This window comes from Sphingomonas mucosissima (genome assembly GCF_002197665.1).
Lineage (GTDB): Bacteria > Pseudomonadota > Alphaproteobacteria > Sphingomonadales > Sphingomonadaceae > Sphingomonas > Sphingomonas mucosissima.
In genome coordinates, this window is record NZ_NBBJ01000003.1 from 165692 (window position 1) to 281034 (window position 115343).

Genomic DNA, 115343 nt, shown 5'->3' on the forward strand with positions numbered 1-115343 from the left:
CGCCGGCTTCGCCAAGGCTCGCGAGGCAATCGGCCAGGAGCGGATCCTCGTGAACTGCGCCGGCACCGGCAACGCGATCAAGACCGCCAGCCGCAGCAAGGAAGACGGCTCGATCAAGCACTTCCCGCTCGATGCGTTCAACTGGATCATCCAGATCAACCTCGTCGGCACCTTCCGTTGCATCGCCAAGTCGGCCGCTGGCATGATGACGCTCGATCCGCTGCCGGATGGCGATCGCGGCGCGATCGTCAACACCGCGTCGGTTGCAGCTGAGGATGGCCAGATCGGCCAGGCCGCCTATTCGGCGTCAAAGGGCGGCGTCGTCGGCATGACCCTGCCGATCGCGCGCGACCTCATGAGCGAAGGCATTCGCGTCAACACCATCCTGCCGGGCATCTTCAACACGCCGCTGCTGCAGGGTGCGCCGCAGAACGTGAAGGATGCGCTTTCCGCTTCCGTCCCGTTCCCGAAGCGCCTCGGCAATCCGGAGGAATATGCCGCACTCGCCACGCTGATGATCGAGAACGGCTATTTCAACGGCGAGGACGTCCGCCTCGACGGCGCCATCCGCATGGCACCGCGCTGAGCCGAAGCGCAGCCGCGTGCATGCTGCACGCGGCTGCGCCCGACGCCGGACAGCGCGGCAACGGCGCCGCGTCTGACGTCACGGGACCGCTCTCGTGACGGCCATCACGACCGATTGCTCCCCGGCGCAGGCCCTGGCTCAGTAGCGGTCAATCCGTCGCTGGGCCGGGTCTCTGCCGGGGAACGTCATTTCAGAACGACGGAACCTGTTATGTCCCGCCCCGCCCCCTGGCGCCTCGACCCTGCGTCCTATCCCAAGCTCGAGGTGAAGCAGACCCGCTTCCAAGATCTGGATACCATGGGCCACCTCAACAATGTCGCTTACGCATCGTTGTTTGAAGATGCTCGGGTCCGCATGAACCAGCAGCTTGGCCGCGTGAATGGCGGCAAAATGGCGGAAGGCGCGTTTCGTGCCGTGGTCGCGCGCAACGTTATCAACTACCTTGCCGAAGGCAGCTTTCCCGAGGATGTCGAGATCGCCTTGGGGATCGGCCGGGTCGGCAACCGAAGCTTCGAGATGCTTGCGGCGATGTTCCAGTCGGGGAAATGCATCGCGACGTGTGACACGACCATTGTCATGACTGACCCGAAGGGCGTTGGCCTGCCTGCGGAGTTCGTCGCTCGGCTTGAGGCCGTTCGGGTAAAAAGCGACGAGCTTTAGGGAAGCTTCAGCACGCCGGCTGGAGAGCGGTGCAATAGCCGCTCTAGCGAGGTGATCGCCGCGCGACAGCATAGCTCGACATGTCGGTCGAGCCGCTGCTTGATACCGCCTCGATCTAACGCCACGACCGCGAAGCAGCGTCATTGAGAAGCGGCGCGTGCGAGCGCTGGAAAGCTCGCACGCGCCATTGTTCTGTGAGCGGTTACTTCCCGCGCAGCGTCCCAAGCGTTGCCAGGCCGAGCACGCCGACCAGTGCAGCCGTTGCCCACGGACGCTCCTTGGCAAATGCCTTTGCCTGGCCCATCATCTGAGGCTGTCCGTCAGCGCCAGGTGCCATCGCCTTCTGCACTGCGCCCTTCACCTGATCGACCATGCCGCCAGCCTGCATCGAACGGTCACCCGTCGCGGCGCCCGCGGTTTCCTTCACCTTGCCAGTGACACTATTCGCGGTGCCCGTCAGTGCGTCAGCCATGTTCAATCTCCCATCATCATTGGATCGGGGGACTCAACCGACGACGATGGCTTTTGTGCCACGCAACGTAAATGGCGCCCATGAAACATCCATGAGCGCCATCCGGCCCACGCAGGCAAGCGCCGGCCGGAAGCTTGCCCAACCGAAGCCTCAGTCGGCAAAGACGGGCGCGCGCTTTTCCATGTTCGCCCGCACGGCCTCGATCTGATTTGGTGAGCGCATCAGCTTGATCTGTTCGTCGCTCTCCGCCTGGAGCATGGTTGCCGTGTCACCGTCAGCCATCAGGTTGATGAGGCGCTTGGATGCCTTCACCGCATCGGGATTACGCCCGGCAATCTCACGCGCCAGCTCGAATGCGGCGGCGCGGGGATCATCCGACAGCCGGGTGATGAAGCCATAACGCTCCCCCTGCTCGGCAGTGAACTCACGCGCGCTATAGGTGAGATCGCGGAGCACATCGTCGCGGGCTATCGTCCGCCACAATGCAAGTCCGGCCATGTCCGGCACCAGCCCCCAGTAGGTTTCGCGGATCGACAGCCGCACGTCCGGGCGCGCAATGCGCACGCAGGCACCCGACATGATCTGGAAACCGCCGCCCAGCGCCACGCCGTGCACTGCGGCGATCACCGGCATCGGCAACGCACGCCACCCCCACGCAACGTTCTGAGCCGTATTCGCCATGCCGTGGCTACGCGCGCCAAGATCGTTGCCCGATCCACCTGCTGCCATGGACCCCATGTCGAGCCCGGCACAGAACGCACGCCCCTCGCCCGACAGAACGGCCACGCGGACGTCCTTCATGGCGGAGAGCTTCTCGATCGCCGCGTTCAGGCCAGCGAACATGGCGGGGTCGAGCGCATTCATCTTGTCCGGCCGGTTGAGCCGCACGTCGGCAATGCCGGCATCCACCGTGATCGTTACGCGCTCTTCCATGTCACTCTCCCGCAGATTGATACGATCGACTTAGATGACCGGGCGGCATGCATCAATGCCGCGGATGTTGCACCACCGTCAGGCCGGTGTAACACCGCGACCATGAAGATCGACGAGGCTTTAAGCGATATTCCCGGCATGGAGGACGTGCGTTTCGGCGGGCACGGCGGCCGGCTCGGTATCGCCTATCACGCGCATGGGGAGGATTGGTGCGAGCTGGCGCTGCCCTATCAGGAAGACATGATCGGCGACGAGGAATCAGGCGTGATTGCCTCCGGGCCCATCTTTGCCCTGATGGACATCGCCACCAGCCTCGCCACGATGCGCAAGCTCGGCCGCTTCGTTCCGCATGCCACGCTCGACTTGCGCGTTGATTATCTCCGCCCGGCCAAGCCGGGCCACACGGTCATCGGGCATGGCGAATGCTATGCGATCAAGCGCTCGATCAGCTTCGTGCGTGGCCAGGCGCACGATGGCGATCCGAACGATCCGGTCGCGCATGTCTCCGGCACGTTCATGTTCCTGGGAGACGGCGCGTGAAGCTGCCTCCTTATGCGGATCTGCTGGGTGCCACGTTGCAGTGGGAGGAAGGCCTGCCGGTGCTCGCCATGCCGTTCGGCCCCGATGTGCTCGGCCGCCCGGGCTTCGTCCAGGGCGGCGCGATCACCGGCCTGATCGAAGTGGCCGCCCTTGCGGCGCTTCGCCACCAGCTGGCGGGTGAGGGCGGCGGCCGAGTGAAGCCGATCAACGTCACCATCGATTTCATGCGTGGCGGGCGCCAGCGGGTCACTTATGCCGCTGGCACCGTCACCCGGCTCGGCAACCGCATCGCCAACGTCGAGGCGATCGCCTGGCAGGAAAGCCGGGACAAGCCGATCGCCTCGGCGCGCATGAACTATCTCATCGCGCGGGGGTAAGGCGGATCATCCTGCCCTGGGAGCCCTGCGCGCCGTCCTCCAGCACATAGATCGAGCCATCGGGCGCCTGCTCCACTTCACGGATGCGGGCGCCCATGTCCCATTGATCGCCCTTGCGCGCGTTCGTGCCGTCCAGATCGACGCGGACCAGCGCCTTTGACGAAAGGCCGCCGATAAACGCGTCGCCCTTCCATTGCGGAAACAGGTCCCCGGAATAAATCATCAGCCCGCCCGGCGAGATCACCGGTGTCCACCAGACCTTGGGCGCCTCAAACCCATCGCCTGGGGCATGGTCAGGGATCGGCTTGCCATCATAATGATCGCCGTTCGACACCTTGGGATAGCCGTAGTTGCGGCCGGGAAGCACGAGGTTCAGCTCATCGCCGCCCTTCGGCCCCATCTCCTGTTCCCACAGGTTGCCGGCCGCATCAAAGGCGATGCCCAGCAGGTTGCGATGGCCATAGCTCCACACAGCCGGATGGAAGCCTTTGGCGGCGAGCGGGTTGCCGGGCGCGGGCCTGCCGTCTGGCGTCAGGCGCAGCACCTTGCCAAGCGTCGCCTTCGGATCTTGCGCGGGATCAAACTTCTGTCGCTCGCCATTGGTGAAGAAGAGGTAGCGGCCATCGGGCGAGAACGCGATCCGACCGGAATAATGGCCGGCGCCTGACACGAAGGGCGTGGCGCGGAACAGCACTTCGATCTGGCGCAGCTTTTCCCCACCCGCCGTTGCATCGTCGAGCACGCCGCGCGCGAGCACCACACCCTTGCCGCCCGCTTCTGCTGCGGACCAGCTGAGATAGACGCGCTTCGATCGCGTAAAGTCGGGCGCCAGCACGACGTCCATCAACCCACCCTGCCCTTCGGCATCCACCGGCAGTGTGGCAAGCTGCACGCGGCTCTTCCCATCGGCAGCGACAAGCAGGAGCGCGCCCTGCTTCTCTGTTACCAGCATTCGGCCGTCCGGTAGGAACGTCATGGCCCACGGCTGGTCAAAGTCGGCAATCACCGTCTCGACAAACGGCTTACCCGTTGACGCGGTGGCAGCGCCGTTCTGTGCCTCCGCCGCGGGGTCGGCGGGCTGCGGCTCGGCAGAGCAGGCGGTGGCGGCCAGCAGACCGGCAACGAAAAGGCTGCGTGAGATCACGGTAACTCCTTGGGTCGGCATGGCGTCAAAATCCTCCGGAAGCCGCAGCAGTTCCCCATCCCCTATCTGCGCTCACGCGCAGACGTCATGCAGCTGACGGGCGGTCCGCATCATTCTTCCAAAGCCCGGGGGTGGCGAGTTCCAAGACATGGCCGTCGGGATCGTTGAAGTAGAGGCTCCGCCCGCCCGCCGGCCACGAGACTTCCTGCGTGATCGCAACACCATGCGTCGCCAACTGCGCGCGCCACGGTTCGTAATCGGCAGCAATGATGGCAAACGCCATGTGCAAAGGGCCAAGTCCGTCATGGCCCGGGATCGTCCCGCGCGGCGTCACCACATCCTCAATGGATTTTCCTCGGGCGAACACGAGCAACACGCCGCCATGCCCCGCATCAAAAGCAGTAAGACGGTCGCTCTCGAACATCGGGGAAAGCCCCAGCACATCGCGGAAGAACGCTGCCGACCGCGCCATGTCGTCGACATAGAGCGCCGTTTCCAGAACCCCCGCGATGCCCGGCCGGGTCACCGGCCGATAGCCGTATAGCTGAAGCCGGCACGCTCTGCATCCTGACGCTCGTAGATGTTGCGCAGGTCGACAAGCACGGGTGCCTTCATCGTCCGCTTGAGCCGCGCCAGATCGAGCGCACGAAACGCGTCCCATTCGGTAACGATCGCCACCGCATCAGCGCCGTCTGCCGCCTCGTACGGATCCCCACAATAGACCAGCGATGCCGGCATCACGCCCTTGGCGGCATCCATCCCCTCCGGATCATAAGCCTTCACGGTCACGCCGGCATCGATCAGGCTCTGCACAATCGCGATCGAGGGCGCGTCGCGCATGTCGTCGGTGTTGGGCTTGAAGGTAAGGCCGAGGACCGCAACGGTCCTGCCGCGGGGATCTGCGCCAAGCGCGGCGACGACCTTGCGGCCCATTGCGCGCTTTCGGACGTCATTCACCTTCACGACGGCTTCGACGACGTGCACCGGCGTGTCGAAATCCTCCGCCGTCTTCAGCAACGCCAGCGTGTCCTTCGGGAAGCACGAGCCGCCATAGCCCGGCCCGGCGTGGAGGAACTTGCGCCCGATCCGATTGTCGAGCCCGATGCCGCGGGCCACGTCCTTCACGTCGGCGCCTACCGCTTCGCAAAGGTTCGCTATTTCGTTGATGAAGGTGATCTTGGTCGCCAGAAAGGCATTGGCGGCATATTTGGTGAGCTCGGACGTGCGGCGTCCCGTGAACAGGATCGGGCTCTCGCCAAGATAGAGCGGCCGATAGATTTCGCGCATCACCTCGCGCGCACGCTCGTCATCCGTACCGATGACGATGCGATCCGGCCGCTTGAAGTCTCCGATCGCGGCGCCCTCGCGCAGGAACTCCGGATTGGACACGACCGCGAACTCAATATCCGGGCGGGTATCGCGCAGGATCTGCTCCACCCGGTCACCCGTGCCAACCGGAACGGTCGATTTGGTGACGACCACGAGCGGACCCGTTGCGGCCCGTGCGATCTCCTCGGTGGCGGCATAGACGTACGACAGGTCGGCATGGCCATCGCCGCGGCGCGACGGCGTGCCGACGGCAATGAACACGGCATCCGCGCCCGCCACGCCAGACGCCAGATCGGTGGTGAAAGTCAGCCGGCCCGCCGCGACATTGCTGGCGACCAGCTGGTCTAGACCCGGCTCATAGATCGGCATGCGTCCGGCGTGCAGCGCGTCAATCTTGCCCGCATCCTTGTCGACGCAGCATACGGCGTGGCCGAAATCAGCGAAGCACGCCCCCGACACGAGCCCGACGTACCCCGAGCCGATCATCGTAATGCGCATATGCTGATGCCCCCTTCGATAGCCTGCCTCGGCGCTGCCCGGCCTTGCTCTACGTAGTGCACCGGATTTCATCAACCGGTGGCGTCTGTATCTCCGAAGCGGATCAGACCAGCCAACCCTCAGCGAAGCACTGCGGCGGCCCCGGCCGCGTCTTGCTGCAGGTTCAGGCACTGGCAGTCAGCCAGCGATCAGCCCAAATGATGCGGTATATTGACGGATACCGTCTTCGAGCGGCCGATTCTGGTGGAGCCCCATTTGGCGTAGTCGCTCCACATTAAGGACTAGTCGGGGCACGTCCGCCGGACGTGCAGGAAGGAAATTTAGGGGCATGCCGCGGCCAGTCACCTGCTCAACGATGCGCACGACATCCAATAACGAATGCCCCTCGCCACTACCGATGTTCAACGTCATGCCAACCGCATCCTGCGCGATCAGCGCGCCGACCATCGCAACAAGATCGTCGATATGGATATAGTCGCGCGTACTGGAGCCATCCCCCCAGACATCAAGCGCACGCCTGTCGCGGATGCGCCCCAGCAGCACGGAAACAAGACCCTGTCCCCCGTCGAGCGGCTGCCCTGGCCCGTAGGGGTTGGATGGCCGGAGGATCAGCGTCCGCAGCCCGCATGAGCGCTCCAGAAATCGAAGGTGAAGCTCCGTCTCCAGCTTGGACTGGCCATAGAAGCTGATCGGCGCGCAGGGGTCGTCTTCCGAGGCAAGCCCTTCGACCCCCGCGCCGTAGACCGTGCCGCCCGAGGAAAAGTAGATCAGGCGCGCACCCGCATCGGCGAGCGCACGCCCCAACCGGATCGTTGGCGTCAGTACCGCTTCCCGTTCCGCGAGATAATCGGACAGGCCGCTCGACGGCTTCAATCCCGAAACCAGGTGAACAACCGTGTCGACCGCCTCGCGCCGGACAAGCGCGGCAAGGTCCTCAACCGCCTTCAGCGCGAACGGCATAGGCAGTACCGCTGCCGATCGCGGGACGTGATCCGTTGTGCGCGCCGCCACAAAAACCTTGTGACCAGCCGCAACGAGCGAACGGCCAAGATTGGTGCCGATGAATCCCGTGCCACCCAGCAATAGGATCGTTCGCTGCCGGGTGGTCACGCGGCTCTCATCAGGTGACGCAACCGTGCCCCAGGCCTGTGCCACACGGCCAAGTGGATCGCCCGCTTGACCTTGGCGGCGGGATCAAGGTCGCCCATCGCCGCCTCGCCAGATACAGCCAGTCGCCAGTGATAGCGCCACGAACACAAGCAAGCCCTCTGCCTCCTTCACGCCCGTTCCCATCACCACTCGGCCGGATTCGTAAGGGCGAACCAGTGCGATTGTAAGGCGGTTGTTCGGCGCAGCCGATCGAACGCGCCGAAGAGTCAGCCGGCGGGTGATTGCCTGCCCGAGCCGTCACTCAGGCGCAGGAGGCTATGATGTTGTTTTCGCACCCTTCGGCGCTCATCACTCGGTAGCTGCGCTCGATCACTTCCGTCCGGCCTTATCACATGTGCGGTGATCGTGCGTGGCAGGCCGCATACCCAAAGCAGCGACCTGCGCGTCCTGGACACGCATTCTGGCGAACCAAACGCCCCGCCTTGAGCCCCTATTCCGCGTCGAACAGCGCGGCGAGTTGCTCGATGATCGTGCCGCCCAATTGCTCCGCATCCATGATCGTCACCGCGCGGCTGTAATAGCGCGTCACGTCATGCCCGATCCCGATCGCGATGAGCTCCACGGGAGACTTGCGCTCGATCCAGTCGATCACTTGGCGCAGGTGCCGCTCCAGATAGGAGCCGCTGTTCACCGACAGCGTTGAATCATCCACCGGCGCACCGTCGGAGATCACCATGAGGATCCGCCGCTCCTCCGGTCGCGCGATCAGGCGGGTGTGCGCCCACAGCAGCGCCTCGCCGTCGATATTCTCCTTCAGCAGCCCTTCGCGCATCATCAGGCCGAGCGAATTGCGCGCCCGCCGCCATGGTTCGTCCGCCATTTTGTAAACGATATGGCGCACGTCGTTCAGCCGGCCCGGCTGCGGCGGTCGTCCGGCAGCAAGCCATGTTTCCCGGCTCTGCCCACCCTTCCAGGCGCGGGTCGTGAAGCCCAGGATCTCCGTCTTCACGCCGCACCGTTCCAGCGTGCGGGCGAGGATGTCCGCGCTGATCGCCGCAATCGAGATTGGCCGCCCGCGCATCGATCCCGAATTGTCGATCAGCAGCGTGACCACCGTGTCCTTGAACTCGGTGTCCTTTTCCACCTTGTACGACAGCGACTGCATCGGGTTGATGACGACCCGTGCCAAACGGGCCGCGTCCAGCAGGCCCTCCTCCTGGTCGAAATTCCATGACCGGTTCTGCTGCGCCATCAGTCGGCGTTGCAGGCGGTTGGCGAGACGCGACACGACCGCCTGCAAGGGCACGAGCTGCTGATCGAGATAGCCGCGCAGTCGTGCCAGCTCGTCATTGTCGCACAATTCGGAGGCTGCGATCACCTCATCGAATTGCGTGGTCCACGCCTTGTATTCGAACTGCGGCGACCAATCCGCCGGCGGGCGGTTCGGGCGCACGGGCTGCATGCCCTCCTCACCATCGTCGCCCGGCTCGCCGTCGAGATCGTCGTAGCTTTCCTCGCCCTGCTCCTGGCCTTCGCCGTCGCTGTCATCCGACTCGCGCTGCTCGCCGCGCTGCTCCGATTCGGCCTGCCCCTCGCCGTCCTGGCTCTCGCCTTCCTCGCCCTCGTCCTGCTGCTCGCTGTCGGTGCCTTCGTCCTCGTTGCCGCCGTCGTCGCTTTCCTCGGGCGCCTGATCACCCTCAACGAGTTCGAGATCCTCCAGCAGCTTCATCGCGAGCGACTGAAAGGCGCGCTGATCGTCCAGCGCAAAGGCGAGGTTTGACAGATCGGCGCGCTGCTCGATCCACTCGCGGACCAGGGCAAGTCCCGGCTGGGCAGCGTCGGGCGATTGCTCGCCGGTCAGCGCCTCGCGCACCAGCAGCCCAAGCGCGGTCGACAGCGGCACCTCGTCGCGCGTCCGGGCGCGGGTGATCGGATCCGCCCGCAGCCGCACGTCCAGCGCCCGCGCCAGGTTATCGGTGATCCCCTGATAGCCACGGCTGCCAAGCGCCTCGACACGCGCGCCTTCCACCGCGTCGAACACCGCCCGCGCCAGTGCCTCCTGCGGCGCGCCGCGCTGGTGGAGCGCAATATCGTGATGCTTCAGCCGCAGCGCGAAACCATCGGCGAATCCACGCGCCTCCGCCACCTGATCGGCAGGCAGACTGCGGGCCGGCATCGGCACCTTGAGATGCTTGCCGGACTGGGTCGGCGCGTCGGCGGTGAAGGCAAGCTCCACCTCCTGCTCCTCGGACAGCGCACGCGACGCGCCGCCAAGAACGTTCTTGAACCGGTCGAGAGGCGTTTCGGTGGCCATGGCTTTATCCTAATCTCATCGTGGCTGCACACAAGCGGCGCTCTATTTAGGATCGAGTTGGTCGCGGAGCGCGAGAAGGTGCGCATTGTCGGGCACCTCACGAAGCCCGGCCGCGACCGCTTCACGCGCGTCTTCGGTCCGCCCGGCGCCGTGAAGAATGTCGGCCAGGACATTCCAATAGGCGGCAGACTGCGGCCGCAGCAGCACCGCTTCGCGGATCTCCGCCTCGGCAAGGTCGATACGGTTCCCGCGGCGATGATGGAGGGCACGATAGTAACGGGTCTCGGCGCGGGATTGGGCCTCTCTATCGATAACGCTGAGAAGTGCGTCGATCAGCGCGACCGAAGCGTCACGCCACGTCCGCACCGCCGGCTCGGGCCGCTCCGGATAATCGTCGAACCGATCGTCGAACAATGTTTGACGATCGGGAAACCAGCGACGACATATCTCGGCTTCGTCCTGCGCGTAGCCTTGAACAAAGCTCATCGCCTGATCGCGCGCGACAGGCAAGGCGCTGGCGCGATCAGGCCGCAACGTCTCCGCAACCGCTTCGCGCACGGCCAGTTGCTGTGCCTTCGGCAGGTCGGCCGAAGCCTTGTCGATCACGCGAAGCACGGCCTGGCCGCTCGGATCGAGCGAAACGTTCTGATCGTCGACGGGTGTCAGCGCCGGAAGCTCGAAGCGTGTCGTGAAGTCGTCGAGAATTGAACCGTTGATGAGATCGGGTCGATGGAAAATGCCGACGTGAACGTGCTCCTCGCCGAAAACTCGCGCCCAGCGATCGAGCAACACCGGGTAATCGAGCAGCGTCGACCCCGCGAAACGCGCAAAGGAAAAGGACGGTCCCGGTCCGTTGCGCATCGCCGTTGCATGAAAGCTCATCGCCATCCGGTCCCACCGTCGGAGATAAACGGCAACTTCAACCGTGTCGAAATACCGTGCGAGCAGTGCCTGAAGTTGCTGCAGAGATGCCGCGCTGATGAGCCGAGACTGCGCATGTTCGGTGGAAAAGACAAAGCGCGCGCCACTATGCGCGGCGATTTCGGCGGCGAGGCGCTCTTCCAAACGCCTGACAAAAGCGGCGTGCGATTCGCCTGACATCAGGCCGATATGCGGCGCTAGGTCAGCGACCTGTGTGTCGGCGTCCGCCGCCGCGTAGACCAGCGCCGCATGGCCCGCTCCGCCAAGATCGGGGTAGCGAACCCCAAGATCGGCCAGCCGTGCAGCATCCCTACAAAACGCCGTCTGCAGCGTGGTGGTACCGGTCTTCTCCGCGCCGATGTGCAGGATGGCGCGGCGCGTCATCGCTCGCGCATCAGCCCTTTCCGACCACGCTCTCCGGCAGGTCCTTCCCGAACACGCGCTGGTAATATTCCGCCACCAGCGGCCGCTCGGCCTCATCGCACTTGTTGAGGAACGACAGGCGGAATGCGAAGCCGACGTCCTTGAAGATCAGCGTGTTCTGCGCCCAGGTGATCACCGTGCGCGGGCTCATCACGGTGGAGATGTCGCCGTTGATGAAGCCCTTGCGCGTCAGGTCGGCCACGCGGACCATGTCTTCGACCTGCTTCTTGCCGTCGGGCTTGTCATATTCGCCCGACTTCGCGAGCACGATGTTCGCCTCGGTCGCGGCCGGCAGATAGTTCAGCGTGACGACGATGTTCCAGCGGTCCATCTGGCCCTGATTGATCTGCTGCGTGCCATGATACAGCCCGCTCGTATCGCCCAGGCCGACCGTGTTGGCGGTGGCGAACAGGCGAAAATAGGGGTTCGGCCGGATCACGCGATTCTGGTCGAGCAACGTCAGCTTGCCCTCTGTTTCCAGCACGCGCTGGATCACGAACATCACATCCGGGCGCCCGGCGTCATATTCGTCGAAGACGAGCGCGGTCGGCGTCTGCAGCGCCCAGGGCAGCAGGCCTTCGCGGAATTCGGTGATCTGCTGGCCGTCCTTCAGCACGATCGCGTCGCGGCCAATGAGGTCGATACGGCTGATGTGCGCATCGAGGTTGATGCGGATGCACGGCCATTTCAGCCGCGCCGCGACCTGCTCGATGTGCGTCGACTTGCCGGTGCCGTGATAGCCCTGCACCATCACGCGGCGGTTGTGCGCAAAGCCGGCCAGCACCGCCATGGTCGTGTCCGGATCGAACACATAGGCGGGGTCGAGATCCGGCACCCGCTCGTCCGCCTCGCTGAAGGCGGGGCATTGCATGTCGCTGTCGATGCCGAACATCTCGCGCACGCTCACCATCTTGTCGGGCGCGTCGAGGATCGTGGTCTCGCGGCTGTCGGGAAGCGTATTCGGAATGTCGGTCATGCGCGCCTCGAAAGTAACACGAATGCCTTAGGCGGTGTTTCGCGGGTTATTCAACCTCTGCTTTCGTCGGTAGCCTGAAGAGATCGATGAAGCGTGCCGCCAGTTCCCGGTCCCCGGTGAACACCAATTCGCCCGCGGCTTCGGCTTCGGTGATCGGCCATTTGCCATAGGTCAGGTTCGCCATGATCCGCGGCGTGGTGGCGAAATGCACGTCCACCGCCGCACTCCCGCGCACGATCGGCAAGTCGCCACACTCCAGCCGCGCAACGAACGATTCCGGCCCGAAGGTGAACCCCACCGCCATATCCGGCATCGCCCGCGCCGCCGCCACATCGATCATCGTGCGCAGCGACAGCATCATCGACGCTGCCGACAACGGCAGCATCGGATCATGATCCGGAGAGCGCGCCGCCCAGGCGCCAAGCGCCTTGATCGGCTCCTCCGCTTGGTATCCCCAGGCGGTCAGCCCATAAACCTGCACATTGGCAGGCGGCGGCAGCCGTTCGCGCTTCACGATATGCGCGCGCTCCAGCCCCTCGAGCCGCTGCGTCAGCACATTGGCGCTGATCCCGCCGAGTGACGCCTTCAACTCGCCAAAGCGGCGCGGCCCGAACATCAGCTCGCGCACGATCAGCAAGGACCAGCGCTCCCCCACCAACTCCATCGCCAGCGCGGTGCCGCATGCATCGTCATACCACCGTTTTACCGCCCCACTTTCGCCGTTCGTCATTTTTTCTAACTTCATGGTTGTTTTAGATAACTAAATGCTCCAGAAATCTCAAGCATCGAGTCGCAAACGGAGCGTTTCGCATGACCAAGATGATCTTCGTGAACCTGCCAGTCGCCAATGTCGCTGCCGCCACTGCCTTCTACGAGGCGCTGGGCTTCACCAAGAACCCGATGTTCTCCAATGAACAAGCGTCGTCGATGGTCTGGTCAGACGCGATCAGCGTGATGCTGCTCGACACCGCTTTCTACGCCACCTTCACCAACAAGACGCTGATCGACGCGCACACCACCAGCGGCGTGCTGCTCGCCCTTTCGTTCGACAGCCGGGCCGCCGTGGACGCGATCACCGAGGCGGCGATTGCCGCCGGCGGCCGCGAGACGCGCGACCGGCAGGATCTCGGCTTCATGTACGGCCGCGCCTTCGAGGATCTCGACGGCCACACCTGGGAGCCGGCGTTCATGGACATGGAAGCGGCCGCGGCAACCATGGATCCCACCGCAGCAACCAGCGCCTGAGGAGACGGATCATGTCGTTCCAGGCGTATCTCGACACGATCGAGAAGAAGACCGGCAAGACCCCGGCGGACCTGCGCGCGATGGGCGCGGAAAAGGGTTGGACGCAGGGCGGGACGCTGGCCGCCGGCATTCGCCCGATGGCCATTGTCGAGGCGCTGAAGACCGATCTGGGGCTGGGCCACGGCCATGCCATGGCCGTGGTGGCGCTGCTCAAAGGCCAGAAGAAAGAGGGCGACGCCTGACGATCCGGATGCTGGTCAGCCGCCGAAGGGAGACGATCATGCCCCTTGATCATCGCGCCGTGCTTGGCGGCCTTTGCGCCTTTGCCGTGACCGCTCTGGCGATCCTGCTGATTGCAGCGGCGCAGGGTGCAGGGCCGTTCGCCTGAAATGGAGAGGAAGATAGGATGAACAAGCCGATCATCACCGCCTTCGATTGGGTGCCGCCGTTTGCCCGCGGACAGGTCCGGGACCTGCGCGTGCGCTGGGCGCTGGAAGAAGTCGGTCAGCCCTATGACGTGCTATACTTGGCTCAGGGGAGCCAGAGGCACCCGCCGCATCGCGCGCGCCAGCCGTTCGGCCAAGTGCCGACCTACCAGGAAGGCGACCTTACCCTGTTTGAGTCGGGTGCCATCGTGCTTCACATCGCAGATCGGCACGGCAAGCTGCTGCCGACCGACCCGGCGGCCCGCTCCCGCGCGATCGAATGGATGTTCGCCGCGCTGAACACGGTGGAGCCGCCGATAATGGATCACGCAATCGCCACCTTGTTCGAAGCAGACGCGCCATGGTCAAAGCCGCGCCTCCCCTCCGTAAACGCGCGCATCGACGGGCGTTTGGGCGAGTTGTCCGATCGCCTTGGTGACGACACGTGGCTGGAAGGGGACACCTTCACCGCCGGCGACCTCCTGATGGTATCGGTGCTGCGCATCGTCGCTGGCGACGGCCACCTCGACGCTTACCCGAACCTTCAGGCCTATGTTGAGCGCGGCACCGCCCGCCCGGCCTTTGAACGTGCGCTGGCGGATCAGCTCGCGGGCTTCACGGGTCAGCCACCTGCCGAACTGCGCGCCTGGCTCGAAAAGATGGGGGAAGCGGCATGACCTACGTGGACGGGTTCGTGGTCGCGGTGCCGACCGCCAACAAGCAGAAATATGTCGATCATGCGGAGGGTGCGCTTGATCTGTTCAAGGAGTTCGGCGCCGCTCGCATGGTCGAAGGCTGGGGTGACGACGTGCCGCGCGGCGAGGTGAACGACCTCTACCGCGCCGTGCAGGCCAAGGATGACGAGACCGTCCTGTTCAGCTGGGTGGAATATCCGAACAAGGCCACCCGCGACTCCGCCGGCCAGAAGATGATGAGCGATCCGCGCATGGAGAAGATGGGCGACATGCCGTTCGACGGGAAGCGCATGATCTACGGCGGGTTCGAGCTGCTGCACGAAGCCGGCGCAGGCGGCGATTGCGGCTATATCGACGGCGTGATCCTGCCTGTGCCGCAGGACAGGAAAGAGGCTTATCGCGCCTTTTCACAAACCTCCGCCGCCGCATTCCTCGATCACGGCGCGACCCGTGTGGTCGATACCTGGGGCAATGACGTGCCCGACGGCAAGGTCACGGACTTCCGTCGCGCGGCAAAGGCCGAGGATGGCGACACAGTCGCGCTTGGCTGGATCGAGTGGCCGTCGAAGCAGGTCCGCGACGCCGCTTGGGAGCAGCTGATGAGCGACACGCGATTGTCGGGTGGAGGCGATCGCCCCTTCGACGGCAAGCGCATGATGTTCGGCGGGTTCGCGCCCGTGGTCGATCGCTGAGCAAGGGAGAGCGACGATGCGCAACACCCATGGCACGCCGATCTGGTACGAACTCCTGTCCACCGACCCCGACGCGTCCAAGACTTTTTACGAGGCCGTGATCGGCTGGACGGTAGGGCCGAAGCCTGAAGGCGAGATGGACTACCGGATGATCGAAGCGGCGTCTGGCGACGCGGTAGGCGGCCTGATGCGCCTCTCGCCGGAGATGGTGCAGGGCGGCGGCAGGCCGATGTGGTTGTTCTACGTCGGCGTCGATGATGTCGATGCAACGGTCGCCCGGATCAATCAAGCCGGTGGCAGCGTCCAACTACCCGCCTTTGACATGCCGGGCGTTGGCCGAATGGCAATGGTCGCCGACCCTCAGGGCAATCCGCTCTACGTCATGCGGGGTGAAAGCGACGAGCCAAGCCATTCGTGGGAGCGCACCGGCATGGGCAAGTGCAATTGGCACGAGCTTTCCACCACCGATCAGGCCGGCAGCAATGGCTTTTATGCCGACGTGTTCGGCTGGACCTATCCCGACCGGATGACGATGCCCGGTGACATGGGCGACTATGTCTTTGCTGCCGTGAACGCAGAGGTCATTGGCGCCACGATGAAGGCCGGCAGCCAGCCGCCCGGCTGGCTCTTCTACTTCCGCGTCCCGAATATTGAAGAAGCCGCGGCGAAGGTGAAGGCCGGCGGTGGCATGGTCCACGCGGGCCCGATGGAGGTGCCCGGCGGCGATCGGGTGATCGTCGCCAGCGATCCTCACGGTGCCGCCTTCGGTGTCGTCGCGCCGGGAGCGCCAGCCTGACACCGTCTTGGTGGGAGAGAGATGATGACTGAGGACAAGCTCGTGACCTGCGTCTGGTTTGATCGGGGGCAAGCACGCGAAGCCGCCAGCTTCTACGCCAGCGTATTCCCGGACAGCCATGTCGGCGCGGCACAGAATTCGCCGGCAGACAATCCATCCATGGCCGCCGGCGGGGAGCTGACCGTTATGTTCAGCGTGCTTGGCCGTCCTTTCCTCGGCCTCAATGGCGGACCCAACTTCACCCCCAATGAGGCGGTCAGCTTCATGGTGCTGACCGATGATCAGGAGGAAACCGATCGTTACTGGAATGCGGTCGTCGGCAACGGCGGCGTGGAGAGCGACTGCGGCTGGTGCAAGGACCGGTGGGGCTTCTCCTGGCAGATCACACCCCGCGCGCTGATGGCGGCGCTGGCCGATCCGGACCCTGCCGCCGCCAGGCGTGCAATGGAGGCCATGATGACGATGAAGAAGATCGACATCGCCGCGATCGAACGCGCTCGTGCCGGGGATTCGGCGGGTGCGTAAGGTCATCGGTGGGCTTTTCATGTCGGTCGACGGTGTGGTGCAGGCACCCGGTGGGCCGGACGAGGATCGGAGCGGCGGCTTCGCTTATGGCGGATGGGCGGCGGGATATTCGGACCAAACGACCGACGCCTTTATTGCCGAGCATATCGAGGGCGCTGAATATGACCTGCTGCTCGGCCGGCGCACGTACGATATCTTTGCCGATTACTGGCCGCGCCACCTCGTCAACCCGATCGGGGAACGCTTTGACCGCATCACCAAATATGTCGTCACCTCTCGCCCCGACACGCTCGGCTGGCGCAGATCGCAGCCGCTGGTCGGCAATCCCGTGCGAACGGCGGCCGCCTTGCGCAACAGCGAAGGCCCGGACCTGCTGATCCAGGGCAGTAGCCAGCTTTACCCCGCGCTGTTCGGCGCAGGGCTGATCGACCGATTGTTCCTCACGGTCATGCCCATCATCCTGGGCGCGGGCAAACGCGTGCTCACTGGTGATGCCGCGTCCGCCACTGGTCTGCGCCTCGTGGATCACCGCGTCAGCGACACGGGGGTGGTGATGAGCGTCTATGATCGCAGCGGCCCGGTGCGCACTGGCGATTTCACGAACTAAGGAACAGAGGATGCACGAGCTGAAGATCGAACGCCTGATCGACGCGCCGATCGCAACCGTCTGGAGGGCGTGGACCGAGCATTTCGCCGAATGGTTCGTCCCGCGTCCATGGTCGGTCGAGGTGATCGAACAGGATCTGCGCGCCGGTGGCCGCAGCGCGATGGTGATGCGCGGGCCGAACGGCGAGGAACAACCCTCCGAGGGTGTTTATCTGGAGGTGGTGCCCGAGCGCCTGATCGTCAGTACGGACGCCTTTCTGCCGGGTTGGATGCCCGCGGGGCCGTTCATGGTCCGTATCGACAGTTTCGCGGACCAGGGTGGCAAGACGCGGTACACCGCGATTGCCCGTCATTGGACAAAGGACGCCCGCGACCAGCATGAAGCCATGGGCTTCGAGGCCGGCTGGAACGCAGCAACCGACCAGCTCGAAGAGGTCGTCGCGCGTATCAAGTGATCAACCGATGCCGGGCGGCGCCGCAAACTACATCCATTGCCCCGGCCAGTTGCCGGGGCAATGCTCATTTCTCGATCAGCCGACCCGCGTGCCGGTCAGCGGGAAACTGCCGAACGCACCAGCGCCGACGTTGCCGGTCACCGTGTCGCCGTCGATGGTGACATTCATGTCCAGCGTCATCGGCATCGGCACGGTCATCTGCTGCTTCCACGTCAGCGTGTTGCCGTTCACTTCGCCCGATACGTCGGACGCGCCCATGGCGCCGGAATTGGTGCCGGTGAACGTGTTGCCGTCGCTCTTCACTGTCAGCGTCGACTTCTGGTCGCCCAGCGGGGACTTCACAGTGACGTCGTAGGTACCGTCCACTCCAGCCATCATTCACTCTCCTTGGGGTACGTCCGTGACGGACGCGGCACGCATTACCTCGACGGGCAGTCCCAACGAGTCAAGCTGCGGCCGAACCGTCTTGGCGTCGCCGATCACGATCCAGACGAAGCGGTTCGGATCAATGACGCTACGGATCGCGCCATTGAGCTGGTCGCGGGTCATGGCGCGATACCGCTGGGTGATGGTGCCATAATAATCGTCCGGCCGACGATACAGATCGTTCGCCTGCATCGCGCTCAGCACCGCCCTCGACGTCTCGAAGTTCCCAGCGAGCGACCGAGTCGCGCCGGTAATCGTGCGCTGAAACTCCGCCTGGGTCATCGGGCGGTCACCGACGAACGCGGCCATCTCGGTCCGCATGGCCGCGATGGACGCACCCGTCTTGTCCGCCTGAACAGGCGCACGAAGCTGGTAGGATGCCTCTTCGGCGTGGCGGCCGAAGCCCCCGTACGCGCCGTAGGACCAATGCTTCGTTTCGCGCAGGTCCATGTTGATGCGGCCAAGGAAATCGCCGCCCAGCGCATCATTGGCGGTGATGACGGGCAGGAGATCGTCCGTGCCGCGCATACCGGTACGAAGCAGGCCGGAGATCCGCGACTGCGGCGAATTCGGCCGATCCGCGAGCACGATGCGCGGCGTCGGCGCCGGGCGATCCTTGAGGAATAGCTTGGTGCCCGCCGTGCCCTCGCCCTTCCAGCCGGCCAGCACGCGGTTCAACCCGGCCTGCACTTCGGCGAGCGGGCGGTCGGACACCACGAACACCTTCGCCTTTTCCGGGCGCAGCCAAGCACGATGAAAGGCGACAAGATCGGCGCGCGTCAACGCCGCCACGGCCTTTGCATCGCCGCTGCCCTGGTTCTTCGCATACGGGTGCGACGGGCCGTAGAGGATCGGCGGCGCGATGCGCTGCTCGATCCCTTCGGGGTCGGTCTGCTCCTGCGCGATCTGGGTCAGCATCTGCGCACGAACGCGCGCCAGCTCGCTGTCGGGGAATGACGGCGCGCGCAGCAGATCGGCCCAAAGGTCCAGCGCTGGCGCCAGATTGGCGCTTGGCGCGCGGAAACTGACGGTGGTGCGGTCGGCGGAAGAGCCGGTGAAGATGTCGAGGCCGAGCCGCTCCTTTGCCTCGGCTAGCTGGATCGAATTGAGCCGCGCGGTCCCCTCATCGATCATGGCGAGCGTCATGCTCTGCGTCCCCAGCTTGTCCGCCACGTCGGCGGCAGCACCAGCGTCGAAGCTCGCCACCATCTGCGTGACCGGCACGGTGGTGCGCTGCGCATAGACAAGCTCGACGCCGTTCGAGAGCCGCGCGCGTTCCACCTTCGGGAAGGCAAGCGCGCCCACGTCGCCCACCGCCGGCATCGGCTCACGCGTGCCTTTGGCTGCGACGTCGGGCGCCGGCGCCTGCTCCGCTGGCGGCGGCACCTGCGCTTCCTCGTACGCATCGCGATCGCCGGGCACCACGGTCAGGCTGTAGCTCGGGCGCTTCAGCCAGTGCTGCACGGCCGCCTTCACGCTGGCCGGTGTCTGCAGGGCCAGCGCGGCGAGCTGCTTTTTGTAAAAGCCCGGATCGTTCGAATAAAGCGCACCTTCCGCCAGCGCGACTGCCTTGCCGCCGCTGCCGCCGACCGCCTCCAGCCCACCAAGCCGGCGCGAGATCGTGCTGGTTAGCGTGCGCTGCACCTCATCCGCCGTCGGTCCGTTGCGGATGAACTCGGCGACGAGCTCGTCCAGACGCCGCGAGACGATCGCGGGGTCGACGTCGGGGCGAACCAGCGCCTGGATGGTGAACGTGCCGACCTGCGCGAAATCGGAATAGCTCGCGCTCACCTGAACGGCCGTCTTGTCCCCCTTCACCAGCGCATTGTCGAAGCGCGAGCTGGCGAGGCCGCCCAGCACCGCTGCCGCAACCTCAAGCGCCGGCGCTGCCGCATCGTTCAGGCCGGGCACGGGCCAGCTCTTCACCACCAGCGGCGCGGCAACCCGGTCCTTCATCACCTCGTTGCGCGGCTGCGCCAGCGCCGGCACCGCCGCTTGCGGCGCGACGCTCTTTGGCCCCGGCTTGATCGCTCCGAAGTATTTTTCGGTCAGCCGCCGCGCGGTCGGTACATCGATGTCGCCGGCCAGCACCAGCACGGCATTGTTGGGGCCATAGTGATCGCGGAACCAGTCCTTTACATCCTGAACGCTGGCGCGATCGAGATCCGCCATCGAGCCGATCGTGCTGTGGCCATAAGGATGACCTTTCGGGAACACGCCTTCGATCAATTTGTAGCTGACCAGGCCATAAGGCTCGTTATCACCCTGGCGCTTCTCGTTCTGGACAACCCCGCGCTGCTCATCGAGCACCGCCTGCGATATGGCGCCGGTGAGCCAGCCCATGCGGTCGCTTTCCAGGTACAGCGCCTGCTCCAGCGCGGCGGCAGGCACGGTCTCGAAATAATTGGTGCGGTCGAAATAGGTGGTCCCGTTCAGGTCGGTCGCGCCCACCTGCTTCAGCGGTTCGAAGAAGTCGCCCGGCGCATTCTCGCTGCCGTTGAACATGAGATGTTCGAACAAGTGCGCGAAGCCGGTCTTCCCCGCCGGCTCATGCTTGGAGCCGACGTCATACCAGACGGACACCGCGACCACCGGCGCCTTGCGGTCGGTATGCACCACAACGCGAAGGCCGTTCGTCAGCGTGAACTGCTCAAAGGGGATATCGATCGCCTTCACCAGGTCGGCGACTGGCGCTGGCTTGGCGGGGGAGGCTGCCGCGCCCGCGTGCGGCTGCGTCGTCGACTGGGCAACGGCGGGAGAAACAAGGGCGAGCGCCGCGACGCTGGCAGTCAGGGAAATCGACAAACGCAATTCGAAACTCCTCGAGGACGCGGGCAGCCTAGTGGCCGACCCGCGCGCTGGAAAGACGGCAACATTTCGTCACAAAGGATTGACTGCCGCGGCAACCATTGCCTAAGCAACCAATGTGTTGTTCACCGACTCGTCTTTCTCGCCGGAAACGTCGCCTGGTTATCTGGTGCGCATGATCCACCAGATGAACGTCGCTGCAGTTGATCGGGCGCTCGCAGAGGATGGCCTCACCGCGATGCAATGGACCACGCTGGTCTCGCTCTTCTTTCGGCACGCCGACACGTGCGGGGGCCTCGCGCGCAAGCTGGGGCACGACAAGGGCGCGATGACCCGGCTGATCGACCAGATGGAAGCGAAGGGTTGGGTCTCGCGGCAGCGCGACGATGAGGATCGCCGGCTGATCCGCCTCACGCTGACGCCGGCCGGTACCGAAACGGCACTTGCCGCCAAGCGCAAGGTGATCGCGTGTTGGAACGGCTTCCTCGCGGACTGGAGCGATGCCGACGTGGCCGAGATGATCGCGATGCTGCAGCGGCTGCGCCATACCATGGAGGAAAAGATGGCGGAGGAGAGCGACGCATGCGCCGCATGAATGTCATGCCGCGCCGCCGCGGCGCTGGCCGTGCAATCGGCACCGCCGCCTTGGTCGCGCTGCTCGCCGCCTGCACGCCGCCCGATACTGCGCCGCAGCTCAGCCAAAAAGCACCGCTGGACCTTGGCCTCACCGGCGCCCCGATGCCGGCGATCGATCCAAGCTGGTGGACGGCGTTCGGCGATCCGCAGCTCGACCGTATTGTCGCGGACGCGCTCAGCGGCAGCCCCGATCTCGATGCCGCGCTCGCGCGCGTCCGCCAGGCGCAGGCCGTGATAGCTCGCCGCGAGGCCGAAACAGGGCCGGAAATCACCGCGGACGCCAATGCGCAGGCCGCGCGTCTCTCCGGCCGCTACACCATTCCACCCCCCTTCGGCGGCAGCGTCCGCTTCCTCGGCACGGCGCAGGCAAACCTGTCGTGGAACCTCGACCTGTTCGGTCGCCAGCGCGCCGCCATCGAGGGCGCCCGCGCCTCGCTCACCGCCGCCACCTATGACGCTGATGCCGCACGGCTGATGCTCGCTGGCTCAATCGTCACGACCTATGCCGAAGTCGCCCGTGCCGAGCGCATCGCCGCGCTCGCCCGCCAGACGATCGCCACCCGCGAGCGTGCCGTGCGCCTCGTTAACACGCGGGCGCGCAACCAGCTCGCCAGCCAACTTGACGTTCAAGCCGCCACCACCCTGCTCGCCCAGGCACGCGTTGCGCTGACCCGAGCGGAGGCGGCACGCGTCATTGCCGTTGATGCGCTGGCGGCGCTCGCCGGACGGGGCGCCGATTATGCCTCCGGTATCGGCGCCACCCGGCTCGCCGAGCCAACCAGCCTGGCCTTGCCGACCACCATTCCCGCCGATCTCCTCGCGCGCCGCGCCGATATTGCTGCCGCCGCGGCACGCGTCGACGCCGCCGCCGCGGGCCGGCAGGTCGCCCGCCGCGCCTTCTATCCCAACGTGAACCTGATCGCGCTCGCCGGGCTTCAGTCCGTCGGCATCGGCAACCTCTTCAACGCCGACGCCGGCACGGCAGGCGCCGGCGGCGCCTTCCACCTTCCGATCTTCGACTCCGGTCGCCTCAAAGCCGATCTTGCCGGCGCAACCGCCCAAGTCGACCTCGCCATCGCGGACTATAACCGCACCGTCGTCAACGCTGTACGCGAAGCCGCCGATGCGCTTGCCGCCATCCGCGCCACGGAAGCGGAGGCCGCCGCGCAAGGCGCGGTCGTCCGCGGCTTTGCCGAGACCAACCGCCTGAACGCGGTCCGCATCAACGCCGGGCTCGAGTCGCGCCTCACCGGCATCGACACTGACATCCGCCTCCTCGACGCCCAGCTTGCTTCCACCACCCTCGCCGTGGACGCGCTCGCCGCCCGCGCGCGGCTGGCCCAGGCGCTGGGCGGCGGCTTCGATCCCTCCCGGAACCCTGCATCATGAGCGATACCGCCGTTCCCGCCCCTCCGCCTGCCGGCCGTCCGGCGCTTCGCCGCCGGCTTTTGCTGGGACTGGCGATCATCGTCGTGGTCGGCATCGCGATCTGGGCCGTGTTCCACTTCCTGCTGGCCGCGCCGGAGGAGGAAACGGACGACGCCTATGTCGCGGGCGACGTGGTGGCGATCACTGCGCGCGATCCCGGCACGATCCTCGCCATTCATGCGGACAACACCCAGGCGGTGAAGGCCGGCCAGCCGCTGATCGATCTCGATCCGCTCACCGCAGATGTGAACCTTGCCGCGGCTGAAGCCGAGCTGGCGCGCGCCGTTCGCGGCACGCGGGCCGATTTCTCGCGCGTCACTGAATCGAGCGCCGCGGTCGTGCAGGCGGAAGCGCAGCTTGCCGCGGCCCAGGCCGATTACACCCGCCGCCGCGGTGCAGCGGCCGAGGGCGCCGTCTCGGGCGAGGAACTGAGCCACGCCGCCGATCAGGTAAAGGTCGCCCGCGCCGCGCTGAACCTCGCGCGCAGCCGCCGGACCCAGGCGCAGAGCACCGTCGCCGGCACGGCGGTCAACACCAATCCCGCCGTGCTCTCGGCGATCGCTGCCTACCGCCGCGCCGCCATCATGCGCAGCCACATGCATATCGTCGCGCCGATCGACGGCGTGGTGGCGCAGCGCAACGCGCAAGTCGGCCAGCAGATCGCCGCCGGCACGCCGCTGATGGCGGTTGTTCCGCTCAGCCGCTTGTGGGTTGACGCCAACTTCCGTGAAACGCAGCTGAAGGATCTGCGCATCGGCCAGCCCGCGACGGTGGTGGCAGATGCCTATGGCGACGAAGTGGTCTATCACGGGCGCGTGGCCGGGCTATCGGCCGGCAGCGGCAACGCCTTCGCGCTGCTGCCGCCGCAGAATGCCAGCGGCAATTGGATCAAGATCGTCCAGCGCGTACCGGTGCGGATCATGCTCGATCCCAGGGAGCTCCGCGCGAACCCGCTACGCGTCGGCCTGTCGGTGCTCGCCAAAGTCGACACCGCGAACACCAGCGCGCCACGCCTCGCCGCCCCTGCCGCTCAGCCGTATCGCGGCAATGTCACCGAAGCCGATCCCGCCGTCGAAGCGAAGATCGCCCAGATCATCGCCGCGAACCGCTGATCCGATGATCCGCGCTCCCATTGCTCCTGCCACGCCAGCCGATCAGCCGCATGGCTAGCGTCGCAGCCCCCGCCGGATCGCGTGCAGGCGGGCCGCCCGCACAGCTGGCGCCGCTATCGGGCGCGCGGCTCGGCCTCGTCGCCTTTGCGCTGGCGCTGGGCACCTTCATGATGGTGCTCGACACCACCATCGCCAACGTCTCGCTGCCCACGATCGCCGGCAACCTCGGCGTCAGCTCGGATAATTCGACCTGGATCGTCACGGCGTTTGCCGTCGCCAATGGCATCTCGGTGCCGCTCACCGGCTGGCTGATGCGCCGCTTCGGCGTGGTGCGCACCTTCTGCGTCTCGCTGGCGCTGTTCACCGTTGCGTCGTTCCTTTGCGGCATCGCGTGGAGCCTGCCGTCGCTCATCATCTTCCGCGTGCTGCAAGGCGCCGTGTCGGGTCCGATGATGCCCGGCAGCCAGGCGCTGCTAATCTCGGTCTTCCCGCCGGAAAAGCGCGCCACCGCGCTCGGCATCTGGTCGATGACGACGCTCGTCGCGCCGATCATGGGGCCGATCCTGGGCGGCTACATCTCCGATAATTACCATTGGAGCTGGATCTTCCTGATCAACGTGCCCTTCGGCATCTTCACCATCGCGATCTGCTGGTCGAACCTGAAGGACCGTGAGACGCCGACCGCCAAGGTGCCGATCGACACGGTGGGGCTAGCGCTGCTGATCCTCTGGGTCGGCTCGCTCCAGGTGATGCTCGATCTCGGCAAGAATGCCGATTGGTTCAACGATCCGATGATCGTCATCCTGACCGTGATCGCCGGCGTCGGCTTTGTCGCCTGGCTGATCTGGGAACTGACCGACGCCAACCCGATCGTCGACCTGTCGCTGTTCACCAACCGCAATTTCGCGATCGGCAACATTGCCTTCTGCCTTGGCTATGCGGTGTTCTTCGCCAACATCCTGCTGCTGCCGCTGTGGCTACAGACGCAGCTTGGCTACACCGCCACCTGGGCGGGCCTCGTCGCGGCGCCCAGCGGCATCGTCGCCGTGCTGCTCACGCCCTTGAGTGCGCGCTTGTCGGGCAAGATTGACGCGCGGATCCTCGCCAGCGTCGCGTTCGTCGCCTTCGCGATCAGCTATTGGATGCGCTCGGGCTACACCACCTATGCGGGTTTCTGGGATTTCGTGATGCCGCTGCTGGTGCAGGGCGTCGCCATGTCGACCTTCTTTTTGGCGATGCTGACGATCTCGCTCGACCGCATCCCGCCGGAGCGGATCCCCTCGGCGACCGGCCTGTCCAACTTCACCCGTATCGTTGCGGGCGCCTTTGCCGCCTCGATGATCACCACCGCCTGGGATCGGCGCGAGGCGCTACACCAGGGGCGCCTGTCCGAAGCAATCGGCAATGGCGTGCCGTATCAGATGGCGAGCGATGCACTGACCAATATGGGCATGAACGCCACGCAAGCCGCCGCCGTGGTCACGCGGCAGATGGTGGGTCAGGCGTATCTCCTCGCGTCCACCGATCTGTTCCGCCTGTCGGCCTATCTCAGTGCCGGACTGCTGATCATCGTGTGGCTGTGCCGCCGTCCTGCGGCGAACGGCGCAGGGCCCGTCGCCGCCGACTGACCTTGCGCCCGCTCCCGCGCCAATTCATAGCGCGTTCCAAGAACAGAACGGGAGAGGGCCATGGATCTTTCGCTCAGCGACGAGCAGGTGATGCTGCGCGACACGCTCACGCGGTATCTGGCGCAGAGTTTCGCTTTCGACCCACACCGCCAGCGTGATGCGGGCGCGCTGTGGCAGGCGCTCGGCGGTGGTCTAGGGGTGCTGGGCGCCGCGCTGCCGGTGGAAGTCGGTGGCCTCGGCGGCGGCGCGGTCGAGGTGATGGTGGTAGCCGATGCGCTGGGCGAGGCGCTGGCACCAATTCCCTATATCGAGACCGCAGTGATCGCCGCGGGCCTGCTGAAGCGTGCGGGCGGAGAACGCGCGGACGCGCTGCTCCCGCAGCTGTCCGACGGCAGCGTTCGCGCCGTGCTCGCCGCCGGCGAGGCAGACAGCCGCCAAGCGCTGGAATCGGTGGCCACGACGGCGCGGCAAAGCGGCAACGGCTGGACGCTCGATGGCGAGAAGGTGGTCGTGGCGGGGGCACCGGGCGCCGACTGGCTGCTGGTCACTGCGCGGACCTCGGGCAGTCCCCGCGATGTGCGCGGCGTGTCGCTGTTTCTCGTGCCTGCCGAGGCCGCCGGCCTGTCGCGCCACGATTATGCGCTGATCGACGGGCTTCCCGCATCGGACCTGACGCTCGCCGGCGTATCGCTGCCGGCCGACGGGCTGCTCGGGGAGGAAGGCAGCGCGCTGCCGCTGCTGGAACATGCGCGTGACGAGGGGATCGCGGCCTTGTGTGCCGAGGCTGCCGGCCTCACCCGCAAGCTGCTGGGCGACACGGTCGCTTATGCCAAGGAACGCAAGCAGTTCGGGCAGCCGCTCGCCAGCTTCCAGGCGCTGCAGCACCGCATGGTCGATATGTACATCGCCGTCGAGCAGGCGACCTCCGCCGCCTATCTCGCCGCGCTTCATGTCGACGGCCCAGCGGAGCGACGCGCCCGCGCCGTGGCCGCAGCCAAGGCGACGGTGGCGGATGCGGTGCGCTTCGTCGGGCAGAATGCCGTGCAGCTGCACGGCGGCATGGGCATGACGGACGAATTGGCAGTCGGCCATTACTTCCGCCGCGCCACCGCCATCGAGCAGCAATTCGGCGCCGCCGACCATCACGCGAAGCGCTACGCCGCGCTCATGCGGGAAGAACTGGCGATCTAAAGCCCGCTTCGTTGAGGGCCGCACGCGGCGGATCGCCTTTCGCCACACCGCAAGCTGCTCATGTGCAAGAATTTTCGACGACCCGACAAGCTTCGTCACCCCGGCCTTGTGCCGGGGTCCAGGGTTCCGCGAGCTCGAACGCTCAAGGTACGCGGCATACTGGATGCCGGGACAAGCCCGGCATGACGAAGAAGTTTTCGAAAACGATCCGCCAAACGGCTGGCGACGTCAGATCACAGCACGAAACGGCTGAGATCAGTATTGCGCGCCACGCCGGCGAGATGCTGTTCGACATAAGCCGCATCCACCGTCACCGAGCTGCCCGCGCGATCCTCGGCGTCGAAGCTCACCTCCTCCAGCAGCTTCTCCATCACCGTCTGCAGCCGGCGGGCACCGATATTCTCGATCTCGCCGTTCACTTCGGCCGCGATCCGGGCGACGGCGCGAATGCCATCCTCGGTGAAGTCGACGGTGACACCTTCGGTGCCGATCAGCGCCTTGTACTGCGCCGGCAATGACGCCTTGGTATCGGACAGGATGGCGACGAAATCATCCTCGGTCAGGCCCTTCAACTCGACGCGGATCGGCAGGCGGCCCTGAAGCTCGGGCAACAGATCACTCGGCTTCGCGACATGGAACGCGCCCGACGCGATGAACAGGATATGGTCCGTCTTCATCGGGCCATACTTCGTCGAGACGGTCGTGCCCTCAATCAACGGCAGCAGGTCGCGCTGCACGCCTTCACGGCTCACCGAACCGCCGCGCACGTCACTCACCGCGATCTTGTCGATCTCGTCGAGGAAGACGATCCCGTTCGCCTCGGCATCGGCCAGCGCGACGCGGCTCACCTCGTCCTGATCGAGCCGCTTGTCGGCCTCTTCCTCGACCAGCTTTTCCCACGCCGCCGGCACCAGCAGCTTGCGCCGCTTGGTCTGCCCGCCGCCCAGCTTGCCGAACATTTCGCCAAGGTTGATCATGCCCATCTGGCCGCCGCCCGGCATTTCGAACGGCATCTGCGGCGCGACCTGAAGCTCAAGCTCGATCTCGGTCTGATCGAGGTGGCCGTCGCGGAAGCGCTGGCGGAAGCTCTCGCGCGTTGCCTGGCTTGAATCCTTGCCGACCAGCGCATCGAGCAGCCGGTCCATCGCCGCTTCCTCGGCCTTGTCCTTCACCGCGTTGCGGCGGCGTTCCTTTTCCAGCCGCACCGCTTCCTCGACCAGGTCGCGCGCGATCTGCTCCACGTCGCGGCCGACATAGCCGACCTCGGTGAACTTGGTCGCTTCCACCTTCACGAACGGCGCATCGGCCAGCTTCGCCAGGCGGCGGCTGATCTCGGTCTTGCCGCAGCCGGTCGGGCCGATCATCAGGATGTTCTTGGGCGTCACCTCGTCGCGCAGCTCGGGCGCCAGCTTCTGCCGGCGCCAGCGGTTGCGCAGCGCCACCGCCACGGCACGCTTCGCGTCCTTCTGTCCGATGATATGTGCGTCGAGGGCGGCGACGATCGCCTTGGGGGTAAGTGTGTCCTTCATCGCGCCCGCATATCGGGGTGCCGGTGCGGGGGATCAAGCCGGGGTTGGCGCCTTCACCCCTCCCGCACGATCCCCTTCAACCGATACAGCTGGTCCAGCGCCTCGCGCGGCGACAGCGCATCGACATCCATTTCCTCGACCGCCGCACGCAGTGGGTCGACCCGCTCCTCCGGCACCGCGGCCGCCGCGGCGAATAGCGGCAGGTCGTCCAGCCCCGCGGCGAGCCCGCCGGTCTTGGCGCGCCCCGCCTCCAGCTTCGCCAGCACCGCCTTCGCCCGCGCCACCGTCGCCGGCGGCATGCCCGCGAGCCGCGCGACGGCAAGGCCATAGCTGCGATCCGCCGGCCCCTCGGCCAGTTCGTGCAGCAGCACCAGCTCGCCCTTCCACTCGCGCGCCCGCACATGGTGCAGCGACAGCGCGTCGCACCGCTCCGCCAGCCGCGTCAGCTCATGATAGTGCGTCGCGAACAGGCAGCGGCAGCGATTGTCCTCATGGATCGCCTCCACCACGGCCCAGGCGATCGCGAGCCCGTCATAGGTCGACGTGCCGCGCCCCACCTCGTCGAGGATCACGAAGCTCTGCGGCGTTGCCTGAGCCAGGATCGCCGCGGTCTCGACCATCTCGACCATGAAGGTCGATCGCCCGCGCGCCAGATTGTCCGACGCGCCGACGCGGCTGAACAACCGGTCGACCAGCCCCAGCGTCGCACTGGTCGCCGGCACATAGCTTCCCGCCTGCGCCAGCACCGCGATCAGCGCATTCTGCCTGAGGAAGGTCGACTTGCCGCCCATGTTCGGGCCGGTGACGAGCCACAGCCGCGAGCTTTGCGACAGCGTGCAATCATTGGCGACGAACCGCTCGCCCGCCTTGGCCACCGCCGCTTCCACTACCGGATGCCGCCCGCCGATGATCTCGAAGCACGGATGCTCGACCAGGGCGGGCCGCGCCCAGCCGCCCTCCGCGGCGCGCTCCGCCAGCCCGGCCGCCACATCCAGCCGGGCGAGCGCATCCGCCGTCGCCGCAATCGGCTCCGCCCGCCCCAGCGCGGCAGCGATCAGATCCTCGAGATGCGCCGCTTCCGCCGCTACCGCATGCGCGCCCGCCTGGGTCACCCGGCTCGCCACCTCGTGCAGCTCGGGCGCGTTGAAGCGCACCGCGCCCGCCATCGTCTGGCGGTGCGTGAAGCCGCTGTCGGGCTTCATCAGCGCCTCGGCATTCTTCGCCGGCACCTCGACATGATAGCCAAGCACATTGTTGTGCCGGATCTTCAGCGCGCTGATTCCGGTCTCGGTACGATAGCGCGCCTCGAGCGCCGCGATCGCCTTTCGCCCGCCCGATCCCGCATCGCGCAGATCGTCGAGCGCGGCGTCATACCCTTCCGCGATGAAGCCGCCGTTCGCCGCATCGATCGGCGGCATCGGCACCAGCGCGCGCTTGAGGAGGTCGATCAGCTCGCCATGTCCGCGCAGCCGCGGCGTCAACTGCGCCAGCAGGTCGCCGCCCGCGCCGTCCACCAGCTGCGCCTCGATCGACTGCAGCGTCTCCGCCAGCAGCCACGCCCCGTCGAGCCCATCCCGCAACTGCCCCAGATCGCGCGGGCTTCCCCGCCCCGCCACCAGCCGCCCGATCGCACGGCCGATATCGGGCAGCGCGCGCAACCGCTCGCGCAGCCGGGCGCGCAGGTCGCCATCGTCGTGGAACAGCGTGACCAACGCCAGCCGGGCCTCGATCGCTACCCTGTCCATCAGCGGCGCGCCGATGTCGGCCGCGAGCAACCTCGCCCCCGCCCCGGTCACCGTACGATCCACCGCATCGAGCAGACTGCCCTTGCGCGTGCCGCCTGCCGTGCAGGTCAGCTCCAGGCTCTCGCGCGTCGCCGCATCGATCGCCATCGTCTCGGCGCTGCGGCGGATCACCGGCGCGCGCAGGAACGGCAGCGTCCCCTTCCCATTATGATCGAAGTACGCGATCAGCCCGCTGGCCGCGGCCAGCATCGCGCGATCGAACTGGCCGAAGCCGTCGAGCGTCGCCACGCCGTGCAGGCGCTTCAGCCGCTCCTCACCGCGCGCGCTGTCGAATTCACCGCGCGGCCGCCACACCGTCGCGGGCGCGTCGCTCCCCTCGGCCGCCACCACTTCCGCCGCCGCCAGCCGCGCCAGCTCCGCGCCAAGCGCCTGCGGCGAACAAGCGATCACCTCGAACCGGCCGGTCGATACGTCCGCCGCCGCGATCCCGACGCCGCCCGCCGCCTCGCCCACCGCGACGCACCAGTTCGCCGCCCGCGCATCCAGCAGCGCTTCCTCGGTCAGCGTCCCCGCGGTGACGAAGCGGATGATCGCGCGATTGACCAGCGCCTTCGATCCGCGCGCCTTGCGTGCTTCCTCCGGGCTTTCGGTCTGCTCCGCGATCGCGACGCGGTGCCCCGCCTTGATCAGCCGCTGGAGATATGCCGTCGCCGCATGCACCGGCACGCCGCACATCGGAATCTTCTCGCCCGCATGCTCGCCCCGCGCCGTCAGCGCGATATCAAGCACACCGCTCGCGATCCGCGCATCCTCGAAGAACAATTCGAAGAAGTCGCCCATGCGATAGAACAGCAGGCAATCGCCCGCTTCTTCCTTGAGCGCCAGATATTGCGCCATCATCGGCGTCGGAGCGGTGGGTTCGGCCATGGTTTCCGGGTGTTGAAACGGATGAGGTGCGGATCGGGCGGGGTAGGCGGACGCAGCGCCGCCCGGCGATCACCCCCGTCTAGCCAGACATGCCGCCGCTGACGAGTGGCGCTTTGGCCGCAAGCATCGGGACGCACGCTCGCCCGGCCGCTATTAGGGGCCAGCCGAAGGAGCCGCGCCATGACCTTTGCGACCGCCACCATCCCCTCACCGACCGGCGACCTCACGCTCATTGCCAGCAACGCCGGCCTCGCCGCGATCCTGTGGGATGACGATGCGGCGATGCAGGCGCGCTACGCTCCGCGGCGCGCGGATCCGGACCACCCCGTGATCGCCGCCACCATCCGCCAGCTGGAGGAATATTTCGTCGGCACGCGCACCACCTTCGATCTGCCGCTCGATCCGGTCGGCACCGCGTTCCAGCGCGACGTATGGCGCGCGCTCCTCACCATCCCTTATGGCGAGACGCGCAGCTATGCCGACATCGCCCGCGTGATCGGCCGCCCGACAGCGACCCGCGCGGTCGGCGCAGCGAACGGGCGCAACCCGATCCCCATCGTCACGCCGTGTCACCGCGTGATCGGCAGCAACGGCACGCTCACCGGCTTCGGCGGCGGCCTGCCGAACAAGCAGTTGCTGCTCGCGCTCGAACGCGGCGAGGCCGCGCTGCTTTGAGCCAAAATCCTGCGGTTTTCATCCTCACGCCTTCCCCCTAAAGGTCTGGCTCGAAACCTTCGGCCGGGGGCGCAATGACCGACACAACCAGCAACACCATCCAGTTCTCGGAGCGCGAGGCGCTGCTGTTCCATTCCGAGGGGCGCCCGGGCAAGATCGAGATCATCGCGTCCAAGCCGATGGCGACGCAGCGCGATCTGTCGCTGGCCTATTCGCCAGGTGTTGCGGTGCCGGTGCAGGCGATCGCCGACGACCCCGAAACCGCTTATGACTATACGGCTAAGGGCAATCTGGTCGCGGTGATCTCCAACGGGACCGCGATCCTGGGCATGGGCAATCTCGGCGCGCTCGCCTCCAAGCCGGTGATGGAAGGCAAGGCGGTGCTGTTCAAGCGCTTCGCCGACGTCGATTCGATCGATCTCGAGGTGAAGACCGAAGATGTCGACGCCTTTATCAACTGCGTCGAGCTGCTCGAGCCGTCGTTCGGCGGCATCAACCTTGAGGACATCAAGGCGCCCGAATGTTTCATCATCGAGCAGACGCTGCGCGAGCGGATGAACATTCCGGTCTTCCATGACGACCAGCATGGCACGGCGATCATCACCGCCGCGGGCCTCATCAATGCCTGCCTGCTGACGGGGCGCTCGCTGCGTGACGTCAAGATTGTCGTGAACGGGGCTGGCGCGGCCGCCATCGCCTGCACCGAGCTGATGAAGGCGATGGGCGTTCGCCACGACAATGTGATTATGTGCGACCGTACCGGCGTGATTTATCAAGGCCGCGACGACGTGAACCAGTGGCAGTCGGCGCATGCCGCCGTCACCGAAGCGCGCACGCTGACCGATGCGCTGCACGGCGCCGACGTGTTCCTGGGCCTATCGGCCGCCGGCGCGCTGAAGCCCGAAATGGTGAAGGACATGGCCCCGGCCCCGATCATCTTCGCCATGGCGAATCCTGAGCCGGAGATCCGCCCCGAGCTGGCCAAGCAAGCCCGCCCGGACGCGATCATCGCCACCGGGCGTTCGGATTATCCCAATCAGGTCAACAACGTCCTCGGCTTCCCCTTCATCTTTCGCGGCGCGCTTGACGTCCGCGCCTCCGCCATCAACGACGCGATGAAGATCGCCGCGGCGCAGGCGATTGCGGAGCTGGCGCGCGAGCGCGTGCCGGAGGAAGTCGCTGCGGCCTATGGCGTCCAGCACTTCTTTGGCCCCGATTACATCATCCCCGCGCCTTTCGATCCGCGCCTGATGGAGATCGTGCCGGCCGCCGTTGCCAAGGCGGCGATGGATTCGGGTGTCGCACGCCGCCCGATCCTCGACATGGAAGGCTATCGCCAGAGCCTGCGCGCCCGGCTCAACCCGACCACGTCGGTGCTCAGCCTCGCTTATGAGGGCGCACGCGCGCATCCCAAGCGTGTGCTGTTCGCCGAGGGCGAGGAGGAGGTCGTCCTTCGCGCCGCGGTGAACTTCAAGGAAGGCGGCTATGGCACGCCGGTGCTGGTCGGGCGTGACGACGTGCCCGATCGCCTGCGCGCGCTGGGCGTGGCAAACCCCGAAGAATATGAACTGCACAACAGCCGCATTTCGCCGCTGGTGCCGCAGATGGTCGACTTCCTCTACAAGCGGCTCCAGCGCCGCGGCTATCTGCGCCGCGATTGCGAGCGCATGATCAATCAGGATCGCAACGTCTTCGGCGCGGTCCTGCTGCAGCTTGGCTATGCCGATGCGATGATCACCGGCATCACGCGCACCTGGGCGCAATCGATGCGCGAAGTGCGCCGCGTGATCGATCCGGAGGCTGGCCGCACCCCGTTCGGCATTCACGTCATGGTCGGGCAGAGCCACACCGTCTTCATCGCCGATACGACGGTGAACGAGCGCCCCACGGCCGAGCAGATGGCCGACATCGCCGAGCAGACCGCCGCCGTTGCGCGCCGCATGGGCCACGAGCCGCGCGTGGCGTTCCTCAGCTATTCCAGCTTTGGCAACCCGAAGGGCACGTTCCTGGAGCGGGTCCGCGATGCCGTGACGGAACTCGACAAGCGCAAGGTCAGCTTCGAATATGAGGGCGAGATGACGCCCGACGTCGCGCTCAATCCCAAGCAGATGGCGAACTACCCGTTCGCGCGGCTGTCGGGCCCCGCCAACGTCCTGATCATGCCCGGCCTGCAATCGGCCCATATCTCCGCCAAGTTGCTGCGTGAGCTGGGCGGCGACAGCGTGATCGGCCCCATGCTGATCGGCATGGAAAAGCCGGTGCAGATCGCGCCCATGACCTCGACCGCGAGCGATCTGATGACGCTCGCCGTGCTTGCCGCGGGCGGCATCGCACGCTGACGTCGCGCCGGTCGCCCGCGGTGATCATCACCGCAGGCGCCGTGACAAGATAAACGAACCGCGCCGCGCGGCGACGCGCCGTTACACTATGGGCGCGACCACGACACAGGCGCGCGACACCCCGCCCTACCTCTGTTCTCGTCGCCAGCAAGCGACGAAAGAAGAGGGGCAAGATCATGAACAGCCCGTTCCGGCATGTCGCCCTTGTCTTGGCCGGCCTGGGCGTCGCGACCGCCGCAGTGCCCGCCTCGGCGCAGGCCTGGCAATCGATCAACCAGCGCCAGCGTGTGATTGATCAGCGTATCGACCAGGGCCTGCGCAACGGCGCGCTGACGCGGGCGGAAGCCGGCCGGCTGCGGATCGAGTTCCGCGATCTCACCAGGCTGGAAAACCGCTATCGCCGCAGCGGCAACGGCCTTCCGTGGCAGAGCGCCGCGATCTCAACGCCGGCTATGACCGGCTGAGCACCCGCGTCCGCTTCGAAATGCGCGATCGTCAGCATCGTCGCTGATCCCCCCCGCCGCATCGCTTCGTTTCGGCGCAACCTTTCACGGCGCCCAGCCATTGGCAATCCGAGTGAGGCTAGAAGGAGGAAGCGATGCGTAAAGTTGCGTTGGCGGTCGTTGGTGCTGCAACCATGGTGAGTGGCTGCATGGGCACCGGCATCGGCGGTGGTGGGTTCGGCGGCGACCGCTATGCCGCCTATGACTATAACCGGCCAGACCCTCGCTACGGCGGCTACGAAGCGGATCGCTATTATCGTGACAACCGTCGCTATCAGGAGCGCCAGCTCGGCGACAACGACCGCGTCTATGCCGGCCGCGATGGGCGTTATTACTGCCGCCGCGACGACGGCACCACGGGCCTGATTGTCGGCGGCATCGCTGGCGGCGTGCTGGGCACCGCGCTGCGCCCGGGCGGATCGGGCCTGCTCGGCGCGCTGCTCGGCGGCGCTGGCGGCGCGGTTGCTGGCCAGGCGATCGACCGCAACAACGTGCGCTGCCGCTAAGCCGCGCGTCGGCTGTGCGTTCGCCGCGTCACCAGCACGGTGGCGCGGCGGACGAGCAACCCCGCTGAACTAACGCGAGTGACTTAAAACCCCTTCCCTCCAGGCGCCAGACGAGGCATCGTCAGCAGCGAGCGGCCCCAGACCGCAAGTGGAGAGAAGGATGAGCAAGCGAATCGCGGTGGTCGGTGCGGGGATGGGCGGGCTGTGCGCCGCCATCAAGTCGCGCGAAGCCGGCCATGACGTCACCGTCTTTGAACATGCCGATTCGGTCGGCGGCACCTGGCGCGCCAATCGTTATCCCGGCGTCGCCTGCGACGTGCCGGCAATCCTGTACCAGTTCAGCTTCGCCCCCAATCCCAACTGGAGCCACCATTATGCGCGTGGCGGCGAGATCCATGATTACACCAAGAGCCTGGTTGATCAGTTCGGCCTCGCTGACGCGCTGCGCCTGAACGAAGGCGTCACCCAGGCGAAGTGGGATTCGGGCTCGGGCACCTGGACGATCACCACGGAAAAGGGCGCGACCGAAACCTTCGACGCCATCGTCCCCGCGCTCGGCCAGCTCAGCCGGCCGTGCTTCCCGGAAATCGCCGGCGTCCATGATTTCGCCGGGCCGAAATGGCACGCTGCCGAATGGGACGACAGCGTCGATCTCACCGGCAAGCGCGTCGGCGTGATCGGCTGCGCGGCCAGCGCGGTCCAGCTAATCCCCGAAGTCGCCAAGGTCGCCGGCCACCTGACGGTGTTCCAGCGCACGCCGAACTGGGTGATCCCGCGCAACGACCATCATGTCACGCCCGAAACCAAATCGCTGATGGCCACCAATCTCGAAATGGCGATGAAGCTCGGCGCATCGCAGCGCGCGATGATCTTCGACAATGCCGACAGCTTCTTCTGGCAGGCGTTCAAATGGACGCCCGAGGGCCGCGCCGCTTTCACCCGCACCGCGCTGGACCACTTGGAAGAACAGGTGCCCGATCCCGCGCTGCGGGCCAAGCTCACCCCCGATTACCCCATCGGCTGCAAGCGCATCCTCATCACGGACGATTTCTACCCCGCCCTGATGCGCGACAATGTGACGCTGGAGACCAACGGCATCGCGCGGATCGAGACCAATGGCGTGCGCACGGCCGACGGCTTCCACGAGCTCGACGTCCTTATTTTCGCCACCGGCTTCGAGACGACGCAATGGGATTGGTCGATGGACGTGATCGGCGAGGAAGGCCGCACGCTCAAGGAAACGTGGAAGGAAGGCCCCGAAGCCTATCTCGGCATCATGGTGTCCGGCTTCCCCAACATGTTCATGCTCTACGGCCCGAACACCAATCTCGGCCACAATTCGATCAGCTTCATGATCGAGCAGCAGGTCGGCTACATGCTGCAGACGCTGTCGGCGCTGGAGGTCGAAAAGGCCAAGGCCGCCAACGTCACCCCCGACGGCCAGCGCCGCTTCAACGAGCGGATCACGCAACTTCTCTCCAGCACCGTCTGGGCGGACCCGCACTGCCGCAGCTGGTACAAAGCCGCCAACGGCCGCGTGTACCAGAATTGGGCGGGCGACTGCGCCAGCTATGCGGAGGAGACCGCGGTGCTGGATCGCGAGGCCGTGGCGCTGCGGTGAAGCAGCAGCGCCCCTCGGCGGATGGGGGAGGGGCGCCGTTGCGAAAAGCGCTACGTCAAACCTTTCGAGACGAATGGCCGAAACTGGGAGGAAAGCGGACGTCAGCTTTCGCTTTATAAATCCGTTAAGTTGGGATGGTCTTTAATGATCTCATCAAGGCTCGGCTCGTAAATACCGAGGATATGTGTCTCGCGGTCATCCAGCGTTGGAAAGTCTAGAATCGACACTCTCTCACTCCTGATCGCAAATCCATCCGGCGTTTCGATCTGTAGAATATCACCTCTATCGCCAACAAACTCTGCATCTATCACGCTAGCATGGCGGCTTTGATGATATGCATCGGTTGGAAAAAGTTTTGCCATTACAACCCCCATCGGCGGGTCAACAGCAAAGACGTCTGCCTCAGCGATAAGAGTCCCGGCTTCGAAGACTTTCAATCTCATTTATCAGGTATGTGGCAAGCAGATAGAGTCGGCAATTGGGGCGTAAGCGGAAGGGCCGCTTCCAGCGTTCGCTTCGCCGTTGAGTAACAACCAGGATTGGGGGGTTAGCGAACATCCCTGCCCGACTGAATTCGAGAGGGTTCTTGATTAGTCGATCCTTTCCCGCGTTAATCGGTCGCCAAGTTCGTAAACGTAATCTGTGAAGCATGAGCAAGGTGTCATTCTTCGCCGGGATGTTCGGGCTGCCGCTGCTCGCGCCTCTGATGCTCGCCGGCTATCTGACCCCGCGCTATGTGCCCAGCGACTCGCTGGCGAGCGCGGCTGCCTCGACGCCGTCGCCCGACATCGCGCGAGAGCGGATGATAGCGAGCTTCGTTGGGCGATGCCGCGGGAACTGGAACTTCGACCGGTTTAGACTTGATGGCGAGGCGACGCTGCATTCCTGGGAAAACGACGCAGGGCTTATCGCTCGAACCCGGATGAGCTGCTTGCCAGGCCAGCGATGCTCGGTGGCAGCGCAGGCGCTTATAGGCTGGCCATTCCCGCCGCAGCTCGGTGGCAAGCCCGTACCAACCCGCATCTGGGGCTGTCGGATCGGCGCCCCCGACTGGACGCGACCAAATCGTCTTAACTAGCTGCGGGTATTTGCAGCCCAAACGGCATGTTCGCTTGTCGGCGTCAGCGGCCGTCACCTTAGTCGAAACGGACGACCACTTTAGGCGACACCAGCGTCAACCTGAACGACTGACTCTGGGCGTAAGCGGAACGGCTGCTTTCGGATCCTATTCCGAACGCGGGAATCGGTCGCGATGATTAATCATCAGCAAGGCCCTTTCCGTCATCCCCGCGAAGGCGGGGATCCATTTACGCCGGAGGGTGCGAGGCGGGCGAGCACCAGGTTTATGGTTTGCCCGCCTTTTGGAAATGACGAAGGTCGATTGTGAGCGGCCGTTGTACCGAGCCATTCACAACCAGCCTACCGAAGTCCCGGCGCGACTCACCCGTCGCTGACGCGCTCGATATCCGCCCCCACGGCAGACAGTTTCTCCTCCAGCCGCTCATAACCGCGATCGAGGTGGTAGACGCGGCTCACCGCCGTCTCGCCATCCGCCGCCAGCCCCGCGAGGATCAGGCTCATCGATGCACGCAGGTCCGTCGCCATCACCGGCGCGCCGACCATCCGCTCGACGCCGCGCACCACCGCCGTGCGCCCGGTCACCGTGATATCCGCACCCATGCGCGCCAGTTCGGGCACGTGCATGTAGCGGTTCTCGAAGATCGTCTCGGTCAGCACGCTGGCGCCAGCCGCCTTGCATAGCATCGCCATGAACTGCGCTTGCATGTCGGTGGCAAAGCCGGGGAAGGGCGCTGTCGTCAGCGTCAGCGGCTGGAGCGGCCCTTGGGCCGTCACGCACACCGAATTCTTCTTCAGCTCGATCAGCACGCCGGCATCGGCCAGCGCCGACAGCGTCGCCCCCATGCTCTCCGCGTCGATCCCCACCAGCTCCAGGCTGCCGCCGGTGATCGCCGCCGCGCAGGCATAGCTGCCCGCCTCGATCCGGTCAGGCATCACGGCGTAAGTCGCCCCGTGCAGCCGATCGACGCCCTCGATCTCCAGCGTCTCGGTGCCGATTCCCTCGATCTGCGCGCCCATCGCGACGAGGCAGCGGCACAGGTCGACGATCTCGGGCTCGCGCGCGGCATTCTCGATCCGCGACGATCCCTTTGCCGTCACCGCCGCCATCACGACATTCTCCGTCGCGCCGACGGACACCACCGGGAAGCGATAGCGTCCGCCGGCCAGGCGTCGCCCGCCACCCGCCGCCATCGGTGCGCGCGCGGTGACATAGCCCGCGCTCATTTCCAGCTCCGCGCCGATCGCTTCCAGCGCCTTCAGGTGCAGGTCGATCGGGCGGTTGCCGATCGCGCAGCCGCCTGGCAGCGACACGCGCGCCTCGCCCGCCCGCGCCAGGATCGGGCCAAGCACCAGGATCGACGCGCGCATCTTGCGCACGATGTCATACGGCGCCTCGGTGGAGGTCAGCTGGCCTGCGCGGATCGTCATGACGCGGCCGAATTCGTCCGGCCGCGTGCCCTCGATTGCCGTGGATGCGCCAAGCTGGTTCAGGAGGTGGCCAAAGCCGTCCACGTCCGCCAGCCGCGGCAGGTTGCGCAGCGTCAGGGGCTGGTCGGTCAAGAGCCCGCACGGCATCAGCGTCAGGGCGGCGTTCTTGGCGCCCGAGATCGGCAGCTTGCCCGACAAACGGTTGCCGCCACGAATAAGGATACGGTCCATCACGGCGCATTACCGAACCACCGCCTCGCCGCCAAGCGATTGAGGTGCAACGATGTTGATCGACTTTAATGCGCCCCGGTCGTGACCGCGACTAGCGGTAGCTGCTTGATCCGAGGGGCAATCACGCGTGACCGTTAGTCGTTTTGCCGAACGTCTCGGCGAATTCGTCTCTTTGTGCGACAAGGAACGGGCCGCACTTCTGCAGCTGGAAGAACGGCAGCGCACGTTGCGCCGCGGCGTGACGCTGGTGCGCGAGAATGATTCGTCGACCGAGCTGTTCATCCTGAAAAGCGGGATGATGATGAGCTTCGTCATTCTCGATGACGGCAGTCGTCAAATCCTGCGCTTCATGTTTCCAGGCGACATGGTGGCGCTTCCCTCGCTGGTTTATCCAAACGCGCCTGAGGCGATGGCCGCCTTGTCGGACGCTGTTGTCTGCCCGTTCGATCGCGCGATGCTGGCGCAGATCGCGCTTGAGCAGCCGCGACTGTTCCTGGCGATCGTTGCGCTTGATCAGGCGGAGCGCGTCATGCTCACCGATCGGCTGGCGGGGCTCGGCCGCACTTCGGCAAAGGCGCGGGTCGCCTCCGTTTTGCTCCATGTGCGCAATCGCATGCGCCGGCTCGATCTCACGATGGGCAACAGCTTCGTCCCGGGCCTCACGCAAGAGGAGATCGGCGACGCGACCGGGCTGACGGCAGTGCACGTCAACCGCATGCTTCGGCAGCTGGAGGAGGAGCAGCTGATCGCGCGCGATTCGGGGCGAGTCACGCTTTTGGACGAAGCGAAGCTTACCCGCGCGGCGAATTACGTCGATCGCCTGGCTGCGCTGGACCTGTCCTGGCTGCCGCCGTCCAGCTGATCAGGCGACCAGGCTCACGCGCCCGCCGGCATGGCGCTCCAGCCGGCCGGCAAGCTCCAGTTCCAGCAGCACCATCTGCACCACGGCGGGCGGCGCGGCCGACTGGCGGATCACTTCGTCGACCGGAACGGGCACCGGGCCGAGCAGCGCCGTCACCACGCGCCGCGCCGCATCGTCGGCGTCAGCGGGGGGCTGCGGTTCGTACGGCGACACCGGCGCGCGGACGAGCCGCGCATCGAACGGGCGCACCTGCTCCAGCACGTCCGCGGCGGTCTGGATGAGCGTGGCGCCCTCGCGGATCAGCAGGTTGCACCCTTGCGCACGCGGATCGAGCGGGCTGCCCGGCACCGCCATCACTTCGCGTCCCGCCTCGTTCGCGAGCCGCGCAGTGATCAGCGAGCCCGACTTGGGCGCCGCCTCCACCACGACCGTGCCTTGCGCCAGGCCCGCGATGATCCGGTTGCGATAGGGAAAGTGGCGCGCGCGCGGCTCCGTCCCGGGCGGCATTTCCGCGATCAGCAGCGCCTCTTGCGCGATCCGCTCCTGCAACGCTGCATTCTCAGGCGGATAGGCGACATCGATCCCGCCGGCGATCACCGCCACCGTCGCCGCGCCCGCGCCCATATGCGCCGCCGTGTCGATCCCGCGCGCCAGCCCGGAGATGACGGTCGCGCCCTCCGCGGCCAGATCATGCGCCAGCCCACGCGCGAAGCGACACGCCGCTGCCGACGCATTGCGCGCGCCGACCATCGCCACGGCGGGACGGACGGCGTCCGGCAGCGCGCCGCGCACGGTCAGCACGGCCGGAGCGTCGTCCAGCTGCGCCAGGAGCGCGGGATAGGCCGGATCGTCAAGAAACAGGTGCCGCGCCCCCAAACTCGCGACCGTCTCGATCTCGCGCGCGATCACCTTCGGATCCGCAGGGGCCGCGGCGCGCCCCCCGCCGCGCTTTGCAAGGTCGGGCAGCGCCTCCAGCGCAGCACGCGCGCTGCCGAACCGGCGCAGCAGCTGGCGGTAGGTCACCGGCCCGACGCCGGTGGTGCGGATCAGGCGGAGCCGGTCGAATGCGTCGGCCGGCGGATCCGCATCAGCCACGCTTGCTGCCGATCCGTGGCTCTGACCCTTCGATCAACCGGCCGATATTCTCGCGATGCTTCCAGATCACGATCAGCGCCAGCGCCAGCAGCAGCGGCACCAGATCGAACCGGCCGAGCACCGCCGCCGCCACCGGCGCGCTCGCCGCCGCGGCCATGCCCGCCACCGACGAAATCCGCAGCGCCCCCAGCAGCCCGAGCCAAACCGCGGCATAGACCAGCCCCAAGGCCGGTTGCAGCGCCAGCACGATGCCCATCAGCGTCGCCACGCCCTTGCCGCCGCGAAACTTCAGCCACACGGGATAGCAATGGCCAACAAAGGCGCCCGCCGCGGCGAGTTGCTCATTGTCCGGCAGCAGCGCGGTCGCGATCACCACCGCGCACCAGCCTTTGGCGAGATCCAGCAGCAGCGTGGCCGCCGCCAGTCCCTTGCGCCCAGTGCGCAGCACGTTGGTGGCACCGATGTTGCCGGAGCCGATCTGGCGTAGGTCGCCCGCCCCGGCAGCGCGCGTCAGCAGCACGCCAAATGGAATGGAGCCCAGCAGATAGCCAAGCATCAGCGCTGCCAGTGGCGGCATCCAGACGATCTGCGTTTCCAGGACATTCCCTCCGTTGATCATGACGATAGCTCAATGACCGGGCGTTTTCCAACATACAAATCAAGAACATCGCGATTCGCGGGAGCGAACGCGCGCCATGCTTCCAAGCCGCTAACGCTTTCCCTAGATCGCGGGCGATGAGTGACCCGCGTCCCATCCTGTTTTTCGATTCGGGCGTCGGCGGCCTCTCCATCGCCGCGCCCACCCGCGCTGCCGTTCCTCAGGCGCGCTTCGTCTATGTCGCGGATTCCGCCGGCTTCCCCTACGGGATCAAGGACGAGGCGGAGATCGCCGCCCGCGTGCCGGCACTGCTCGGCCGTGTTGCCGAACGCTACAATCCGCGGCTGATCGTCATCGCCTGCAACACGGCGTCCACCATTGCGCTGGCGGCGGTGCGCAACGCGCTCGATATTCCGATCGTCGGCACCGTCCCCGCGATCAAGCCGGCTGCCGAGCGCAGCCGCACCCGCACGATCGGCGTGCTGGGCACCGCCGCCACCGTGCGCCAGGCCTATGTCGACGATCTCGCCGCCCGATTCGCTGGCGACTGCCGGGTGATCCGGCACGGCTCAGCGGAACTGGTCACGCTGGCCGAGGCCAAGCTGCGCGGCGAGTCGGTCTCGGTTCAGGCGGTAAAGACGGCCATTGCCCCGATGCTCGCGGCGCCCGATGCTGGATCGCTCGATACGGTCGCGCTCGCCTGCACCCACTTCCCCTTGCTGGCCGATGAGCTTGCCGCGGCATTCGGCCCCGCGGTCTCCTTTGTCGATGGTGGCCCGGGCATCGCCCGCCGGGTCGCGAGTTTGACGCACGGACAGTCCTTCGCCCGCACAGCGCCCGACGTTGCTGTCTTCACCGGCCCCATCGGCACCGGCCTTGAACAAACAATGGCGCGCTATGAGTTCGCGCGCTGCACCCGCCTATAAAATGATAAAACGCGCCGCATAACGCACGAGTGGCGGAAACGATCACGCAAAACGCCTGAATCCACTGGCAATGCCACTGACACAAAGGTAAGCGACGGGGCCATGTCCATCGACACTCTTTCGGCCAAGCCGGTCGATTACACCCGCGCCTTTTCGCAGGCGATCGACCGTCTTCAAGCCGAAGGCCGTTACCGCGTGTTCATCGATATCCTGCGCAACAAGGGTCATTATCCCAGCGCGCGGTGCTTCGCCGGCCACAATGGCCCGAAGCCGATCACCGTCTGGTGCTCGAACGATTATCTCGCGATGGGCCAGCACCCCAAGGTAATCGCGGCGATGGAAGAAGCGCTGCATGACGTCGGCGCCGGCTCGGGCGGCACGCGCAACATCGGCGGCAACACGCATTACCATGTCGATCTCGAGGGCGAGCTTGCTGACCTCCACGGCAAGGAAGGCGCCCTGCTCTTCACGTCAGGCTATGTCTCGAACGAGGCGACACTCGCGACGCTGGCCAAGGTGCTGCCGGGGTGCATCATCTATTCGGACGAACTCAATCACGCCTCGATGATCGCGGGCATCCGCAACGCGGGCTGCGAGAAGCGCGTGTTCCGCCACAATGATCTGGCGCATCTCGAGGAACTGCTCGCCGCCGACGATCCTGCGACGCCCAAGCTGATCGCGTTCGAGAGCGTCTATTCGATGGAGGGCGATGTCGCCCCGATCGCGGCGATCTGTGATCTGGCCGACAAGTATAACGCGCTGACCTATCTCGACGAAGTGCACGCTGTTGGCATGTACGGCGCGCGCGGCGGCGGCATCTCGGAGCGCGACAATGTCGCGCACCGCCTGACCATCATCGAAGGTACGCTAGGCAAGGCGTTCGGCGTCATGGGCGGCTATATCGCCGCGGACCGCACGATCATCGACGTGATCCGCAGCTACGCGCCCGGCTTCATCTTCACCACCTCGCTCTCGCCCGTGCTCGTGGCAGGTGTGCTGGCAAGCGTGCGCCACCTCAAGAGCTCGTCGGTCGAGCGCGAAGGTCAGCAGGCTGCCGCCGCACGGCTGAAGGCGATGATGGCAGAGGCCGGCCTGCCGGTGATGGTGGGCGACACGCACATCGTGCCTGTCATGGTCGGCGACCCGGTGAAGGCAAAGAGGATCAGCGACGTGCTGCTCGCCGAATACGGCATCTACGTTCAGCCGATCAATTATCCCACCGTGCCGCGCGGCACCGAGCGCCTGCGCTTCACGCCCGGGCCGGCGCACAGCGAAGCCATGATGCAGGAACTGACCGACGCTCTGGTCGAGATCTGGGACCGCCTGGAACTGCGCAAGGCCGCGTAATCAGATCGTCACCCCGGTCTTGTGCCGGGGTCCAGCGTTCCGCACCCCTTAGCGGCGGCGGATCAAGCTCAACGCCGGATGCCGGGACCAGCCCGGCGTGACGAACGGGACTAGTTCGCCTTTCGCTCATCGCGCGTCGCCCCCAACCACCCGTCATGCTGAACTCGTTTCAGCATCCATCGTGCCGCATACGCCAGGCGCCGCGGATCAAGCCCAACCGTGGATGCCGAAACAAGTTCAGCATGACGGGAGGGCGTCATTCCCGCTTCGACAAGCCGCACCCGAACCGGCTAGAGGACGCCGCTCGCACCACGAATAGGGAAAACAATCATGCAAGCAGTCGGCGTCATTGGCGCAGGGCAGATGGGCGCAGGGATCGCGCAGGTTTCCGCCCAGGCCGGCTATCGCGTGCTCCTGACCGACGTCGACAAGGCACGCGCCGAGGCTGGCAAGGCCGGCATCGCCAAGCAGCTCGACCGCGCGGTCGAAAAGGGCAAGCTCGATCCGCAGGCGCGCGAACAGGCGCTGGCCCGCATCGAGCCGATCCAAGGCGTCGAAGGTATGTCATCCTGCGGCCTCGTCATTGAAGCGGCGACCGAGCGCGAGGAGGTGAAGCGCGCGATCTTCGCGCAGGTCGGCACCGTGCTCGGCCATCAGGCAATCCTCGCCTCCAACACCTCCTCCATTCCGATCACGCGGCTGGCGCAGGCCTCGCCCGATCCCGCGCGCTTCATCGGCGTGCATTTCTTCAATCCCGTCCCCGTGATGGGCCTGATCGAGGTGATCCGCGGCCTCGCCACCTCGACGGAGACGGTGAAGACCGTCGTGACCTATGCAACCGCGGTCGGCAAACAGGTCGTCCATGCCAATGATGCGCCCGGCTTCATCGTCAATCGCATCCTGATGCCGATGCTGAACGAGGCGTGCTTCGCGCTCGGCGAAGGCGTCGCGACGATCCGCGACATTGATCTAGCCTGCCAGCTCGGGCTCAATCATCCGATGGGCCCACTGACGCTCGCCGACTTCATTGGGCTGGACACCTGCCTCGAAATCACCCGCGTGCTGTTCGAGACGACCGGCGATCCCAAGTTCCGCCCGGCGCCGTTGCTGGTGAAATACGTCGAGGCCGGCTGGTATGGGAAGAAAACCAAGCGCGGTTTCTACGATTACACGGGCGACACGCCGGTCCCGACGCGATAAGCCTTGCCGGCGCCGGTCGATGAAAAGGCCGGCGCGCAACGGCACAATGCTATTGAGCCGTTGAATTATCTCCCTTCCAGCCACATTTTGGCTGCGTTGCTGCCTGCGCTTTTGCGGCGCGCCTTTCCTTTTGGCGCTGCTTCAGCTAAGCGCCCGCGCGCCCTCATCCGCAGAAAGATTGATTTTTTGGCGAAAGAAGAACTCCTCGAAATGCGCGGCCAGGTGGTCGAGCTCCTGCCCAACGCCATGTTCCGCGTCCGGCTGGAGAATGATCACGAGATCCTCGGCCACACCGCAGGCAAGATGCGCAAGAACCGCATTCGCGTGCTGGTGGGTGACGAAGTGCTCGTCGAACTGACGCCGTATGATCTGACCAAGGGGCGGATCACCTACCGCTTCATGCCAGGCCGCGGCGGCCCCGGCCCGCAATAAGCTCCGGTCCGCAGTACGTGGTGGGTAGGCTCATGCCCGCCGATCTGATCCTCGGCTCTGCTTCACCCCGCCGGTTGGCGCTGCTCGCGCAGATCGGCGTTGCGCCGGCGCGCGTGGTCGCCCCGGATGTCGACGAGACGCCGCTGAAGGCGGAGCGCCCGCGCGATTACGTCCTGCGCGTGGCGCAGGCCAAGGCAATCGCGGTGCCGCGCGCTGATGGCGAGGTCGTCCTTGCCGCCGATACCAGCATCGCCGTTGGCTCGCGCATTCTGGGCAAACCGGCCGACGAAGCCGATCTGGCAAAGATGCTTCGGCTCCTTTCCGGTCGTCGCCACCACTGCCTCTCCGCGGTGGTCGTCGTCGACGGTGCGGGTACGGTGCGCACACGGCTTTCGGATACGATGGTTGCCTTCAAGCCGCTGACGGCGGCGGAGATCGCTGGCTATGTCGCCAGCGGCGAGGGCATGGGCAAGGCCGGCGGCTATGCCATCCAGGGCCGCGCCGAGGCGTTCGTGCGCCGTATCGACGGCTCATACTCGGGTGTGGTCGGTCTTCCCTTGTTCGAAACTCGCGCGCTTCTGGTGACGGCGGGCGTTATCCTTGGCTGAGTGGCTGTTTGAAGCGGGCATCGGTGAGCAGCGCGCTGCCCTGATCGATGACGACGGCCACATCATCCGCGCCCGAATCGCAGTGGACGGCGGCGGCCCGCAGCCCGGCCTCATCGCCTCTGCCCGCCTGATCGAGCGCGACCTCGCCCGGCTCGACACCGGCGAGGATATCACCCTCGTTCGCCCACCCGCCGGCATTACGCTCGGCGCTGCCATCCGGGTGGAGATCACCCGCGCCGCAATCCCCGAGCCGGGCCGGCCCAAGCCGCCGCGCGGCCGCATCACCGATGCCCCGGCCCGCCCGGCCCACACGCTGCGCGAAAGCCTCATTGACGCACCTGTGCGTGAACTGCGCACCCACGAGCCCGACGCGCTCGAGGCAGCCGGCTGGTCCGAGGTGCTGGAGGAGGCTTTGACGGGCGACATCGCCTTCCCCGGCGGCATGCTGCGCTTTTGGCCGACCCCGGCGATGGCGCTCTTTGACGTCGACGGCGATCCGCCGCTCGACGCGCTCGCCGTGCGCGCCGCGACCGCAGTTGCGGCCGCGATCGAGCGCCACAACATCGGCGGCTCGATCGGCATCGACTTTCCCACGCTCGCCGGGCGCGATGCGCGGCAAGCGGTCGCCGCCGCGCTCGACTCGCGGCTCCCGCAACCGTTCGAACGCACTGCCGTGAACGGCTTCGGCTTTATGCAAATCGTGCGGGCCAGGGCCTATCCGTCCACGGCCGAACTTCTCCGGTCCGACCCCGTTGGCGCCGCAGCGCGGGCCGCCTTGCGCCAGATCGAGCGCACGCCTGCCTCCGCCCCCAACTGCTTCCGCGTGCCCCCGAAGGTCCGCGCACGCATCCTGGCGCATCCCGATTGGATGGCAGCAATCGTGCAACGCACGGGCCGCACGCCCATATTCGACGCATGAACGACACCTGCCCGCTGTGCGCTCAGCCGAGCGACCCCATCAACGCCCCCTTCTGCTCACGCCGGTGCAAGGACCGCGATCTCTTGCAATGGCTAGGCGAAGGATATCGCCTCCCAGGCGCACAGATCGATCCAGATGGGCTGGACAGCGGCCACACACCCGATTAGGGGGACCGCTCTCCGGCGTTCCGTCGGCGTGCCCAGGTAGCTCAGTTGGTAGAGCATGCGACTGAAAATCGCAGTGTCGGCGGTTCGATCCCGTCCCTGGGCACCACATTCTCCCTGCTGAATGCCGCGATCAATTGGTAGCCATTCCGCCGTCGGCGCGTCGATCCACGTCGGTTCCCATGCCGCTGCACAGGTCACCACCGAACCGACGTGGCCACTCCGGAGCAGCCAGTTAAACTTATGCTCTCCCAGCGCGTTCTTGGGGCAGGTGCAGGAGTGAGCGAATGAAACCGTCCCATATACCCGGAAACGAGCCCGATCCTGGCGACATGTCCGTCGAACCGGGCATGCCCGTGCTCACTGGCGACACAGAGGAGCACAGCTTGCTCGAAGACGAGGCCGATACGCCCGGCGATTTCGCCTGAACTGCAGGAGAGCAAAGATGACCGATCCTGACCAGAACGAGCCGAGCGAAGCCGAGAAAGCTGACGAGATGGAAAAGGCACAGGAGGACGCCGCCGAGGAACGTGAAAACAACGGCGGCTATCAGTAATCTCGGGTAAGAGGCGAGCCGCCGAACGCACCCTAAACAGGGCTCTTACCGACGGTTCGCCTAATCCACCGCGCGCAGAGACAAGGCTTCGTGCTGTGGCGGTGTGGGGGGTGGCAGTTGATCCAGGAATGCCGCGGTTCCGCGATTGCCGCTTCCTGGGGAGCCACAGGCACTCACTGTTTACCCGCACCGGCACGCAAGGCGCGCGGCTCCACTTGCAAGTCAACGTCAATTACGAGAGGCGCAGCTTGAGTGGGGCTGACACGAGGCTAGGTGCAGACGCTCTGCGGAAGGATGCGTTCCGCCCAATCTCGCGCAATAGGCGTGTACCGGTGCGCTGATCTATCGCCGCGCTGACACAACAGTGACCGCAGGAGACCGGCAGTATTGCAGGTACGATCGCGTACGTCCGCCGGCCGCCTCTTTCATCTGCAGGCTAATCCGCTCGAAGCGATCGCGTTCCTCCCGTGCGACGATATGAGCGAAGTGACCTCCCTCGAAGTAGGTTTGTTCCGAATAGCTCGCGATGATCAACCCCCTTTTGTGTCGCTCCGGGAACCCGCTCAGACAGAATCTGTTCCCCCGCGTTGTCGGCAAACCGTTGAAAACGAGAACTCTTGTAGGCAGAGTAGCATCCTGCTGCTTCGGGTCGACGCTATCCGACATCAATCGCGGGTTGTCGTCACCGGCGCCGTACTCACCCTTGCCGAACCATGGTTTCCTGTCACCGATGCCTCTCGCGCGCTCGGACTGACCGCCTTAGGCCTGCGATGGTGAGGCGTATCCCAACTAGCCACGCCGTTCCCGACACGTCGCGTTAGCGCTGGGACGGCCGCTATTCACAACACCCCGCTGCACCGAACGATTTGAGCAACAAATAGTGGGCTGCGACAGCATCAGAAACAATCGATGGCGGATCGGTCGCGAGTGCCGGTCATTATTTCAAGATATCAAGGCGGCGACCCCGCGAAATTCAGACCCGGGTGGCGCGCGCCAGCAGCGGCAACAGCGCGGGGGAAAGATGTGCCAGGCGGACGGCTAGGGCAGCCAGCCAGGGTCGTTCGCCGGCACGCCAGGCAGCGGCAGCGATCCCGATCGGGCGCTGCAACCGTGCGGCAAATTGCCGCTGGAACGACGGCGCAGCCTGAGGCCCGCCAACGTGATACGCATCGGCCGCGGCAAGGGCGCTCGCTACGGCAATCGCCATCCCTTCGCCTGCCAGCGACGGGATGACACCTGCCTGATCACCAAGCCGGAAGACACCGGCCGTGCTCGACATGGCGCGCCAGCCGTAGGGCACGTTCGCCACCGCATCGATCGGGGCGCCGGACACGCGCAGCGCAAGCCGATCGCCGAGCGCCGGCAGTTCCCCCGCCAGCGCGGTGAGCAGCCGTTCCGGTGTCCCGGCCTCCTGCAGGCGCGACCGGCGCACGGCCATGCAGAGGTTGCCGCTGCCGTCCTCCTGCCGCACCAGCCCGGCATAACCGGCGCGTGTCAGATGCAGCTCGATCGCATCCCCGACCAAACGGTCCAGCACCCTGCCGGGCGCAAGACGGACCCGCAGCCCAAGCGTCGGATCGTCGCCGCGGGCCCCGGTCGGGCGTGCCAGACCGCGTGTGTCGTGCTTGCCGCTCGCCAGGAACAGTGCCTCGGCCGCGATGCATGCGCCATCGTCAAGCCGGGCCACGCCATTCGCGACTGCGCGCACGCCAATGCCGCGCTCGATCACCGCGCCGGCGTTGCCAGCGGCGGCCAGCAATATGGTATCGAGCCGACGCCGGGACACCCCGCGGGCAGGCGACGGCAGCGGCGCTTCCGCCACACCGTCACGGGTCACCAGCCGGACGCGTGTCACAGCCGCCGCGTTGAGGGTCTCGCCAGGAATACCGAGCCGTTCCAGCATCGCCAGCATATGCCAGCTCAGAAAGCCGCCACATAGCGCGTCGGGCGTTTCGCGCGATCGCTCGATCAGCAGGTGCGGCATGCCCATGCGCGCGAGGCGGATCGCAAGCGTAGCCCCCGCCGGGCCGCCGCCCACGATCAGCGCCGGCGTTCGACGCATAACCGAAACGGAAAGACGCGCGATACGCGTGCATCGACGATCCCGGCCTGCGCTAGCAGTTCCCCCCACTCTGCCGGGCGAAACGAGCGGGCAATCGATACCGTCCCGTCGTGTCGAACAATGTGATGCCACCGCGCGATCCATGCCAGCAGCGGGAAGCCGCGATGGGCCATCGCGTGACGCATCAAGTCGTTGACGAACCAACCCGCCGCAGCATTCGCCTCCATGAAACGGAGAAATGCGATCAGTTCGTTCTGCGTCATGTGATGCGCGACGAGGCTGGAGATGATCACATCCCACTTCTGATCGGCCAACTCTGCATAATCGCCCGTGATCCAGCGGATCGACGATCCTGCCGGCGTGTGTTCGCGCGCCGCCGCCTCGCTGCGCGGATTGAGATCCACCCCGACCAGCTCGACGCGAACGCCGCGCCGCGCCGACCAGCGTTCGATCCGGCGCAGCATGTCGCCATCGCCGAATCCGACGTCGAGGATGCGCAGCCGGGATCGCCCGCGGGCCAACCGGCCCAAGAACGCGAGCGTCGGCCGCGCCGCGAGCGTCACCGTATTCACGCGCGCCAGGTCCGCGACAACCGCGGCATAGACTGCCGGGTCGAGATCGTCGGCGTCCATCAGTTCGCTGGCGTCGCGTCGGGTAGCGAGACTCACGCGGCGCTCGCGAAGCGAAAGCCCTCGGCAGCCAGGCCGGGACCGAAGGCAAGTGCGACGCCCTGGTCGATGCGCGGACCGTCAAGCAGGCGCGCCAGCACGAACATCAGCGTGGACGACGACATGTTGCCATTGTCGGACAGCACGGCTCGCGAAGCGGACAAGGAGTCGTCGGGCAGATCGAGCGACCGTTCCACGGCCTCAAGGATTGAGCGCCCCCCGGCATGGACGGCCCATCCGTCCACTGCAGCGGGTGACATCCCGCCCGTTGCCGCTAGAGCGAAGGCAGGATCGGCGAGCGCGGCCGCGATCCGGCCTGGTACTTCACCCGAGAGATGCATCGCGAACCCATGATCGGTAACAGTCCAGCGGATCAACTCGGCGCTTTCGGGCAGCGTCGTCGCAAAGGGCTGTCCCAGATCGAACCCGCCTGACGCGCCCGTGACAAGCGCGGCGGCTGCGCCATCGCCGAACTGCAGCATGGCGAGCAGCGCCTCCAGATCGCCCGTCGCTTGCAGGTGCAGCGTCGAGAGTTCTACCGTGATAACAAGCACGCGGGCGGCAGGCTCGGAGCGCACGATATGCCGTGCGGTTCGCAGCGCGGCAACGGCGGCATAGCATCCCATGAAGCCGATCAGGACCCGTTCGGTCGACGGCAGTAGATCGAGCCGGGCGGCGATGATCTGATCGATGCCCGGCGCGACGAAGCCGGTGCAGCTCGCCACCACCAGATGCGTGATGCCGTTAAGCGGCACCTTGCCGGCGAGATCGTCGACGGCGCGGATCGCGAGCGCCGGGGCGGCCTGTGCGTAAATGTCCATGCGCGCCGCGGTGCCCGGCCACCGATCCGCGGCGTAGAAGCCGTCGGGGCCCGTGGGATCAGACGTTTGCGGCAGCACGGACCAGCGGTGAGCGATGCCTGCGCGCCCCGCCATGCGATCAAACAATGCCGCCTCGCGCGCGCCCGTCAGCTGCTGACGCGCCCAGCCGATGAAGGCCTGATGGACGTCGTGGTGAGGAACTGCGGTCCCGATCGCGTGGAGAAAAGCAGACAAGCGCCCTCACAAGCCAAGTAATCACCCGAGAACGCGCCTGCCGTATTCATGGGGCCGCCCCGGTCACTCGTAGCCCAAATAAATACACCCGTTTTCGTCCCGCGCCCACAGGCGGGCGTTGCTCGCTTGCTGACAAAGCGTGCTGTGCTCGTTTACCTTGTTCTGAACGGGGCAGGGAGGGCGGCCGGGTGAAGCATCGTCGTGAGATCGACGGGCTGCGAACGGTCGCGGTCCTGCCGGTGCTCCTGAGCCATGCAGGCGTGTCGCTCTTCGCCGGCGGGTTCGTCGGTGTGGACGTGTTCTTTGTAATCAGTGGCTACCTGATCACCGGGATCATTCTGTCGGAAATGGACGAGCAGCGCTTCTCCATTATGCGCTTCTACGAACGGCGCACGCGCCGGCTGCTGCCTGCGCTGTTCGTCATGATGGCTGCCTGCCTGATCGCCGGCTGGTTCCTGATGAGTGCCGACGCCTATCAGAACCTCGGGCAAAGCGTTGTCGCCACCACCGTGTTCTCGAACAACATCCTGTTGACGATGACCAGCGGCTATTGGGACATGGAGTCGCAGTTCAAGCCGCTGCTGCACACCTGGAGCCTCGGCGTCGAGGAGCAATATTACATCGCGGTGCCGCTCATCCTGGTGCTGGTGCATCGCTACCTCCGCCGGCACGTGCCGCTCGCCCTGGCGACAATCGGGGTGATCAGCTTTGCGCTTTGCCTGTGGAGCATGCGCGCGCATCCGGTCGGCAACTTCTATCTCCTGCACACCCGCGCCTGGGAACTGGCGGCTGGCGGCTGGGCCGCGACCGTCCGGTCACCGGACGATCATCGCGGGTCTGACGCGCTCTCGATCCTCGGGCTGCTCATGATTGCGGCCACGGTGCTTGCCCTCCCGGAAGGATCGCCCTCGCCTTCCCCGGCGATTGCGCTCCCCGTCGCAGGCACGGCCCTGATCCTCCTGTACTGCCGTGCGGGCCTTGCCCACCGGGTGCTTGGTTCGCGGCTCATGGTCGGCATCGGCATGATCAGCTACAGCGCGTACCTCTGGCATCAGCCGTTATTCGCCTTCTTGCGGGTGGCGAGCAGCAGCAGCCCGCCGGTGTGGCAGTTCGTCGCCCTGATACCGGTGGCACTGTGCTTGGCCTGGGCCAGCTGGCGTTTCGTGGAGCGCCCTTTCCGCAGCCGATCGATGCGCTTTCGCACCGTGGCTGCCGTTCTGGCGCCGGCCGCATTGGCGTTGCTGCTGATCGGAGCGCTCCTGCACCTGCGCGGCGGGTTGCCACAAAGGTTCGATGTCGCGCCCGGCGCCGACCCACCGGCCAGCTTCAAGGCGTACAATATGCGCGTGTTCGAGCTGAAGCAGGATCGCTTCCCGCCTGGAGCCCGGCAGCGCGCTTTAATCCTTGGCAACAGCACCGCGCGTGATGTCGTGAACATGGCGGGCGAAGCGGGTGCTCTGCCGGGCTATGCGATCGTCTATCGCGATGACCTAAGTCTATGCGACGGCGATCGCCTCAGTGCCAGCAAGCGCGCGCTGGTCGCGGCGGCGACGCTCGTGGTGCTGGCGTACGATCACCAGCCACAGAGGACCTGCAGCGGATGGCAGTTGGCGCAAAGGCTCGACCTACACGGCAAAATTGTTTTCATTGGTCCCAAGGGATTCGGCGTTAACCTGAACCCGTACGCACGCCTGCCGCTGGCCCAGCGTCGGTGCGCGCGCGTCCCGTTGTCGGCTACCGCACGCGAAGCGAGCCGCCTGTACCGCGCCATCACCCCGCCACAGCTCTACGTCGATGTCATCGCCGCCTTGTCTCCCGACGGCCGGCATGTGCCGGTGTTCGACACACAAGGACGGAGCCTCAGCGAGGATCGCGTTCATGTGACGCGGGCCGGCGCGCGTTTCGTTGGCGAGCGGGTCTTCCGGCACCCTGCCTGGCAGCGGATCGTCCGACGCGTGGCAAACGAGCGGCACTGAGCGGATCGCCCGCGCACCGCGTTGATTAAGCAGACCGTTTCGCCTTCGCGCCCGCCAGCGCCGACAGAACGCCGCGAAGCGTCCGTACTTCCTGGCTGCTCCAGCCCGGCTTGGTCAGCAGCGTGCGCAGCGTGCGAAGCGTTGCCGGGGTGCGATCAGGCGGGAAAAAGAAGTTCGCTTGCTCGAGCATTGCGTTCAACTGCCCGATCATGCCTTCCAACTCCTCGTGCGGCGCCGGCGGATCAAGCGCGACCTCGGGCGGAGAGGCAAGCGCTTCCCCCTTGGACCATTCATACGCAACGAGGATCACTGCCTGCGCCAGGTTCAGGCTGCCGAACTCGGGGTTGATCGGTACGGTCAGGATCGTTCGCGCCAGGGCCACGTCATCGGTTTCCAACCCGGAACGCTCCGGGCCGAACAGGATCGCGCTGCGCCCGTGCGCACCGCGCATCTGCACCGCCGCTTCCTCCGGCGTGACCACCGGCTTGGTAACGCCGCGCTTGCGCACGGTGGTGGCATAGACATGCGGGCAATCCGCCACGGCCTCCGCCACCGTTTCGAACACGCGTGCATTGGCGAGCACGACGTCCGCGCCCGATGCCGCGGGGCCGGCGGCGGGGTTCGGCCACCCATCACGGGGAGACACGAGCCGCATCTCAGTCAGCCCAAAGTTGAGCATGGCGCGCGCTGCCTTGCCGATATTCTCGCCAAGCTGCGGCCGGACGAGGACGATCACGGGCGGGGTGGAAGCATCAGCAGTCATGATGTGCGCCTATCCGGCGACCGGGTGGGGAGACAAGCGCCCGATCTCCGCCGCGTGCTCAGCTGCGTCCGGCTTCCTCGACGGTGCCGGCAAATTCCTCGAAGTCGCGTGCTTCGCTGAAGTCGCGATACACGCTGGCGAACCGGATATAGGCCACCGAATCAAGGCCCTTCAGCCCGTCCATCACCATCTCACCGATCCGTTTGGACGTTACCTCGGCCTCGCCGCTCGTCTCCAACTGGCGCTGGATCCCGCTGACCAGGCGCTCGATCGCCGGCGTGTCGAGCGGTCGCTTGCGCGCGGCGATACCAATGGAGCGGAGCAGCTTGTCGCGATCGAATGCCTCGCGCCGGTCTTCCGACTTCACGACGGTCAACTCGCGAAGCTGAATGCGCTCAAACGTGGTGAAGCGCGCGGCGCAGCCCTCACACTGGCGGCGGCGGCGGATCGCCGCGCCATCGTCGGTCGGTCGGCTGTCCTTCACCTGGCTCGCATCGTGGCCGCAGAAGGGACAGCGCATCGGTCAGTTCAATCCATCAATTCAGCCGTCGCTCGCCGCGGCCAGCCAATCCATTCTCAAACGTCACGATACAAAGCGCAACGTTTGAACGTGACAATAGCCGCCGCGAGCCTGACGGTTCACGCGTCGGTCAGATCTTGTCCCGCCGCGCATAGGCAACACCGGCTCCAACCGCCGCGCCAATTACCGGACCGATGAACGGGATCGGGATCGCGACAATGGCACCGACCGCACCATATTTGGCCATCTTCTTGCCAAGACCAGGCGTGTTCTGGACGGTATTCTGAACTTCTTCGATCTTAGACACGGTCACCTCACTTGTAGATAGGGAAACGAGCGCATAGCGCGCGAACTCGTTCCCGAACCGCGCCTTCAATTTCCGCATCGCCCTGCTCGCCCTTCTTGGCGAGGCCGTCGAGCACGTCAGCGACCATGTTGCCGATCTCGCGGAATTCCGCCGTGCCGAAGCCGCGCGTGGTGCCAGCGGGCGTCCCCACCCGAATGCCGCTGGTCTTCACCGGCGGCAGCGGATCGTTGGGGATGCCGTTCTTGTTGCAGGTGATGCCGGCCCGCTCCAGCGCCTCGTCGGCGTCACGGCCCGTCACGCCCAGGGGGGTGAGGTCAACCAGCGCCAGATGCGTGTCGGTCCCGCCAGATACGATTGCCGCGCCGCGCTCCTTCAGCGTCGCGGCCAGAACCTTGGCGTTCTCCACCACCGCAGCGGCGTAGCTCTTGAACTCGGGCTGCAACGCCTCGCCGAACGCCACCGCCTTGGCAGCGATGACGTGCATCAGCGGGCCACCCTGAAGCCCGGGGAAGACCGCCGAGTTGATCTTCTTCGCGATCGCCTCGTCATTGGTCATGATCATGCCCCCCCGCGGGCCGCGCAGCGTCTTGTGCGTCGTGGTGGTCACGACATGGGCGTGGCCGAAGGGCGTCGGGTGCACCCCGCCCGCGACCAAGCCGGCGAAATGCGCCATGTCGACCATGAAGAACGCGCCGACCTTGTCCGCAATCGCACGGAAGCGCGCAAAGTCGATCTGGCGCGGATAGGCCGAACCACCGGCGATGATCAGCTTGGGCTGCGTCTCTACCGCCTGCTGCTCGACCGCATCATAGTCGATCAGGTGCGTATCGGCCGTGACGCCGTACTGCACGGCGTTGAACCACTTGCCGCTCATCGCCGCGCGCGCGCCGTGCGTCAGGTGGCCGCCCGAATCGAGGCTGAGCCCCATGATCGTGTCGCCGGGCTTCACCAGCGCCAGCATGACCGCGCCATTCGCCTGCGCGCCCGAGTGCGGCTGGACGTTGGCAAAGCCGCAGCCGAACAGCTGCTTGGCGCGATCAATTGCGAGCTGCTCCACCTCGTCCGACGGGTGGCAGCCCTGGTAATAACGCTTGCCGGGATATCCCTCGGCGTATTTGTTGGTGAAGACGGACCCTTGCGCCTCCAGCACTGCCTTGGAGACGATGTTCTCCGAAGCGATCAGTTCGATCTGCGTCTGCTCGCGGTCCAGCTCATGCGCGACACCGGCGAACACCGCGGAATCGGCATCGGCCAGGCCGCGGGTGAAGAAGCCACCTTCAACAGCATAAGGCGTCTGAACCTCGTTCAGCGTCGTCGGATTGGTGCTCATGCTGGCTCCTTTTCGAAAGCAGGCGCGCCGAGCTTGTCGACGCGGGGGGCGTGGCGGCCGCCGGCAAAGGCGGTGTCGAGGAAAGCGGAAACGCAGGCCTTGGCCATGTCCTCGCCGACCAGGCGGGCGCCCAGGGCGATGGCGTTGGCGTCGTTATGCTCGCGCGACAAAGCGGCGGCGAGCGGGTCGGAGACGAGCGCGCAGCGCACGGCGGGGTTGCGATTGACAGCGATCGAGATGCCGATCCCCGATCCGCACAGCGCAATGCCGCGCTCGGCTTCTCCGGCGGCAATCGCCTCAGCCAGCTTGAAGCCGTAATCGGGATAATCGACCCGCGCAGCGGTGGCGGGTCCGAGATCCAGGACTTCGTGCCCGGCCTCGCGCAGCCAGGCGACAAGCGTCGCCTTCAGCGACACGGCGGCGTGATCGGAAGCGATGGCGACTCGCATGAGGCTCAGCGATGCTCTCGGCAGTGACGGATGCGCGGGCCTTTAGCCGCGGTGTCACGATAATGCCACCGTTGCGAACGGATGCAGAGAATGATCGCTGTTTACGCCCCATTTCTCACCGACCGAGCCGACCGCAGTCGAGGCGCGCGCAGCGTGCGCCCGTCCGTCCACTACGCTCGGCACGAACCGCGCAGGTCAGGCCGCCTTGGCCTCCTGCCGGAAGCGGTGAAGCAACGGCTCGGTATAGCCAGACGGCTGCGTCACCCCCTCGAACACCAGCGCGCGCGCCGCCTGGAACGCAAACCCCTCACGCGTCAGCGGCCGGTACAGCGGATCGCTCGCATTCTGCGCGTCGACCTTCTTCGCCATGCGGTCGAGCGCCGCGTCCACCTCAGCTTCGGTGCACACGCCGTGAAGCAGCCAGTTGGCGAGATGCTGCGAGGAAATGCGCAGCGTCGCGCGGTCCTCCATCAGCCCTACGTCATGAATGTCGGGCACCTTGGAGCAGCCGACGCCCTGGTCGATCCAGCGCACGACATAGCCAAGAATGCCCTGGCAATTGTTGTCGAGCTCCTCGCGGATCTCCTCCGGCGTCCAGTTGCGCCCCCCGGCGAACGGCACTGTCAGCAGCCGGTCGAGCGCGGGCGGCGCCTCGCCCGCAATCTCCTTCTGCCGCGCGAACACGTCGACTGCGTGATAGTGCAGCGCATGGAGCGTCGCCGCCGTCGGCGATGGCACCCAGGCGGTGTTAGCGCCGCTCTTGGGATGCGCAATCTTCTGCTCCAGCATGTCGGCCATCATGTCGGGCGCCGCCCACATGCCCTTGCCGATCTGCGCCTTGCCGCTGAGACCACACGCAAGGCCAATGCGCACGTTGCGATCCTCATACGCCTTGATCCAATCGCTGCCCTTCATCTCCGCCTTGCGGATGACAGGCCCGCCGCGCATCGCGGTGTGAATCTCATCGCCGGTGCGATCGAGGAAGCCGGTGTTGATGAAGACGATCCGGTCGCGCACCGCATGGATGCACGCCGCGAGATTGGCGGAGGTCCGCCGCTCCTCGTCCATCACGCCGACCTTGATCGTGTGGCGCGCGAGGCCCAGCAGATCCTCCACCGCGTCGAACAGCCGGTTGGTAAAGGCCGCTTCGTCCGGCCCATGCATCTTGGGCTTCACGATATAGATCGATCCGGCGCGGCTGTTCTGCAGCGTACCGAGCCGCTTCAGATCATGCAGCCCGATCAGCGACGTCATGATCGCGTCGAGGATGCCCTCGGGGGCCTCGCTACCATCGGCCAGCCGGATCGCCGGCGTTGTCATCAGATGACCGACGTTGCGCACGAACAGCAGCGAACGGCCCGGCAGCGTGAAGCTGGAGCCGCTCGGCGATTGATAGGTGCGATCGCCCGCGAGCCGGCGAGTCAAGGTCTCGCCGTTCTTCTCGAAGCTCTCGACGAGATCGCCGCGCATCAGGCCCAGCCAGTTGCGATAAGCGGCAACCTTGTCCTCCGCGTCGACCGCGGCAACGGAGTCCTCAAGGTCGACGATCGTCGTCAGCGCCGATTCGAGGATCACGTCGGCAATACCGAGCGGGTCGGTCTTGCCGATCGGATGATCACGATCGACCACGATCTCGATGTGCAGCCCGTTGTGGGCGAACATCACGCCCTTATCGAACGTCGCGAAGCGATGCGGGCAGTCGCCGCCGGTCAGCGCCGCTTCCCAGCCCGACAACGTCTCGTCCAGGAACGCCCGCGCCCGCGCGATCACCTGTGCCCCGCGTTCCGCATCATAGCCGCCCGGCTTCGCCTTCCCCGGCAGTGCATCGGTGCCATAGAATGCGTCGTACAGGCTGCCCCACCGCGCGTTCGCAGCATTTAGCACGAAGCGCGCGTTGAGGCTCGGCACCACCAGCTGCGGCCCAGCCATGGTGGCGATCTCGGCATCAACATTCTCGGTGCCGATGGTGAACGGCGCCGGCTCGGGCACGAGATAACCGATCTCGGTCAGGAACGCCGCGTCGACCGTCTCGCCAGCGGCATAGCGTGCGTCGATCGCCGCCTGCAGCTCCTCGCGCCGGGCGAGCAGTGCCTTGTTGTCGGGCGTGAAGCGCGCAAAGATCTCCGCCGCACCCTGCCAGAAGGCGTCTGCCGAAATGCCGGTGCCGGAAAGCGCCTCGCTTTCGACAAAGGTGGCGAGACGATCATCGACCGAAAGGCCAGCGCGGGTCTGCATGCGGAATCCTCCAAACGTTACCAACAGCGCCTGGGGAGGGCACCGACGCGATTAGGCGATAGGTACTAGCAAGCGCAACGCCCTAAATCCTCCGCAAGCTCCGCCTGGGGAGGGGGACCAGCGAAGCTGGTGAAGGGGAAGATGCGGAGCTGCGCGGTATCCTCCCACCACCCGGCTGCGCCGGGCGGTACCTGCTCCCCGAGCAAGCTTGGGGAGGATTGCTCACCCACGCTTCCACACCATCATCTCGCCCTCGGCGACCACCTCGCCGGCCGTCCCCACCGGCTCCGCGCTCCCGTCGCTCAGGAAAGCGATCGTCGCCGCGTCACCTGCCGGCACCTGCGCCAGTGTGCGCTTGCCACCCGGCAGCTTCGCCACCACCACGCCGGCCTTGGCCGAGCCATCGCGGTTGTAGAAGACGGTGTAGGTCTCGACCTCGGCGGGCCCGGTGTAATCCTTCACCAGCTCCGGCACTGGCCCGCGCGCAGCATCCGCCTCGTCCTGAAGGTCGAACGCATGCGCCTCGCCAGCGCCCGGCAGCGGCTGGGTGCCCAGCACGATCGCATGATTGTGCGTGGCAAATCCGCCGTTGGCGAACAGCAGCCCCTTCTCGCCCGCACCGGCGCGCAAGGCATCGACCATCTCAGCCACGGCATGCGCCATATAATTGCCGATGGGCCCGCCGCCGAAGGTCAAACCACCGAACACCGTTGCCGGCCTCTCGACCGGCCAGCCGATCACGCGCCGCGCCATCTTGGGCACGCACGGGAAGCAGGAATACAGCTCGACCAGATCGAGATCGCCCGCCGTCATCTCGTTGAACTCAAGCGTGCGCTTGAGGCACACCTCCATGCTCGGGGACTTGTCGTAGCGATCGCGGGCGAGGAAATCGTCCGCTTCATGCGCGCTGGCACCGCGCCCGACGTAGACGATCCGCTCCTCGGGCACGCCGCGCCGCCGCGCCTCGGCCAGGCTCGTGACGATAAAGCCCGCACCCTGATTGACGCTCGAATTGGCCACCATCAGCTTGGTATAAGGGAATGCGATCGGGCGATTGTCCGCGGTCGGCTCGATGATCTCTTGCGGAGACTTGGGCGCGTGGATCCAAGCGGCCGGCGTCTGTGCCGCCACTTCGGAGAAGCGCGACCAGATCTCGCCCGACTCGCGCTGCCCCTCGGCCAGCGTCTGGCCATAAGCCGCGCGCCCGGCATTCTCGTATAGCGGGTAGACGTCGACCGGGGTCGCCAGGCCATAGATCTGCCGATAGCCCGGTGCCGCGCCCTTGCTGAGATTGCGCAGCGGGTTCTGGTCCGCAACGCTCGTCTTTGCCGCGATCGCCGCGCGCTGGCTGGCGGTGCGCAGCGCCTCGCCGCCCGTCACCGCCGCGATCCGGATCTCGCCGCGCGCAATGCGATTGGCGGCCTCGTTCAGCAGCAGGATCGGGCTGTCGCCATTGGGGCCGACCGATTGATAGACGAGTGCCGCCTTCGATCCGATTCCGTCCGCCACCTTCCGCGCCAGCGGATTGTCTTTGCGAAAGCTGATCTGCTGGACGACCGCGACCGAATCCACATCGCTCAGCCAGCCGCCGCCGGCATCCTTGTCGGCCTCCTCAAGCGCGGCGATCATCAGGCCGAGCGCATCTTTCCCCGCCATCGGATCGGCCGGGCGGTCGTTGACCTGCCCAACGCCGACAATGACCGCGACCTTCTCTGCGTCCAATCCCATCACTTCGCCTTCCACACCGGCGCGCGCTTCTCGGCAAACGCCTTGGGCCCTTCGCGCGAATCCTCGCTGGTGAAGACGACCTTGGTTTCGGCGCGGTTCTGCGCCCAGGCGCTCTCCTCGCGTGCGACCTTGCCGTCGGAAATGCCCTGCGCCATCCGCTTCGACGCCTGCACCGACAACGGCGCATTGACGGCGATCCGCTCCGCGAGCGCAAACGCCGCGTCGAGCAGCTGCTCGCGCGGCGCGACGGCGTTGATCAGCCCCAGCTCCAGCGCGCGATTGGCGTCGATCGGATCGCCAGTCAGGATCATTTCCATCGCGATTTTCTTGGGCAATTGCTCGGGGAGCCGAAATACCCCGCCAGCGGCCGCAAACAGGCCGCGCTTGGGCTCCGGCAGGCCGAACTTGGCCTCGTCCACCGCCACCGCAAGGTCGCAGGCGAGCGTGATTTCCAACCCGCCGCCCAGCGCCATGCCGTTCACCGCGGCGATCACCGGCTTGGAAATGGCGTGGCTGACGATCCCGGCAAAGCCCCAGGCCGCCTTGGTCTTGTCGTCCGGCGCGAGGCTTTCGCCGCGCGACAGTGCGACGAGATCCGCCCCCGCGCAGAAGGATTTGTCGCCGGCACCTGTCACGATCACGACGCGGACCTCCGGATCCTTGTCCGCCGCCTCCAGCGCATCGCCCACGCCCTCATGGACGAAGCGATTAACCGCGTTGCGCGCCTCCGGACGGTTGATCGTGATAAGCATCACGTTGCCGCGCGTCTCAACGGTCACGGCTTCGTTGCCCAGTTCAGCCCCACGCTCAGTCATGTCTTCGATTCCCTTCTAGGCAGCCTGTTCGATGATCTTGTCGGCGAGGAGTGGCGCGATCGCGTCATCGCTCAGCCCCAGCCAGTCGCGGAGCACTTCCGCGCTATTCTCGCCGATGCGCGGGGCGGGCCGCTGATCGGGCGCGGGCACCCGCTCGAAATGCGCGATCGGCCCTTCCACCTGAAAGGCTGAAGGCACCAACGGGTGCGTCGCCGCGCGGAACGTGCCAAGCGCGCGATAACCCGGCGAGTCCGGCAGCTCCACCACCCGCACCATCATGCCCGCGGGCACGCCAGCGGCCTGCAAGGCGGCGGCTGCGGCATCCGGCGCGATCGCCTGCGCCCAGCGCTCTGCGCCCGCCCGATCGCTGCCGCCGGTCACCGCCGCGATCGCCGCCCGGTCGGCATCGTCGCGCACGGTGACGACGCACCATTCATCGTCACCGGCGCACGGCAACAGCCAGTTCTCGATCGCCTCCCCGCCATCCACGGCCATCCCGGCAGCCTCCGCCGCGCGGCGCGCAATGTCGGCTGCCATATGGCCCAGCATCACCTCCGCCTGGCTCACGCTGGCGGCACCGCCCTCGCCCGTTCGCATCCGCCGGATCAGCAGTGCGAGGGCACCGGCCGCGCCGATCCGCGCCGCGACATGGTCGGGATAGACCGTCACCGTGTCGCAGAAGCCATCGGGCTCGTCCGGATAAACCCACTGCCGCGACAGCCCCGCCGAGGCACGCACCAACGGGCCGTAACCCAGTCGGCGCGACCAGGGCCCGGTCGGCCCGAACGCCGAACTATCAACGGTGACGAGGCACGGATTGGCCGCAAACAGCGTCTCTTGGTCAAAGCCGAGGCTGGCGAGCGTACCCGGCTTGAAGTTCGACAGCAGCACGTCCGCTTCGCGCACCAGATCGAGGAACAGCGCCTTTCCCCGCCCGGAACGCAGATCAATGGAAAGCCCCCGCTTGTTGCGGTGCCCCGCCGCAAAGGTCAGGCTGACGGGAGCATCGTTTAGCGACTGCCGCTGCCCATCAGGAAAAGCGCCATTCTCCACCTTCACCACATCGGCGCCGAGATCCGCGAACAGACGCCCGGTTTCCCCGCCTACCACGATCACGCCCATGTCGAGCACGCGCACGCCGGCGAGCGGATAATCTGCCCTCGCTGGCGCTTGAAAGGAGGGCCGCTCACCCCCGAACTGCGCGTCACCTTTCAACCCCGGTGCCGGCCCCCGTACGCCCGCCCGGGCGCCGTCGATCTCGATCGTGCCGTTCGGAAAAGGCAGGCTGCATCCTGCCGCGATCTCTACCGGCACAAAGGCGTGCCGCGCTGCCATCTGCGGCGTGCGCACCGCCTCCCCGGCATTGAGCACCGCCGCCGCCGGTACGCCCCTGCGTGCCGCTTCTTCTTCGATCTCGGCGCGCCCTTTGTCGGCAAAGAACCGAGTAATGGCTGGCAGCAGCTCGGGCGAGGTCAGCCGCGTGATCAGCCGGTCCCAATCCGGGCCGGCGAATTCGGCTGGCTCCCCCATCCACGCATGCATCGCGCGCCATTGCCGCGGCGCCAGGATGCAGAGGCGAACGAAGCCGTCCGCGCACGGCAGGATCGGATAACGGTGTCGCTCATCGGTTCGGCTGCGCGGCATCTGCCACAGCGGCACGCCCGATTGCGCGCTACCGGAAAGCCCAAACCCGGGATCGAGCGCCTGCATGCCCGCTTCCAGCAGCGATATGTTTACCCGGTCGCTCTCGCCGGTGCGCAGGCGGCGGATAAAGGCGCCAAGCGCGGCCACCGCGATCTGCGGCCCCGCCGTCTCCAAGGCCAGCTGCCCGGGTGGCAACAACGGCGGTCGCCCCGGCAAGCCGGAGCGCGACAGGCCCCCCGTCAGTGCATGAAGCACCGCATCGCTCGCCTGCCAGTCACGCCAGGGGCCAGTCTGGCCGAAGTCGCTGATCGACACATGGATCAGTGCCGGCGCCGCCGCCCGCAGTGCCGCGTGATCGAGCCCCTCCAATCCTGCTTCCAGGAAGATGTCCGCCTCGCGCGCCAGTGCCAGCAGCCGCTCCTGATCGCTCGGCAAGTCGATCGCCACCGCCTTCTTGCCGAGGTTCGCGGCAACGAACGACAGACTGACGCCTTCGACCGTGGCGCCCGCCAGCCGATCCGCCCCGCCGCCACTCGGCTCGATCCGGATCACCTCGGCGCCCAGCTCCCCCAGCAACCGCCCCACTGCGCCGAGCCGGCCCGGCACCGCATCGATCACGCGAACCCCGGAAAGCGGCAGGTCGGTCATAACGGCCAGGCCAGCTCCCGCCGCGCCGCGCTCTCGCGATAGAAGTCGAAGAACGGCGCTTCGTCTCCGCTCGTCTCCGCCACCTCGTCATGCTGCGCGATCAGTGCCGTCGCCAGCGTGCCCCAGATCCCGTCAAGCGCGTCCAGCATCTCGCCCTCGTGCGTGACAGGCGCATCGTCGCCGAGCAGCCGGCGCATGTCAGCGATATCCGCCCGCCGCCACGCCGCCGCTTTCTCCGCTTCCTGCGCACCGAGCAGCGCCAGCAGCGCCGCCACCGTCAACGTCGCGCCGGTAAAGGCGTCGGCCGCGCCCACCTTTTCGCCCGCGCCGGCCGCCGCGATCCCCGCGCCGATCAGCACTTGCGCCAGGTCGCTCGACGGCATCACCGGCACGGGATCATAATGCTTTCCGCCCAGCTGCGCCGCGATGATCGCGTCCTGCCGCCGCGCGGTGTACCAGCCGGACACCGCGAGCACGGGATCCTGCCGCCCGCCATCGACGAATTCGCGGAAGGCGGAAATCCAGATCGCGATCCCCTTCACCGAAGCGAACAGCGACCACCAGCGCATCGCCGCGGGATCCACCGTCAGCCCGCTCGCCCGTTCCCAGGCCGCGATCGCCTCGTCGCGCGGCAGCATCCCGCACGAAACGCCGGGTGAGAAATGATCCCAAATCGGGTCCAGCGCCCAGCCGAGATCCTCCAGCGGATCGCCGAGGTGCGCCATTTCCCAGTCGAACATCGCGAGCATCTTGCCAGCGCCATCGTGCATCACATTGCCCGATCGGTAATCGCCATGGACGATCGACACGCGCTGCGCTGGCGGCGGCGGATTGGCGCGCAGCCAGCGGATCGCGGCCTTGGCGATCGGCTGCGGCGCTAGCGCATCCTCGTCGATCACCCCTTCCCAATAATCGAGCGCCACGCGCCAGCATTGGTCGGCCGCCGGTGCCGGCACATGCTGCGCCAGCGGCGATCCCACCGGATCATGCGCCGCAAGCCGCCCCAGCGCGCCAAAGAAATCCTCGCCCAGGGTTCGGCAATGCGCGCCGAACGGATCGCGCGCGAAGCTGCCGGCAACTTCACCGCCTTCGATCCGCTCCATGATGAAGAAGGGTCGGCCCAGCTCCGCGCCATCCCGCTCCAGCACGACAGCATGCGGCACCGGCACGATGCCCGCCGCGCTCTGATAGGCGCGGAACTCCGTCTCGCTCTCCGTATCGATCAGCCCCTTGGCCGGCTCACGGCGCAGGATCAGCCGGTGGATTTGCTCGCCGTCGTGCGCGTCGAACCGGTACGTCTCGCGGCTCGCCCCGCCCGGGATGCGGGCCAGTGCTTCCACGCGCACTGCCCGGCCCCACAGGCGGGTAAGATAGGTCGCAATTTCGGCTTCGCTCAGCATTGTCCCGCTCATGCCGGGTCCAGCATCCCCTTGAAGCCTGACGGCGCGTGCGGGCCGATGACCAATTGCTCGAGTACGCCCTTGCCCCGGCGCACCTTGCCGTCCGGCCCGGTCATGGTGACGTTGGCGATCGCCTGGATATGCAAATGGTGCGGTTGCATCACGTCGAGCTCGGCCGGTACGAACTCCTCGCGCTCCACCACCACGCTTTCGCCCTGGTGGCGGCCATGTCCCCATTTGGGATGCGTGTAGCCAAGCCCCAGCATCATGAACGGCTCGCCGATGTCGAACTCGACCTTGGTCTCCGCGCCCTTGTCGTCCTTCAGCGTCACGCTGGCGCCCTGCGCATGGCGCGATCCCTGCTTCCACTGGATCTCGTAGTCGGATTCAAAATGCGTTTCGTCCGCGATCCCGCCGCCCAGCGGCTTCCAGGCGGCGCGCCGGTTCCAGAAGCGGCCATGCTCGTCGTCGTTGGTGTGGAAATAGAAGTCGCCGTCCTCCATCGCGGTCGGGCTCCACAGCCAGAAGAATTGCGGCATGATCGGCGGGCTCGCCGGCTGCGCATCCGGCGCGCCGATCGGCCGCACGCCCCAGGAGCGGTCACGCGTGCCGAGCCAGCTCGACACCTCGGTGCGCACGCCATCCACCTCGATCCAGCCCTGATAGGTGCCGTTCTGCGTCATGCGCGTCACGTCCATCAGCACGCGCGGGCCATTGCGCCGGGTGAACCGCGGCTCTTCCAGCGGAAAGGCGCGGCCGGTATAGGTCAGCTCCGCGCGGATCTTGTGCTCGGGCGCATCCACCGTTAGCTTCACCGACTTTAGCGGCTCCAGCACCTCGACGGCAATGCCGCCGACCTGCGTATCCATCCGCTCCATGCCGAGGTCCCGGCTGGCGTGGAGGTTGATCTGCTTGCCGTCCTTCAGCCAGCAGAAGCTCGCGTCGATGATGTTGATGTGCGGATAGACGCCCATCGCGGCGGCGAAGAACCCGTCCTCGTCCGCACCCGGCGCATAGCCGTTGAAGAAAAAGCGATCGTAGAAATTGCGGTCCGTCCCCGCATAGGCGACCGGCTCGGCCGTCTGATGGATCGGATATTCATCGCCCTTGGTCAGCACCATGCCCGCTCTCCGCAAATTGGCGCCGGTCTGTGCCGGCTTGCAGGTGCGAGGTGGACCAGCGGCAGCAGCGCTGTCAACGGCAAGATAACAGAAGTTACGCCCGCGCGGGCGCCGCTGCGATCAGCCGGCCTTTACCAGCGGCGCAAAGCGCGCCACCTGCTGCCCGATCAGCCGCAACTGCTCCACGACGGCGGGATCGCTGGCGCCGCCTTCATCGTCGAATTTCGTGACCGCGCTGTTGATCGCGGCGGCAAAGGGCGTTGGCCAGCCGCGCAACGCGTGGACGATTGAGCGCAACGCCGCGATGGTCGAGCCGGTCGCTTGCCAGCCATAAGCGGTCGCGATCAGGCCCACGGGCATATCCGCCAGATAGGCCCGGTCGGGATCGCGCGCGGTTTCCTCCAGCAGATCTAGGGCGTTCTTCACCACGCCGGAAATGCTGCCATGATAGCCTGGCGAAGCGATGATCAGCGCCGACGCGCCGCGCACCGCATCGACGAACTCCCGTTCTTCGGCAGTGCGCTCGCTGGCTTTGGGATCGTAAAGCGGCAGCTTCGCCATGTCCGCGCCGCCGAACAGCCGGGTCCTGAACCCCTGCTCCCCCGCCGCATCCAGCGCGATTCGCAGCGCCCGTTCCGTGGAGGAGATGGCACCAATGGTGCCGCCGATGCCGACGACCAACGGGCGCTGGTCCGATTGAAGTGCTTCCGCTTGGCCGCTCATGGCTCTATTCCCTCGCACGATGCGCATCCTTGCGGCAACTGTCTTAGTAAAGTAATACGCGATGGCTGACCGCCGGAACGATGATATGCGCCCCGATCCTTTTGACAGCGGTCGCATCCGCTACCATCATTCGCCGGCGGAGCCGCGTGCTGCCATGCCCGATTTCGAGGCGTGGCAGGATGAAGCTGCTCCACCTCCTGAGCTCGCCCCCGCGCGCCGGCTACCGCGCATCTCCATGCGCTGGATCATGCGCGGGCTGGGCGCCATCGTCATCATGCTCGTTCTGGCGATCGCATGGCTGGCCATCACCGCGCCGCTGTCGCAATCGCTCAAGCCGCCGACGCCGCCCTCGATCACGCTGACGGCGGCGGACGGCACCCCGATTGCGCGGCGCGGTGCGATCATCGCCGAGCCTGTCCACGCCGCCAAGCTGCCCCCGCATGTGCGCGAGGCGTTCCTCGCCATCGAGGACCGCCGCTTCTATTCGCACTGGGGCATCGATCCGCGCGGCATCGCGCGTGCCGCCTGGGCCAATGTCGGATCGGGCGGCGTTCGTCAGGGCGGCAGCACCATCACGCAGCAGCTCGCGAAAAACGCTTTTCTGGATTCGGATCGCACCGCCGCGCGCAAGATCCGCGAAGTGATGATCGCCTTCTGGCTGGAGGCGTGGCTGACCAAGGACGAGATCCTCTCCCGCTACCTGTCGAACGTCTATTTCGGGGACAACGTCTACGGCCTGCGCGCCGCGTCGAAACATTATTTCGGCCGCTCGCCGGAGAAGATGAACATCGGCCAGGCCGCCATGCTGGCCGGTCTGGTGAAGGCACCGTCCCGGCTCGCGCCCACCAGCAATCTGAAGGGCGCCCGCGCGCGCCAGGCAGTGGTGGTCGGCGCCATGGTCGATGGCGGCTTCCTTACACCGGCCCAGGCGGAGGACGTCCAGCCGCAGCGGGTTCTCGCCAGCCGACCGCGGCAGCTGCCCGCCGGCACCTATTTCGCAGACTGGGTGCTGGCGGAGGCGCGCGATCAGGCCGGCGAGGTGCAAACCGAGGCCACCGTTCGCACCACGCTGGATCGGGATCTGCAGCGCGCGGCCGAGCGGGTCATCCGACAGGCCGGATTGCGCCAGGCACAGGCCGCGCTTGTTGCGATGAAGCGCAATGGCGAGGTCGTCGCGATGGTCGGCGGCCGCGATTACAAGAAGAGCGCGTTCAACCGCGCAACCCAGGCACGCCGCCAGCCGGGATCGACGTTCAAGCTCTTCGTCTATCTCGCCGCGCTGCGCGCCGGCATGTCGCCCGAAACGATGGTGGACGATTCACCGGTCGAGATCGCCGGTTGGAAGCCGAAGAACGACGACAATCGCTATCTCGGGCAAATTACCCTGCAACGCGCTTTTCAGCGCTCGTCCAACGTCGTGGCTGCCCGGCTGACCCAGGAAGTCGGAGTGCGCAACGTGATACGCGCCGCGCGTGATCTGGGCATCTCCACCCCGATCGCCAATGAGGCGACGATTGGCCTTGGCACGTCGGAAGTGTCCCTGCTGGAGCTTACCTCGGCCTTCGCCGGTGTGGCGGAGGGGCGCTATCCCGTGCAGCCGCACGGCCTGCCCGATGTCAGGGGCAAAAGCTGGTACAGCTCGCTGACCGGCGGTCAGAAGACCATGCCCGATCGCATTCACGATGACATGCTGACCCTGCTTGCCGCCTCGGTGCGCGGCACCGGCCGGGCAGCGGCGCTCTCGGTGGACGCTTACGGCAAGACGGGCACCTCGCAATCGGGCCGTGATGCGTGGTTCATCGGCTTTGCCGGCGATCTCGTGGTCGGCGTATGGGTCGGCAACGACGATAATACGCCCAATCCGGGGCTCCACGGCGGCGGTATCCCTGCGCAGATCTGGCGCAATTTCATGACGGACGCGCTTGATCTCGCGCCGGTGGTAAAGGCGCCAGTGGTCGAGGATGTCGATCCCGACGCCGGGCTGATCGGCGTGGTGGAAAGCGAAATCGCACCGATTGCCGGCCGACTAGAGGGCCTTGGCGTGGATCTGCAAATCGACCCGGACGGGTCGGTGACGGTCAACCGTCCAGGTCCACCACCACCCCCGGCCCCGCCGCGTGGGCGTCGCCGTGAAGAGCTTCAACTGGAGCTCGAGGACGATCCGCCGCCGGGCTTCTGAGCGGGGCGCGGCGCGCTCGTCCACTGAGCCGGGAAGCCGTTTTCCCGCGTGCGCCGAAATCTAAGCCCCCCCCGCCAGGCGCGGCGGATAGCGAAGGCGGCGTTCGGCGAGAGCGTGGAGCCTGAGCCACGCCCCCGACGATCAAAGCCCGCTCACCTCATCGGCTACGCGCTATTCCGCTGCCTCCATCGCGGGCGCGTCATCAAGCGGATAGGTCAGCCGCTGCAACATCTCGCGTGGCACGACCTGCCAGAAGCGCGCGGACGACCGTTCCCAATCATCCAGGATGCCCCGCGCCCACTTCGAATCGGTCGCCTCGACATGCCTTTCGATCAGGCCGCGCACGACGCCCGCCCAATGCCGCGAGGCAAGCCGCTGCCAAGTGATGTTCTCGGGATTGGCCCGGCGCGCGAAGCTATCGTCATGATCGTAAACGAAGGCCATGCCGCCGGTCATGCCGGCGCCGAAGTTCTGCCCAACGGCACCCAGCACCACCGCCGTTCCGCCGGTCATATATTCGCAGCCGTTCGCGCCGCAGCCCTCGACCACCACGGTGGCACCCGAATTGCGCACCGCGAACCGTTCGCCCGCCTGCCCCGCCGCAAACAGCGCACCCGATGTCGCGCCGTACAGCACGGTATTGCCGACGATCGTATTCTCCTGGCTGCGCAACGGTGAGGAGACCGCCGGGCGCACCACGATCATGCCGCCGGACAGGCCCTTGCCGACATAATCATTAGCGTCGCCAAACACCTCGAGCGTGATGCCCTTGCACAGGAAGGCGCCAAGGCTTTGCCCGGCCGAACCGCGCAGGCGGATGGTGACGTGATCGTCGTTAAGCGCGCTCATCCCGAACGCGCGCGTGATCTCGCTCGATAGCCGCGTGCCGACCGCGCGGTGCGTGTTGCGCACCGAATAGGTCAACTGCATCTTTTCACGGCGCGAGAACACCGCGGCGGCATCCTTGATGATCTGCGCATCCAGGCTGTCCGGCACTTCATTGCGGAAGGTGGCGAGCGAGAACCTCCGCTCCGCATCGGTCGCGTCGACCTTGGCAAGGATCGGGTTCAGATCGAGGTCGTCGAGATGCTCCGCCCCGCGGCTCACCTGGCGCAGCAGCTCGGTGCGGCCGATCACTTCGTCCAGGCTGCGCACGCCCAGCCGCGCCAGGATATCGCGCACTTCCTCGGCGATGAAGGTCATCAGGTTGATGACCTTTTCCGGCGTGCCGACGAACTTTTCGCGCAGTTTCGGATCCTGCGTGCACACGCCCACCGGGCAGGTATTCGAATGGCACTGGCGCACCATGATGCAGCCCATCGCGACCAGGCTCAGCGTACCGATGCCGAACTCCTCCGCCCCGAGAATGGCGGCGATCACGATGTCGCGCCCGACGCGCAGGCCGCCGTCGGTGCGCAGCTTGATCCGCCCGCGCAGGCCGTTCAGCGTCAGTACCTGGTTGACCTCGGACAGGCCCATTTCCCACGGCGTACCGGCGTATTTGATGCTGGTCTGCGGGGACGCGCCAGTACCGCCGACGTTGCCCGAAACCAGGATCACATCGGCATGCGCCTTGGCGACGCCCGCCGCGACCGTGCCGATACCGGCCGACGAGACGAGCTTCACGCAGACGCGCGCGCGCGGATTGATCTGCTTCAGGTCGTAGATCAGCTGCGCCAGATCCTCGATCGAATAGATGTCGTGGTGCGGCGGCGGAGAGATCAGCGTCACGCCCGGCGTCGCATGGCGCAGCTTGGCGATGAACTCGGTCACCTTGAAGCCGGGCAGCTGCCCGCCCTCGCCGGGCTTCGCGCCCTGCGCGACCTTGATCTCGATCTCCTCGCAGGCGTTGAGATATTCCGCCGTCACGCCGAAGCGGCCGCTGGCGATCTGCTTGATCACCGAATTGGCGTTGTCGCCATTTTTATATGGCTGGTAGCGGCTCTTGTCCTCGCCGCCCTCGCCCGACACCGCCTTGGCGCCGATCCGGTTCATCGCGATCGTCAGCGTTTCGTGCGCTTCGGGCGACAGCGCACCCAGGCTCATGCCCGGCGTCACGAAGCGCTTGCGGATCTCGGTGATCGGCTCGACTTGGTCGACCGGCACGCCCTCCGCGGGGAAGTTGAATTGCAGGAGGTCGCGCAGATAGATGGGCGGCAGATCGCCCACCCCGCGCGAGAATTGCAGATAGGTCGAATAGCTGTCGGTCGAAACGGACGTCTGCAGCAGGTGCATCAGCTGCGCCGAATAGGCATGCGCCTCGCCGGTGTGCCGCTGGCGATAGAAGCCGCCGATAGGCAGGTTCACCACCGTCTCGTCGAACGCCGCGTCGTGGCGATCTTTCGCGTTGATGTGCAACGAGGCGTAGCCTTCGCCCGAGATCTTTGCCGGCATGCCGGGGAAGAAATCGTTCACCAGCGCACGGGAAAGCCCCACCGCCTCGAAGTTATAGCCGCCGCGATAGCTGGAGATCACCGCGATCCCCATCTTCGACATGATCTTGAGGAGCCCCTCCTCGATCGCCTTGCGATGCCGCTTCAGACATTCCTCGAGTGGCAAGTCACCGAAGAGCCCGCGCGCCTGGCGATCCGCAATCGCGGCCTCGGCGAGGTAAGCGTTCACCGTCGTCGCGCCGACCCCGATCAGCACCGCATAATAATGCGTGTCGAGGCACTCGGCGGTGCGCACGTTGATCGAGGCATAGGAGCGAAGCCCACGCCGCACGAGGTGCGTGTGGACCGCCGCTGCCGCCAGCACGCCGGGGATCGCGATCCGCTCCGGCCCGACATATTCGTCGGTCAGGAAGATCTCGCTCTTGCCCTGCCGCACCGCCTGTTCGGCCTCGTTGCGGATGCGCTGGATCGCCGCGCGCAGCTTCTCCGCCCCGCCACTTGCTTCGAACGTGCAGTCGATCTCCGCCGCCGCACTGGCGAAATAGGTCTTCAGCCGCGCCCAGTCGGTGGACGTCAGCACCGGCGAATCAAGCACCAGCACACGCTCGCGCCGATCCTCGGTGTCGAGAATGTTGGCGAGGTTCCCGAACCGCGTCTTGAGGCTCATCACATAGCGTTCGCGCAGCGGATCGATCGGCGGGTTCGTCACCTGGCTGAAGTTCTGCCGGAAGAACTGGCTGATCAGCCGCGGCTTGTCGGAAATGACGGCGAGCGGCGTATCGTCACCCATCGATCCGATCGCTTCCTTGGCGGTCTCCACCATCGGCGCGAGGATCAGCTCCATGTCCTCCAGCGTCTGACCGGCGGCCACTTGGCGGCGCGCCAGCTCCGCACGGTCAAAGCGCGGCACGCCCGCGGCGGGCGCCGGCGGCAGATCGTCAATGGTCGCGAAATTGCCGATCATGCCGGCGTAATCGGCCTCGGCGGCGATCCGGTCCTTGACCTCGCGATCGTGATACAGCCGCCCCTCCGTCAGATCGACCGCGATCATCTGCCCCGGCCCCAACCGGCCCTTGGCGATGATCGTCGATTCCGGCACCACCACCATGCCGCTTTCCGATCCGACGATCAGCAGCCCGTCGACGGTCTGGGTGTAGCGCAGCGGGCGAAGCGCGTTGCGGTCCATGCCTGCTACGGCCCAGCGCCCGTCGGTCATCGCCAGCGCCGCCGGGCCGTCCCACGGCTCCATGACGGACGCGAGATATTGGTACATTGCGGCATGCGCTGGCGGCATGTCGTCCGCCACATCGCTCTGCCACGCCTCCGGCACGAGCATCAGCTTGGCGGTCGGCGCATCGCGCCCCGAACGACAGATCGCCTCGAATGTCGCGTCGAGCGCCGCCGTGTCCGACGCCCCCGCCGGGATCACCGGCTTGATGTCCTCCGAATGCTCGCCGAACGCGATCGACGCCATCCGGATCTCGTGAGAGAGCATCCAGTTCTTGTTGCCGCGGATCGTGTTGATCTCGCCGTTATGCGCCAGGCACCGGAACGGCTGCGCCAGCCACCATTGCGGAAAGGTGTTGGTCGAATAGCGCTGGTGGAAGATAGCGACGCGGCTCTCGAACCGCTTGTCGGTCAGGTCCGGGTAAAAGACCGACAGGCTCTCGGCGAGGAACAGCCCCTTGTAGATGATCGAGCGGCAGCTCAACGAACAGATGTAGAAACCCTGGATCTGCGCCGCGATCACGCGCTTCTCGATCCGCCGACGGACAAGATAGAGGTTCTTCTCGAATTCCGCAGCGTCCACCGCGTCCGGCATCGGCCCGGCGATCATGATCTGCTCGATCTCCGGCCGCGTCGCCTGCGCCTTCAGCCCGATGACGCTGACGTCCACGGGCACCTGCCGCCAGCCATAGATGGTATAGCCCGCCTCGATGATCGCACTCTCGACGATGGTGCGGCAGGTTTCCTGCGCGGCGAGATCGGTGCGCGGCAGGAACACCATGCCAACCGCCAGCCGGTTCGGCCGCACCTTGTGCCCACTCAGCGCAATCGCATCGTCGAAGAAGCGCAGCGGCAGATCAACATGCAGCCCGGCGCCGTCGCCCGTCTTGCCATCGGCGTCCACCGCGCCGCGGTGCCACACCGCCTTCAGCGCATCGATCGCTGATTGCACGACGCGGCGCGACGGCTTGCCATCGGTCGCCGCCACGAGCCCGACGCCGCAGGCATCGCCCTCGAACTCGGGGCGGTACATGCCCTCACGGGCGAGGCGTTCACGTTCGTGCTCGTGCTCGTGCGTCACTTCGTCTCTCCGCTATTCTCGGGCCGGGCCTTCTTGGGCACGGGCGGCAGATGCGCGGTCGCTGCCTCGACCTTTTTCATGATCCCCGGCATCTCGCGCATCAGTTCGGGCACGAAGCTCTGCATACCCTTGACGATCTCGGGATCCATGAAGCTGATCATCCACTCGCGGGCATAAGCCTGGCCCGCCGGCGTCGCGAAAAAGCCGTTCATCGCGGTCAGCTCATCCGTCGTGAACTTGCGCGCGTAGATCGCCGCCATGCTGGTCCGCACATCAGGCTCTATCTTGTCCATCAGCGGCATCATCGCGTCGAACATGGCCTTGGTAGTCAATCTTGATCGTTCGCGAAAATGGGGATCGGCGGCAGCGATCTCGGCTCCCATCGTCTTCTCTTCCGCCCCACCGAGCTTGCCCTTGGCCGCGGGCAGAACCTCGCTGGGCTTCATCGCGAGCATCTGGTCCATGACGGTGTCGACCATCGTCGCCATGGTGCCTTCCATCAGCCGGCGATAGGTGCCGATCGGCCATAGACGGTCAACCACCGCCTTAGCGGCGGCGGCACGCGCCGGATCGGCCGCTGCCGGAGCGGCACGGGTCGGCGCTTGCTGCGCGAGTGCTGGGAGCGGCGCCATCAGCACCGCTGCCAAAGATAGGCGGATCACGCCGCCACCTTCGTATCTGCCGCCGCCTTCGCCTTCAGATATTTGTGCATCGATGCGGCCACATCGCGGCCGTCCCGGATCGCCCACACCACCAGGCTCGCGCCGCGCACGATGTCACCCGCGGCGAACACGCCGTCGAGGCTGGTCATCAGCGTCTTGTTGTCGACCAGCACCGTGCCCCAGCGCGTCACCCCCAGTTCCGGCGCATCCCACAGGTGCGGCAGCTCTTCGGCATCGAAGCCCAGCGCCTTGATCACCATGTCGGCCGGCATGTCGATCGGGCCGCCCGGGTCCACTTCCGGCGCGCGACGGCCGCTCGCGTCGGGCGCGCCCAGCCGCATGCGATTAGCGCGCACGCTCGACACCGCCTCCTCGCCAACAAAGGAATGCGGCGCGGAAAGCCACACGAACTCTGCGCCCTCTTCCTCGGCATGCGCCACTTCGCGCTGTGATCCCGGCATGTTGGCGCGGTCGCGTCGGTACAGGCAGCGCACGCTCTTTGCGCCCTGGCGAATGGCGGTGCGCACGCAGTCCATGGCCGTATCGCCGCCGCCGATCACCACGACATTCTTGCCGTCCGCGTCGAGGCTCCCGCTGTCGAAATCCGGCACCGCATCGCCGAAGCTCTTGCGGTTGGACGCGGTGAGGTAATCAAGCGCGGCGATGACGCCGGATGCTTCATTGCCCCGCACGTCGATCTCGCGCGCCTTGTAGACGCCGGTCGCGATCAGCACGGCGTCGTGCCGCTGGCGAAGCTCGGCGAAGCGCGTGTCCTCGCCGACGGCAAAGCCTTCGTGGAAGACGATGCCGCCTTCCTTCAGCCGGTCGACCCGGCGCGTGACGACATGCTTTTCCAGCTTGAAGCCGGGAATGCCATAGGTCAGCAGCCCGCCGGCCCGGTCGTGCCGGTCATAGACGTGCACCTCATAGCCATATTTGCGCAGATACTCCGCCGCGGTCAGCCCGGCTGGCCCGGCACCGATCACGCCGATCGACTGCCCGCGCGCCGGCCCTGGCACCAGCGGCTCGATCCAGCCCTTTTCCCACGCGGTGTCGGTGATGAACTTCTCGACCGATCCGATCGTCACCGCGCCATGGCCGGAGAATTCGATTACGCAATTGCCCTCGCACAGGCGATCCTGTGGGCAGATGCGCCCGCAGATCTCCGGCATGGAGGACGTGGCGTTGCTTAGCTCATAGGCCTCGCGCAGCCGCCCTTCGGCGGTCAGCCGCAGCCAGTCGGGGATGTGATTATGCAGCGGGCAATGCACGGTGCAGTAGGGCACACCGCACTGCGAGCAACGTCCCGCCTGCTCCTCCGCGCTTGGGATCGCATAGCGATCAGCGATCTCGCGAAAGTCCTCCGCCCGAAGTTCTGCCGGCCGCTTGTCCGGATAGGACTGCGGGGTCGCGACGAATCGAAGCATGGTATCAGCAGCCATAAGCCCTCCGCCGACGTGGTTCTCACATCGACGAATGGCCATCAAGTCAGCAATACTGACCTATTTATCCGCTTCGCTCGGGTTTGCGCTGCTTAGGCGCTACAAACACGTTTAAAGAAGGTATCGGACCGGCCCTACCTTGTTGAAAGCAGCAGCAGGGCAGAAGCGCCGGCAATGATCCGATACCAGGCAAAGGGCGCAAACCCGTGTCTGGTTACGACCGCCATGAACGCTTTCACCACCGCCAGCGCCACGATGAAGGAGACGAATGCGCCAACGCCGATCAGCTGCAAGTCGTTGGCGGTGATCGCATCGCGATGCTTCACGAGCTGCAGCACGGTTGCGCCGGTCAGCGTCGGCAGCGCCAGGAAGAAGGAGAATTCGGCCGCGGTCCGCCGGTCGATGCCAAACGCCATCGCGCCCATGATGGTCGCGCCCGACCGACTGACGCCCGGGATCATCGCCAGGCATTGGACGAGGCCGATTTTCGCCGATTGCGCCGCGGACACGCCGGAAATGCCGCCTACGGCATGGGTCTTAGCCAGCTTCTCCACGATCAGGATCGCCACACCACCGATGATGAGCGCCCAGGCGACCACCACCGCATTCTCAAGCAGCGCCTCGATCTGGTCGTTGAACGCCAGCCCCAGCGCCACCGCGGGGACAAAGGCGATCAGCAGATTGCGCACAAAGGCGATCGAATTGCGCTCGCCACGCATCAACCCGCCCAGCACGGCCATGAAGGTCCGCCAATAGAGCACCACGATCGCCAGGATCGCGCCCGGCTGGATCGCGATGTTGAACACCGCCCAGCGCTGCGGATCATAGCCGAGCAATTCGGTAGCGAGCACCAGATGCCCGGTGGAGGATACGGGCAGGAATTCGGTTACGCCCTCGACGATGCCGAGGATGGTCGCAATCAGCAGATCGGACATGACAGCCTTTCAGGTCGCCCGCCGCCGCGGGCCGATGCGCAGAACGGAAGCGTGATCAGGCCGCGGTCGGGCGCGCAAAGCGCCCAGCGCGCTGGTACTTCACCAGCCAGCCTGGTGCGACCGCTGCCAGCGGTGTGGGCGTGATGCCCAGCGCCTCGAGCCCTTCGGCGCCTGGCGTCACGACCGAATCCTTTTGCAGCAGCTTCCACTGATCCCGCGAGATCGGGGGACCAGGAATCGCCGCCAGCAGGCCGCCGAGCGCATCGGGGAGGCCGATGAACGACGGGTTGCGGCCAATCTGGCGCGCGATCCACTGCTGCAACTTCAACATCGTCAACACGTCCGGCCCGCCCAGCTCGAACGTGCGGCCGGCAAAGCTCGCCGGATCGCGCAGCACGTTCGCGACCGCTTCGCCGACATCCGCCGCGAACACCGGCTGGAAGCGCGTGTTCGGCTTCAGCACCGGCACCACTGGAAACCGTGCCACCATCCCGGCGAACATGTTGATAAACTTGTCTTCTCGCCCAAAGACGGTGGACGGCCGCAGGATCGTCGCGGCGGGAAACGCCTCGCGCACCGCCGCTTCGCCGGCGCCCTTGGTGCGGGCGTAATCAGCCTCGGCCTCGGCATCAGCGCCGATCGCGGACACATGGACCAGCGCCTCTACGCCGCTGTTGCGCGCGGCCTGTGCCAAGGCCCGTGGGCCAGCGACATGGATGCGGTTCAGGTCGCCGGTGAAGCTGCCGACCAGGTTCACCACGCCATCCGCGCCGGCGATCGCCCGTTCGATCGTATCCGGCCGCGTGATGTCGGCGGCCACGAACTGCGTCTGTCCCAATGCGCCGAGCGGCTTCAGATACCATGCGCCGCGCGGATCGCGCTGCGCCACGCGAACGCGCGCACCGGTTGCGAGCAGCGCTTGTGCGACATAACGGCCAAGAAAACCGCCACCGCCGATCAGCGTGAACAGCTTGTTTCTCATGTAACGCTCCGCCGGGGAAAAAATCTCGCCCTGCCCCTAGCCGCGCAAAGTGCCTGTTGACAAGGCTGCCGCCCCGGCCGTAGAGGCGCCGGCCTACCCCGTGCCCAGATGGCGGAATTGGTAGACGCACCAGCTTCAGGTGCTGGCGCTCGCAAGGGCGTGGAGGTTCGAGTCCTCTTCTGGGCACCATTTGTTCTCATCCCGTTGAGAACACTGGATTATCGTCAGGGAGACGGTCTCCAGAGAGCGTTTGGTACGACAAACTGCTACGGGAACATGGCGCAACATCGGGCAGAAAGTCCCGGAAAACCGTCAGTCTTGAGGGCCGTGGCTGCTACGGTAAGCTGCTACGGGATTTGCCTCATGGCCTGCTTCGACGGGGCCACAAACTCTACTATCGCGACACTGTCCCGGTTGACGCTCAGTGTCTGCTGAATCGGCTCGAAATCTGGCGCTCGCTGCGCACCGACAGTCTGGCTGTGGCCATGCGGCGATTGCCCGGAATCGTTGCCCGGATCGAAATGGAGATCGAACATGCTCGCGCGATGGCAGGCTTGCCTGTCGATGCGACGCTCATCGCACCGTTGAACGACGATCCCGCTGAGCATCCGGTCCCCGTCCCGATCGCTCCGTCCCCCAGTGAGCGCAGCCCGCTCACGCTGGCTGAGGCGTATCGCAACTATATCGACGACCCTACGCGGGCATGGACCGCCAACACGCGGGAAGCATATGAGACGAGCCGTAGGCTCGCCGTCGCGGTGATCGGTAAGGCGGTCCCCGTCGCTTCGATCTCGCGGACGCACTGCCGAGACATGCTCGATGTGCTGCGCTTCCTCCCCGCCAACGCGGGCAAGCTCTTCCCGAAGCTCTCACCGCGCGAGGCGGCTGATCATGCGCGCCTGCGCGGCGACATCAAGATCATCAGCGCGGCGAACGCCAACTCCCTGATGTCGAATATGAGCAGCTTCCTGAACTGGGCCGTCAATGAGGAACTGCTCGCCCGCAAACCCGCACGCGGGCTGCCGCCTATTTCAGCAAGCAGGCGGACAGTATCGGCCGCAGTCTGCCCGGCTATCTCGAACTGAAGCGAGAGCTGTTCCACGCCAGTGGGCGCGACGCGGGGTGGCTTGAGTTCCGCTTCGAGAAGGAAGGCCGCACGATGCAGCTGCGCCAGATTTTCTTCGACAACGGTTTTGTCGCAGTGATCTGCACGCTGACGGCGCTGACGGGCGACATCGGCTATCACGACGGTGACTGGCGGCAGCTGATGGCGAGCCTGACCTTCGACCCGCCAGCCGCGGCCGCGGCTTACCCATGAACCCGGCAATCGGAACGCGCTGAACGCCATGGCGATGGAGCCAGCCGCCCGCGTCGAGGACGAGATCGCCCACGGCTACGGCATGCTGGCGATGGTGGGCGGTGCGCTGGTCGGCGTGGCGGCCGGGGTCGCCGTGGTGGGCGCGATCGGGCTGACCGGCGGGCTCGCGGCGGTGGCGATCGCCGGCGCGGTCGCGGGCGGCGGGCTGGCGGGGGACCAGATCGCTTCGGGGCTGGAGACGATCTTCAATCTGCCCGAACCCACCACCGGGGTGCTGACGATCGGTTCGCCGAACGTCTTCGTGAACGGCCGAGCTGCGATCCGCGCCGAACTGTCCAGCGCGGGCGGCTGCTCCGGCGCGCCATTCAATCACTTTACGATGTCCGGCGCGGTGATCGTGCGCGAAGGGTCGGCGAGCGTCTTCATTAACGGTCAGCCGGCCTCGCGGCTGAAGTCGAAGCTGATGTGCGGCGCGCATATCAAGAGCGCCTCGCCGGACGTCCTGATCGGCGGCGAGACGGTGCAGACCGGCTTCGTCTTCGACCTGGAGGCGTGGACGCGCTCCGGGCTGCAGATTCTGGGGATCGGCGCGCTGGTGGGCGCCGGGGTGTTCGCGGCGATGGCCGGCGCGGCGGCGTTCGGCGCGTTCGCCGGCATCGGCGCGCTGGGCTATGCCGGCATGGAGGGCGTCGGCATGATCGGCGACGCGATCGGCCCGGGCTATCGCGACCTGCTGCAGGGCCTGGTCGGCATGGGGATGGTTGTGTCCGGGCCAAAGCTGGCGCGCGAGGGCAGCATCGCCAGCGAGCGGGCGAAAATCACGGAGTTGTCGAACCAGGGCAAGATCGCCGACGCTCGAGCGATCCTGCAACGTCACGTCGATGCGGGGGATGTCGATGGCATCGTTCGCCGGCTTGACGTGTCGTCGCCCCGGGATGGCGGCCATTTAAGGTCCGGCAACGGCGCCGCCGCCAAGGCGGAGGCGACCAGAACCGGCGGCGTGACATTGGAAGGCACGCCTGGTGGGCGAGTGATCGACGACTGGCCTGATCTCGGCAAGAAACTGCCTTGGGATCAGGGGGGCAAGCAATTGTGGGGCGGCGCCTCGCGCAACTACACGAAAGGCTTGTCGGGCGATGTGCGGGTGCTTCAAACACCCAAGAAGGCGGCGCTGGGCGGCGGCGACATCTTCAAGGAGTATGAGTTGCCGGAACTGGACAAGGGATTGAGGAGCGGACGGATCACCGGCATCACTTATGATCCGACCCTGCCCGAACCGCCGCCGCGCCCCTGACGACAACCATGGACGAGGATACACGATGACGTGGGGTGAATTTCAGCGTCAATACGACGCGGAGGGCCGCGAGAAGGCGGACGGTTACTCGCCGGGCGATTTCGACGGGATGAGCGACGAGGAGCGCGCGCGCGCCAGATCGATGATGCTGAACCGGGCACTGAATGGCGATTCGATCGACCTCAGCGGGTTGCGTTACATCGGGGACGCCACTACCGCCGCCACCCTGGAGGCAGCCGACGACGTGGCCAGGAGGTTGGGCTGGCGCGATGATGTCATTCGCCACGAGGTGCTGTTCGAACTGACAGGCGAATATCGATATCTATTCGATCTCGCGGGCTATCTCGACGGTCGTGATCCCGAGAGGCAGGAGCGAGCGGCATATGCGCTCACCTGGTACGTGCTTCCTGCCGAGACCGAACCGTTCCTTGTGGACCGAATCGTCGATGGTCGGCACGAGCCCGCGATCCTGCCGCTGCTCAAGGCCTGGATCGCACTGCACCAGCGCGCTGTCTGCGACCTCATGTGCTTCCAGCGTCATCTCGACCTGGTCCGGCGGGTATCCGACTCCTCGCCCGCTCGCCGCCGCACGTTGCTGTCGGACGCTGTCGCGGGGCTTTCAAGCTAGCCGCTTCGCGATAGTCGGGATCGCCAGTGGCAAGCTTGGAAGGTTGCGATCATGGCCGGATCAGAGGCGGCCCGCCTGACTATCCGAATTTCGAGCCGCTTGTGACGAGACCGTGAGATGCTACGCTTCGATCGCGCGCGTTCCTGCTTTCTTCTCGAAGGTATTCCGATCGGCCCGGGGATGTCATCCTTGCAACTGGCGAGCTCGTTTGCTGCGCCGATCCAGCCCATGCCGCATGATCCCGCCTGGGGCTTCGTTCAGATCAATACCCGACCGATCAGCGCATTCGTCACCTTCCTGGAAGGTAAGGTGCATAGCGGCTATTTCTGGGCGTACGTGCCGAGCGGCGGCTGGGACGATTACGAGCGTGCCGAGCAGCAGCGCCGTGCCGAGCACGAACGGGTGATGGACGAGCTGTTCGGAGCGGCCCGGTTCGAGGATCAGGCGATACACGTCGAATCAATGCGTGACCCTCGCTCGGGCCTCGAGCAGATCAACTTCGAAGTAAAGTAAGCCGCGGTAGAATGCCCACTGCGTAGAACGACCAACGAGCTGCCGGGAAGATACCCGGCAGCGTGTCGGGACTCATCATCAACGTGTCCGCGCTTGAAGTTGGCGATTTGGCGACGATGCTGAGGAAAAGTCCATAGAGTTCTGGATTAGAGGTGTCGCGCGACAGACACTTCTCTGCCGGCATCGGCTGCACAAACGCACCATATGCGGCATAGAGTGCTTTCAGCGTAAGCTCGACCTGATCCTGCGGGTGTCCGATGCGTCGCCTGCCCTTCGTCGATGGCACAATGAAGACCGGATCCGGTCTCACCGGCAAGATCCAGGTGAATTCACCCGAGATGATCTATGCCAAGGAAAGTCCGGCCAGTGCGCGCGCGATCCTGGGCGATGAGGCCTATAACGATATCGCGAACCGCGTCGGCGTTCCCGGCGGGCGAGGGCATGCCCTGTACGAGGATTACCGCTCGCTACCAAAATCCGATCCCGCCCGCGAGCAGATCGCACGCGAGAGTATGGAGTATTACGATCATGTCCGAGGACGATGAGCGTGGCGTCCCGTCCGAGGCGTTCCGCGAAGGTCACGACGTATATGTGATCTACAGCTTCGAGGACGTGGCATCCCATTGGGAACACGCGTCCGAGAGGGTGTTCCGCCGTTTCAAGGGCACCGGCCGTGAAAGCGAGACCGTCCATTCGAACCGGCTGTTCGCCGATGCCCAAATCGGTGGACGGCTCGCTACGCGGGAGGAGTATGAACACTACTGATCCGGCTCGCAGCCTGCTCGACGCGGCGATCGTGCTGGCGACCGACGCGCATCGTGGGCAGGTCGACAAGGCCGGCGCGCCCTATATCCTTCACCCGCTGCGAGTGATGCTGGCGCAGGCGGACGATGCGCGCCGGATCGCTGCGGTGCTGCATGACGTGGTCGAGGATTGCGCCGTCGCTCCCGACACGATCCGCGCCCGCTTTGGTGATGCGGTGGCCGATGCGGTTGTGGCGCTGACCCGGCGCCACGACGAGGATTATGACGCGTTCGTGACGCGCTGCGCCGCCGACCCGATCGCCCGCGACGTGAGCGCGCCGACATCGCCGATAACATGGACCTGTCGCGCCTTCCCGCCGTCACCGACCGGGATCGCGACCGTGTCGCCAAGTACCGTCGGGCGCTCGCCCGTCTCGACGCGGGCGCGTGATCCTTGCCGCCACCGCTTCGATGTCGCAGACGAGTCCGGCGTCCTGACGGCCTAGGAACCGAGCGCATGATCTCCCATGGCGGTGGCGCGCGTCAGCTTCGGCAGCCTTGGCATCAACGCGATCTGGAATCGTACGCCAGACGGCCACCTTCAGCGCGAGGCATCGAAATTTGCCAATAATTTGAGTGCCCAACCCCTGTGGGGCACCATTTTTCGGCATGGCAATGTGCTAGAGAACCGTCGCAGAGACGGCCTCCTCAGCCTGCCTGCTCTACAGGGCGGCCGAGCAATCATCGCTCCCCCTGCCCCATGCCCCGTTCGCGTCATGCGAGCCACCAGATCGTGCCGGTCAGGGCGAGCGTCGTCACCATCAGAGCGCCGGTAAGCAGGCGAATGCGGACCGGCTTCAGCGTGACTACGGTGTGCGATTCCAGCCGCGCGAGGATGCCGCACGCGCGGCGCTCGGCGGACCAGAAAATGAAAACGGCGATAAGCAGGAACGCCGTTGCGATCGCCTTGGGCACCCACACGGGCTCCAGCGCTTGGAACAGCGCGGTAAAGCCGAGCGCGATGCCGACGCAGGCCATGCCGGTGCGCACCCAGCCAGCGAAGCTGCGTTCATGCGCCAGCACCGTGCGATCCTCCGCGAAATCGGTGCGTTCCTTGGCGAGATCGTGAGAGTCGTCGCTCATCGGGCTGCGCCGGGCGCGTTTGGCAAGGCCGATCGGTTCCCCGCGCGGTCCCGACCAATGACGCTGAACGTCCCGTCCGTCTCCAGCACCACGGCCGCCACCGCACTAAGATCGCCAATGCCCGACGATCGGACGGCGGACAGCACCTCCTCGCGCGTCACACGCTCACGCCGTAGCGCCGCCTCGTCGATAGCGCCGTCGATCAGCAGCGCCGCCGGCTCGGACTTGGCGATTGCCTCGACGACGCCGAAGCGCACCGACAGGGCAGCAACGGCATATTGCAGCACGATCAGGACGAGAAAGCCGGCAATGCCTTCGAGCAGCGCCACATCCTTGCTCAGCAGCACGGTCGCCAGCGTTGAGCCGAGCGCGACGGTGACGACCAGGTCAAAGGCGTTCATCTTCGCCAGCGTGCGCTTTCCGCTGATCCGCAGCGCCGCGACAAGCGCGACATAGGCGCACGCACCCAAAGCGAGGACGCGAATGATCCCGCCCCAGCTATCGAAGATCATGCGCCTGCCGCCGTTCGCTGATGTTGCCGCTCCGTTTGATCCGGTTCTCCGTCAACGGGCGGCCTGGGGCGCCGTTCCCGGTCGCGCCGGCTTCAGCCAGCCGGCAGGAGAAAGCGCAGCGCGACACCCGCCGCGGCGCAGGCGCCAAGCGTCGGGATCACGCCCAGCTTGAAGCGGAACATCGCCACGATCGCCGCCACGGTCAGCACCAGCGCCGCGGGATCGATCGTCCGCAGCACTGGCACGTCCAGCGTGCCGCCAGCGAACGGCACCGCGCGCACCTGGCGAAACAACGTGTGCAGCGCAAACCACACGGCAAGGTTCAGCACCACGCCCACCACGGCGGCGGTGATCGCCGCCAGCGCCGCCGACAGCGCCTGATTGCCCCGCAGCTTCTCGATGAACGGCGCGCCCAGGAAGATCCACAGGAAGCAGGGCACGAACGTGACCCACGTCGTCAGCAGCCCTCCTAGGGTGCCCGCAAGGAGCGGCGGGAGACCCGTCGACTGGCGCAGCGCGCCGAGGAAGCCGACGAACTGCGTCACCATGATCAGCGGCCCCGGCGTGGTTTCCGCCATGCCAAGCCCGTCCAGCATCTCGCCCGGCGCCAGCCAGCCGTAATGGTCCACCGCCTGCTGCGCGACATAAGCGAGCACGGCATAAGCGCCGCCGAACGTCACCACCGCCATGCGGGCGAAGAACAGCGCGATCTGGGTGAACACATTGTCCGGCCCGAGCAGCACAAGCAGCGCCGCCACCGGCGCGAGCCACAGGAACAGCAATGCCCCGCTGATCCGCAGGGACCAGCCGAGGCCCGGCCGCGCATGATCGGGCACATGCTCGCCAAGCGCGGTTTCCGCATCGGGCACGATTCGTCCCCCCGATGCACCATGGCCACCGCCGCCTTTGAACGCCGGGTGCCCGGCCCTCCCACCCAAAAATCCGAGCATCCCGGCGGCGAGGATGATGAGCGGGAACGACAGCGAGAAAAAGAAGATCGCCACGAACGAAGCGGCGGCGATGCCGCGCATCACCGTGTTGCGCAGCGCCCGCGATCCGATCCGCACCACCGCTTGCAAGACAATGGCGAGCACCGCCGCTTTCAGCCCGAAGAACAGCGCCTCCACCAGCGGCACGTTGCCGAACAGGGCATAGATCCAGCTGAGCGCCATGATCGCGAGCAGGCCGGGCAAGACGAACAGCGTGCCGGCGACCAGCCCACCCTTTGTCTTGTGCAGCAGCCAGCCGATATAAATCGCCAGTTGCTGCGCCTCCGGGCCGGGCAACAGCATGCAGTAATTGAGGGCGTGGAGGAACCGCTGCTCACCGATCCAGCGCTTCTCCTCCACCAGCACACGGTGCATCATCGCGATCTGCCCGGCCGGCCCGCCGAAGCTGAGCGCCGCGATCTTCGCCCACACCTTCACGGCCTCGCCAAATGGGATGCCGTGGTCGTGGGGCGCTGCGGTCGGCAAGGGTGCAATCGTCGCCATGATCAGTCTCCCCGTTTCTTGGTGAAATGGGCGTAGAGCCCGTCCAGCGCGGCCGATCCTTGCGCCAGCCGCTGGGTGTCGTCGTCGCTCGCCGCGCAGATGCCGTTGATCAGCGCCTCCACCCCCGCCGCCTCCGGGCGGTTGAAGCGGGCGTCCGCAATGTCGAGGTCGTGGATGATCTCGCCCAGCGCGCGCAGCGCCGCGTCCTCGCCGAGCCCGCAGCGCAGCAGCAGCGTTTCAAAGGTGCACCGGTCCGCCTCGTGGGTGAATTCGGCGCCCGCCATGTCGAAGCGAAGCTCACCGGACGCGGGTTGATAATCCTGACCTTCCACGAACCGGAACGTGGCTGCCGGATCGATGAACCGCCGGATCAGCCAGGCCGAGGCGATGCGATCGACATGGATGTGCCGCCGCGTCACCCAGGTGCGCGCCTGCAGCGCGTCGGGAGCGAGCGCGGGCGCCCCCGGGCCGCTCACGTCCGGATGGCGGCGCGCGCGATCCTCCGCCTGTGCGATCGCCGCCTCCGCGCCCTGCCGACCGTGAGCGCCGAAGAAGTCGATCGCGGCGATCTCGACCAGCCGCCGGCGCAGGCGCGCAATGTCCGCCGAGGCGACATAGTCGGCCTCGGCGAGACCCGCAGCCTCGCCGGTCAGCTCTTCATAATCGGCATCGCGCGCCGTATCGAACTGCACCCGCAGGTCGGCATCGCTCATGCCCTCAACGATCCGCGCCTCCAGGATCAAGGCCTCGCCGCCGTTAGCGGTGATCTCCCGGTGCAGCGCGGCAAAGAGCGCCAGAGTTTCCGCCCGTCGCGGTAGCGCGTGGACGGCATTCTTGAGCGGCGCAGCGCCGATCGCCTGCAAGCGCCGCCACACCTTGACGCGCAGATACGCGGGCTTGGCCGGCAGCTGCGGGATCAGCAATAGCCACGGAAAAGGCGACTCAGGCACACTTATATCCTCTGATGATATAGGTGTATCATCTAAGACGACGAAGCCAAGCGGAGAAATGGCACGCGAGTGCGCGGGCGCTGTCCCGCCCAGGGGAATTCAGCTAGTGATCTTCCTTATGGAAGAACATGTTGTCCCCACGCCCGAACAGATTGGCCTGATCGGCGGGGGAGACATGGGCGAGCTGATCCGCGGCAAGGATTGGAGCGCCACGCCGCTCGGGCCTATCCAAACCTGGCCGGCCGCGCTCAAGGCCAATGTGCAGACGGTGCTTTCTTCACCCGTCGCGATGGCGGTGCTCTGGGGGCTGGAGGGCATCCTCATCTACAACGATGGCTATGCCGCGATGTGTGGCCGGCGGCATCCGGCGGCGCTTGGGGCCGCCATTCTGGACGTCTGGCCGGAGGTGCGCGCCTTCAACGAACGCGTCATTCGCGCCGGCATGGCGGGCGAATCGCTGAGCTTCCACGCGCAGGAGCTGGAGCTGCGGCGTGACGACCGGCCCGAACGGGTCTGGATGGATCTCGAATTCCTGCCGATCCGCGATCAGGAAGGCCGGCCGATCGGCAGCCTTGCCATCGTGATGGACATCACCGCGCGGGTGGTGGCGGAACGGCGGCTGGAACGCAGCAAGGAATTGTACCGCTTCCTGGACGAGCTCGGCCAGGCGGTCGCGAGCCTGCACGATGCCGATGACGTGCTGCGTGTCACCACCTGCATGGTGGGCGCTCACCTTGGCCTGTCCAACTGCGCTTACGCCGATATGGACGCCGACGAGGACGGGTTCACCATCCGCGGCGATTGGCACGCGCCCGGCTCTCCCTCGATCGTCGGCCGGTATCGCCTCGCCGATTTCGGCAAACTTGCGGTGGAGCGGCTCAGCGCTGGGGAGCCGCTGATTATCAACGATAATCTAGCCGAACTGGCGCCGGAGGAAGCCAAGTCATTCCAGGATATCGGCATCGCCGCCACCATTTGCATGCCGCTGAAGAAGAACGGCCGGCTGCACGCGCTGATGGCGATCCACCATGCCGCGCCGCGCGTCTGGACCGAGGACGAGCTGTCGCTGATCCGTCAGGTCACGGAACGGTCCTGGGCGCATATCGAGCGCGTCGGGGCAGAGGCGAACCTGCGCGCGAGCGAGGAGCAATTGCGTCTCGCCATCGACGCGGCCGAAATCGGGATGTGGGACGTCGACGAGGTGAACAACACCTTGTTCTGGCAAGCGCGCGTCAGGGCCATGTTCGGGATATCGTCCGGCGTGCCGAACACCATGGACGATTTCTATGGCGGCATTCACCCGGAAGATCTGGCGGCGACGGCGGCTGCTTATGCCGCGGCGGCCGATCCCGAGCGCCGCGCCGTGTACGACGTGGAATATCGCACGATCGGCAAGGAGGACGGGATTGTTCGCTGGATCGCGGCCAAGGGCCGCGGCGTGTTCAGCGACGGTCGCTGCCTGCGGGTGATCGGCACGGCCATCGACATCACCGAGCGCAAGAAGACCGAGCAAGCACTGCGCGACCTGAACCGGACGCTGGAGCGCCGAGTCGCCGACGGGTTAGCCGAGCGCAAGCTGCTCGCTGACGTGGTGGAGAATACCACCGCGATCATCTTCGTCGCCGATCGCGAGTATCGCTGGCTGGCGATCAACAAGGCGGCGGCTGAGGCGTTTCACACCGTCTATGGCATCACGCCCAAGGTAGGCGATTCGATGCTTGAGGTGATCGATCACTTGCCGGAAGAGCGCGAGCACATGCGGCGCGTATGGGCGCGCGCGCTGGCTGGCGAAGAATTCACCACCCAGGAGGAATTCGGCGATCCTGCTCTTAAGCGCCACTGCTTTCAGCTCAACTTCAACGTCCTGCGTGATCCTGCCGGGCGGCAGGTCGGCGCCTGCCAAATTTCGCATGACGTCACCGAACGGATCGCCGAGCAGCGACGGCTGGCGGAGGCCGAGGAACAGCTGCGCCAGGCGCAGAAAGTGGAGGCACTTGGCCAGCTGACCGGGGGCGTGGCGCATGATTTCAACAATCTGCTCACCCCGATCATCGGCTCGCTCGATCTGCTGGTCCGCCGCGGGATCGGGAATGAGCGCGAGCGCCAGTTGGTGGCGGGCGCGCTGCAATCGGCGGAGCGCGCCCGCACGTTGGTGCAGCGCCTGCTCGCCTTTGCGCGGCGCCAGCCGCTCCAGCCCACTGCCATCGACGTGCGCGCGCTGGTCACGGGTATGGGCGATCTGGTGGCCAGCACGACCGGGCCACAAGTGAAGGTCGTGATCGAGGCCGCGGAGGATCTGCCGGCAGCACGGGCTGATTATAACCAGGTCGAAATGGCGCTTCTGAACCTTGCCGTGAACGCGCGCGACGCGATGCCCGAAGGCGGCACGATCCGCATCACCGCCGCGCCGCGCACGGTGGCCGATGATGTGGAATCGCCCGCCGAGCTGAAGCCGGGCCGTTATGTGATGGTGTCGGTCGCCGATACCGGCGTCGGCATGGACGCCGATACGCTGGCGCGCGCGATCGAGCCGTTCTTTTCCACCAAGGGTGTGGGCAAGGGCACTGGCCTTGGCCTCTCCATGGTGCATGGCCTTGCCCGCCAGTTGGGCGGCGGCATCCGCATCTTCAGCCAGCCCGGCGTTGGCACCAACGTCGAACTGTGGCTGCCCACCGCGGCAGAAGCGGCGCATCCCCATCTGCCCGGCGCCGAAGAGCCGGCGCCGCATGGCGGCCGGCGCGGCAAGGCGCTGCTGGTCGATGACGAGGAAGCCGTCCGCACCGCAACCGCGCACATGCTGGAGGAAGCGGGCTTTACCGTGATCGAGGCCGCCTCAGGCGACGCCGCGCTGCAGATGCTGGGCGAGCAGCCCGATCTGGCCGCGCTCGTCACCGATCACTTGATGCCCGGCATGGACGGCACGCAGCTCGCGCGCCGCGCCCGCCTGATCCGCCCGGGCCTGCCGTGTCTGATCATCTCGGGCTATGCCGATGTCGAAGGCGTCGCCCCCGACCTGCCCCGCCTCGCCAAGCCCTTCCGCGCCAAGGAACTGATCGACGCGCTGGACGCCGTTCTAGGCGCCGGCGCCGAACCCGCGCCCGCCGGCCTGACGATCGCTGCTAGCAGCAGCTAACGCCCGCCACGACCAGTGCCGCGGCGAGGCAAAGAGTGCGCCGAGTCCTTATCAAGCCGCTCTGTGCCGTGATGGGCTCTGTATAGAACGTGAGCGCTGGAGGTGTTTTGGCGGAGGCGTGGGCAGGCCGCTCCTCGCTGAGGCAATCTCCGCTTTCCACCAACCTCGAACGTTTCTGCTGTATGCTCCGGCCCTCGCCCCTTACGTGCCGCAGAAGGTCGCGGCGATCCGCTCGTGCGGTTGCGGCGGATCGGCGAGGTCGGCGGCGTCGGGCTGATCCTCATAGGGTCGGGAGAGGACGTCGAGCATCCGGTGGAACGGCGCGAAATCGTCGCGCTCCACCGCGGCGGCGATCATCGCCTCCACCTGATGGTTGCGCGGGATGAATGCGGGGTTCACCCGATCCATCGCCTGCCGCCGGCTCGTCGCGTCCTGCCCGTCTCGCGCCAGCCGTGCGCGCCAGTCGCGGGCCCAGCCGTCAAAGGCGGTCGGATCGACGAACAATGATCGCACCGGCTCGTCCCCGCTGCCATCTTCCGCCGCCGCTGCCTGGCCGAGCTGGCGGAAGAACAGGGTAAAATCGACCTGGTTCTCCGTCATCAGCTTCAGGATCGCCTCGATCAGCGGGCGATCCTCGGGTTCGTGGCCGATCAGGCCGATCTTCGTTGAAAGGCGGCCGAAATAGGCCAGCTCAAAGGCCGGCGCGAAGCCGGCCAAGGCCGATTGCGCCTGCTCCACGGCCGCATCCTGGTTGGCATCGAGCAACGGCAGCAGCGTTTCGGCGAAGCGGGCGAGGTTCCACGCGGCGATGCGCGGCTGGTTGGCATAGGCATAGCGCCCCGCCCGATCGATCGAGCTGAACACGGTGGCAGGATCGTACTGATCCATGAAGGCGCACGGCCCGTAATCGATCGTTTCGCCCGCGACCGACACATTGTCCGTGTTCATCACGCCATGGATGAAGCCGATGGTGAGCCACCGCCCGACCAGCGCCGCCTGCGCCGCGATCACTGCCTCCAGCAGCGCGCGGTAGCGATTTTCCGCCGCCTTTGCAGCGGGATAGTGCCGCTCGATGACATGGTCGGCCAGCAGCCGCAGCGCCTCCTCGTCACCGCGTGCGGCAAAGAACTGAAAGGTGCCGACCCTAATGTGGCTGGACGCGACCCGGGCAATGATCGCGCCGGGCAGCATGATCTCGCGCATGATCGTCTCGCCCGTCGTCACCGCCGCCAGCGCGCGCGTCGTGGGCACGCCCAGCGCGGCCATATATTCGCTCACCAGATATTCGCGCAGCACCGGGCCAAGCGCCGCGCGCCCATCGCCCGAGCGTGAAAAAGGCGTGTGCCCACCGCCCTTTAGCTGAATGTCACGGCGCTTGCCGTCGCGGTCGATCACTTCCCCCAGCAGCACCGCGCGCCCATCGCCAAGCTGCGGCTGAAAATTGCCGAACTGATGCCCGGCATAAGCCTGCGCAATCGGCTCCGACCCATCGGCAATCGCGCGGCCGGAAAGCATGTCCAGCCCCGCCGGGCTCATCAGCCAGTCGGCATCGATCCCCAGCTCCGCCGCGAGCGGCTCGTTCACCTGGATCAGCGCAGGCGCGGGGCTTTCGAGCGGCCGTACTGGGGCGAAGAAGCGCGCCGGCAGGCGGGCGTAGCTGTTGTCGAATGCAATGGCCATGACACTGGGAACCGCCCGCCTCCCGCGAAGTTGCGTGTCGCTGTCGGCGTATCTGATTTCCGATCAGCGGCCCAGCGCCCGGAGCGCGCGATCCACATCCAGCCTGCCGCGCCCCGTTGCCCGATCGGCACCGCGCGCGCCCAGATCATCGGCATGGTCAAGCAGCAACGTCGCCGCTTCGCCGGCCGGGAGATCCGGCGCACGGCTAAGTAATAGAGCCAGCGCCCCGGCGGCATAAGCGACGGAATAGGACGTGCCGGAGGTCAGGTGACAAGTGCGCGTCGTACAGCCGACGATCACTTGGTGACCGGGCGCAACGAGGTAGCGCGTTGCCGTCCCGCCCGCCTTGTTGGTCCAGGCGGCGGCGCGGCCGCGCAGGGTGCTGGCGCCGGCAACGATCATTGCGTCGCCAAAGCGGGGGTCGGCGGCATAGCGCGCTGGCCAGACCGGCTGGTCACCGCCGTCATTGCCAGCGGCCGCCACGATCACCGCGCCGCTCGCCACCGCGCGCTCCAGCGCCGGCTCGATCGCGCGGATCGGGCGCTGTGCCGCCACGGGCAGTCCGATGACGCGCGCGCCGCGATCCACGGCATAATCGATCGCCTCGGCCAACACCTCGGGATCGAAGGCGCAGACGCGCAGGCACGACCCATCCCGATCGGCGCGGATCGGCAGCAGGGTGGCGCCATAAGCAATACCGAACGTCCCAGCGCCGTCGACCCGCGCCGCCAGCAGCGAGGCAACCTGCTCGCCATGCGCGCTGTCGCCGCCCTCCGCACGCCGGTCCGCGACCAGATCAGTCGAATATGGCGAGAGGTGGCTGAACATGTCGAGCTTGGCCGCGGACACGCCAGTATCGATCATCGCCACCACCACGCCCTGACCGGTCGCACCCTTGCGATACGCGCGCGCCGCGCCGGCCGCCGTCACACCCCAGCTCAGCCGCGCTTCCAGGCTGTTGCGGCGCGGAGGCGTTTCTGCAGTGGTGCCGCGCTCGGCGACTCCCAAGGGGGAACCAGGACCGGCGACGGCGGGAAGCGGGCAGATCACCAGGGAAAGAACCGCCGGCAGCAAGGCACCGGCGCGGCGCCACGAACGGAAGTGAGGCACGTCAAAGCTCCAGAGGGATCAGGCGGGAACCTGTCGCGGCAGATGTAAGAAGCCCGCAACTCATTGAAAGAGTGCCGTCTTTCATTCTCTTGCGAGCGGCAAAATGTTACGTTTATGGCTGGCGATCAGCCGGCTTGATCTTTGCGGCGCGCCCATAAATTCAGCCTTGCGAGCTTAGCTCGATGTAGGCTTGGCCGCGCGCAACTTCGTTCGGAGCGACATTGCGAACGGCAGCCGTCCTGGCTGGCGCGGCGCAAACCGCAGCGTGATCGCGCGGGATATCGCGCTGCGCCTTCGCCAACGATAGCCAGCATCTCGCTCGGGCAGCCGAAGCCGATCGTGCGGTACTGCTTGCCGACCTTGGTCGTCTCTCGCCTGCCGGGGGTCGGCAATGGATCGCTGACAGATGACCCTCTCACGCCTGAAGGCAAAGATCCCGCTGCGGCGCGCGCCGCGCCGCCCCGACACGCTGCAGCACGAAGGGCCCTCCGACCCTGCACACCTCCGCCAATAACGCCGCTCCTTCTAGCGGCGCCGGGAGGGAAACGACGGGGACGGAGATGGCCTGCCTGGCGGAACCCTACATGGCAGAACAAGGCGGTGTTCTGGCTCGCTCCGCCGAGCTGTCGCACAGCCGAAGCTTCCCGCCCCTGTGAACTGGCCAGAGGCCCTCGCCGCCATCTGATCCTCGTCGCCCGTACCCGCGCGGGCGTGCCACACCGCGACATCTCCAAAGGTCACGCCGCTGGATCGCAGGCAATCGGCGGCTGCGGCCGCCTGGCGGGAAACCACCCTATAATAAGGCTTTGCAGCCGGGCAGGATTGCCCCCGGTTTGGAGCGTCGCATGTCTGACTCCCTCGTCTCGCGTCTGGAATTCATGGAATTCGATGCCGCCCAGCGCGCCGCGCTGCGGGGCACGCAGCCCGTCATCCGAGCCACCATCAGCAAGGCGCTGGACCGTTTCTATTCCCGTGCCCAGCGCACGCCCGACACCGCCAATTTCTTCAGCAGCTCAGCCCATATGGCCAAGGCGAAGGCGGCGCAGGAAAAGCATTGGACCCATCTCGCCGCCGCCCAGTTCGACAACGACTACTTCCAGAGCACCCGTCGCATCGGCGCCAGCCATGCGCGGATCGGCCTAGAGCCGCGCTGGTATGTTGGCAGCTATGCGCTGGTGATTGAGGAGCTGGTCGCCGGCGTGGCGCGACGCACGCCGTGGTGGCGTCGCTTGATCTCCGTCTGGCGGCCTGCCGCCACCTATGCGGCCACCAACGCGCTGGTAAAGGCGGCGCTGCTCGACATGGAATTATCCCTGTCGGTCTATTTCGAAGAAGCGCAGTCCTCCCGCGAGGCCGCGGTGGCGCAGCTCGATACCGCCCTCGCGGCGCTCGCCGCAGGCGACCTCACCCGCCAGCTTCATGGCATGCCGTCGAGCTTCACGACGCTCGAAGACAGCTACAATGATGCCCTCGGCAAGATCCGCCAAATGATCGTCGCGGTGACGGACGGCGCCGGGCGGATCGACGCCGGTGTGCATGAAATCGCCCAAGCGTCTGAGGATCTCGCCCGCCGCACGGAGGGTAACGCCGCCAGCCTGGAGCAGACCTCGGCGGCGATGATGCAAATGGACGATCGCCTGAAGAACGGCTCACAGGCGTCGCGCGCCACCGTGGTGCGCGCCGACAAGGCGATCGCCACCGTATCCAGCGGCCGCAGCATCGCCGATGATGCGATGCAGGCGATGACGCGGGTGGCGCACTCGGCCAAGGGCATCGACAGCGTCATCGAGGGGCTCGATAAGATCGCCTTCCAAACGCGGGTGCTGGCGATGAACGCCGCGGTCGAGGCGGGGCGTGCCGGTGAGGCAGGCCGTGGGTTTGCGGTCGTGGCCGACCTCGTTTCCGCGCTGGCGATGCGTGCTGAGGAAGAGGCTGGGCGCGCGCGTGACCAGCTCACCTCCACCCAGACCGACATCGGCGCCGCTGTGGAGATGGTTCAGCGCGTGGACGGCGCGCTGGCCAACATTTCCGAAGACGTCAGCGAGGTGCACGTGCTGCTTGGCGCGATGAACAGCGACAACACCGCTCAGTCGGCGGCAATCGGGGAAATCTCCGCCGCTGTCGGCACCATGGATCGCTCTACGCAGCAGAATGCCGCGATGGTGGAGGAAACCTCCGCCGCAGCGCGCAACCTTGCGCAGGAGGTGGTGCAGCTCTCCGATCTCGCGCGCGCATTCCGGACCGAAGCCGGCGGCACGGGCGGGCAGAAGGCGGCGCCTCCCGCTAGCGGCCACCGTTTCGCGCTGGTCGCACCGGCTGAAGCGGATGCGCTCGCCGCCTGACGCGGTCGCTCCCCACGCTTCGGCACAGGGGCGGCAGACAAGCGAAGGATGGCCGGCGGACGTGCTCCCTCCGCTGGACGTCAGTGTTGCACCGCGTCGGCGTCTGGCAGCGCAGCGAGCTGTTCGGCCGTCAGGGTGGTGGACAGATCAGTCTCCCCGCCCGGTTTCACCGGCTGCAGGTTGGCGACCGGCACCTGAACGACGCGCGAGGGATTGCTGTTCTCCAGCCGGACCTTCAGGTGATTGACCTGCCCGTCGTCGCCGCGGGTAACGCCTTCCACCTCGCCAAGCTCGCGACCGTTCGCGTCCACCACATCGGCGTCGAGTAGCTGGGCTTCGCTGAGCCCCAGGGCCGCGACGGCCGCGCCAGCGGCTGCCGCACTTGCCTCTGCAGCCTCCTCGCGCTGGTCCTCCGCGCGCTCCTCGGCGGTGTTGCAGCCCACGAGCAGGGCCACCGAGCCGAGCACCGCGAAAAGAGTCTTGGCCATGGAAACGCCTCCTTCTTCCTTGCGCGCAAGCGCCTATTCTTCGGTCAACGACCTGTTGCGGCGGACCGTTCCGCCCCGCGCAGCGGCTCGACCCGCAGCGTTCCTGCCACCTTCGTCAATTGACGCGTCGCGAAAAAGCCGGAACCCAGCAGCGCACGGCGCAACCGCCGGCGATAACAAAGAGGGAGAAGGACCATGACTGACGAAGTTCTCACGCGGGATCAGGACGGCATCCTGATCGTCACTATCAACCGTCCCGAAGCGAAGAACGCGATGACGAAGGCCGCAGCGGAGGGAATCGCCGCGGCGATGGACCGGCTCGACTCGGAGGACGGGTTGCGCGTCGCGATCATCACCGGCGCGGGCGGGACCTTCTGTTCGGGCATGGACCTGAAAGGCTTCCTGCGCGGTGAAACGCCCTCGGTCCCCGGTCGCGGATTTGGCGGGCTGACAGAAGCGCCGCCAAAGAAGCCGCTGATCGCCGCGGTCGATGGGTATGCGCTCGCCGGCGGGCTGGAGCTGATGATCGCCTGCGACATGGTGGTGGCGAACAGCAAGGCGAAGTTCGGCATCCCCGAGGCGAAGCGCGGGCTGGTGGCGGGCGCCGGCGGGCTCATCCGCCTGCCCGAGCAGATCCCGCAACGCATCGCCCTGGAGCTCGCCGTCACGGGTGATTTCATCGATGCCGATCGTGCCTATCAGCTTGGCCTCATCAACCGTGTTACCGAAGGCGCGGCGCTGGATGGCGCGCTCGAACTAGCCGCGACGATCAGCGCCAATGGCCCGCTCGCGGTGCAGGTGTCCAAGCAGATCATCAGCGAATATCGCACCTGGCCGATCGACCAGCGCTGGGCCAAGCAGGGCGCGCTGATGGGCCCGGTCTTCACCAGCGCGGACGCACGCGAGGGTGCCGCCGCCTTTGCCCAAAAGCGCAAGCCCAACTGGACCGGCAGGTAAGCACTCCGGTGCCCGCGCTATCCCGCGCGATCGCTGATCCGGCCCTGCGCTGACTGGCGCTCAGCGGGGCGGGCACCACCCGCTTCCTTCTCCGATTGCGGCATCGCCGCAGGGTGGCTTGTGGCGGGCAAAACGACGGCCGCGATAGTGTCGCCGGCCCGCTCCGGTGACGACGTCGCAGACAGCTCTGCGTGGCGACGCGGCGCTCGCCGGCGATGGCTTAGCCCGCGCGGCAAGACGCCGCGCCTGAACGGCCCCAGCTTCAACAGCAAGTTTCCTGGAGAGGGCCACTACCTGGGTAGCTGGAGCGTGGCGGTCTTCGGTCATGCTGGCACTCGCCGCACTTAGCTGCGATGGGCGGTGGCACCCTTACGCCGCGCGGATGTGCGCACAAGTCTCGCCGAGACTAGTTCAAGGTAGCAGATTGCGAGGGCGCAAGGCCCGCGCATCGCTCGCCCGCTTTACCTCGCGTGCGCGAGTAGAGGGCGCCGGCGAAGCAACCGCATCGCCCAATTGCGCAAAGATGATTGATTGCACGGCCGACGATCCGCCCGCCGATCGGCAGGCTCTGTCGGTAGAACAGAAGAATTCTGTCCGGCCGGTCAGTGTTTGCACAGGGGCAGCAAGTCACCGCTTGTTAACATGATCAGCCCTACCTCCTGTGATCGTGCCTGCGGAATCGCCCTGATGTTTCTTCGCCCCTTCAAGCAGGTAGTTAATAGCTCCGACGCCTTGTTGCGGCAGCAGTTCGCGCGCCTTCGCACGCAGATTCCGCTCATGTACGCGCTGTTGATCATCAACGCGACTTTCCTAGGGCTGGCGACATACGGCGATGTGCCTGTGGCCCACAGCCTAGGGATGCCGGCAGCGCTTTTGTTGGGCGTGATGGCGCGCGGTGGCCTGTGGCTGTTCCGCAACTTCAAGACGCCCAGCCCCGATCAGATCCGCCGCTACCTGACCGGTACGATCATCGCTTCCGCCATCCTGAGTGTGGCGTTTGGCCTATGGGGGTTCACGCTGCTCGGGGAGGCGCCGCCCAACCGCACCACGGCGATCGCGCTGTTCGTCTTCGTGGGCTCGATCAGCTGCTGTTACTGCCTACAGGCACTGCCGGTCGCCGGACTTTCCGTGCTGGTGTTCGGCGCCATGCCGATCACCGTGCGGTTGCTGGCCTCCGGTGATGGTTATCTGATCGGGGTCGGGCTGACGTTCGTCATGGTTTCGGTGGTGGTGCTGCGAGCGATGGTGGCCAGCCACAATGCCTTCACCACCGCACTTGATGCCCGGTCGGAGATGGCGGAACTGGTCGCTGCGCTACGGGACAGCGACGAACGCTATCGTCTCGCCTCGCAGGCCACGAGCGACGTAATCTGGGACGTGCCGCTCCATGGCGACCAGATCGGATGGAGCAGCGCCGTGGGCTTCACGCTCGGCTATCCCGAGGCGCTGGCAGGCACCAACCGCCAATGGTGGTATGATCGCATCCATCCCGAAGACCTCCCGCGCATCGGCGTGGACGCCGCCTCGCTCAAGGACCGCAACTTTACGCATTGGACGCAGGAATTCCGCGTGCTCGCCGGCTCGGGCGACTATCTCACCATGCGCAGCCGCGGCTTCGTGGTGCGCGATCCGGACGGCCGGGCCACACGCCTCGTCGGCTCGCTACAGGACGTGACCGCGCAGAAACGGTACGAGCACGAATTGCGGCAGGCGGCGCATTACGATTCGCTCACGCGCCTGCCGAACCGCCTGCTGTTCGCCGAACGGCTTGATGCGGCGCTGGCCGACGCGCGGCAGAACGGCGGCAGCGTCGGCCTGATCGTGTTCGACGTGGACCGGTTCAAGACCATCAACGACAGTCTGGGTCATGACGCCGGCGACGCCCTGCTGCGCGAAGTGGCCGCGCGGCTGGAGCGGGTCGCGCCGCCGGGCGCCACGGCGGCACGGCTCGCGGGCGACGAATTCGCGATCATCATCCCCAGCCTGGGCGACAGCGGCATGGGCATGGCCCAGATCGCCGATCTCTTGGCACAGATCTCCAGTCCGATGATGCACGCGGGCAGGCATATCGACGTGAGCCTCAGTGCCGGTTTCGCTGCGGCCTTCCAGGATGGCAGCACCGCCGATGAAATCCACAAAAGCGCCGACCTGGCGCTCTACGCTGCGAAGCGCGATTCGCGCGGCGGCCTGCGCGAATTCAAACGCGACTTGCGTGACGCCGCCGAGCGCGAAAAGCACATGCTGTCCGATGCGCGCGCCGGGCTGCAGGCCGATTGGATCGTCCCTTTCTATCAGCCCAAGATCTGCTTGAAGTCCGGCGCGGTGCTTGGCTTCGAGGCGCTGCTGCGCTGGCACCACCCGCAGCAAGGCTTGCGCTCACCCGCTTCCATCAGCGCCGCCTTCGAGGATCCGGGCACGTCCGTCCAGATCACGGACCGGATGCTGGAGCGCACGATCACCAATATGGCGCGCTGGGCCGATCGCGGCGTGCCCTTCGGCCGCGTCGCCATCAATGGCTCGCCAGAGGATTTCCGACGTGGCGATGTCGCGGACCGTATTCTCACGCGGCTGGCGGACGTCGATCTGCCGCCGTCGATGTTCGAACTGGAGGTCACCGAAACGGTCTTCCTCGGCCAGCTCGCGGAAAAGGTGAGCATCGCGCTGAAGACGCTGTCGGCCGCCGGCATCAAGATCGCGCTGGACGATTTCGGCACCGGCTATGCCTCCCTCACTCATCTGAAACAGTTCCCCGTCGACACGATCAAGATCGATCGCTCCTTCGTGTCCCGCCTCACCATGGTGGACAGCGACGATTCCGCGATTGTCGGCGCGGTGATCGAGCTGGCCCGCAGCCTCGGCATCACCACCGTGGCCGAAGGGGTGGAGACCGCGACCCAGGCCGCGCACCTCATCGTGAAGGGCTGCGACAGCGGCCAGGGTTATCTCTTTGGCCGGCCGATGGCGGCCGAACAGGTTGCCGCCTTCCTCGCGGATTGGGACAGCGAGGCTGTCGCCCGGCTGTGCGGATCGGCCGATTGGGGCGGCGCCGCGATGCAAAGCTATCGCAACCGCTTTTTCTAAGACCCCCTCGGCTGCGGCGCGCGTAACGCGCAAAAACCGCCACTCGCGGTGCGACCGAAGCGGCCTCGCCTGCGTTTGATCGGAATGGCCAGACCATCCAACTCACGCCTCGCTCGGGCAGCGATCATCATCGGGGTGCTTGCAGCCCTGCTCTGGCTCGTCTCATTTATCGGCATCAGCCTAAGCAGCAAGCAGACCAAGGAGAAAACGCCCGAGCCAATCGGCGCGCCGGCTCCTGCCCCACGTTGAAGCCTCGAAGAAGGCAGTGAGTGACGCCCTTCTCGCTTTCTAACAATGCCGTGCATCGCGGCAAGTCTGGTCCGCTCCGGCATCCCCGCATCCTGATCCGGTGCGGCCCGCTCCTGCATCTGACCAAGCCAAGGGCCCTTGGCTCTGCGGCGCGGTTAAACGCAGAGTCTTCACCAACCAGGGAGTGACCTCACCCGATCAGGCGCTCGCGATTGCTCCCGCTACGCGCTCGATCCTGCGTTTGCCGCCTCCCCCGATGGCGCCTTGCCCGTGGAGCCGCGTACCAGCAGGCGATGCGGCAGCCCGACGGCGCGGTCGAGCGGCTGGCGTTCGATCAGGGCAAGCAGCGCGTCGGTCGCGACGTGCGCCATGTCATAGGTCGGCTGGTGAATGGTCGTCAGCTGCGGCCACGTGACGCGCGAGATCAGGCTGTCGTCAAAGCCGGCGATCGACACATGGGCCGGAATGTCTAGGCCATATTCCTTTGCCGCCACCGCAATGCCGGCCGCCATGTCGTCATTGGCGGCAAAGACGGCGGTGGGGCGCATCCGGTCGGCAAACAGGCGGCGACCGGCGGCAAGGCCGGATTCGAACGTGTACATCCCCTCTTCCAGCAAGCGCTCGTCGAACGACACCCCCGCCTCGGTCAACGCCGCGCGAAAACCGGACAGGCGCTGGCCGGTCGAGGGGTGGCCGGGATCGCCTTGCACAAAGGCGATGCGGCGATGGCCGAGATCCAGCAGATGCTGCGTCATCGCCCGTGCGGCTTCAACGTCATCGATGCCCACCATCGGCGAGGCGTCAAGCGCGGTGGTCGGCGCGATCCGCACGAACGGCATTCGTCCTTCGCGCAGCTCCTTCACCGTGCGTGGATCATCGCCCAAGGGCGGGGCGAGCACGATCCCTTCAAGCCCGGATGTGCGCGCAACCTGCAGCAGCTTGCCGGACATCGCCCGCGCGCTCTGGCAGGGAAACAGCAGCAGGCGGAACCGCTCGTCCCGCAGCCGGTCAAGCGCGCCGGTCTGCAGATCCACGACATAGTTCGGGCTGGGATTTTCGTAGAACAGGCCGATCAGGAAGGATCGCCCGCGGACCAGACTGCGCGCGGCGATATTGGGATGGTAATCCAGCGCTGCCGCCGCCTCCAGCACGCGCTTCTTGGTTTCGGCGCGCACGAACGGCTCGTCGTTGAACACCCGCGACACCGTCTTGATCGAGGTGCCGGATCGTTTCGCCACGTCCGTAATGGTTGCCCGTCCGCCCTGATTCGCTGTCGCTTCCATCCTGTCCTTTGTATTCTTCCGACGGGCCGGCGAACGATGCCCCGTCGCACCGCGCCACACGAGTCGCCCGGAGGCGACGCGCGCTAGGCATGTTGCGGTAAATTGACAACGTTGCCAATTCCGAATTAGACAACGCTGTCAGAATGAGAATGAATCAGGGAGTGGGTGTGTGACGAGGCTGATCACTGGACTGACTTGCGTGAGTTATGCCGTTCTTGCGGTAGCCGCGGCGGTCCCGGCCTCCATGGCCCAGGCGCAGACGCAAAATAGCCAGGCGTCGATTACCGCTCAGCCTGCGGATTGGGCCAAGCCCGCCCTCCCCGCCACTGGTAACGCCGCGGTGGAAAAGACGGTGGAGGATCTGGTCCGCCGCATGTCGCTGGAGCAGAAGGTCGGCCAGATCGTGCAGGCGGATATCGCCAGCGTCACGCCCGAGGATGTGTATCGCTATCATCTCGGCTCGGTGCTGAACGGTGGCAATTCAAAGCCGGGGCAAGGGCATCACGTCACCGCGCCCGCCTGGGTCGCTGCCGCGGATGCCTTCTACGCTGCGTCGATGCGCCGTAACGGCAAGCTGCCGCGCATCCCGGTGATCTGGGGTTCGGACGCGGTCCACGGGCACAACAATGTTGTTGGCGCGACGCTCTTCCCCCACAACATCGGTCTTGGTGCGGCGCGCAACCCGGAGCTGATGCGCCGGATCGGCAAAGTCACCGCCACCGAAATGCGCGTGACTGGCCTCGACTGGACCTTTGCGCCGACGCTCGCCGTGGTGCGCGACGATCGCTGGGGCCGCACCTATGAGGGCTTTGGCGAGCATCCGGAAATCGCCACCTCTTATGCCCGGCCGCTGATCGAGGGACTCCAGGGCAAAGTGGGCGATGCCGACTGGCTGCGCGGCGGGCACATCATCGCCACCGCCAAGCATTTCCTGGGCGACGGCGGCACCGCCGGCGGCAAGGACCAGGGCGACACACGCACCGACGAGGCAACGCTGCGCCGCCTGTTCGCCGCGCCATACGTCCCGGCGATCGAGGCCGGCGTGCAGTCGATCATGGTCAGCTTTTCCAGCTGGAACGGCGCCAAGATGCACGGCAACCGTTCGCTGCTGCGCGGGGTGATCAAGGATCACTGGGGCTTCGACGGCTTCCTCGTCGGCGACTGGAACGGCCACGGCCAGGTTGACGAGTGCAAGCCCGACAATTGCTACCAGACGTTCACCGCCGGGCTCGACATGGCAATGGCGCCCGATAGCTGGAAGGGCTTGTGGCAGAACACGCTGGCGCAGGCCAAGGACGGCCGCCTGCCGATGCCGGTGCTCGACGATGCGGTGCGCCGCATCCTGCGCGTGAAGGTACGCGCCGGGCTGATGGAGGCGGGCAAGCCCTCCTCGCGCCCGCTCGCCGGCAAGTACGACCTCCTTGGCAGCGCCGAACACCGCGCGGTCGCGCGCGAGGCCGTGCGCCAGTCGCTCGTTCTCCTCAAGAACGCCGGCAGCGTCCTGCCGCTGAAGCCGGGCGCGCGCATCCTGCTGGCCGGTGATGGCGCGGACAATCTGACCAAGCAGACCGGCGGGTGGACGCTCACCTGGCAGGGCACCGGCACCAGCCGGACCGACTTCCCCAACGCCCACACGATCGCGGAAGGAATGCGCGAAGTGGCCAAGGGCGTCGGTGCCACGGTTGATGTCGCCGCGGATGGGCGCTTCACGCAGAAGCCCGATGTTGCGGTCGTGGTGTTCGGCGAAGATCCCTACGCCGAGTTCCAGGGCGATCGCGCCGATGTCGGCTTTGACGATGCGCAGGACAATCTGGCGCTGCTGAAGAAGCTGAAGGCGGCCGGCGTACCCACCGTGTCGGTGTTCCTGTCGGGGCGCGCGATGTGGGTGAACCCCTATCTCAACGCGTCCGACGCCTTTGTCGCGGCATGGTTGCCCGGCAGCGAGGGCGGCGGCGTGGCCGACGTCCTGTTCGGCAAGGCCGATTTCCGCGGCAAGCTGCCTTATAGCTGGCCGCGTACGTCGGATCAGACAGCGGTGAACGTCGGCGATGCGAACTACAACCCGCTGTTCCCTTATGGTTTCGGCCTGACGCTGAAGGACCGCGGCGATCTGGCGCGCCTGCCAGAGCAGCGCGCATCGCAGGCGAGCGGCGATCCCACGATCCTGTTCAACGCCGGGCGCCCGGGCGGCGGCCGCCGTCTGTTGATCGGCGCGCCGGGCGAGCTGTCGCCCAATCCCGGCCCCGATCTCATCACCGCGCGCGGCGCGGACCGGCGCGCGCAGGAAGACAGCGTGCGGCTGGTGTGGACCGGGCGCGGCAAGGCAGTAGCGGCGATCACCGATACGGCGCCGGTCGACCTGATGCGCGAAACCAATGGCGCGCTTGCCGTGGAGATCGACCTCAAGGTGGATGGCGCGCCGAGCCGCCCCGTCAGCGCAGGCGTCGCGTGCGGCCAGGGCTGCGCCGGCGAGGTGCCGATCACCGCCGCCCTGCGCGCCGCGCTCAAGGGCGAGTGGACCACCGTCGCGGTCCCGCTCTCCTGCTTTGCCAAGGCCGGCGCGGACATGCGCCAGATCACGGCACCACTTTCACTGACAACCGATGGCACGCTCGACATCACCATGTCGCGCGCGCGACTGGTTCAGGCGAACGGCGCGGGCACCGCTTGCCCGAACAACGACTAACAAAAAACAAAAAAGTCCCAGGGGGTTATCATGACCAGAACCACATATCTTCCACTAGCCGCACTGCTTCTCTCCGGCACCGCGCTCCCTGCGTTCGCGCAGGTGATCGAAACACCGCAGCAGGACCAGACCACGCCTGAGGCAGGCGCCGCGACCACGGACGGGGCGAACGACATCGTCGTCACCGCTAACCGCCGCGAACAGAATCTGCAGGACGTCTCGGGTGTCGTTCAGGCGTTCACGTCGGAGGATCTACGCCGCAGCGGCATCACCGAACTGCGCAATCTCTCGGTTGCCGTGCCGGGCCTCAACATTGCCAACCAGGAAGGCAATGTGGAGATCTTCATTCGCGGCGTCGGCTCGTCGAACAACACCGAGCTTGGCGATCCGGGCGCCGCGCCGCACCTCAACGGCTCCTACATCCCGCGTCCGCGCGGCCTTGGCCTCATGTTCTACGATCTGGAGCGGGTCGAGGTGAACAAGGGCCCGCAGGGCACGCTGTACGGCCGCAACGCGCTCGCCGGCACGCTCAACATCATCACTGCCAAGCCGACGTTCGACCGCGTTGCCGGCTATGCGCAGGCCGAATATGGCAATCGTGACAGCTATGCCGCCGAAGGCGCGCTGAACGTGCCGCTCGGCAGCAATTTCGCTGCTCGCGTCGCCGGTTTCTATGTGAACAAGGACTATGGCTTCAAGAACGCGTCGCCCGACGCGCAGGCCAGCCGCCTGAAGCCCGCCGGCCTTGAAGAAAATTACGCCGGCCGCTTGTCGCTTCGCTGGGAGCCGACCGACCGCCTCTCCTTCTCGGTGATCGGTGATTACGGCAGGGAAACCGGCACCGGCTATCCCGGCGCGAACATCTTCGCCGCCGTTCAGGCAACCGGTCTTCGCCCCGAGCAGCTTGATCTGCGCCAGGTCGTCTATCGCGGCCAGCAGGGCGATATGGAGAACGAGCTCTGGGGCGTACAGGGCAAGATCGGCTACCGCTTCGATACCTTCGCGGTCGAGGCGACCGGCAGCTATCGCTCGGTTGACTTCATGCAGTCCAACGCGAGCAGCGAAAGCATCGCATGGAACGGCCGTGACTATTCAACGGTGCAGTTCGATAACTTCTCGAACAACTTCTGGCAGACCAAGTCGCAGAGCCAGGTCTACGAGCTGCGCGCCAGCGCTGACTCCGATCAGTCTCTGCGCTGGAACGTGGGCGGCTTCTACTTCAAGGAAAAGCAGCAGGTCGGCTACATGGCCGTCGCTGACCGCGGCTATTGCTGCTACTCGGGTACCGAATTCACCATGCCGGACGTTGATGGCGAGAGCTTCGCCTTCTTCGCCGATGGCACCTATGACTTTACTGATCGCCTGCGCGTGATCGGCGGGATCCGCTACACCGAAGAAAAGAAGTCGCGCTACGGCATCGGCGGCAACTGGGCGCTGACGCTGGGTGGTGCGGATGGCGCCTGCTGCGTCAGTACGCGCCTGGGCACGGAGGGCTTCCGCCCCGCGCTGCTCGACCGCCCGAACTTCAACGTCTCCGGCCTCACCACGCCGCAGCAATATGCCCAGTTCCTGATCGAGGGCATCAAGACGCCGGGCGCGCGCGACACGCTGATCCGCCAGGTTGGCTCGATCGCCAACGGCAGCAACCCGAACGGCACGTGCTTCACCCGTCCGGACATCGACAACGGCTTTGTCACTTGCCCGGCGAACGGCAGCTTCAGCTTTGCCAATCTGACCATTCCGGGGCAGCAGTTCGGTTCGGCAAAGTTCGACTTCATCGACTATCGCGTCGGCCTGGAATTCGACGTGACGTCGAACAACATGCTTTATGCCAAGGTATCGACCGGGCATAAGTCGGGCGGGTTCAACGACACGTTCGAGACCTCGCCGATTCCGGAGGCGTTCAGCCCCGAAAGCCTGACGGTGTTCGAGGCGGGCTCACGCAACAGCTTCAATGCGTTCGGCCGCCGCGCGTATCTGAACCTCACCGGCTTCTATTATGATTACCAGGACCAGGTGTTCCAGGACCTGACCTGCATCAACTTCGATCAGACGCGGGGCGAGTGCAGCGGCTATTCGCTGGTGAACCGTAATATCGGTGCGTCGCGTATCTTCGGCTTGGAAGCCGAAGCGCGCTTCCACTTCCCGGGCAATTTCTCGCTCGATACCAACTTCGCGTTCCTGGACACGAAGATCACGCGCGGCACGGTCGCTGACGCGCGCGGGCAGGATTTTGATCAAGGCGGCGCTTCGCCCCTCATCGACCTGACGGGCAACCGCCTGCCGCTCGCATCCAAGTACAATGTCAGCGTGAAGCTGGCGCAGTGGTTCGACGTTGGTCCCGGTCGTCTCGATTGGCAGGCGCTGCTGAACTATCGCTCATCCTACTTCCTCTCGCAGTTCAACGAGAAGGACATCGTCTTCCTCGACGGCGAGCGGCAGAACGCGCTGCAGGCGGGCTTCCCCGATCGTCAGGTCGGCTACACCACGCTGAACCTCGGCATTGGCTACACGGTCGGCAATTACCGGCTGGAGGCTTGGGCATCGAACTTCACCGATCAGCAGGCGTCCACCAAGGCGCTGGTCGGCTCGGCGCTCAACATCCGCTTCCTGAACGATGCGCAGAGCTACGGCGTCCGCGCGCGCGTGAACTTCTAAGGCTCTGGCGGGTCACGGCGCCAGCGCATCCGCGCCCGGCGCCGTGATCCTCCGGATCGCGGCCGCCACCCCCTCTGGTCTCCCCTCTCCCCTGATCAGCCCCGGGTGGCGGCTCGCGTATTATCTGACATACCTATCGCGCGGCCCGCTTCGCGCTTCTCGCGGCCTTGGCGCTCTCGCCTCCGGCCTCCGAGCCAACTCCCTCGACAACAGGCCCCCACCGCCGCAATCTCCGCCGCGTATGGCCGCAGGCCATGCTGTTGATGGGGGAATTAGCGTGTCCGCGAAGCTTGCCGCGTTGCTCCTGGTCTCAATCGCCGCCACGCCGATCCGTGCCGACGCGCAAAGCCGCCAGAACTACGACGCAGCGCTCACCAACTTTCGCCAGATCCATCGCAGCGAGATGGCGCGCGGGAAGATCGTCGGCAGCAGTTTCTATTTCCTGCGCGATGGCAGCACCATCGTCGCTGACCATGCCGGCTACCAGGAAGCCGAAGCCCGCATGCCGGTGGACGCGCGCACCATTTATCATTGGGCATCGATCACTAAGACGATGACGGGCATCGCCATCATGCAGTTGCGCGACCGCGGCCTGCTCTCGCTGGACGATCCGATCACCAAATACGTCCCCGAGCTTTCGGCCGTTCACAACCCCTTCCCGGACGCCGGCCCGATCACCCTTGGTCACCTCATGAGCCACAGTGCCGGCTATGGCGGCCCGACCTGGCCCTGGCGCGACGCGGCGTGGCAGCCGTTCGAGCCCGCGCGCTGGTCGCAGCTCGTCGCCATGCTCCCCTATACCCGCCTTCAGTTCCGCCCCGGCACGCGCTTCAGCTATTCCAATCCCGGCATCGTCTATCTCGGCCAGGTGATCCAGCGGCTCTCCGGCGAAGATTACGAAGTCTATATCGACAAGAACATCCTGAAGCCGCTGGGCATGCACGACAGCTATTTCGATCGCACCCCGCCGCACCTGCTGCCGCACCGTGCGCACAGCTATACCATCCGCGATGGCAAGCGCGTGGCGGCGCCGTTCGATGTCGATACAGGCGTCACCGTGTCCAACGGCGGCCTCAACGCCCCAATGCCGGATATGGCGCGCTATGCCGCCTTTCTGCTCGGCGATCCAGCGCAGGCTGCGGTGCATGATCTGGTGCTGAAGCGCGCCTCGCTTCAAGAAATGTGGACTCCGCAGATCGCCGCCGGCGAGGATTTCACCCAAGGCCGCATGGCCGAGACCACGAAGAGCGGCCTCTCCTTCTTCCTTGACGAAGGTGGCGGCGGAGATGCGCCCTTCACCTTCGTCGGCCACAACGGCGACCAGAACGGCTTCCGCGCCTATCTCAGCCTCTGCCCGTCAAAGAGGGCGGGCAGCATCCTCGCCTTCAACACCGAGACCCGCGGCGTCCAGAACAATCCGACGAACCGCGACGCGCCGGAATCGCGCATCGCCCTCGCTACCGGTGCCTTGTGCGAGGCGCTGCCGGAAGCGACCGACGCACCGGCGCGCTGAAGCCTCAGGCGCCAACCACGTTTTCTTTTGTTCTGGCGAGCGATCGTCAGCCTACTTTCGCAAGCGTTCGCTTTGCCGACCTGCTGCAACGCTCGAACCCAGCAGCCATTCCTGAAGCCCGCAGCCTAAAGCTCTTCCAGCTCGACAACCTCGAATTCATAGCGGTGCCATCCGCGCTGTTGCGCAGCTTCCGCCGCCGCTGCTTGCTTGCCGGTCGCCTCGCGCAGCGATTTGGTGTGTCCCCAGAAGACTTCGGTGCGACCGCCCGTCAGCTGCGCGACGATGCGCCAATAATGGGTGAACGCGCTCGCTGTCGGGCCGATCGTCTTGACATAGCCGTCGGCCATCGTTGCCCGGAGCATCCGCTTGCGTTTCGCCATTGCCCTTCTTGCACCTTATCGTTTCCCGCAAACGAGCGGCCAAGTTGCACTAAACGCGCCTGCCGAGGCGAGCGCGCCTAGAAATGCGCGACATAGCCGCCGTCCACGGCCAGCACCTGTCCCGTGACATAGGAAGCGGCGGGCGAGGCGAAGAACAGCACCGCGCCGGCGATTTCCGCGGGTTGCCCCCAGCGGCCAAGCGACGTGCGCCGCGCGAGATGGTCGGCGATCGCCGGATCGGCCACCATCGCGGCATTGGCGTCCGTTGCGAAAAAGCCGGGCGCCACCGCATTCACCGTGATGTCGCGCGGCCCCAGTTCCGCGGCCAGCGCGCGGGTCAGCGCCTCCAGCCCGCCTTTGCTCATCGTGTAAGCGGCATCGCCCGACCGGGCGATCGGGCCGGCGATCGAGGTGATGTTGATGATCCGCCCCCCCGCCGGCATCCGGGCGGAGAGCTGCCGCGCCAGGTCGAACGGCGCAACAAGATTGATCTCCAGCAGCCGCCGTACCGCGCCGCGATCAAGCTCGGCGAGCGGGCGCCGGTCGCGTCCGCCGGCGTTGTTGACGAGGATGTCGATCGGCTCCGCCCGCGCCGCAAAGGCCGCCGCCGCGTCGTCGCGCGTCAGATCGGCCGCGACGACCGCACAAGTGCCGCCCGCCCGGTCGATCTCCGCCGCTAGCGCCTCCGGCGGCGCCGCCTGGCGTCCGTGCAGCAACACATGCGCACCCGCCTGCGCCAGCGACCGCGCAATCTCGCGCCCCAGCCCGCCACCAGCGCCAGTCACAAGCGCGGTCTTGCCGGCCAGCTGCGTCTCGCTCACGCCCGTCTCCTGCAGCACCCGCCGACCATGGCCGGTACCGCGGATGCCATGGCGCGATCCACCGCCGCCCTCAAGGCTTGCGGTTGCTGCGCATCGCAAAGCTGGAGGTAATCCGCGACACGCCGGGCAGCCGCGACAGCACGTCGCGGTGAAAGCGCGCGTAATGATCCATGTCGGTGATCTGCAGCCGCAGCAGATAATCGCCGTCGCCCGTCAGCAGATACCATTCGCGGATCTCGGCATGTTTGCGCATCGCCGCTTCGAAGCGGGTGAGGTATTCCTCCGTCTGCCGCTCTAGCTCCACTTGCACCAGCGCCACCGTGCCTTCGTCGGGATCGCTGCCGGCGATGACGGCGGTATAGCCGCGGATCACGCCGCTTTTCTCCAGCAGCTTCAGCCGCCGCAGGCATGCCGATTCCGACAAGCCGACCTCACGCGCCAGCGCGCTGTTGGTGATCCGTGCGTTGAGCCGCAGCTGGTTGAGGATACGCCGGTCGACCGCGTCGGGCATCTCGCTAGATTCCTGTTGGGCGTTCGCAGGAACTGCGAAGATTGCGCGCATGTAGCAGCTTCCTGTCGCAGATTCGGTCACAAATCCGCAACCACTTCATTCATGATGCGGGCGGGAGAAACGTGGCAATGATCGATCGTGCAATGCGGCGACAAGTGACGGGCGGCGGGCGACCCGCGGATGTGGCGGCGGCACGATGAGGGTCGTAATCCTCGGCGCGGGCGTGATCGGCGTCACCGCGGCTTATTACCTCCAGCGCGCCGGCCATGAAGTGGTCGTCGTCGATCGCCAGCCCGGCGCGGCACTGGAGACGAGCTTCGCCAACGCCGGCGAGGTTTCGCCTGGCTATGCCTCCCCCTGGGCGGCGCCCGGCATTCCGGCAAAGGCGATCCGCTGGCTGCTGATGCACCACGCGCCGCTGATCCTGCGGCCCAAGCCGAACATGGCGATGCTCCGCTGGCTCACCGCGATGCTGCGCAACTGCACCGCGCCGCGCTACGCGCTGAACAAGAGCCGCATGGTTGGCCTCGCCGAGTTCAGCCGGGACGAGCTGGGGGCGCTGCGCCGGGATCTCGGCATCGCTTATGACGAGCGCACGCAAGGCACGCTGCAATTGTTCCGCACGGCCAAGCAGCTGGCGGGCAGCGCAAAGGACGTCGACGTGCTGCGCTCCTATGGCGTGCCGTTCGAGCTGCTGGACCGCGAAGGGTGCGTGCGCGCCGAGCCAGGGCTGGCCGCCGCTAGCGATCGCTTCGTCGGCGGTTTGCGCCTGCCCGGCGACGAGACCGGCGATTGCCACCTGTTCACCACCCGCCTTGCCGATCATCTGGCGCGCACCGGCGTCGAGTTCCGCTTTTCCACGGCGATCGCCGGGATCGACAGCAATGGAGCGGCCATCACCGGCGTTCGCACCGATGCGGGCGTGATCCAGGGCGACGCCTATCTGGTCGCGCTGGGCAGCCATTCGCCGCAGCTCGTCCGCCCGCTCGGCATCCACCTGCCCGTTTATCCCGTGAAGGGCTATTCGGTCACCGTGCCGATCGCGGATCCGGCGGCGGCGCCCGTCTCCACACTGCTCGATGAAAGCTACAAGATCGCGATCACCCGCCTGGGCGACCGCATCCGCGTCGGCGGCATGGCGGAGATTTCCGGCTACGACAATTCGCTGCCCGCCCGGCGCGAGGCCACCTTGCTCCATTCGCTCAACGATCTGTTCCCGGGCGCCGCCCAGCCTGGGCCGACCAGCTTCTGGAGCGGTCTGCGCCCGATGACGCCCGATGGCCCGCCGATCATCGGCGGCACTGCGCTGCCCAATCTGTTCCTCAGCACCGGCCACGGCACCTTGGGCTGGACCATGGCATGCGGCTCGGCGGCGGTGATCGCGGCGATCATTGGGGGCGAAACGCCGCCCATCCCGGTCGCCGGGCTGGGGCTCGATCGTTACCGCGGATAAGGAACGGCAAGCACTTTGCGCCGGTTATCAAGACAAACCGCACGCGTACAACAATGAAACGCGGCGGAAAGGCCGTGCCGAAACTTACTTTTATTAAAGGACTAGTGAGCACTCCCCGTACGCGGCTATAGCGCGTCGCATTCAGGCCGGCTTGCCGTGATGGACGCAGCAACGGGCCCGACGGGGGGAATAATCATGGCTGATGAGGTACAAGCAGCGCCGCAGGTAGTGTCGCTGACGTTCGACTATGACAATCGTTACGCGCCAACGGTGCGCAACTATAGCCACATCGGCCTGGTGCTCGCGGACCGGCTGGAGTCGGGCCAGTCGGTAAGCCTCACCCTGGGCAACCAAGTCCTTGAGATCACCAGCGTGGACACGCAGAGCGACGGCACCCGCACCATGGTCGCCACCGCAGGCGATTACGCCATCGTGCTTGAGGTCACCATCAGCGGCGGCGGCCGGGAAATCGGCTTCTTTGTACCCCACTACCTGCTGAGCAACACGCCGGTGCTTACCGCCACCGCATCGGTCGGCGGCGATACGGCGCCGATCGTCACCACGACGCCTGTTGAAACGGTGGACCGCGCCGATTTCCAGTTCTCGCAAGGCCGGATCGACAATTTCGTCGTGCATAATTCGAGCGGGCGCAGCGAAATGCTGCTCGACACCCGCTCCACCCAGCTCGCGATCGTCGATTTCGGCGCGCTCTGGTGCGGGCCGACGCAGCTGTTCCAGCGAACGCTGACGCGGGTGCAGGAGCAGATCGGCGATGCCTTTGACATGAAGAGCGTGCTCTTCGAGGCGGCGCGCGGGGTTTATGCAACAACCGCGGAAGCCGCGGTGCAGGAACATGCCTACCGCCTGCGCGGCGACATCTTCACTGTCTCCGCCGATGATGCGGTGCAGGCGACATTGCGCAAGGACCTGGGCGTCGAGGGCTTTTCGCCGCAGCTGGTGATCGATCAGGCAACGGGCGAGCTGCTGGGGCAGGTCGGCGGCAGCGTGAGCCTGCCGGTCGACATGTATATCGACCAGATCCGCAGTAATCTCGCCGGCGTTATGAGCTATGTCGAATCGCTGGCCGACACGCCCGGCATCGTGCGCGCCGGAACGCGCGGATCGGACGTGATGGCTGGTAGCGTGCGCGCCGACCGGCTGAGCGGCGGCGATGGGCGCGATTTCATTGACGGCGGCTATGGCAATGACGTGCTGATCGGCGGCGGCGGCGACGACGTGCTGATCGGCGGCGAAGGCGACGACATTCTGCGCGGCGGCGCGGGCAATGACCGGCTCGTCGCAGGCAATGGCTTCAACACCCTGGATGGCGGCGAAGGCAATGCCGACGTTGCGGATTACCAGCAGAGCGACGTGGCGATCGAGGTTCGCCTCAACGAGAACGGTCGCGGCGTGGTGCGCGTCGGCGACGAAGTGCGCGACCGGCTGATCGGCATCGAGCAGGTGTGGGGCGGCGTCCACGACGACCGGCTGACCGGCTCCGCGCGTGGCGAGGTGATGTATGGCGGGGGCGGCAATGACGTGATCCGCACTGGCGGCGCGCGTGCAGGTGAGGTTGATATTGTCGCGGGTGACAATGGTGACGACGTCATCATTTTCGAAGGCGGAAGAATTGAGGCCGATGGCGGCTGGGGTGAAGATATTTTCATTATCAAGAGCGGTACGATCTACATCCAAGACAATGACACTAACATCGACACCCTGGATTTTTCTCAGGTGAAGTACGGCGTAGAACTCAGCCAAATTATGGGCGGCAATTTCTTTAGCTCGGCCGAGCCGCGCGTCATTGACGAAACCTCGTTCAATGGCTTCATTTCCGCAATTGATCGGGTAATCGGCACGCGCTTTGCCGACATCATGTCGGCCGATGAAGACGGCGCGATCTTCTTTGGCGGTGGTGGCGCGGACACGCTGTCCGGCGCCGAGGGAGACGACGAGCTATATGGTGAGGCAGGCAACGACATACTGTTTGGTGGTGGCGGCGACGACATCCTGCTTGGCGGCGACGGACGGGACACGATCGACGGCGGCGACGGTGACGATCTGATCGCTGGCGGCGCGGGCGCGGATATCCTGACCGGCGGCGCGGGTCATGACGTTTTTGTCTGGGATGCCGACCATTTGTCCGGCCGCGACACGATCACCGATTTCACCCGCGGTGAGGACGTGATCGACCTGTTCAACCTTGGCGCGCTGACGTTCCAGGGCCGCAAGGGCTTCACCGGCGCGGGCAACGGCGAAGTTCGCTTCCGCTCACTGGGCGAGGACACGCTGATCCAGGTGGATATCGACGGCGACGCCTCGGTGGACATGTCGATCCTGCTGAACGGCCAGCACATGCTCGCCGCAGGTGACTTCATCCTGGCGCAGCCTGATCTGATCGGCTGATCGGCTACACGCGGGTCAGCGGATGAAATATCCGCTGACCTGCCAGCCGTCCGCCTCTCGTGACAGCACAATCGTCTCGATCGCGTGCGCGCGCTTGGTGAAGCGCGCCTGATAGGCGAGGACGCGATAATTGCCGTCGGGCACGCCGGGCAGCGTTGCTGTCTTGGCCGTGCTTCGCAGGCGGCGGGACACCGGCGCCCCGAACGGTTTGCGGGCTGCCTGCACCATTTCGCGCCATTGCGCCGCAGTGAGCTTGGTCCTGAATATCGGTGCTGCCGCACGCCAGCTCTCCTCAAGCCGGCCGGTATCGATCAATTCGATCCATCGCCCGGCCGCGGATACGGCCTCGCTCTCGCCCGCGTCGGCGGCCGCCCCAACGTCAGCAGGCACCCGTGCCGCGCTTGGGGCAGGCGGCGCCGCCTGATGCAGCCCAGGCGCCGCGAGCGCCAGCGCTGTCATGAAAAACGACATGATCGGAACCTCTCCACTCGGCCGGGGCGCCCGCGATGTGCGCACGTTGCGAATATATCGGGCGGCCCGCTCGTCAGCAACGCACGGCGCTCGGTCGATCGAACAGCCCCTTCATCACTCACGCCCGCGCCAGCAGCAGAACTTCGTCGCACGCTGCGGAGCATGCAGCGTTCCGGTGCGTTCCATGATCGTTCATGGGAGTAGCATGTGAGTAAATATTGGGTGGGAACGGCGTCGGCACTTGCGCTGCTGGCAGGGTGCAACGTTCAGGATCAGCCGGCACAGAATGCCGCCACATCCAACGCTGAGGCCAGCCAGAATGCAAGCTGGGATGGAAAAACCACGGACCAGCTGCGCAAGGCGATCGCCAACCGCGCCGCGCACGGCCTTGATGGCAAGCAATTCGCGATCGCGGGCGATGGCCAGGAGGCACTGACCCAGGCGGCGCTCGCTTATGCCGCCGCGCTCGCACGCGGCGCGACCGACCCGACCAAGCTGTACGACGTGTACACGGTGCCGCGCCCCGAGGGCGATCTGCGCGCCGGGCTGCAACAAGCGCTCGCCAACAAAGACGTGGCCGGATGGCTCAACAGCCTCGCCCCGCAGGACGCCAATTATCGTCGTCTCTCGCAAGTCTATCTGGAATTGCGCAAGCAGCCGGCGCAGGCGCAGCCTGCCGTTGCCGACACCGGCGACGCCATCAAGCCGGGCAGCACCGATCCGCGGGTGCCGCACATCGCGCGCCAGCTCGCCGCGCTCGACTATCTCGATGCCGGCGCGGCGCAAGGTGATCGCTACACCCCGGCGATGGTTGCCGCGGTGAAGAAGATGCAATCCGATTACGGGATGGAATCGGATGGCGTGATCGGCGCGGAGGCGCTGGCGATCCTCAACCAGTCCGATGACATGCGCGCCCGCGCCATCGCGGTGAACATGGAGC

At 66.1% G+C, this 115343-nt stretch carries 102 protein-coding genes and 2 tRNA genes (2 of these 104 running past the window's edge); 54 read left to right on the forward strand and 50 right to left on the reverse strand.

What is annotated here, in order from left to right:
* A protein-coding gene (locus SPMU_RS10560; protein WP_088333848.1) for an SDR family NAD(P)-dependent oxidoreductase crosses the window boundary here: on the forward strand, nt 1–586 show its 3' portion. It extends 197 nt beyond the left edge of the window; the window shows 586 of its 783 coding nt (coding positions 198–783); its start codon lies beyond the left edge, outside the window; it ends in the stop codon at nt 584–586.
* A gap of 210 nt (nt 587–796) precedes the next feature.
* A complete protein-coding gene (locus tag SPMU_RS10565) occupies nt 797–1246 on the forward strand; it encodes an acyl-CoA thioesterase (protein ID WP_088333849.1) in 450 nt (149 codons plus the stop codon).
* Between the two features lie 202 nt (nt 1247–1448).
* Here the strand turns inward: SPMU_RS10565 and SPMU_RS10570 are convergent, their stop codons facing one another.
* Complete coding sequence (locus tag SPMU_RS10570) at nt 1449–1718, reverse strand: CsbD family protein (RefSeq protein WP_088333850.1); 270 nt, start codon at nt 1716–1718, stop codon at nt 1449–1451.
* Nucleotides 1719–1868: 150 nt separating this feature from the next.
* Complete coding sequence (locus SPMU_RS10575; protein ID WP_088333851.1) at nt 1869–2651, reverse strand: crotonase/enoyl-CoA hydratase family protein; 783 nt, start codon at nt 2649–2651, stop codon at nt 1869–1871.
* Between the two features lie 102 nt (nt 2652–2753).
* Here SPMU_RS10575 and SPMU_RS10580 point away from each other — a divergent pair, with 102 nt between their 5' ends.
* Both SPMU_RS10580 and SPMU_RS16695 read left to right on the forward strand, forming a co-directional pair.
* On the forward strand, nt 2754–3191 hold the full coding sequence (locus SPMU_RS10580) for a PaaI family thioesterase (protein ID WP_088333852.1): 438 nt from the start codon (nt 2754–2756) through the stop codon (nt 3189–3191).
* The gene (locus SPMU_RS16695) at nt 3188–3568 is read left to right on the forward strand and encodes a PaaI family thioesterase (protein WP_245833086.1); all 381 of its coding nucleotides are present in this window, start codon (nt 3188–3190) and stop codon (nt 3566–3568) included. The genes SPMU_RS10580 and SPMU_RS16695 overlap by 4 nt, the downstream gene beginning before the upstream one ends.
* Here the strand turns inward: SPMU_RS16695 and SPMU_RS10590 are convergent.
* The 8 genes from SPMU_RS10590 to SPMU_RS10625 all read right to left on the reverse strand — a co-directional run bounded on the left by SPMU_RS10590 (nt 3552) and on the right by SPMU_RS10625 (nt 13013).
* The gene (locus SPMU_RS10590; RefSeq protein WP_425442181.1) at nt 3552–4709 is read right to left on the reverse strand and encodes a PQQ-dependent sugar dehydrogenase; all 1158 of its coding nucleotides are present in this window, start codon (nt 4707–4709) and stop codon (nt 3552–3554) included. The two genes, SPMU_RS16695 and SPMU_RS10590, sit on opposite strands and share 17 nt — an antisense overlap.
* An 88-nt stretch (nt 4710–4797) precedes the next feature.
* Nucleotides 4798–5238 carry a VOC family protein gene (locus tag SPMU_RS10595; protein ID WP_211275770.1) on the reverse strand — a complete coding sequence of 147 codons (441 nt, stop codon included), beginning with the start codon at nt 5236–5238 and terminating at the stop codon, nt 4798–4800.
* The gene (locus SPMU_RS10600; protein WP_088333854.1) at nt 5235–6539 is read right to left on the reverse strand and encodes a UDP-glucose dehydrogenase family protein; all 1305 of its coding nucleotides are present in this window, start codon (nt 6537–6539) and stop codon (nt 5235–5237) included. Before SPMU_RS10600 ends, SPMU_RS10595 begins: the two co-directional genes overlap by 4 nt.
* 177 nt (nt 6540–6716) lie before the next feature.
* Nucleotides 6717–7649, reverse strand: a complete 933-nt coding sequence (locus SPMU_RS10605) for an NAD-dependent epimerase/dehydratase family protein (RefSeq protein WP_169715686.1) — start codon at nt 7647–7649, stop codon at nt 6717–6719.
* Nucleotides 7650–8139: 490 nt separating this feature from the next.
* Nucleotides 8140–9963, reverse strand: coding sequence for a cobaltochelatase subunit CobT (gene cobT / locus SPMU_RS10610; protein ID WP_088333856.1), 1824 nt, complete (start codon nt 9961–9963; stop codon nt 8140–8142).
* Between the two features lie 42 nt (nt 9964–10005).
* Nucleotides 10006–11268, reverse strand: coding sequence for a tetratricopeptide repeat protein (locus SPMU_RS10615; RefSeq protein ID WP_088333857.1), 1263 nt, complete (start codon nt 11266–11268; stop codon nt 10006–10008).
* Nucleotides 11269–11278: 10 nt separating this feature from the next.
* Nucleotides 11279–12283: a cobaltochelatase subunit CobS gene (gene cobS, locus SPMU_RS10620; protein ID WP_088333858.1), complete on the reverse strand. Its 1005-nt coding sequence runs from the start codon at nt 12281–12283 to the stop codon at nt 11279–11281.
* Between the two features lie 46 nt (nt 12284–12329).
* Nucleotides 12330–13013, reverse strand: a complete 684-nt coding sequence (locus SPMU_RS10625; RefSeq protein ID WP_245833092.1) for a winged helix-turn-helix transcriptional regulator — start codon at nt 13011–13013, stop codon at nt 12330–12332.
* A gap of 80 nt (nt 13014–13093) precedes the next feature.
* Here SPMU_RS10625 and SPMU_RS10630 point away from each other — a divergent pair, with 80 nt between their 5' ends.
* From SPMU_RS10630 to SPMU_RS10665, 8 genes are all read left to right on the forward strand, one after another.
* Nucleotides 13094–13528: a VOC family protein gene (locus SPMU_RS10630; protein ID WP_088333860.1), complete on the forward strand. Its 435-nt coding sequence runs from the start codon at nt 13094–13096 to the stop codon at nt 13526–13528.
* A gap of 11 nt (nt 13529–13539) precedes the next feature.
* Nucleotides 13540–13770, forward strand: a complete 231-nt coding sequence (locus SPMU_RS10635) for a DUF4287 domain-containing protein (RefSeq protein ID WP_088333861.1) — start codon at nt 13540–13542, stop codon at nt 13768–13770.
* 164 nt (nt 13771–13934) lie between these two features.
* A complete protein-coding gene (locus tag SPMU_RS10640) occupies nt 13935–14630 on the forward strand; it encodes a glutathione S-transferase family protein (RefSeq protein ID WP_088333862.1) in 696 nt (231 codons plus the stop codon).
* On the forward strand, nt 14627–15340 hold the full coding sequence (locus SPMU_RS17555) for a DUF1428 domain-containing protein (RefSeq protein WP_088333863.1): 714 nt from the start codon (nt 14627–14629) through the stop codon (nt 15338–15340). The genes SPMU_RS10640 and SPMU_RS17555 overlap by 4 nt, the downstream gene beginning before the upstream one ends.
* A gap of 16 nt (nt 15341–15356) precedes the next feature.
* On the forward strand, nt 15357–16136 hold the full coding sequence (locus tag SPMU_RS10650) for a VOC family protein (protein ID WP_088333864.1): 780 nt from the start codon (nt 15357–15359) through the stop codon (nt 16134–16136).
* A gap of 24 nt (nt 16137–16160) precedes the next feature.
* On the forward strand, nt 16161–16661 hold the full coding sequence (locus tag SPMU_RS10655) for a VOC family protein (protein ID WP_088334112.1): 501 nt from the start codon (nt 16161–16163) through the stop codon (nt 16659–16661).
* Complete coding sequence (locus SPMU_RS10660) at nt 16654–17268, forward strand: dihydrofolate reductase family protein (protein WP_088333865.1); 615 nt, start codon at nt 16654–16656, stop codon at nt 17266–17268. The genes SPMU_RS10655 and SPMU_RS10660 overlap by 8 nt, the downstream gene beginning before the upstream one ends.
* A 10-nt stretch (nt 17269–17278) precedes the next feature.
* Nucleotides 17279–17722, forward strand: coding sequence for an SRPBCC family protein (locus SPMU_RS10665; RefSeq protein ID WP_088333866.1), 444 nt, complete (start codon nt 17279–17281; stop codon nt 17720–17722).
* Nucleotides 17723–17797: 75 nt separating this feature from the next.
* On the opposite strand, the gene SPMU_RS10670 is transcribed toward SPMU_RS10665, so the two are convergent.
* Nucleotides 17798–18097: a hypothetical protein gene (locus SPMU_RS10670; protein WP_088334113.1), complete on the reverse strand. Its 300-nt coding sequence runs from the start codon at nt 18095–18097 to the stop codon at nt 17798–17800.
* A 3-nt stretch (nt 18098–18100) separates the two neighbouring features.
* Nucleotides 18101–20959, reverse strand: coding sequence for a M16 family metallopeptidase (locus SPMU_RS10675; RefSeq protein ID WP_425442173.1), 2859 nt, complete (start codon nt 20957–20959; stop codon nt 18101–18103).
* Between the two features lie 115 nt (nt 20960–21074).
* Between SPMU_RS10675 and SPMU_RS10680 the strand changes: the two genes are divergently transcribed.
* From SPMU_RS10680 to SPMU_RS10700, 5 genes are read left to right on the forward strand one after another with little or no spacing between them, the layout of a single operon-like run.
* Entirely contained in the window at nt 21075–21551 is a 477-nt protein-coding gene (locus SPMU_RS10680) for a MarR family winged helix-turn-helix transcriptional regulator (RefSeq protein ID WP_245833094.1), read from the forward strand.
* Nucleotides 21539–22981 (forward strand): efflux transporter outer membrane subunit, encoded by a 1443-nt coding sequence (locus SPMU_RS10685; protein WP_245833103.1) that lies wholly within the window; start codon nt 21539–21541, stop codon nt 22979–22981. Before SPMU_RS10680 ends, SPMU_RS10685 begins: the two co-directional genes overlap by 13 nt.
* A complete protein-coding gene (locus tag SPMU_RS10690) occupies nt 22978–24132 on the forward strand; it encodes an HlyD/EmrA/EmrK family protein (protein ID WP_088333868.1) in 1155 nt (384 codons plus the stop codon). Before SPMU_RS10685 ends, SPMU_RS10690 begins: the two co-directional genes overlap by 4 nt.
* Before the next feature lie 50 nt (nt 24133–24182).
* Complete coding sequence (locus SPMU_RS10695) at nt 24183–25760, forward strand: DHA2 family efflux MFS transporter permease subunit (protein ID WP_088334116.1); 1578 nt, start codon at nt 24183–24185, stop codon at nt 25758–25760.
* 60 nt (nt 25761–25820) lie between these two features.
* The gene (locus tag SPMU_RS10700) at nt 25821–26951 is read left to right on the forward strand and encodes an acyl-CoA dehydrogenase family protein (RefSeq protein WP_088333869.1); all 1131 of its coding nucleotides are present in this window, start codon (nt 25821–25823) and stop codon (nt 26949–26951) included.
* Nucleotides 26952–27184: 233 nt separating this feature from the next.
* Here the strand turns inward: SPMU_RS10700 and hslU are convergent, their stop codons facing one another.
* Both hslU and mutS read right to left on the reverse strand, forming a co-directional pair.
* Nucleotides 27185–28480 (reverse strand): ATP-dependent protease ATPase subunit HslU, encoded by a 1296-nt coding sequence (gene hslU / locus SPMU_RS10705; protein WP_088333870.1) that lies wholly within the window; start codon nt 28478–28480, stop codon nt 27185–27187.
* Between the two features lie 53 nt (nt 28481–28533).
* Nucleotides 28534–31125, reverse strand: coding sequence for a DNA mismatch repair protein MutS (mutS, locus tag SPMU_RS10710; protein ID WP_088334118.1), 2592 nt, complete (start codon nt 31123–31125; stop codon nt 28534–28536).
* Nucleotides 31126–31332: 207 nt separating this feature from the next.
* Between mutS and SPMU_RS10715 the strand changes: the two genes are divergently transcribed.
* From SPMU_RS10715 to SPMU_RS10735, 5 genes are all read left to right on the forward strand, one after another.
* Nucleotides 31333–31827, forward strand: a complete 495-nt coding sequence (locus SPMU_RS10715) for a methylated-DNA--[protein]-cysteine S-methyltransferase (protein WP_088333871.1) — start codon at nt 31333–31335, stop codon at nt 31825–31827.
* A gap of 74 nt (nt 31828–31901) precedes the next feature.
* Nucleotides 31902–34166: an NADP-dependent malic enzyme gene (locus SPMU_RS10720; RefSeq protein WP_088333872.1), complete on the forward strand. Its 2265-nt coding sequence runs from the start codon at nt 31902–31904 to the stop codon at nt 34164–34166.
* 176 nt (nt 34167–34342) lie between these two features.
* Complete coding sequence (locus tag SPMU_RS10725; protein ID WP_245833105.1) at nt 34343–34630, forward strand: hypothetical protein; 288 nt, start codon at nt 34343–34345, stop codon at nt 34628–34630.
* A 134-nt stretch (nt 34631–34764) separates the two neighbouring features.
* The gene (locus SPMU_RS10730; RefSeq protein WP_211275772.1) at nt 34765–35175 is read left to right on the forward strand and encodes a hypothetical protein; all 411 of its coding nucleotides are present in this window, start codon (nt 34765–34767) and stop codon (nt 35173–35175) included.
* 160 nt (nt 35176–35335) lie between these two features.
* Nucleotides 35336–36796 carry a flavin-containing monooxygenase gene (locus tag SPMU_RS10735; RefSeq protein ID WP_088333873.1) on the forward strand — a complete coding sequence of 487 codons (1461 nt, stop codon included), beginning with the start codon at nt 35336–35338 and terminating at the stop codon, nt 36794–36796.
* Nucleotides 36797–36909: 113 nt separating this feature from the next.
* Here the strand turns inward: SPMU_RS10735 and SPMU_RS10740 are convergent, their stop codons facing one another.
* Nucleotides 36910–37239, reverse strand: coding sequence for a hypothetical protein (locus SPMU_RS10740; RefSeq protein WP_088333874.1), 330 nt, complete (start codon nt 37237–37239; stop codon nt 36910–36912).
* Nucleotides 37240–37445: 206 nt separating this feature from the next.
* On the opposite strand from SPMU_RS10740, the gene SPMU_RS10745 reads away from it, so the two are divergent.
* Nucleotides 37446–37874: a hypothetical protein gene (locus tag SPMU_RS10745; protein ID WP_088333875.1), complete on the forward strand. Its 429-nt coding sequence runs from the start codon at nt 37446–37448 to the stop codon at nt 37872–37874.
* A gap of 362 nt (nt 37875–38236) precedes the next feature.
* Here the strand turns inward: SPMU_RS10745 and murA are convergent, their stop codons facing one another.
* Nucleotides 38237–39535 (reverse strand): UDP-N-acetylglucosamine 1-carboxyvinyltransferase, encoded by a 1299-nt coding sequence (gene murA / locus SPMU_RS10750; RefSeq protein ID WP_088333876.1) that lies wholly within the window; start codon nt 39533–39535, stop codon nt 38237–38239.
* A gap of 127 nt (nt 39536–39662) precedes the next feature.
* Here murA and SPMU_RS10755 point away from each other — a divergent pair, with 127 nt between their 5' ends.
* Nucleotides 39663–40397 carry a Crp/Fnr family transcriptional regulator gene (locus SPMU_RS10755; protein WP_088333877.1) on the forward strand — a complete coding sequence of 245 codons (735 nt, stop codon included), beginning with the start codon at nt 39663–39665 and terminating at the stop codon, nt 40395–40397.
* On the opposite strand, the gene dprA is transcribed toward SPMU_RS10755, so the two are convergent.
* The gene (gene dprA / locus SPMU_RS10760) at nt 40398–41492 is read right to left on the reverse strand and encodes a DNA-processing protein DprA (protein WP_088333878.1); all 1095 of its coding nucleotides are present in this window, start codon (nt 41490–41492) and stop codon (nt 40398–40400) included. It lies immediately after the preceding gene.
* Nucleotides 41485–42111, reverse strand: coding sequence for a glycerol-3-phosphate 1-O-acyltransferase PlsY (plsY, locus tag SPMU_RS10765; protein WP_425442174.1), 627 nt, complete (start codon nt 42109–42111; stop codon nt 41485–41487). Before plsY ends, dprA begins: the two co-directional genes overlap by 8 nt.
* Before the next feature lie 116 nt (nt 42112–42227).
* Here plsY and murI point away from each other — a divergent pair, with 116 nt between their 5' ends.
* The 9 genes from murI (at nt 42228) to SPMU_RS16915 (ending at nt 48114) form a co-directional block, all read left to right on the forward strand.
* Nucleotides 42228–43016 carry a glutamate racemase gene (gene murI, locus SPMU_RS10770; protein ID WP_088333879.1) on the forward strand — a complete coding sequence of 263 codons (789 nt, stop codon included), beginning with the start codon at nt 42228–42230 and terminating at the stop codon, nt 43014–43016.
* Nucleotides 43017–43118: 102 nt separating this feature from the next.
* Nucleotides 43119–44363, forward strand: coding sequence for a 5-aminolevulinate synthase (gene hemA, locus SPMU_RS10775; RefSeq protein ID WP_088333880.1), 1245 nt, complete (start codon nt 43119–43121; stop codon nt 44361–44363).
* A 330-nt stretch (nt 44364–44693) separates the two neighbouring features.
* A complete protein-coding gene (locus tag SPMU_RS10780) occupies nt 44694–45563 on the forward strand; it encodes a 3-hydroxybutyryl-CoA dehydrogenase (RefSeq protein ID WP_088333881.1) in 870 nt (289 codons plus the stop codon).
* Between the two features lie 186 nt (nt 45564–45749).
* Nucleotides 45750–45995, forward strand: a complete 246-nt coding sequence (infA, locus tag SPMU_RS10785; protein WP_026325702.1) for a translation initiation factor IF-1 — start codon at nt 45750–45752, stop codon at nt 45993–45995.
* 32 nt (nt 45996–46027) lie between these two features.
* A complete protein-coding gene (locus SPMU_RS10790) occupies nt 46028–46603 on the forward strand; it encodes a Maf family protein (RefSeq protein ID WP_088333882.1) in 576 nt (191 codons plus the stop codon).
* On the forward strand, nt 46596–47522 hold the full coding sequence (locus tag SPMU_RS10795; protein WP_088333883.1) for a ribonuclease: 927 nt from the start codon (nt 46596–46598) through the stop codon (nt 47520–47522). The genes SPMU_RS10790 and SPMU_RS10795 overlap by 8 nt, the downstream gene beginning before the upstream one ends.
* Complete coding sequence (locus tag SPMU_RS10800) at nt 47519–47689, forward strand: DNA gyrase inhibitor YacG (RefSeq protein ID WP_088333884.1); 171 nt, start codon at nt 47519–47521, stop codon at nt 47687–47689. The genes SPMU_RS10795 and SPMU_RS10800 overlap by 4 nt, the downstream gene beginning before the upstream one ends.
* A 30-nt stretch (nt 47690–47719) precedes the next feature.
* Nucleotides 47720–47795, forward strand: a tRNA-Phe gene (locus tag SPMU_RS10805).
* A 178-nt stretch (nt 47796–47973) separates the two neighbouring features.
* Complete coding sequence (locus SPMU_RS16915; protein ID WP_169715687.1) at nt 47974–48114, forward strand: hypothetical protein; 141 nt, start codon at nt 47974–47976, stop codon at nt 48112–48114.
* 1101 nt (nt 48115–49215) lie between these two features.
* On the opposite strand, the gene SPMU_RS10810 is transcribed toward SPMU_RS16915, so the two are convergent.
* The 3 genes from SPMU_RS10810 to SPMU_RS10820 are packed head-to-tail and all read right to left on the reverse strand — an operon-like array spanning nt 49216 to nt 52027.
* Nucleotides 49216–50304 carry an NAD(P)/FAD-dependent oxidoreductase gene (locus tag SPMU_RS10810; RefSeq protein WP_088333885.1) on the reverse strand — a complete coding sequence of 363 codons (1089 nt, stop codon included), beginning with the start codon at nt 50302–50304 and terminating at the stop codon, nt 49216–49218.
* Nucleotides 50283–50972, reverse strand: coding sequence for a methyltransferase domain-containing protein (locus SPMU_RS10815; RefSeq protein ID WP_088333886.1), 690 nt, complete (start codon nt 50970–50972; stop codon nt 50283–50285). The genes SPMU_RS10810 and SPMU_RS10815 overlap by 22 nt, the downstream gene beginning before the upstream one ends.
* Nucleotides 50969–52027, reverse strand: coding sequence for a type III polyketide synthase (locus SPMU_RS10820; RefSeq protein ID WP_088333887.1), 1059 nt, complete (start codon nt 52025–52027; stop codon nt 50969–50971). Before SPMU_RS10820 ends, SPMU_RS10815 begins: the two co-directional genes overlap by 4 nt.
* 188 nt (nt 52028–52215) lie before the next feature.
* Here SPMU_RS10820 and SPMU_RS10825 point away from each other — a divergent pair, with 188 nt between their 5' ends.
* On the forward strand, nt 52216–54003 hold the full coding sequence (locus tag SPMU_RS10825) for an acyltransferase family protein (protein ID WP_169715688.1): 1788 nt from the start codon (nt 52216–52218) through the stop codon (nt 54001–54003).
* Nucleotides 54004–54028: 25 nt separating this feature from the next.
* Here the strand turns inward: SPMU_RS10825 and SPMU_RS10830 are convergent, their stop codons facing one another.
* From SPMU_RS10830 to SPMU_RS10885, 12 genes are all read right to left on the reverse strand, one after another.
* The gene (locus tag SPMU_RS10830; protein ID WP_088333889.1) at nt 54029–54766 is read right to left on the reverse strand and encodes an RNA methyltransferase; all 738 of its coding nucleotides are present in this window, start codon (nt 54764–54766) and stop codon (nt 54029–54031) included.
* A 58-nt stretch (nt 54767–54824) separates the two neighbouring features.
* Nucleotides 54825–55286: a transcriptional regulator NrdR gene (gene nrdR / locus SPMU_RS10835; RefSeq protein ID WP_088333890.1), complete on the reverse strand. Its 462-nt coding sequence runs from the start codon at nt 55284–55286 to the stop codon at nt 54825–54827.
* A gap of 130 nt (nt 55287–55416) precedes the next feature.
* Complete coding sequence (locus tag SPMU_RS16920; RefSeq protein WP_169715689.1) at nt 55417–55593, reverse strand: hypothetical protein; 177 nt, start codon at nt 55591–55593, stop codon at nt 55417–55419.
* A gap of 7 nt (nt 55594–55600) precedes the next feature.
* The gene (gene glyA, locus SPMU_RS10845; RefSeq protein ID WP_088333892.1) at nt 55601–56923 is read right to left on the reverse strand and encodes a serine hydroxymethyltransferase; all 1323 of its coding nucleotides are present in this window, start codon (nt 56921–56923) and stop codon (nt 55601–55603) included.
* Nucleotides 56920–57372 (reverse strand): ribose 5-phosphate isomerase B, encoded by a 453-nt coding sequence (gene rpiB, locus SPMU_RS10850; protein WP_088333893.1) that lies wholly within the window; start codon nt 57370–57372, stop codon nt 56920–56922. Before rpiB ends, glyA begins: the two co-directional genes overlap by 4 nt.
* A 195-nt stretch (nt 57373–57567) precedes the next feature.
* Nucleotides 57568–59607 carry a malate synthase G gene (locus SPMU_RS10855; protein ID WP_088333894.1) on the reverse strand — a complete coding sequence of 680 codons (2040 nt, stop codon included), beginning with the start codon at nt 59605–59607 and terminating at the stop codon, nt 57568–57570.
* Nucleotides 59608–59829: 222 nt separating this feature from the next.
* Nucleotides 59830–61335, reverse strand: coding sequence for an acetyl-CoA acetyltransferase (locus SPMU_RS10860; RefSeq protein ID WP_088334121.1), 1506 nt, complete (start codon nt 61333–61335; stop codon nt 59830–59832).
* Entirely contained in the window at nt 61335–62150 is an 816-nt protein-coding gene (locus tag SPMU_RS10865) for a crotonase/enoyl-CoA hydratase family protein (protein WP_088333895.1), read from the reverse strand. The genes SPMU_RS10860 and SPMU_RS10865 overlap by 1 nt, the downstream gene beginning before the upstream one ends.
* A 15-nt stretch (nt 62151–62165) precedes the next feature.
* Entirely contained in the window at nt 62166–64442 is a 2277-nt protein-coding gene (locus SPMU_RS10870; protein WP_088333896.1) for a CoA transferase, read from the reverse strand.
* A complete protein-coding gene (locus tag SPMU_RS10875) occupies nt 64439–65854 on the reverse strand; it encodes a phosphotransferase family protein (protein ID WP_211275773.1) in 1416 nt (471 codons plus the stop codon). The genes SPMU_RS10870 and SPMU_RS10875 overlap by 4 nt, the downstream gene beginning before the upstream one ends.
* A complete protein-coding gene (locus tag SPMU_RS10880; RefSeq protein ID WP_088333898.1) occupies nt 65851–66963 on the reverse strand; it encodes an Rv3169 family protein in 1113 nt (370 codons plus the stop codon). Before SPMU_RS10880 ends, SPMU_RS10875 begins: the two co-directional genes overlap by 4 nt.
* Before the next feature lie 120 nt (nt 66964–67083).
* A complete protein-coding gene (locus SPMU_RS10885; RefSeq protein WP_088333899.1) occupies nt 67084–67686 on the reverse strand; it encodes an NADPH-dependent FMN reductase in 603 nt (200 codons plus the stop codon).
* 61 nt (nt 67687–67747) lie between these two features.
* Here SPMU_RS10885 and SPMU_RS10890 point away from each other — a divergent pair, with 61 nt between their 5' ends.
* Nucleotides 67748–69865, forward strand: coding sequence for a transglycosylase domain-containing protein (locus tag SPMU_RS10890; RefSeq protein ID WP_088333900.1), 2118 nt, complete (start codon nt 67748–67750; stop codon nt 69863–69865).
* Nucleotides 69866–70036: 171 nt separating this feature from the next.
* Here SPMU_RS10890 and gltB read toward each other — a convergent pair whose 3' ends face one another.
* The 5 genes from gltB to SPMU_RS10915 all read right to left on the reverse strand — a co-directional run bounded on the left by gltB (nt 70037) and on the right by SPMU_RS10915 (nt 78587).
* Nucleotides 70037–74518 (reverse strand): glutamate synthase large subunit, encoded by a 4482-nt coding sequence (gene gltB, locus SPMU_RS10895; protein WP_088333901.1) that lies wholly within the window; start codon nt 74516–74518, stop codon nt 70037–70039.
* 44 nt (nt 74519–74562) lie between these two features.
* Nucleotides 74563–75228 carry a DUF2059 domain-containing protein gene (locus SPMU_RS10900; protein ID WP_140418452.1) on the reverse strand — a complete coding sequence of 222 codons (666 nt, stop codon included), beginning with the start codon at nt 75226–75228 and terminating at the stop codon, nt 74563–74565.
* Complete coding sequence (locus SPMU_RS10905; RefSeq protein WP_425442175.1) at nt 75225–76655, reverse strand: NAD(P)-dependent oxidoreductase; 1431 nt, start codon at nt 76653–76655, stop codon at nt 75225–75227. The genes SPMU_RS10900 and SPMU_RS10905 overlap by 4 nt, the downstream gene beginning before the upstream one ends.
* A 149-nt stretch (nt 76656–76804) precedes the next feature.
* Nucleotides 76805–77605 (reverse strand): undecaprenyl-diphosphate phosphatase, encoded by an 801-nt coding sequence (locus SPMU_RS10910; RefSeq protein ID WP_088333904.1) that lies wholly within the window; start codon nt 77603–77605, stop codon nt 76805–76807.
* A gap of 55 nt (nt 77606–77660) precedes the next feature.
* Nucleotides 77661–78587 (reverse strand): complex I NDUFA9 subunit family protein, encoded by a 927-nt coding sequence (locus SPMU_RS10915; protein WP_088333905.1) that lies wholly within the window; start codon nt 78585–78587, stop codon nt 77661–77663.
* A gap of 102 nt (nt 78588–78689) precedes the next feature.
* On the opposite strand from SPMU_RS10915, the gene SPMU_RS10920 reads away from it, so the two are divergent.
* The 9 genes from SPMU_RS10920 (at nt 78690) to SPMU_RS10955 (ending at nt 83589) form a co-directional block, all read left to right on the forward strand.
* Nucleotides 78690–78776 (forward strand) — tRNA-Leu (locus tag SPMU_RS10920).
* 167 nt (nt 78777–78943) lie between these two features.
* A complete protein-coding gene (locus tag SPMU_RS10925; RefSeq protein ID WP_169715690.1) occupies nt 78944–79672 on the forward strand; it encodes a DUF6538 domain-containing protein in 729 nt (242 codons plus the stop codon).
* Nucleotides 79651–79905, forward strand: coding sequence for a DcrB/PsbP domain-containing protein (locus SPMU_RS16925; protein WP_245833195.1), 255 nt, complete (start codon nt 79651–79653; stop codon nt 79903–79905). The genes SPMU_RS10925 and SPMU_RS16925 overlap by 22 nt, the downstream gene beginning before the upstream one ends.
* 28 nt (nt 79906–79933) lie before the next feature.
* On the forward strand, nt 79934–81199 hold the full coding sequence (locus SPMU_RS10930) for a PAAR domain-containing protein (protein WP_088333907.1): 1266 nt from the start codon (nt 79934–79936) through the stop codon (nt 81197–81199).
* A gap of 25 nt (nt 81200–81224) precedes the next feature.
* On the forward strand, nt 81225–81827 hold the full coding sequence (locus SPMU_RS10935; RefSeq protein WP_140418454.1) for a hypothetical protein: 603 nt from the start codon (nt 81225–81227) through the stop codon (nt 81825–81827).
* Between the two features lie 117 nt (nt 81828–81944).
* Complete coding sequence (locus tag SPMU_RS10940; RefSeq protein ID WP_088333909.1) at nt 81945–82340, forward strand: hypothetical protein; 396 nt, start codon at nt 81945–81947, stop codon at nt 82338–82340.
* Nucleotides 82341–82627: 287 nt separating this feature from the next.
* Nucleotides 82628–82885: a hypothetical protein gene (locus tag SPMU_RS10945; RefSeq protein WP_140418455.1), complete on the forward strand. Its 258-nt coding sequence runs from the start codon at nt 82628–82630 to the stop codon at nt 82883–82885.
* Nucleotides 82869–83105 carry a hypothetical protein gene (locus SPMU_RS10950; protein WP_088333911.1) on the forward strand — a complete coding sequence of 79 codons (237 nt, stop codon included), beginning with the start codon at nt 82869–82871 and terminating at the stop codon, nt 83103–83105. The genes SPMU_RS10945 and SPMU_RS10950 overlap by 17 nt, the downstream gene beginning before the upstream one ends.
* On the forward strand, nt 83092–83589 hold the full coding sequence (locus SPMU_RS10955) for an HD domain-containing protein (RefSeq protein WP_211275774.1): 498 nt from the start codon (nt 83092–83094) through the stop codon (nt 83587–83589). Before SPMU_RS10950 ends, SPMU_RS10955 begins: the two co-directional genes overlap by 14 nt.
* Before the next feature lie 268 nt (nt 83590–83857).
* Here the strand turns inward: SPMU_RS10955 and SPMU_RS10960 are convergent, their stop codons facing one another.
* The 4 genes from SPMU_RS10960 to SPMU_RS10975 form a co-directional block, all read right to left on the reverse strand.
* Complete coding sequence (locus SPMU_RS10960; RefSeq protein ID WP_088333912.1) at nt 83858–84226, reverse strand: YidH family protein; 369 nt, start codon at nt 84224–84226, stop codon at nt 83858–83860.
* Nucleotides 84223–84738 (reverse strand): DUF421 domain-containing protein, encoded by a 516-nt coding sequence (locus SPMU_RS10965; protein WP_088333913.1) that lies wholly within the window; start codon nt 84736–84738, stop codon nt 84223–84225. The genes SPMU_RS10960 and SPMU_RS10965 overlap by 4 nt, the downstream gene beginning before the upstream one ends.
* 92 nt (nt 84739–84830) lie before the next feature.
* Nucleotides 84831–86231, reverse strand: coding sequence for a chromate efflux transporter (gene chrA, locus SPMU_RS10970; RefSeq protein WP_088333914.1), 1401 nt, complete (start codon nt 86229–86231; stop codon nt 84831–84833).
* A 2-nt stretch (nt 86232–86233) separates the two neighbouring features.
* Nucleotides 86234–87181, reverse strand: a complete 948-nt coding sequence (locus SPMU_RS10975) for a chromate resistance protein ChrB domain-containing protein (protein ID WP_088333915.1) — start codon at nt 87179–87181, stop codon at nt 86234–86236.
* 118 nt (nt 87182–87299) lie between these two features.
* Here SPMU_RS10975 and SPMU_RS10980 point away from each other — a divergent pair, with 118 nt between their 5' ends.
* Nucleotides 87300–90314: a PAS domain S-box protein gene (locus SPMU_RS10980; RefSeq protein ID WP_211275775.1), complete on the forward strand. Its 3015-nt coding sequence runs from the start codon at nt 87300–87302 to the stop codon at nt 90312–90314.
* A 201-nt stretch (nt 90315–90515) separates the two neighbouring features.
* Here the strand turns inward: SPMU_RS10980 and SPMU_RS10985 are convergent, their stop codons facing one another.
* Both SPMU_RS10985 and SPMU_RS10990 read right to left on the reverse strand, forming a co-directional pair.
* Nucleotides 90516–91994, reverse strand: a complete 1479-nt coding sequence (locus tag SPMU_RS10985) for a protein adenylyltransferase SelO (protein ID WP_088333917.1) — start codon at nt 91992–91994, stop codon at nt 90516–90518.
* Between the two features lie 63 nt (nt 91995–92057).
* Nucleotides 92058–93104, reverse strand: a complete 1047-nt coding sequence (locus SPMU_RS10990) for a S8 family serine peptidase (RefSeq protein ID WP_140418456.1) — start codon at nt 93102–93104, stop codon at nt 92058–92060.
* Between the two features lie 845 nt (nt 93105–93949).
* Between SPMU_RS10990 and SPMU_RS10995 the strand changes: the two genes are divergently transcribed.
* On the forward strand, nt 93950–95446 hold the full coding sequence (locus SPMU_RS10995; RefSeq protein ID WP_088333919.1) for a globin-coupled sensor protein: 1497 nt from the start codon (nt 93950–93952) through the stop codon (nt 95444–95446).
* Between the two features lie 80 nt (nt 95447–95526).
* On the opposite strand, the gene SPMU_RS11000 is transcribed toward SPMU_RS10995, so the two are convergent.
* Nucleotides 95527–95934 carry a hypothetical protein gene (locus tag SPMU_RS11000; protein WP_088333920.1) on the reverse strand — a complete coding sequence of 136 codons (408 nt, stop codon included), beginning with the start codon at nt 95932–95934 and terminating at the stop codon, nt 95527–95529.
* A 195-nt stretch (nt 95935–96129) separates the two neighbouring features.
* Here SPMU_RS11000 and SPMU_RS11005 point away from each other — a divergent pair, with 195 nt between their 5' ends.
* Complete coding sequence (locus SPMU_RS11005; RefSeq protein ID WP_088333921.1) at nt 96130–96891, forward strand: crotonase/enoyl-CoA hydratase family protein; 762 nt, start codon at nt 96130–96132, stop codon at nt 96889–96891.
* A gap of 777 nt (nt 96892–97668) precedes the next feature.
* Nucleotides 97669–99972: a putative bifunctional diguanylate cyclase/phosphodiesterase gene (locus SPMU_RS11010; protein WP_169715691.1), complete on the forward strand. Its 2304-nt coding sequence runs from the start codon at nt 97669–97671 to the stop codon at nt 99970–99972.
* Nucleotides 99973–100442: 470 nt separating this feature from the next.
* Here SPMU_RS11010 and SPMU_RS11015 read toward each other — a convergent pair whose 3' ends face one another.
* Nucleotides 100443–101504, reverse strand: a complete 1062-nt coding sequence (locus SPMU_RS11015; RefSeq protein ID WP_088333923.1) for a LacI family DNA-binding transcriptional regulator — start codon at nt 101502–101504, stop codon at nt 100443–100445.
* A gap of 199 nt (nt 101505–101703) precedes the next feature.
* Here SPMU_RS11015 and SPMU_RS11020 point away from each other — a divergent pair, with 199 nt between their 5' ends.
* From SPMU_RS11020 to SPMU_RS11030, 3 genes are all read left to right on the forward strand, one after another.
* Entirely contained in the window at nt 101704–104190 is a 2487-nt protein-coding gene (locus SPMU_RS11020; protein WP_342746445.1) for a glycoside hydrolase family 3 protein, read from the forward strand.
* Between the two features lie 30 nt (nt 104191–104220).
* Nucleotides 104221–106848, forward strand: a complete 2628-nt coding sequence (locus SPMU_RS11025) for a TonB-dependent receptor (RefSeq protein ID WP_088333925.1) — start codon at nt 104221–104223, stop codon at nt 106846–106848.
* Between the two features lie 277 nt (nt 106849–107125).
* Nucleotides 107126–108361 (forward strand): serine hydrolase domain-containing protein, encoded by a 1236-nt coding sequence (locus SPMU_RS11030; RefSeq protein ID WP_169715692.1) that lies wholly within the window; start codon nt 107126–107128, stop codon nt 108359–108361.
* A gap of 125 nt (nt 108362–108486) precedes the next feature.
* Here SPMU_RS11030 and SPMU_RS11035 read toward each other — a convergent pair whose 3' ends face one another.
* From SPMU_RS11035 to SPMU_RS11045, 3 genes are all read right to left on the reverse strand, one after another.
* On the reverse strand, nt 108487–108741 hold the full coding sequence (locus tag SPMU_RS11035) for a hypothetical protein (protein ID WP_088333927.1): 255 nt from the start codon (nt 108739–108741) through the stop codon (nt 108487–108489).
* Nucleotides 108742–108818: 77 nt separating this feature from the next.
* Nucleotides 108819–109562: an SDR family oxidoreductase gene (locus SPMU_RS11040; protein ID WP_088334123.1), complete on the reverse strand. Its 744-nt coding sequence runs from the start codon at nt 109560–109562 to the stop codon at nt 108819–108821.
* A 70-nt stretch (nt 109563–109632) separates the two neighbouring features.
* Nucleotides 109633–110073: an Lrp/AsnC family transcriptional regulator gene (locus SPMU_RS11045; protein ID WP_088334124.1), complete on the reverse strand. Its 441-nt coding sequence runs from the start codon at nt 110071–110073 to the stop codon at nt 109633–109635.
* 196 nt (nt 110074–110269) lie between these two features.
* Between SPMU_RS11045 and SPMU_RS11050 the strand changes: the two genes are divergently transcribed.
* Nucleotides 110270–111526: a D-amino acid dehydrogenase gene (locus SPMU_RS11050; RefSeq protein ID WP_088333928.1), complete on the forward strand. Its 1257-nt coding sequence runs from the start codon at nt 110270–110272 to the stop codon at nt 111524–111526.
* A 195-nt stretch (nt 111527–111721) separates the two neighbouring features.
* Nucleotides 111722–113932, forward strand: a complete 2211-nt coding sequence (locus SPMU_RS17400) for a calcium-binding protein (protein ID WP_169715693.1) — start codon at nt 111722–111724, stop codon at nt 113930–113932.
* Between the two features lie 15 nt (nt 113933–113947).
* Here SPMU_RS17400 and SPMU_RS11060 read toward each other — a convergent pair whose 3' ends face one another.
* A complete protein-coding gene (locus SPMU_RS11060) occupies nt 113948–114403 on the reverse strand; it encodes a DUF4019 domain-containing protein (protein WP_088333930.1) in 456 nt (151 codons plus the stop codon).
* 207 nt (nt 114404–114610) lie between these two features.
* Here SPMU_RS11060 and SPMU_RS11065 point away from each other — a divergent pair, with 207 nt between their 5' ends.
* Nucleotides 114611–115343, forward strand: partial view of a L,D-transpeptidase family protein gene (locus SPMU_RS11065; protein WP_245833108.1) — the 5' portion only. The gene runs 698 nt beyond the window's last position; the window shows 733 of its 1431 coding nt (coding positions 1–733); its start codon is at nt 114611–114613; its stop codon lies off the right edge, out of view.

What these genes read in the sequence shown, in the direction of transcription:
- SPMU_RS10565 (WP_088333849.1), top strand. Translation starts at nt 797, where the DNA reads ATGTCCCGCCCCGCCCCCTGGCGCCTCGACCCTGCGTCCTATCCCAAG.
- SPMU_RS10570 (WP_088333850.1), bottom strand. Translation starts at nt 1,718, where the DNA reads ATGGCTGACGCACTGACGGGCACCGCGAATAGTGTCACTGGCAAGGTG.
- SPMU_RS10575 (WP_088333851.1), bottom strand. Translation starts at nt 2,651, where the DNA reads ATGGAAGAGCGCGTAACGATCACGGTGGATGCCGGCATTGCCGACGTG.
- SPMU_RS10580 (WP_088333852.1), top strand. Translation starts at nt 2,754, where the DNA reads ATGAAGATCGACGAGGCTTTAAGCGATATTCCCGGCATGGAGGACGTG.
- SPMU_RS10600 (WP_088333854.1), bottom strand. Translation starts at nt 6,539, where the DNA reads ATGCGCATTACGATGATCGGCTCGGGGTACGTCGGGCTCGTGTCGGGG.
- cobT (WP_088333856.1), bottom strand. Translation starts at nt 9,963, where the DNA reads ATGGCCACCGAAACGCCTCTCGACCGGTTCAAGAACGTTCTTGGCGGC.
- SPMU_RS10615 (WP_088333857.1), bottom strand. Translation starts at nt 11,268, where the DNA reads ATGACGCGCCGCGCCATCCTGCACATCGGCGCGGAGAAGACCGGTACC.
- cobS (WP_088333858.1), bottom strand. Translation starts at nt 12,283, where the DNA reads ATGACCGACATTCCGAATACGCTTCCCGACAGCCGCGAGACCACGATC.
- SPMU_RS10625 (WP_245833092.1), bottom strand. Translation starts at nt 13,013, where the DNA reads ATGACGAACGGCGAAAGTGGGGCGGTAAAACGGTGGTATGACGATGCA.
- SPMU_RS10630 (WP_088333860.1), top strand. Translation starts at nt 13,094, where the DNA reads ATGACCAAGATGATCTTCGTGAACCTGCCAGTCGCCAATGTCGCTGCC.
- SPMU_RS10635 (WP_088333861.1), top strand. Translation starts at nt 13,540, where the DNA reads ATGTCGTTCCAGGCGTATCTCGACACGATCGAGAAGAAGACCGGCAAG.
- SPMU_RS10640 (WP_088333862.1), top strand. Translation starts at nt 13,935, where the DNA reads ATGAACAAGCCGATCATCACCGCCTTCGATTGGGTGCCGCCGTTTGCC.
- SPMU_RS17555 (WP_088333863.1), top strand. Translation starts at nt 14,627, where the DNA reads ATGACCTACGTGGACGGGTTCGTGGTCGCGGTGCCGACCGCCAACAAG.
- SPMU_RS10650 (WP_088333864.1), top strand. Translation starts at nt 15,357, where the DNA reads ATGCGCAACACCCATGGCACGCCGATCTGGTACGAACTCCTGTCCACC.
- SPMU_RS10655 (WP_088334112.1), top strand. Translation starts at nt 16,161, where the DNA reads ATGACTGAGGACAAGCTCGTGACCTGCGTCTGGTTTGATCGGGGGCAA.
- SPMU_RS10665 (WP_088333866.1), top strand. Translation starts at nt 17,279, where the DNA reads ATGCACGAGCTGAAGATCGAACGCCTGATCGACGCGCCGATCGCAACC.
- SPMU_RS10670 (WP_088334113.1), bottom strand. Translation starts at nt 18,097, where the DNA reads ATGGCTGGAGTGGACGGTACCTACGACGTCACTGTGAAGTCCCCGCTG.
- SPMU_RS10685 (WP_245833103.1), top strand. Translation starts at nt 21,539, where the DNA reads ATGCGCCGCATGAATGTCATGCCGCGCCGCCGCGGCGCTGGCCGTGCA.
- SPMU_RS10690 (WP_088333868.1), top strand. Translation starts at nt 22,978, where the DNA reads ATGAGCGATACCGCCGTTCCCGCCCCTCCGCCTGCCGGCCGTCCGGCG.
- SPMU_RS10695 (WP_088334116.1), top strand. Translation starts at nt 24,183, where the DNA reads ATGGCTAGCGTCGCAGCCCCCGCCGGATCGCGTGCAGGCGGGCCGCCC.
- SPMU_RS10700 (WP_088333869.1), top strand. Translation starts at nt 25,821, where the DNA reads ATGGATCTTTCGCTCAGCGACGAGCAGGTGATGCTGCGCGACACGCTC.
- hslU (WP_088333870.1), bottom strand. Translation starts at nt 28,480, where the DNA reads ATGAAGGACACACTTACCCCCAAGGCGATCGTCGCCGCCCTCGACGCA.
- mutS (WP_088334118.1), bottom strand. Translation starts at nt 31,125, where the DNA reads ATGATGGCGCAATATCTGGCGCTCAAGGAAGAAGCGGGCGATTGCCTG.
- SPMU_RS10715 (WP_088333871.1), top strand. Translation starts at nt 31,333, where the DNA reads ATGACCTTTGCGACCGCCACCATCCCCTCACCGACCGGCGACCTCACG.
- SPMU_RS10720 (WP_088333872.1), top strand. Translation starts at nt 31,902, where the DNA reads ATGACCGACACAACCAGCAACACCATCCAGTTCTCGGAGCGCGAGGCG.
- SPMU_RS10725 (WP_245833105.1), top strand. Translation starts at nt 34,343, where the DNA reads ATGAACAGCCCGTTCCGGCATGTCGCCCTTGTCTTGGCCGGCCTGGGC.
- SPMU_RS10730 (WP_211275772.1), top strand. Translation starts at nt 34,765, where the DNA reads ATGCGTAAAGTTGCGTTGGCGGTCGTTGGTGCTGCAACCATGGTGAGT.
- SPMU_RS10735 (WP_088333873.1), top strand. Translation starts at nt 35,336, where the DNA reads ATGAGCAAGCGAATCGCGGTGGTCGGTGCGGGGATGGGCGGGCTGTGC.
- SPMU_RS10740 (WP_088333874.1), bottom strand. Translation starts at nt 37,239, where the DNA reads ATGAGATTGAAAGTCTTCGAAGCCGGGACTCTTATCGCTGAGGCAGAC.
- SPMU_RS10745 (WP_088333875.1), top strand. Translation starts at nt 37,446, where the DNA reads ATGAGCAAGGTGTCATTCTTCGCCGGGATGTTCGGGCTGCCGCTGCTC.
- murA (WP_088333876.1), bottom strand. Translation starts at nt 39,535, where the DNA reads ATGGACCGTATCCTTATTCGTGGCGGCAACCGTTTGTCGGGCAAGCTG.
- plsY (WP_425442174.1), bottom strand. Translation starts at nt 42,111, where the DNA reads ATGATCAACGGAGGGAATGTCCTGGAAACGCAGATCGTCTGGATGCCG.
- murI (WP_088333879.1), top strand. Translation starts at nt 42,228, where the DNA reads ATGAGTGACCCGCGTCCCATCCTGTTTTTCGATTCGGGCGTCGGCGGC.
- hemA (WP_088333880.1), top strand. Translation starts at nt 43,119, where the DNA reads ATGTCCATCGACACTCTTTCGGCCAAGCCGGTCGATTACACCCGCGCC.
- SPMU_RS10780 (WP_088333881.1), top strand. Translation starts at nt 44,694, where the DNA reads ATGCAAGCAGTCGGCGTCATTGGCGCAGGGCAGATGGGCGCAGGGATC.
- SPMU_RS10790 (WP_088333882.1), top strand. Translation starts at nt 46,028, where the DNA reads ATGCCCGCCGATCTGATCCTCGGCTCTGCTTCACCCCGCCGGTTGGCG.
- SPMU_RS10800 (WP_088333884.1), top strand. Translation starts at nt 47,519, where the DNA reads ATGAACGACACCTGCCCGCTGTGCGCTCAGCCGAGCGACCCCATCAAC.
- SPMU_RS16915 (WP_169715687.1), top strand. Translation starts at nt 47,974, where the DNA reads ATGAAACCGTCCCATATACCCGGAAACGAGCCCGATCCTGGCGACATG.
- SPMU_RS10810 (WP_088333885.1), bottom strand. Translation starts at nt 50,304, where the DNA reads ATGCGTCGAACGCCGGCGCTGATCGTGGGCGGCGGCCCGGCGGGGGCT.
- SPMU_RS10830 (WP_088333889.1), bottom strand. Translation starts at nt 54,766, where the DNA reads ATGACTGCTGATGCTTCCACCCCGCCCGTGATCGTCCTCGTCCGGCCG.
- nrdR (WP_088333890.1), bottom strand. Translation starts at nt 55,286, where the DNA reads ATGCGCTGTCCCTTCTGCGGCCACGATGCGAGCCAGGTGAAGGACAGC.
- glyA (WP_088333892.1), bottom strand. Translation starts at nt 56,923, where the DNA reads ATGAGCACCAATCCGACGACGCTGAACGAGGTTCAGACGCCTTATGCT.
- rpiB (WP_088333893.1), bottom strand. Translation starts at nt 57,372, where the DNA reads ATGCGAGTCGCCATCGCTTCCGATCACGCCGCCGTGTCGCTGAAGGCG.
- SPMU_RS10855 (WP_088333894.1), bottom strand. Translation starts at nt 59,607, where the DNA reads ATGCAGACCCGCGCTGGCCTTTCGGTCGATGATCGTCTCGCCACCTTT.
- SPMU_RS10860 (WP_088334121.1), bottom strand. Translation starts at nt 61,335, where the DNA reads ATGGGATTGGACGCAGAGAAGGTCGCGGTCATTGTCGGCGTTGGGCAG.
- SPMU_RS10865 (WP_088333895.1), bottom strand. Translation starts at nt 62,150, where the DNA reads ATGACTGAGCGTGGGGCTGAACTGGGCAACGAAGCCGTGACCGTTGAG.
- SPMU_RS10870 (WP_088333896.1), bottom strand. Translation starts at nt 64,442, where the DNA reads ATGACCGACCTGCCGCTTTCCGGGGTTCGCGTGATCGATGCGGTGCCG.
- SPMU_RS10875 (WP_211275773.1), bottom strand. Translation starts at nt 65,854, where the DNA reads ATGAGCGGGACAATGCTGAGCGAAGCCGAAATTGCGACCTATCTTACC.
- SPMU_RS10880 (WP_088333898.1), bottom strand. Translation starts at nt 66,963, where the DNA reads ATGGTGCTGACCAAGGGCGATGAATATCCGATCCATCAGACGGCCGAG.
- SPMU_RS10885 (WP_088333899.1), bottom strand. Translation starts at nt 67,686, where the DNA reads ATGAGCGGCCAAGCGGAAGCACTTCAATCGGACCAGCGCCCGTTGGTC.
- SPMU_RS10890 (WP_088333900.1), top strand. Translation starts at nt 67,748, where the DNA reads ATGGCTGACCGCCGGAACGATGATATGCGCCCCGATCCTTTTGACAGC.
- gltB (WP_088333901.1), bottom strand. Translation starts at nt 74,518, where the DNA reads ATGTACCGCCCCGAGTTCGAGGGCGATGCCTGCGGCGTCGGGCTCGTG.
- SPMU_RS10905 (WP_425442175.1), bottom strand. Translation starts at nt 76,655, where the DNA reads ATGCTTCGATTCGTCGCGACCCCGCAGTCCTATCCGGACAAGCGGCCG.
- SPMU_RS10910 (WP_088333904.1), bottom strand. Translation starts at nt 77,605, where the DNA reads ATGTCCGATCTGCTGATTGCGACCATCCTCGGCATCGTCGAGGGCGTA.
- SPMU_RS10915 (WP_088333905.1), bottom strand. Translation starts at nt 78,587, where the DNA reads ATGAGAAACAAGCTGTTCACGCTGATCGGCGGTGGCGGTTTTCTTGGC.
- SPMU_RS10930 (WP_088333907.1), top strand. Translation starts at nt 79,934, where the DNA reads ATGGCGATGGAGCCAGCCGCCCGCGTCGAGGACGAGATCGCCCACGGC.
- SPMU_RS10935 (WP_140418454.1), top strand. Translation starts at nt 81,225, where the DNA reads ATGACGTGGGGTGAATTTCAGCGTCAATACGACGCGGAGGGCCGCGAG.
- SPMU_RS10940 (WP_088333909.1), top strand. Translation starts at nt 81,945, where the DNA reads ATGCTACGCTTCGATCGCGCGCGTTCCTGCTTTCTTCTCGAAGGTATT.
- SPMU_RS10945 (WP_140418455.1), top strand. Translation starts at nt 82,628, where the DNA reads ATGAAGACCGGATCCGGTCTCACCGGCAAGATCCAGGTGAATTCACCC.
- SPMU_RS10950 (WP_088333911.1), top strand. Translation starts at nt 82,869, where the DNA reads ATGTCCGAGGACGATGAGCGTGGCGTCCCGTCCGAGGCGTTCCGCGAA.
- SPMU_RS10955 (WP_211275774.1), top strand. Translation starts at nt 83,092, where the DNA reads ATGAACACTACTGATCCGGCTCGCAGCCTGCTCGACGCGGCGATCGTG.
- SPMU_RS10960 (WP_088333912.1), bottom strand. Translation starts at nt 84,226, where the DNA reads ATGAGCGACGACTCTCACGATCTCGCCAAGGAACGCACCGATTTCGCG.
- SPMU_RS10965 (WP_088333913.1), bottom strand. Translation starts at nt 84,738, where the DNA reads ATGATCTTCGATAGCTGGGGCGGGATCATTCGCGTCCTCGCTTTGGGT.
- chrA (WP_088333914.1), bottom strand. Translation starts at nt 86,231, where the DNA reads ATGGCGACGATTGCACCCTTGCCGACCGCAGCGCCCCACGACCACGGC.
- SPMU_RS10980 (WP_211275775.1), top strand. Translation starts at nt 87,300, where the DNA reads ATGGAAGAACATGTTGTCCCCACGCCCGAACAGATTGGCCTGATCGGC.
- SPMU_RS10985 (WP_088333917.1), bottom strand. Translation starts at nt 91,994, where the DNA reads ATGGCCATTGCATTCGACAACAGCTACGCCCGCCTGCCGGCGCGCTTC.
- SPMU_RS10995 (WP_088333919.1), top strand. Translation starts at nt 93,950, where the DNA reads ATGTCTGACTCCCTCGTCTCGCGTCTGGAATTCATGGAATTCGATGCC.
- SPMU_RS11000 (WP_088333920.1), bottom strand. Translation starts at nt 95,934, where the DNA reads ATGGCCAAGACTCTTTTCGCGGTGCTCGGCTCGGTGGCCCTGCTCGTG.
- SPMU_RS11005 (WP_088333921.1), top strand. Translation starts at nt 96,130, where the DNA reads ATGACTGACGAAGTTCTCACGCGGGATCAGGACGGCATCCTGATCGTC.
- SPMU_RS11010 (WP_169715691.1), top strand. Translation starts at nt 97,669, where the DNA reads ATGTACGCGCTGTTGATCATCAACGCGACTTTCCTAGGGCTGGCGACA.
- SPMU_RS11015 (WP_088333923.1), bottom strand. Translation starts at nt 101,504, where the DNA reads ATGGAAGCGACAGCGAATCAGGGCGGACGGGCAACCATTACGGACGTG.
- SPMU_RS11025 (WP_088333925.1), top strand. Translation starts at nt 104,221, where the DNA reads ATGACCAGAACCACATATCTTCCACTAGCCGCACTGCTTCTCTCCGGC.
- SPMU_RS11035 (WP_088333927.1), bottom strand. Translation starts at nt 108,741, where the DNA reads ATGGCGAAACGCAAGCGGATGCTCCGGGCAACGATGGCCGACGGCTAT.
- SPMU_RS11045 (WP_088334124.1), bottom strand. Translation starts at nt 110,073, where the DNA reads ATGCCCGACGCGGTCGACCGGCGTATCCTCAACCAGCTGCGGCTCAAC.
- SPMU_RS11050 (WP_088333928.1), top strand. Translation starts at nt 110,270, where the DNA reads ATGAGGGTCGTAATCCTCGGCGCGGGCGTGATCGGCGTCACCGCGGCT.
- SPMU_RS17400 (WP_169715693.1), top strand. Translation starts at nt 111,722, where the DNA reads ATGGCTGATGAGGTACAAGCAGCGCCGCAGGTAGTGTCGCTGACGTTC.
- SPMU_RS11060 (WP_088333930.1), bottom strand. Translation starts at nt 114,403, where the DNA reads ATGTCGTTTTTCATGACAGCGCTGGCGCTCGCGGCGCCTGGGCTGCAT.